This window comes from Nonomuraea fuscirosea, from assembly GCF_035917475.1.
GTDB lineage: Bacteria > Actinomycetota > Actinomycetes > Streptosporangiales > Streptosporangiaceae > Nonomuraea > Nonomuraea fuscirosea.
In genome coordinates this window covers 6,419,100-6,530,539 of record NZ_CP109074.1, presented here as the reverse complement: position 1 = coordinate 6,530,539, position 111,440 = coordinate 6,419,100, and the positions used below count along the sequence as shown (strand labels likewise).

At 72.0% G+C, this 111,440-nt stretch carries 112 protein-coding genes and 1 tRNA gene (2 of these 113 cut by a window edge); 62 read left to right on the top strand and 51 right to left on the bottom strand.

The window, feature by feature from the left end; genetic code table 11:
• From OIE67_RS29885 to OIE67_RS29825, 13 genes are all read left to right on the top strand, one after another.
• Window positions 1-71: the final stretch of a hypothetical protein gene (locus OIE67_RS29885; protein ID WP_326626664.1), read on the top strand. Its footprint begins 109 nt before the window's first position; only the last 71 of its 180 coding nucleotides appear in the window; the start codon falls outside the window, past its left edge; its stop codon occupies window positions 69-71.
• Between the two features lie 83 nt (window positions 72-154).
• Window positions 155-520 (top strand): WhiB family transcriptional regulator, encoded by a 366-nt coding sequence (locus tag OIE67_RS29880; RefSeq protein ID WP_326626663.1) that lies wholly within the window; start codon window positions 155-157, stop codon window positions 518-520.
• Window positions 520-1,062, top strand: a complete 543-nt coding sequence (locus OIE67_RS29875) for a hypothetical protein (RefSeq protein WP_326626661.1) — start codon at window positions 520-522, stop codon at window positions 1,060-1,062. The genes OIE67_RS29880 and OIE67_RS29875 overlap by 1 nt, the downstream gene beginning before the upstream one ends.
• Window positions 1,062-1,478, top strand: a complete 417-nt coding sequence (locus tag OIE67_RS29870; protein WP_326626659.1) for an RRQRL motif-containing zinc-binding protein — start codon at window positions 1,062-1,064, stop codon at window positions 1,476-1,478. The genes OIE67_RS29875 and OIE67_RS29870 overlap by 1 nt, the downstream gene beginning before the upstream one ends.
• Entirely contained in the window at window positions 1,475-2,413 is a 939-nt protein-coding gene (locus OIE67_RS29865; RefSeq protein WP_326626657.1) for a hypothetical protein, read from the top strand. The genes OIE67_RS29870 and OIE67_RS29865 overlap by 4 nt, the downstream gene beginning before the upstream one ends.
• A 115-nt stretch (window positions 2,414-2,528) precedes the next feature.
• Entirely contained in the window at window positions 2,529-4,838 is a 2,310-nt protein-coding gene (locus tag OIE67_RS29860) for a cell division protein FtsK (RefSeq protein ID WP_326626655.1), read from the top strand.
• A 516-nt stretch (window positions 4,839-5,354) separates the two neighbouring features.
• A complete protein-coding gene (locus OIE67_RS29855) occupies window positions 5,355-5,822 on the top strand; it encodes a single-stranded DNA-binding protein (protein ID WP_326626653.1) in 468 nt (155 codons plus the stop codon).
• Window positions 5,823-5,919: 97 nt separating this feature from the next.
• Window positions 5,920-6,144 (top strand): hypothetical protein, encoded by a 225-nt coding sequence (locus OIE67_RS29850; RefSeq protein WP_326626651.1) that lies wholly within the window; start codon window positions 5,920-5,922, stop codon window positions 6,142-6,144.
• Window positions 6,141-7,238: a DNA cytosine methyltransferase gene (locus tag OIE67_RS29845; RefSeq protein ID WP_326626649.1), complete on the top strand. Its 1,098-nt coding sequence runs from the start codon at window positions 6,141-6,143 to the stop codon at window positions 7,236-7,238. Before OIE67_RS29850 ends, OIE67_RS29845 begins: the two co-directional genes overlap by 4 nt.
• Entirely contained in the window at window positions 7,235-8,137 is a 903-nt protein-coding gene (locus OIE67_RS29840; RefSeq protein WP_326626647.1) for a bifunctional DNA primase/polymerase, read from the top strand. The genes OIE67_RS29845 and OIE67_RS29840 overlap by 4 nt, the downstream gene beginning before the upstream one ends.
• Window positions 8,138-8,157: 20 nt before the next feature.
• Window positions 8,158-9,330 (top strand): DUF3631 domain-containing protein, encoded by a 1,173-nt coding sequence (locus OIE67_RS29835; RefSeq protein ID WP_326626645.1) that lies wholly within the window; start codon window positions 8,158-8,160, stop codon window positions 9,328-9,330.
• Between the two features lie 130 nt (window positions 9,331-9,460).
• Window positions 9,461-9,709 (top strand): helix-turn-helix transcriptional regulator, encoded by a 249-nt coding sequence (locus tag OIE67_RS29830; RefSeq protein WP_407674759.1) that lies wholly within the window; start codon window positions 9,461-9,463, stop codon window positions 9,707-9,709.
• Entirely contained in the window at window positions 9,709-11,133 is a 1,425-nt protein-coding gene (locus OIE67_RS29825) for a tyrosine-type recombinase/integrase (protein ID WP_326626641.1), read from the top strand. The genes OIE67_RS29830 and OIE67_RS29825 overlap by 1 nt, the downstream gene beginning before the upstream one ends.
• Before the next feature lie 129 nt (window positions 11,134-11,262).
• Here OIE67_RS29825 and OIE67_RS29820 read toward each other — a convergent pair.
• Window positions 11,263-11,336: transfer RNA gene (locus tag OIE67_RS29820), tRNA-Ile, on the bottom strand.
• A 205-nt stretch (window positions 11,337-11,541) separates the two neighbouring features.
• On the bottom strand, window positions 11,542-12,474 hold the full coding sequence (locus OIE67_RS29815; protein ID WP_106242360.1) for a LysR family transcriptional regulator: 933 nt from the start codon (window positions 12,472-12,474) through the stop codon (window positions 11,542-11,544).
• Window positions 12,475-12,570: 96 nt separating this feature from the next.
• On the opposite strand from OIE67_RS29815, the gene OIE67_RS29810 reads away from it, so the two are divergent.
• From OIE67_RS29810 to OIE67_RS29800, 3 genes are all read left to right on the top strand, one after another.
• Window positions 12,571-12,795, top strand: a complete 225-nt coding sequence (locus tag OIE67_RS29810; protein ID WP_106242362.1) for a DUF6158 family protein — start codon at window positions 12,571-12,573, stop codon at window positions 12,793-12,795.
• A gap of 8 nt (window positions 12,796-12,803) precedes the next feature.
• Window positions 12,804-13,031: a hypothetical protein gene (locus tag OIE67_RS29805; protein ID WP_326626637.1), complete on the top strand. Its 228-nt coding sequence runs from the start codon at window positions 12,804-12,806 to the stop codon at window positions 13,029-13,031.
• An 87-nt stretch (window positions 13,032-13,118) separates the two neighbouring features.
• The gene (locus OIE67_RS29800) at window positions 13,119-13,898 is read left to right on the top strand and encodes a putative hydro-lyase (protein WP_326626635.1); all 780 of its coding nucleotides are present in this window, start codon (window positions 13,119-13,121) and stop codon (window positions 13,896-13,898) included.
• Here the strand turns inward: OIE67_RS29800 and OIE67_RS29795 are convergent.
• Window positions 13,895-14,488 (bottom strand): AAA family ATPase, encoded by a 594-nt coding sequence (locus OIE67_RS29795; protein ID WP_326626633.1) that lies wholly within the window; start codon window positions 14,486-14,488, stop codon window positions 13,895-13,897. The two genes, OIE67_RS29800 and OIE67_RS29795, sit on opposite strands and share 4 nt — an antisense overlap.
• Before the next feature lie 133 nt (window positions 14,489-14,621).
• Between OIE67_RS29795 and secY the strand changes: the two genes are divergently transcribed.
• Window positions 14,622-15,911 carry a preprotein translocase subunit SecY gene (gene secY / locus OIE67_RS29790; RefSeq protein WP_326626631.1) on the top strand — a complete coding sequence of 430 codons (1,290 nt, stop codon included), beginning with the start codon at window positions 14,622-14,624 and terminating at the stop codon, window positions 15,909-15,911.
• 34 nt (window positions 15,912-15,945) lie between these two features.
• Here the strand turns inward: secY and OIE67_RS29785 are convergent, their stop codons facing one another.
• The 4 genes from OIE67_RS29785 to OIE67_RS29770 all read right to left on the bottom strand — a co-directional run bounded on the left by OIE67_RS29785 (window position 15,946) and on the right by OIE67_RS29770 (window position 19,310).
• Window positions 15,946-16,677: a response regulator gene (locus tag OIE67_RS29785; protein ID WP_407674758.1), complete on the bottom strand. Its 732-nt coding sequence runs from the start codon at window positions 16,675-16,677 to the stop codon at window positions 15,946-15,948.
• Window positions 16,674-17,648: a sensor histidine kinase gene (locus tag OIE67_RS29780; protein ID WP_326645514.1), complete on the bottom strand. Its 975-nt coding sequence runs from the start codon at window positions 17,646-17,648 to the stop codon at window positions 16,674-16,676. Before OIE67_RS29780 ends, OIE67_RS29785 begins: the two co-directional genes overlap by 4 nt.
• A gap of 305 nt (window positions 17,649-17,953) precedes the next feature.
• A complete protein-coding gene (locus OIE67_RS29775) occupies window positions 17,954-18,343 on the bottom strand; it encodes a PPOX class F420-dependent oxidoreductase (RefSeq protein ID WP_326626629.1) in 390 nt (129 codons plus the stop codon).
• Window positions 18,344-18,398: 55 nt separating this feature from the next.
• Entirely contained in the window at window positions 18,399-19,310 is a 912-nt protein-coding gene (locus OIE67_RS29770) for a phosphotriesterase family protein (RefSeq protein WP_326626627.1), read from the bottom strand.
• A gap of 148 nt (window positions 19,311-19,458) precedes the next feature.
• On the opposite strand from OIE67_RS29770, the gene OIE67_RS29765 reads away from it, so the two are divergent.
• Window positions 19,459-19,914, top strand: a complete 456-nt coding sequence (locus OIE67_RS29765) for a TIGR02611 family protein (RefSeq protein WP_326626626.1) — start codon at window positions 19,459-19,461, stop codon at window positions 19,912-19,914.
• A 12-nt stretch (window positions 19,915-19,926) separates the two neighbouring features.
• Here the strand turns inward: OIE67_RS29765 and OIE67_RS29760 are convergent, their stop codons facing one another.
• Entirely contained in the window at window positions 19,927-20,247 is a 321-nt protein-coding gene (locus tag OIE67_RS29760; protein ID WP_106242790.1) for a GroES family chaperonin, read from the bottom strand.
• A gap of 139 nt (window positions 20,248-20,386) precedes the next feature.
• Window positions 20,387-21,310, bottom strand: coding sequence for an endonuclease/exonuclease/phosphatase family protein (locus OIE67_RS29755; RefSeq protein ID WP_326626624.1), 924 nt, complete (start codon window positions 21,308-21,310; stop codon window positions 20,387-20,389).
• 79 nt (window positions 21,311-21,389) lie between these two features.
• Here OIE67_RS29755 and OIE67_RS29750 point away from each other — a divergent pair, with 79 nt between their 5' ends.
• Window positions 21,390-22,646, top strand: coding sequence for an ArgE/DapE family deacylase (locus OIE67_RS29750; protein WP_326626622.1), 1,257 nt, complete (start codon window positions 21,390-21,392; stop codon window positions 22,644-22,646).
• On the opposite strand, the gene OIE67_RS29745 is transcribed toward OIE67_RS29750, so the two are convergent.
• From OIE67_RS29745 to OIE67_RS29730, 4 genes are all read right to left on the bottom strand, one after another.
• On the bottom strand, window positions 22,597-23,889 hold the full coding sequence (locus OIE67_RS29745; RefSeq protein WP_326626620.1) for an FAD-dependent oxidoreductase: 1,293 nt from the start codon (window positions 23,887-23,889) through the stop codon (window positions 22,597-22,599). The genes OIE67_RS29750 and OIE67_RS29745 overlap by 50 nt on opposite strands.
• A 129-nt stretch (window positions 23,890-24,018) precedes the next feature.
• The gene (locus OIE67_RS29740; protein ID WP_326626618.1) at window positions 24,019-24,819 is read right to left on the bottom strand and encodes an ABC transporter ATP-binding protein; all 801 of its coding nucleotides are present in this window, start codon (window positions 24,817-24,819) and stop codon (window positions 24,019-24,021) included.
• Complete coding sequence (locus tag OIE67_RS29735) at window positions 24,819-25,826, bottom strand: FecCD family ABC transporter permease (protein WP_326626617.1); 1,008 nt, start codon at window positions 25,824-25,826, stop codon at window positions 24,819-24,821. The genes OIE67_RS29740 and OIE67_RS29735 overlap by 1 nt, the downstream gene beginning before the upstream one ends.
• Window positions 25,827-25,875: 49 nt before the next feature.
• Entirely contained in the window at window positions 25,876-26,913 is a 1,038-nt protein-coding gene (locus tag OIE67_RS29730; protein ID WP_326626615.1) for a FecCD family ABC transporter permease, read from the bottom strand.
• A gap of 124 nt (window positions 26,914-27,037) precedes the next feature.
• On the opposite strand from OIE67_RS29730, the gene OIE67_RS29725 reads away from it, so the two are divergent.
• Window positions 27,038-28,045 (top strand): ABC transporter substrate-binding protein, encoded by a 1,008-nt coding sequence (locus tag OIE67_RS29725; protein WP_326626613.1) that lies wholly within the window; start codon window positions 27,038-27,040, stop codon window positions 28,043-28,045.
• 8 nt (window positions 28,046-28,053) lie between these two features.
• Here the strand turns inward: OIE67_RS29725 and OIE67_RS29720 are convergent, their stop codons facing one another.
• Window positions 28,054-30,474: a helicase-associated domain-containing protein gene (locus OIE67_RS29720; RefSeq protein ID WP_326626611.1), complete on the bottom strand. Its 2,421-nt coding sequence runs from the start codon at window positions 30,472-30,474 to the stop codon at window positions 28,054-28,056.
• A gap of 78 nt (window positions 30,475-30,552) precedes the next feature.
• Complete coding sequence (locus tag OIE67_RS29715; protein WP_326626609.1) at window positions 30,553-31,050, bottom strand: ATP-binding protein; 498 nt, start codon at window positions 31,048-31,050, stop codon at window positions 30,553-30,555.
• Between the two features lie 231 nt (window positions 31,051-31,281).
• On the opposite strand from OIE67_RS29715, the gene OIE67_RS29710 reads away from it, so the two are divergent.
• The 6 genes from OIE67_RS29710 (at window position 31,282) to OIE67_RS29685 (ending at window position 34,655) form a co-directional block, all read left to right on the top strand.
• Window positions 31,282-32,103, top strand: coding sequence for a helix-turn-helix domain-containing protein (locus tag OIE67_RS29710; protein WP_219911970.1), 822 nt, complete (start codon window positions 31,282-31,284; stop codon window positions 32,101-32,103).
• Window positions 32,104-32,340, top strand: coding sequence for a DUF397 domain-containing protein (locus OIE67_RS29705; RefSeq protein ID WP_043632079.1), 237 nt, complete (start codon window positions 32,104-32,106; stop codon window positions 32,338-32,340).
• Between the two features lie 87 nt (window positions 32,341-32,427).
• Entirely contained in the window at window positions 32,428-32,685 is a 258-nt protein-coding gene (locus OIE67_RS29700) for a hypothetical protein (protein WP_106242400.1), read from the top strand.
• A gap of 43 nt (window positions 32,686-32,728) precedes the next feature.
• Window positions 32,729-33,487, top strand: coding sequence for a hypothetical protein (locus OIE67_RS29695; RefSeq protein WP_326626595.1), 759 nt, complete (start codon window positions 32,729-32,731; stop codon window positions 33,485-33,487).
• A gap of 20 nt (window positions 33,488-33,507) precedes the next feature.
• Window positions 33,508-34,395, top strand: coding sequence for a maleylpyruvate isomerase mycothiol-dependent enzyme family protein (locus OIE67_RS29690; RefSeq protein ID WP_326626593.1), 888 nt, complete (start codon window positions 33,508-33,510; stop codon window positions 34,393-34,395).
• On the top strand, window positions 34,392-34,655 hold the full coding sequence (locus OIE67_RS29685) for a sigma factor (RefSeq protein ID WP_181307656.1): 264 nt from the start codon (window positions 34,392-34,394) through the stop codon (window positions 34,653-34,655). The genes OIE67_RS29690 and OIE67_RS29685 overlap by 4 nt, the downstream gene beginning before the upstream one ends.
• A 51-nt stretch (window positions 34,656-34,706) precedes the next feature.
• Here the strand turns inward: OIE67_RS29685 and OIE67_RS29680 are convergent, their stop codons facing one another.
• Both OIE67_RS29680 and OIE67_RS29675 read right to left on the bottom strand, forming a co-directional pair.
• Window positions 34,707-35,288 (bottom strand): histidine phosphatase family protein, encoded by a 582-nt coding sequence (locus OIE67_RS29680; protein WP_106242411.1) that lies wholly within the window; start codon window positions 35,286-35,288, stop codon window positions 34,707-34,709.
• A 37-nt stretch (window positions 35,289-35,325) separates the two neighbouring features.
• On the bottom strand, window positions 35,326-36,234 hold the full coding sequence (locus tag OIE67_RS29675; RefSeq protein WP_326626589.1) for a TIGR03621 family F420-dependent LLM class oxidoreductase: 909 nt from the start codon (window positions 36,232-36,234) through the stop codon (window positions 35,326-35,328).
• A 310-nt stretch (window positions 36,235-36,544) separates the two neighbouring features.
• Here OIE67_RS29675 and OIE67_RS29670 point away from each other — a divergent pair, with 310 nt between their 5' ends.
• From OIE67_RS29670 to OIE67_RS29625, 10 genes are all read left to right on the top strand, one after another.
• Complete coding sequence (locus OIE67_RS29670; RefSeq protein WP_326626587.1) at window positions 36,545-37,312, top strand: phytanoyl-CoA dioxygenase family protein; 768 nt, start codon at window positions 36,545-36,547, stop codon at window positions 37,310-37,312.
• Complete coding sequence (locus OIE67_RS29665; RefSeq protein WP_326626585.1) at window positions 37,297-38,253, top strand: phosphotriesterase family protein; 957 nt, start codon at window positions 37,297-37,299, stop codon at window positions 38,251-38,253. Before OIE67_RS29670 ends, OIE67_RS29665 begins: the two co-directional genes overlap by 16 nt.
• Window positions 38,250-39,443 carry a cytochrome P450 gene (locus OIE67_RS29660; protein WP_326626583.1) on the top strand — a complete coding sequence of 398 codons (1,194 nt, stop codon included), beginning with the start codon at window positions 38,250-38,252 and terminating at the stop codon, window positions 39,441-39,443. Before OIE67_RS29665 ends, OIE67_RS29660 begins: the two co-directional genes overlap by 4 nt.
• Window positions 39,440-40,243, top strand: a complete 804-nt coding sequence (locus OIE67_RS29655; RefSeq protein ID WP_326626581.1) for an SDR family NAD(P)-dependent oxidoreductase — start codon at window positions 39,440-39,442, stop codon at window positions 40,241-40,243. Before OIE67_RS29660 ends, OIE67_RS29655 begins: the two co-directional genes overlap by 4 nt.
• Window positions 40,244-40,315: 72 nt before the next feature.
• Window positions 40,316-41,170: a Gfo/Idh/MocA family protein gene (locus OIE67_RS29650; RefSeq protein ID WP_326626579.1), complete on the top strand. Its 855-nt coding sequence runs from the start codon at window positions 40,316-40,318 to the stop codon at window positions 41,168-41,170.
• Window positions 41,171-41,369: 199 nt separating this feature from the next.
• Window positions 41,370-42,350 carry an ABC transporter substrate-binding protein gene (locus tag OIE67_RS29645; protein WP_326626576.1) on the top strand — a complete coding sequence of 327 codons (981 nt, stop codon included), beginning with the start codon at window positions 41,370-41,372 and terminating at the stop codon, window positions 42,348-42,350.
• A gap of 1 nt (window position 42,351) precedes the next feature.
• Window positions 42,352-43,386, top strand: coding sequence for a FecCD family ABC transporter permease (locus tag OIE67_RS29640; RefSeq protein ID WP_407674757.1), 1,035 nt, complete (start codon window positions 42,352-42,354; stop codon window positions 43,384-43,386).
• Window positions 43,383-44,156, top strand: a complete 774-nt coding sequence (locus OIE67_RS29635; RefSeq protein ID WP_106242430.1) for an ABC transporter ATP-binding protein — start codon at window positions 43,383-43,385, stop codon at window positions 44,154-44,156. Before OIE67_RS29640 ends, OIE67_RS29635 begins: the two co-directional genes overlap by 4 nt.
• A complete protein-coding gene (locus OIE67_RS29630) occupies window positions 44,153-44,794 on the top strand; it encodes an adenosylcobinamide amidohydrolase (protein WP_326626571.1) in 642 nt (213 codons plus the stop codon). Before OIE67_RS29635 ends, OIE67_RS29630 begins: the two co-directional genes overlap by 4 nt.
• A 21-nt stretch (window positions 44,795-44,815) precedes the next feature.
• Window positions 44,816-45,469 (top strand): Uma2 family endonuclease, encoded by a 654-nt coding sequence (locus OIE67_RS29625; protein ID WP_326626569.1) that lies wholly within the window; start codon window positions 44,816-44,818, stop codon window positions 45,467-45,469.
• On the opposite strand, the gene OIE67_RS29620 is transcribed toward OIE67_RS29625, so the two are convergent.
• Both OIE67_RS29620 and OIE67_RS29615 read right to left on the bottom strand, forming a co-directional pair.
• The gene (locus tag OIE67_RS29620; protein ID WP_326626567.1) at window positions 45,405-47,126 is read right to left on the bottom strand and encodes a hydantoinase B/oxoprolinase family protein; all 1,722 of its coding nucleotides are present in this window, start codon (window positions 47,124-47,126) and stop codon (window positions 45,405-45,407) included. The two genes, OIE67_RS29625 and OIE67_RS29620, sit on opposite strands and share 65 nt — an antisense overlap.
• Complete coding sequence (locus OIE67_RS29615; protein WP_326626566.1) at window positions 47,123-49,243, bottom strand: hydantoinase/oxoprolinase family protein; 2,121 nt, start codon at window positions 49,241-49,243, stop codon at window positions 47,123-47,125. The genes OIE67_RS29620 and OIE67_RS29615 overlap by 4 nt, the downstream gene beginning before the upstream one ends.
• A gap of 106 nt (window positions 49,244-49,349) precedes the next feature.
• Between OIE67_RS29615 and OIE67_RS29610 the strand changes: the two genes are divergently transcribed.
• The 6 genes from OIE67_RS29610 (at window position 49,350) to OIE67_RS29585 (ending at window position 57,127) form a co-directional block, all read left to right on the top strand.
• Window positions 49,350-50,813: a hypothetical protein gene (locus OIE67_RS29610; RefSeq protein ID WP_326626564.1), complete on the top strand. Its 1,464-nt coding sequence runs from the start codon at window positions 49,350-49,352 to the stop codon at window positions 50,811-50,813.
• Entirely contained in the window at window positions 50,813-52,522 is a 1,710-nt protein-coding gene (locus tag OIE67_RS29605; protein ID WP_326626562.1) for a serine/threonine protein kinase, read from the top strand. The genes OIE67_RS29610 and OIE67_RS29605 overlap by 1 nt, the downstream gene beginning before the upstream one ends.
• Window positions 52,523-52,602: 80 nt before the next feature.
• Window positions 52,603-53,259 carry a response regulator transcription factor gene (locus OIE67_RS29600; protein WP_326626560.1) on the top strand — a complete coding sequence of 219 codons (657 nt, stop codon included), beginning with the start codon at window positions 52,603-52,605 and terminating at the stop codon, window positions 53,257-53,259.
• Window positions 53,260-53,349: 90 nt separating this feature from the next.
• Window positions 53,350-55,449, top strand: a complete 2,100-nt coding sequence (locus OIE67_RS29595; RefSeq protein ID WP_326626558.1) for a DUF6421 family protein — start codon at window positions 53,350-53,352, stop codon at window positions 55,447-55,449.
• Window positions 55,446-56,075, top strand: coding sequence for an SDR family NAD(P)-dependent oxidoreductase (locus tag OIE67_RS29590; protein ID WP_106242452.1), 630 nt, complete (start codon window positions 55,446-55,448; stop codon window positions 56,073-56,075). Before OIE67_RS29595 ends, OIE67_RS29590 begins: the two co-directional genes overlap by 4 nt.
• Complete coding sequence (locus OIE67_RS29585) at window positions 56,072-57,127, top strand: threonine aldolase family protein (protein WP_326626555.1); 1,056 nt, start codon at window positions 56,072-56,074, stop codon at window positions 57,125-57,127. The genes OIE67_RS29590 and OIE67_RS29585 overlap by 4 nt, the downstream gene beginning before the upstream one ends.
• Window positions 57,128-57,131: 4 nt before the next feature.
• Here the strand turns inward: OIE67_RS29585 and OIE67_RS29580 are convergent, their stop codons facing one another.
• Together OIE67_RS29580 and OIE67_RS29575 are read right to left on the bottom strand one after the other, a co-directional pair.
• A complete protein-coding gene (locus tag OIE67_RS29580; protein ID WP_326626553.1) occupies window positions 57,132-58,526 on the bottom strand; it encodes a phytoene desaturase family protein in 1,395 nt (464 codons plus the stop codon).
• A 4-nt stretch (window positions 58,527-58,530) separates the two neighbouring features.
• Entirely contained in the window at window positions 58,531-59,169 is a 639-nt protein-coding gene (locus OIE67_RS29575; RefSeq protein ID WP_326626551.1) for a DUF305 domain-containing protein, read from the bottom strand.
• Between the two features lie 133 nt (window positions 59,170-59,302).
• Between OIE67_RS29575 and OIE67_RS29570 the strand changes: the two genes are divergently transcribed.
• Window positions 59,303-60,007, top strand: a complete 705-nt coding sequence (locus OIE67_RS29570) for a DUF3105 domain-containing protein (RefSeq protein WP_326626549.1) — start codon at window positions 59,303-59,305, stop codon at window positions 60,005-60,007.
• A gap of 159 nt (window positions 60,008-60,166) precedes the next feature.
• Here the strand turns inward: OIE67_RS29570 and ald are convergent, their stop codons facing one another.
• Complete coding sequence (gene ald, locus OIE67_RS29565; RefSeq protein ID WP_326626547.1) at window positions 60,167-61,282, bottom strand: alanine dehydrogenase; 1,116 nt, start codon at window positions 61,280-61,282, stop codon at window positions 60,167-60,169.
• A gap of 150 nt (window positions 61,283-61,432) precedes the next feature.
• Between ald and OIE67_RS29560 the strand changes: the two genes are divergently transcribed.
• Window positions 61,433-62,359, top strand: a complete 927-nt coding sequence (locus tag OIE67_RS29560) for an excalibur calcium-binding domain-containing protein (RefSeq protein ID WP_326626545.1) — start codon at window positions 61,433-61,435, stop codon at window positions 62,357-62,359.
• A 3-nt stretch (window positions 62,360-62,362) separates the two neighbouring features.
• Here the strand turns inward: OIE67_RS29560 and OIE67_RS29555 are convergent, their stop codons facing one another.
• From OIE67_RS29555 to OIE67_RS29545, 3 genes are read right to left on the bottom strand one after another with little or no spacing between them, the layout of a single operon-like run.
• Window positions 62,363-63,748, bottom strand: coding sequence for an NCS2 family permease (locus tag OIE67_RS29555; RefSeq protein WP_326626544.1), 1,386 nt, complete (start codon window positions 63,746-63,748; stop codon window positions 62,363-62,365).
• 55 nt (window positions 63,749-63,803) lie between these two features.
• Window positions 63,804-64,037, bottom strand: coding sequence for an EF-hand domain-containing protein (locus OIE67_RS29550; RefSeq protein ID WP_106242469.1), 234 nt, complete (start codon window positions 64,035-64,037; stop codon window positions 63,804-63,806).
• 13 nt (window positions 64,038-64,050) lie between these two features.
• Window positions 64,051-66,312, bottom strand: coding sequence for a molybdopterin cofactor-binding domain-containing protein (locus OIE67_RS29545; RefSeq protein ID WP_326626541.1), 2,262 nt, complete (start codon window positions 66,310-66,312; stop codon window positions 64,051-64,053).
• 94 nt (window positions 66,313-66,406) lie between these two features.
• Here OIE67_RS29545 and OIE67_RS29540 point away from each other — a divergent pair, with 94 nt between their 5' ends.
• The gene (locus OIE67_RS29540) at window positions 66,407-67,900 is read left to right on the top strand and encodes a PucR family transcriptional regulator (protein WP_326626539.1); all 1,494 of its coding nucleotides are present in this window, start codon (window positions 66,407-66,409) and stop codon (window positions 67,898-67,900) included.
• A gap of 51 nt (window positions 67,901-67,951) precedes the next feature.
• Here OIE67_RS29540 and OIE67_RS29535 read toward each other — a convergent pair whose 3' ends face one another.
• A complete protein-coding gene (locus tag OIE67_RS29535) occupies window positions 67,952-70,789 on the bottom strand; it encodes an AfsR/SARP family transcriptional regulator (RefSeq protein WP_326626537.1) in 2,838 nt (945 codons plus the stop codon).
• Between the two features lie 425 nt (window positions 70,790-71,214).
• On the opposite strand from OIE67_RS29535, the gene OIE67_RS29530 reads away from it, so the two are divergent.
• From OIE67_RS29530 to OIE67_RS29515, 4 genes are all read left to right on the top strand, one after another.
• A complete protein-coding gene (locus OIE67_RS29530; RefSeq protein ID WP_326626535.1) occupies window positions 71,215-72,537 on the top strand; it encodes a helix-turn-helix transcriptional regulator in 1,323 nt (440 codons plus the stop codon).
• A 46-nt stretch (window positions 72,538-72,583) separates the two neighbouring features.
• Window positions 72,584-73,207: a copper resistance CopC family protein gene (locus OIE67_RS29525; RefSeq protein WP_326626532.1), complete on the top strand. Its 624-nt coding sequence runs from the start codon at window positions 72,584-72,586 to the stop codon at window positions 73,205-73,207.
• Window positions 73,204-75,180, top strand: coding sequence for a cytochrome c oxidase assembly protein (locus OIE67_RS29520; protein ID WP_326626531.1), 1,977 nt, complete (start codon window positions 73,204-73,206; stop codon window positions 75,178-75,180). Before OIE67_RS29525 ends, OIE67_RS29520 begins: the two co-directional genes overlap by 4 nt.
• A gap of 207 nt (window positions 75,181-75,387) precedes the next feature.
• Window positions 75,388-75,777, top strand: coding sequence for a sensor histidine kinase (locus OIE67_RS29515; protein WP_326626529.1), 390 nt, complete (start codon window positions 75,388-75,390; stop codon window positions 75,775-75,777).
• Window positions 75,778-75,896: 119 nt separating this feature from the next.
• On the opposite strand, the gene map is transcribed toward OIE67_RS29515, so the two are convergent.
• On the bottom strand, window positions 75,897-76,745 hold the full coding sequence (gene map / locus OIE67_RS29510; protein ID WP_326626527.1) for a type I methionyl aminopeptidase: 849 nt from the start codon (window positions 76,743-76,745) through the stop codon (window positions 75,897-75,899).
• Window positions 76,746-76,777: 32 nt separating this feature from the next.
• On the opposite strand from map, the gene OIE67_RS29505 reads away from it, so the two are divergent.
• Window positions 76,778-76,954, top strand: a complete 177-nt coding sequence (locus tag OIE67_RS29505) for a hypothetical protein (RefSeq protein ID WP_326626525.1) — start codon at window positions 76,778-76,780, stop codon at window positions 76,952-76,954.
• Window positions 76,955-77,075: 121 nt separating this feature from the next.
• On the opposite strand, the gene OIE67_RS29500 is transcribed toward OIE67_RS29505, so the two are convergent.
• Together OIE67_RS29500 and OIE67_RS29495 are read right to left on the bottom strand one after the other, a co-directional pair.
• Window positions 77,076-77,789 carry a cyclase family protein gene (locus OIE67_RS29500; RefSeq protein ID WP_326626523.1) on the bottom strand — a complete coding sequence of 238 codons (714 nt, stop codon included), beginning with the start codon at window positions 77,787-77,789 and terminating at the stop codon, window positions 77,076-77,078.
• Window positions 77,786-78,040, bottom strand: coding sequence for a CBU_0592 family membrane protein (locus tag OIE67_RS29495; RefSeq protein ID WP_326626521.1), 255 nt, complete (start codon window positions 78,038-78,040; stop codon window positions 77,786-77,788). Before OIE67_RS29495 ends, OIE67_RS29500 begins: the two co-directional genes overlap by 4 nt.
• 73 nt (window positions 78,041-78,113) lie before the next feature.
• Here OIE67_RS29495 and OIE67_RS29490 point away from each other — a divergent pair, with 73 nt between their 5' ends.
• Window positions 78,114-79,067 (top strand): LysR family transcriptional regulator, encoded by a 954-nt coding sequence (locus tag OIE67_RS29490; protein WP_326626519.1) that lies wholly within the window; start codon window positions 78,114-78,116, stop codon window positions 79,065-79,067.
• Here OIE67_RS29490 and OIE67_RS29485 read toward each other — a convergent pair.
• Entirely contained in the window at window positions 79,064-79,642 is a 579-nt protein-coding gene (locus OIE67_RS29485) for a hypothetical protein (RefSeq protein WP_326626517.1), read from the bottom strand. The genes OIE67_RS29490 and OIE67_RS29485 overlap by 4 nt on opposite strands.
• A 260-nt stretch (window positions 79,643-79,902) precedes the next feature.
• Between OIE67_RS29485 and npdG the strand changes: the two genes are divergently transcribed.
• Window positions 79,903-80,556 (top strand): NADPH-dependent F420 reductase, encoded by a 654-nt coding sequence (gene npdG / locus OIE67_RS29480; protein WP_326626515.1) that lies wholly within the window; start codon window positions 79,903-79,905, stop codon window positions 80,554-80,556.
• Window positions 80,557-80,735: 179 nt separating this feature from the next.
• Here the strand turns inward: npdG and OIE67_RS29475 are convergent, their stop codons facing one another.
• From OIE67_RS29475 to OIE67_RS29450, 6 genes are read right to left on the bottom strand one after another with little or no spacing between them, the layout of a single operon-like run.
• On the bottom strand, window positions 80,736-81,341 hold the full coding sequence (locus OIE67_RS29475; RefSeq protein ID WP_326626513.1) for a response regulator transcription factor: 606 nt from the start codon (window positions 81,339-81,341) through the stop codon (window positions 80,736-80,738).
• Window positions 81,338-82,555, bottom strand: a complete 1,218-nt coding sequence (locus OIE67_RS29470) for a sensor histidine kinase (protein WP_326626511.1) — start codon at window positions 82,553-82,555, stop codon at window positions 81,338-81,340. Before OIE67_RS29470 ends, OIE67_RS29475 begins: the two co-directional genes overlap by 4 nt.
• An 18-nt stretch (window positions 82,556-82,573) precedes the next feature.
• Window positions 82,574-83,293, bottom strand: coding sequence for an ABC transporter permease (locus OIE67_RS29465; protein ID WP_326626509.1), 720 nt, complete (start codon window positions 83,291-83,293; stop codon window positions 82,574-82,576).
• Window positions 83,290-84,231 (bottom strand): ABC transporter ATP-binding protein, encoded by a 942-nt coding sequence (locus OIE67_RS29460; RefSeq protein WP_326626507.1) that lies wholly within the window; start codon window positions 84,229-84,231, stop codon window positions 83,290-83,292. Before OIE67_RS29460 ends, OIE67_RS29465 begins: the two co-directional genes overlap by 4 nt.
• Before the next feature lie 45 nt (window positions 84,232-84,276).
• Window positions 84,277-84,963, bottom strand: coding sequence for an alpha/beta fold hydrolase (locus OIE67_RS29455; RefSeq protein WP_326626506.1), 687 nt, complete (start codon window positions 84,961-84,963; stop codon window positions 84,277-84,279).
• Between the two features lie 12 nt (window positions 84,964-84,975).
• A complete protein-coding gene (locus tag OIE67_RS29450) occupies window positions 84,976-86,397 on the bottom strand; it encodes an aminotransferase-like domain-containing protein (protein WP_326626504.1) in 1,422 nt (473 codons plus the stop codon).
• Window positions 86,398-86,456: 59 nt separating this feature from the next.
• Between OIE67_RS29450 and OIE67_RS29445 the strand changes: the two genes are divergently transcribed.
• Both OIE67_RS29445 and OIE67_RS29440 read left to right on the top strand, forming a co-directional pair.
• Window positions 86,457-87,629, top strand: a complete 1,173-nt coding sequence (locus tag OIE67_RS29445) for a trans-sulfuration enzyme family protein (RefSeq protein ID WP_326626503.1) — start codon at window positions 86,457-86,459, stop codon at window positions 87,627-87,629.
• 9 nt (window positions 87,630-87,638) lie between these two features.
• Window positions 87,639-88,565 carry a threonine/serine dehydratase gene (locus OIE67_RS29440; RefSeq protein ID WP_326626501.1) on the top strand — a complete coding sequence of 309 codons (927 nt, stop codon included), beginning with the start codon at window positions 87,639-87,641 and terminating at the stop codon, window positions 88,563-88,565.
• A gap of 70 nt (window positions 88,566-88,635) precedes the next feature.
• Here OIE67_RS29440 and panB read toward each other — a convergent pair whose 3' ends face one another.
• A complete protein-coding gene (gene panB, locus OIE67_RS29435; RefSeq protein WP_326626499.1) occupies window positions 88,636-89,475 on the bottom strand; it encodes a 3-methyl-2-oxobutanoate hydroxymethyltransferase in 840 nt (279 codons plus the stop codon).
• A gap of 144 nt (window positions 89,476-89,619) precedes the next feature.
• Between panB and OIE67_RS29430 the strand changes: the two genes are divergently transcribed.
• The 3 genes from OIE67_RS29430 to OIE67_RS29420 all read left to right on the top strand — a co-directional run bounded on the left by OIE67_RS29430 (window position 89,620) and on the right by OIE67_RS29420 (window position 93,752).
• Entirely contained in the window at window positions 89,620-90,954 is a 1,335-nt protein-coding gene (locus OIE67_RS29430) for an MFS transporter (RefSeq protein ID WP_326626497.1), read from the top strand.
• Window positions 90,955-91,464: 510 nt separating this feature from the next.
• On the top strand, window positions 91,465-93,027 hold the full coding sequence (locus OIE67_RS29425; protein WP_326626496.1) for an MFS transporter: 1,563 nt from the start codon (window positions 91,465-91,467) through the stop codon (window positions 93,025-93,027).
• Window positions 93,028-93,149: 122 nt separating this feature from the next.
• Window positions 93,150-93,752 (top strand): TetR/AcrR family transcriptional regulator, encoded by a 603-nt coding sequence (locus tag OIE67_RS29420; RefSeq protein ID WP_326626495.1) that lies wholly within the window; start codon window positions 93,150-93,152, stop codon window positions 93,750-93,752.
• Window positions 93,753-93,822: 70 nt separating this feature from the next.
• Here the strand turns inward: OIE67_RS29420 and OIE67_RS29415 are convergent, their stop codons facing one another.
• Together OIE67_RS29415 and OIE67_RS29410 are read right to left on the bottom strand one after the other, a co-directional pair.
• The gene (locus OIE67_RS29415) at window positions 93,823-94,677 is read right to left on the bottom strand and encodes an ABC transporter permease (RefSeq protein WP_326626493.1); all 855 of its coding nucleotides are present in this window, start codon (window positions 94,675-94,677) and stop codon (window positions 93,823-93,825) included.
• On the bottom strand, window positions 94,674-95,624 hold the full coding sequence (locus tag OIE67_RS29410; RefSeq protein ID WP_326626491.1) for an ATP-binding cassette domain-containing protein: 951 nt from the start codon (window positions 95,622-95,624) through the stop codon (window positions 94,674-94,676). The genes OIE67_RS29415 and OIE67_RS29410 overlap by 4 nt, the downstream gene beginning before the upstream one ends.
• A gap of 50 nt (window positions 95,625-95,674) precedes the next feature.
• Here OIE67_RS29410 and OIE67_RS29405 point away from each other — a divergent pair, with 50 nt between their 5' ends.
• The gene (locus OIE67_RS29405) at window positions 95,675-96,427 is read left to right on the top strand and encodes a TetR/AcrR family transcriptional regulator C-terminal domain-containing protein (RefSeq protein WP_326626489.1); all 753 of its coding nucleotides are present in this window, start codon (window positions 95,675-95,677) and stop codon (window positions 96,425-96,427) included.
• A gap of 240 nt (window positions 96,428-96,667) precedes the next feature.
• On the opposite strand, the gene OIE67_RS29400 is transcribed toward OIE67_RS29405, so the two are convergent.
• Together OIE67_RS29400 and OIE67_RS29395 are read right to left on the bottom strand one after the other, a co-directional pair.
• Window positions 96,668-97,027 (bottom strand): hypothetical protein, encoded by a 360-nt coding sequence (locus tag OIE67_RS29400; protein WP_326626487.1) that lies wholly within the window; start codon window positions 97,025-97,027, stop codon window positions 96,668-96,670.
• 75 nt (window positions 97,028-97,102) lie between these two features.
• The gene (locus OIE67_RS29395; RefSeq protein ID WP_326626485.1) at window positions 97,103-97,501 is read right to left on the bottom strand and encodes a MerR family transcriptional regulator; all 399 of its coding nucleotides are present in this window, start codon (window positions 97,499-97,501) and stop codon (window positions 97,103-97,105) included.
• Window positions 97,502-97,580: 79 nt separating this feature from the next.
• On the opposite strand from OIE67_RS29395, the gene OIE67_RS29390 reads away from it, so the two are divergent.
• Window positions 97,581-98,210, top strand: coding sequence for an SDR family NAD(P)-dependent oxidoreductase (locus tag OIE67_RS29390; protein ID WP_326626483.1), 630 nt, complete (start codon window positions 97,581-97,583; stop codon window positions 98,208-98,210).
• A gap of 370 nt (window positions 98,211-98,580) precedes the next feature.
• On the opposite strand, the gene OIE67_RS29385 is transcribed toward OIE67_RS29390, so the two are convergent.
• Window positions 98,581-99,060, bottom strand: a complete 480-nt coding sequence (locus tag OIE67_RS29385) for a GNAT family N-acetyltransferase (protein ID WP_219911956.1) — start codon at window positions 99,058-99,060, stop codon at window positions 98,581-98,583.
• Between the two features lie 52 nt (window positions 99,061-99,112).
• Between OIE67_RS29385 and OIE67_RS29380 the strand changes: the two genes are divergently transcribed.
• Window positions 99,113-99,562: a hypothetical protein gene (locus OIE67_RS29380; RefSeq protein ID WP_326626479.1), complete on the top strand. Its 450-nt coding sequence runs from the start codon at window positions 99,113-99,115 to the stop codon at window positions 99,560-99,562.
• Window positions 99,563-99,727: 165 nt separating this feature from the next.
• Here the strand turns inward: OIE67_RS29380 and OIE67_RS29375 are convergent, their stop codons facing one another.
• From OIE67_RS29375 to OIE67_RS29350, 6 genes are all read right to left on the bottom strand, one after another.
• Complete coding sequence (locus OIE67_RS29375) at window positions 99,728-100,816, bottom strand: DNA alkylation repair protein (protein WP_326626477.1); 1,089 nt, start codon at window positions 100,814-100,816, stop codon at window positions 99,728-99,730.
• 199 nt (window positions 100,817-101,015) lie between these two features.
• The gene (locus OIE67_RS29370; RefSeq protein ID WP_326626475.1) at window positions 101,016-101,522 is read right to left on the bottom strand and encodes an SRPBCC family protein; all 507 of its coding nucleotides are present in this window, start codon (window positions 101,520-101,522) and stop codon (window positions 101,016-101,018) included.
• Window positions 101,519-101,908 carry a metalloregulator ArsR/SmtB family transcription factor gene (locus OIE67_RS29365; RefSeq protein ID WP_326626473.1) on the bottom strand — a complete coding sequence of 130 codons (390 nt, stop codon included), beginning with the start codon at window positions 101,906-101,908 and terminating at the stop codon, window positions 101,519-101,521. Before OIE67_RS29365 ends, OIE67_RS29370 begins: the two co-directional genes overlap by 4 nt.
• A gap of 485 nt (window positions 101,909-102,393) precedes the next feature.
• Window positions 102,394-104,169 carry an NAD+ synthase gene (locus OIE67_RS29360; RefSeq protein WP_326626472.1) on the bottom strand — a complete coding sequence of 592 codons (1,776 nt, stop codon included), beginning with the start codon at window positions 104,167-104,169 and terminating at the stop codon, window positions 102,394-102,396.
• 52 nt (window positions 104,170-104,221) lie between these two features.
• Complete coding sequence (locus OIE67_RS29355) at window positions 104,222-105,652, bottom strand: BTAD domain-containing putative transcriptional regulator (protein ID WP_326626469.1); 1,431 nt, start codon at window positions 105,650-105,652, stop codon at window positions 104,222-104,224.
• Window positions 105,653-105,795: 143 nt separating this feature from the next.
• Window positions 105,796-106,989 carry an MDR family MFS transporter gene (locus OIE67_RS29350; protein WP_326626467.1) on the bottom strand — a complete coding sequence of 398 codons (1,194 nt, stop codon included), beginning with the start codon at window positions 106,987-106,989 and terminating at the stop codon, window positions 105,796-105,798.
• Window positions 106,990-107,048: 59 nt separating this feature from the next.
• Between OIE67_RS29350 and OIE67_RS29345 the strand changes: the two genes are divergently transcribed.
• Entirely contained in the window at window positions 107,049-108,011 is a 963-nt protein-coding gene (locus tag OIE67_RS29345) for a DUF5937 family protein (protein WP_326626465.1), read from the top strand.
• Between the two features lie 24 nt (window positions 108,012-108,035).
• Here the strand turns inward: OIE67_RS29345 and OIE67_RS29340 are convergent, their stop codons facing one another.
• Together OIE67_RS29340 and OIE67_RS29335 are read right to left on the bottom strand one after the other, a co-directional pair.
• Window positions 108,036-109,244 (bottom strand): terpene synthase family protein, encoded by a 1,209-nt coding sequence (locus OIE67_RS29340; RefSeq protein ID WP_326626463.1) that lies wholly within the window; start codon window positions 109,242-109,244, stop codon window positions 108,036-108,038.
• Window positions 109,245-109,252: 8 nt separating this feature from the next.
• A complete protein-coding gene (locus tag OIE67_RS29335; RefSeq protein WP_106242556.1) occupies window positions 109,253-109,798 on the bottom strand; it encodes an EF-hand domain-containing protein in 546 nt (181 codons plus the stop codon).
• A 156-nt stretch (window positions 109,799-109,954) separates the two neighbouring features.
• Here OIE67_RS29335 and OIE67_RS29330 point away from each other — a divergent pair, with 156 nt between their 5' ends.
• Window positions 109,955-111,316: a glutamine synthetase family protein gene (locus OIE67_RS29330; protein ID WP_326626459.1), complete on the top strand. Its 1,362-nt coding sequence runs from the start codon at window positions 109,955-109,957 to the stop codon at window positions 111,314-111,316.
• Here the strand turns inward: OIE67_RS29330 and OIE67_RS29325 are convergent.
• Window positions 111,298-111,440: the final stretch of an AAA family ATPase gene (locus tag OIE67_RS29325; protein WP_326626457.1), read on the bottom strand. It continues 586 nt past the right edge of the window; only the last 143 of its 729 coding nucleotides appear in the window; its start codon lies off the right edge, out of view; its stop codon occupies window positions 111,298-111,300. The genes OIE67_RS29330 and OIE67_RS29325 overlap by 19 nt on opposite strands.

The following is a 111,440-nucleotide window of genomic DNA, read 5'->3' as shown; positions in this document are numbered from 1 at the left end:
AGTGGGCTTTCGAGGCCATCGTGACCGGCGCGCAGCAGTTCGCCAAGTTCATCAAAGCCGTCAGCAACTGACCCCTTCTCGCTCGCTGGGGGGCGGCCCTCATCCGCCAAGACCTGAGCCGCCCCCGCTCGACTCCCAAAGGAGCACCACCATCATGGTTCCTCCGAACCTGTCGATCCACCCGGCCCGCATGACGCTCGCCGAGATTGAAACGCTGTGGGGCGGCGATGCCGACCCGCCGCTGCCCGAATGCACCTACGACCCGGAACTGCACACCGGCCCTGACCTGGCCGTCGAGACGAGCGCCGAGCGCGCCGCCCGTGAGGCCGTGGCGCGCGAGGTGTGCGCGACCTGCCCGGCCCGCGCGCTGTGCGACCGGTACGCCCTCGACGCCCGCCCGAGTTTCGGCATCTGGGCCGGCCGCACCGCTGCCGAGATCGACACCCACGCCCAGATCAGCGAGCTGTACGAGGCCATGCGCGCACGTGCCGCTGACCCGGCCGGCGTGGAGGTGGCGTGATGAACACGACCCGATACCCGCATCTGGACAAGGCCGCCGCCGGCCGCCCGTTCGACCAGATCGGCGTGGAGTTCTGGCCGTCCAAGCCCACCACGCGGCGCGGCCTCACCTGCGCCGTGCTGCGTCCCGGCGTGATCGACGATGACGCCGACGAGTTCTTCGCGTGGGGCTACTGCTGGCTCTTAGCGGCTGCGCTGCACGAGGTGACCGGCTGGTCCTACGGCCTGGTCGAACGCCGGCGTGAGGACGGCTGGGAGTGGACACACGTCGGTGTCATCACCCCGGCCGGCCGGTTCCTCGACATCCGCGGTTGCCACGACCGCGACCGCCTGACCGCCACGCTGACGGACGGCTACGGCATGCCGACCCGCATCCGCACCGGCACGTTCACCGACCTGCGCGACGCGATGGGCATGCCGGAGGACACTGAACCGGACTGGTGGCTGGCCACTCTCGGCGAGCCGATCCTGACCGACGTGGTGCGCTACTTCGCCGCCCACGTGCTCGACTTCTACACCGCCGCCGTGCTGGAGGTGGCGTGATGTCGCGTATCCGCGCCGCGTTCTGGGACCCGACCGGTAGTCGGTACGGCATCCCCACCTACCCGTGGAAGATGGCCCCGCCGCACCTGCTCACGCTGCGGCAGCTCACCGCCGAGGGCTTGCGGCCCGGCGGGCAGGGCGTGCAGGCCCAAGTGCTGTGGCGCTCCCGCCGCTACAACGCTCCCGGCGGCATCCGCGCCGCCTACCTCTACGACGTGCGCTTCGCCCTGCCCAAGCGCACCCCGACCGCGCGGCAGCGCGCCGCCCTCGGCAAAGCCAACGCCGCCCGCCGTACCTGCCCCGAGTGCCTGCGTGATGTCGGCTACGTGCTGCCGCGCCATTTGGGCATCTGCCTCGATTGCGCCGAGGAAGCCGCCACCCGCACCGACAGATCCGATTGGAGGCAAGCAGCATGAGCACCACCACCCCGACACCTGAGCCGAGCCCGGAGGACATCTCCCGCGCGCTGGCCGAGATCGAACGCCACCTGACCGAACCCGCGCCGCCCGCGCCCCCGCCACCGGCCGAGCCGGACGACGTTGGACAGACCCGGCGGGTACGGCAGTTGCGCGCCGAGGTCGCCGAGGCGCGGCAGCTCGCCGAGCTTCAGACCGACGACACGCCGCTGCTGCTGGACACGGCCAAGGTGCGCAAGCGCCGCAAGAAGGCGCACGAGGCCGCCCGTCTGCACCTTTTGGGCCAGGACCCGGCGATGCGCGCCTGGCAGGCCACTCGCATGCGGCGGCTTCTGGTCGGTGCGGCGATGGTGGCGCTGACGCTGGCTTTGGCCTGGTCCACCGCCGGCGTGCAGCACTTCGCCGCCGAGGGCGCCGAGGCGTGGTCGCCCGGCTGGATGTTCGCCTGGCTGGTCGAACCGTTCATGTCGCTGGCCCTGTTGGTCGTCGTCGGCGCTCGCGCCTACCTCGGCACGCAAGGTCAGCCGCTCAACGATCGCAAGCTGATCCGGATCGAGTACCTGTTCCTCGGCTTGACGCTCGGCATGAACGCCTGGCCGTACCTGCCCTGGACGCTGCCGGACGGCACCGACTTCTCGCTGTCGCGTCTGGTGCTGCATGTGCTGGGGCCGATCGTGGCCGTGGCCATCGTCACCGCGCTGCCGATCATCCTGGCCGCGTTCGCCCGGCTCGACCCCACCCGAGGGCCGACCGGCGGGCTTACCGGCCCTACGTACAGCGCGAACGTAGCCCCGCTGATCGCACGCGCACACACCCTGATCGCCGCCGGCGACCTGCCCGCCGCGCCGAGCGCCAACAAGATTCAGCGAGCGCTGCGGTGCGGCATGGACGACGCCCGCGCCGTGCGTGACGCCCTCGCACAGGAGGCCGCGTGATGACCAACGCGAGCCTTCACCACTCCGCAAACGCGCAGGGTGCGGCCTCATCCGCCAAGACGTCGGCCGCACCCTGCCACCCCGCCCGCTGCAACGCACACGAGGTGATCCCATCATGACGCATGACCCGCACGTCCCCGCCGACCAGCCCGAGCCGCCCCGTCCGTCCTGGACGGACCAGGATGGACACGACGTCGATGACATCAACCGGTGGATCGCCGACCAGGTGGCACCGGCCCCCGACCCCGGCGAGCCTGCCGGTGAGGACGGCGGGCAGGACGGCGGGCAGGGCGACGGCAAGGGCGCGGACATCGTCCACCTGGACGCCGCCCGCGCCGGCCGCCACCCCTACCGTCCCGACGACCTGGAGCCGACCAGCCCCGCCCCGGCCACCGCTGACCCGAGCCTGGAAGGCCAGGTCATCCGGGTGGACCAGCCGGGAGGCGAGCGCCGCGACTGGCGCGCCGAGCTGGAAGGCAAGCTGAGCACCCGCCGCCCGGTCGTGCCGCTGTGGCTGTGCTCGCGCGCCGAGGCGCTGCAAACCCTGAACTGGCTCGGCAAGCACTACGCCCACGTCGCCGCCTACCAGGCCACCCGCACCCCGATGTACGCCGGCCGGCTGGCCCTGCGCTCCCCGCGCGGCCTAGCCCGGCTGGTCGGCGGCATGGTGCGCTGGACGTTCGACCTGGAAGGCGAGCCGGTACGGGTGGCCACCGTCCGCAAGGGCGACCCCGAGGCGTACCTGAAGCTGTCGCGACAGCGCGACTCCCGCGTCCGGCTGCGCGTCCCGGTCGCGCTGGTCGTGCTGGTCACGCTGCTGATCACGGCCATCATCGTGGCCAACCAGCCGGCCGCCGTGCAGTGGAGCGCGCTCGCCGTGGCGCTGGCCGCCCTCGGCATCCTCGGCAAGCCCGCCGACCGTCCGCTGATCGAACGCGCCGTGCTGGCCTCCACCGTGGAGAAGCTGACCAGCGACATCGTCATCCGCGCGCTGACCTCTCTCGGCATCGCCGGCATCACCCAAGCCATGTCCAAGAACCCCAAGGAGGCGATCCGGTTCGTCGCCCCGATCACCCGCGATGGCCCCGGCTGGCGCGCCGATCTGGACCTGCCTTACGGCGTGACCGTGGGCGACGTGCTCGACAAGCGCGACCGCATGTCCGGGGCGCTGCGCCGCCCGCTGGGCTGCATCTGGCCCGAGGGCGACTCCTCCATCCACGAGGGTCGGCTGATCCTGTGGGTCGGAGACAAGGACCTGTCCAAGACCATCGTCAAATCGCCCCTGCTCAAGGCCACCGGCCATGACGTGTTCAAGGGTGTCCCGCTCGGCAACGACCCACGAGGCCGCGCCGTCACGGTGCCGCTCATTCAGCACAACGTGCTGATCGGCTCGCTGCCCGGCCAGGGCAAGACCGCCACCGTGCGCGAGCTGGCCGCCGGCGTGGTGCTCGACCCCACCGCCGAGGGCTGGTTCCACGAGTTGAAGGGCACCGGCGACCTCGACCCGTACGAGAAGGTCTGCCACCGCTACGTCTCCGGCATCGAGGACGAGGCCATCGCCTACGCCGCCGACTCGCTCACCCTGCTGCGCAAAGAGGTCATGCGCCGCGCCGCCGCGCTGAAGTCGCTGCCGAGCGACCTGTGCCCGGACAAGCGCGTCACCCGGCAGATCGCCGATAAGCGCTCCCTCGGGCTGCACCCGCTGGTGGCCATCTTCGACGAGTGCCAGAACCTGTTCGCCCACCCGACGTACGGGGCAAAGGCGGGCGAGGATGCCGAATTCATCATCAAATTGGGGCGCGCCCTCGGCGTGGTGCTGATCCTGGCCACCCAGCGCCCGGACAAGGACAGCCTTCCCACCGGCATCTCCGCGAACGTGTCCATCCGGTTCTGCCTGAAGGTGGCCGGCCAGACCGAGAACGACATGATCCTCGGCACCTCGGCGTACAAGAACGGCATCCGCGCCACGGTGTTCGTGTCCGAGACCGACGCCGGCACCGGCTACCTGATCGGCGCGACGCCTATGCCCAAGGTGGTCAAGTCCGCCTACCTCGACACCCCGCAAACCCAGCTCATCGCCGATCGCGCCTACGCGCTGCGCCAGGCCGCTGGCACCCTGTCGGGTCACGCCCTCGGCGAGAAGCCCGAACAGACCGCACCGAGCCATGACCTGCTGGCTGACATCCTGGCCGTGGTCGGCGCGTCCGAGGCCAAGGTCTGGAACGAGACCGTCATCGCCCGCCTGGCCGAGCTGCGGCCCGACGTCTACGACGGGTGGGAGGTCGAACAGCTCACCGCGATGCTCAAGCCGCACGGCATCAAGACCGTCCAGGTGTGGGGCACCACGGCGGACGGCAAGGGCGCGAACCGGCGCGGCATCATCCGCGAAGAGGTAGCGGAGCGTAGCCGTGGAGCGGCTTCGTAGCCCGGTGATCTCCCGCTAGGTCTAGCGGCCTGCCCTGCTAGACCTAGCACCCCTCCTAGCGTCCCAATCCGCGATCTACCAGGGCACTAGCGTCTAGCGCCCGACCTGCGACAACCCCAGGAAACCAGCTCGGAGACCCCCTTGGCTACCGTCATCGCCCTGCTAGTCGTCTGCCTACCAACCATCACTCTCAGTTACGCATGCTGGTGCTACGCCTCCCCGTGGGGCACCTGCCGACGCTGCGCCCCCGGCGGCAAGAACCGCACCTGCCGCGCCTGCGACGGCACCGGCATGCGGCCCCGCCTTGGCTGGCAGCTCTACGTCCACCTCCGCCGCCTTCACCACGACGGCACCCGCTAACCCAAGGCGGAAGCAAGGGCCTGAGAGGCCCTCTGGCGGGATCGACTCTCATCTCGCTTGTTAAGACATCAGGACAAAGATCCAACGGGCTCTAAGGCGCTTTCAGGGCGTCACAGTGCCGCGTCTGCCACAACCCGCATGGAAGGAAGACCCGCCATGTCCGGCGAAACCACGATCACCATCATCGGCAACCTGACCGACGACCCGAAGCTGAACTTCACCCAGACCGGCACCGCCGTGGCGAGCTTCACCATCGCCTCCAGCGCCCGCACCTACGACAAGAGCGTCGAACAGTGGAAGGACGGCGAGGTCCTGTTCATGCGCTGTAGCGCGTGGCGCGACCTCGGCGAGCACGTCGCCGAATCGCTCACCCGAGGCACCCGCGTCATCGCCTCCGGCCGGCTGCGCATGCGCACCTACGAGACCAGCGACGGCGACAAGCGCACCGTCACGGAGATGACCGTGGACGAGATCGGCCCGTCGCTGCGGTTCGCCACCGCCAAACCGCAGAAGGCCGCCCGCACCGGCGGCAGCGGCCATGGTGGCGCACCCGCCGACCCGTGGGCCAGCGTCACCCCCGCCAACGCCGGCGGCCCGTGGCAGGGCGACGAACCGCCGTTCTAGCCGCCGCACGGCGCGGCCTCGGCGACAAGCCGCCAAGCACAACCGCCGAGGCCGCGCGCCCTTCTCCGATCACACCAAGAGGAAGGCACCTGCCAGCATGACAGCCACCCCCAACACCGGCCACCGGATCTACCAGGGGCGCGTTTCCCTGGACTGGCACAAGCAACGCGAGCACTGGGGCGAGGGACGCCGGCGTCCCTGCCGCTTCTGCCACCGGCTGAGCTTCCTGCTTGACGACGACCGACGCCCGGTCCACAAGGTCTGTCTGGAACAGGCGATGACCACCGCCCTCCAGGCCGCCGCCGAGAGGCGTGCGGCATGACCGGCCAGCTCACCGCCGCGTCGATGTGCTCAGGCTACGGCGGGCTGGACATGGCCGTGGCCGCCGTGCTCGACACGCGCCTGCTATGGGTCGCCGACAACGACGACGACGCCGCGCGGGTGCTCGCGCACCGCTTCCCCAGAGTGCCCAACCTCGGCGATCTGACCGGCATCGACTGGGGCACCGTCCCGGCTCCCGACGTGCTGACCGCCGGGTTCCCCTGCCAAGACCTCTCCTACGCCGGCCGTGGCGCGGGAATCAAGGAAGGAACACGCAGTGGCCTCTGGCACACCATCGCCACCGCCGTCGCTACGCTACGACCCCGCTTGCTCGTGCTGGAAAACGTGCGGGCCATCGTTACTCGGCGACCTGGTCTTGACGTCGTCCTCGCTGACCTTGCCAGCCTCGGGTTCGATGCGAACTGGACATGTCTCCCCGCGTGCGACGTCGGCGCCGCCCATGAGCGCTGGCGCTGGTTCTGCCTTGCCTGGCCTGCTGCCGACGCCACGTGCGTCGGAACGGGAGAACCGGCAGACCAGGCGCACCCCTTCCCAGCGTGCGGGCAAGCACGGGCTCTGCCTGGCAGCGGAGGTGTGCGAGCTGCTGCCCACGCCCACCGCGAGTTCCTATGGCAGCAATCAGAGCGCCAGCCCCGGCGCAACGGTGCGTCCCTCCCTGAATCGTCTGGCCTCCAGCGGAGCTCTGCTGCCGACGCCGACGACGCGCAATGGAGCGGGCAACAAGGTGAACAACCGCGGAGACCTGCTCCTGCCGGGGGTAGCGGAAGCGATATCGACTGGGGACCTTACGCCCCGGCCGTCGTCCGCTGGGAAGCGACGTGCGGTCGCGCGGCGCCCTGGCCAGTTGAGCCTGGACGACGTGGAAAACCTCGGCTGAGCCCACGCTTCTCGGAATGGCTGATGGGTCTGCCCGCCGGATGGGTGACCGACGTGCCCGGCATCTCCCGCAACGGCCAGTTGCGCCTACTCGGCAACGGCGTGCTTCCGCGCCAGGGTGCCGTCGCCGTGGCCGACCTCCTCCCCGACCACCTCATGCCCTTCACCCTCGGCTCACGCGAGGAGATCGCCGCATGACCACACCACACCGTCATGACACGACCGCTACCGCGCTGGGAGCCGCCGCCCGAGGCTGGCCGGTCTTCCCGATCGCCGTGGGGGACAAGGCGCCCCCGCGCGGCTTCACCGACTGGGAGTCCCGTGCCACTCGTGACCCCGAGCGCATCCGCGCATGGTGGCGGCACGCGCCCTTCAACGTCGGCATCGCCACCGGCCCCGCCGGCCTGGTCGTGATCGATCTGGACACGCCCAAGCCCGGCCAACGCCCGCCCCGAGAATGGGACCTGCCCGGCGTCATCGACGGCGCCGACGTGTTCGCGCTCCTGTGCCAGCGCGCCGGCGTCCCGATCGAGTGGGAGACCTTGCAGGTGCGCACCCGGCGCGGCGGCTTGCACCTGTACTACACCGCCCCGCCCGGCGTCCGGCTCCCGAGCACCAACGGCGGCCTTGGGTGGCTGATCGACACCCGCGCCTGGGGCGGCTACGTCGTCGCCCCCGGCAGCACCGTCACCCTTCCGGACGGCACCGGCCGCTACACCGTGCAGCACGCCACCGCGCCCGCCCCGCTGCCCCCCTCCCTGTTCAAGCTGCTCAAACCCGCCCTGATACCGGCCAAGAGGCCCGTACACGTCCCCATCGCCGATGACCGCCATTCCGCCTACCTGCGCGCGGCCCTGGACCGCGAGCTTGCGCACCTGGCCGCCGCCCAACCCGGCCAGCGCAACCGTTCCCTGTTCGGCGCCGCCGCCGCCCTCGGCGAACTCATCGCCGGCGGCGCGCTCCCCGAACAGCCCGTCAAAGAGCTGCTTGAACAGGGAGGGGGCGACCTCGGACTATCCCGCAGCGAAGTCATCCGAACCATCGAGTCCGGGTTGCGGCACGGCGCCCGCCGACCTCGCCACCTGGCCACCGTCTGAATCCACGCATGGGAGGCACCATGACCCATCACCCGACCGGCGCACAGCTCCTAGACCGGCTTCGCGCCGCCCTGACCCGCTACGTCATCCTGCCAGCCCCGGAGGCCGCCGACGCCGTCACCCTGTGGATCGCAGCCACCCACGCCCAACCCGCGTGGGCACACGCGCCCCGCCTGGTCATCCGCGGCCCGGAGAAGCGGTGCGGCAAGTCCCGGCTACTCGACATCGTGGAGGCCACCTGCCACAGCCCGTTCATCACCGTCAACTCCTCCAGCGCCGCCGTCTACCGCTCCATCACCGACGATCCGCCCACCATGCTCGTGGACGAAGCCGACACCATCTTCGGCCCCAAAGCAGACGGCAACGAAGACCTACGCGGCCTGCTGAATGCCGGTCACCAGCGCAACCGGCCGGCCAAACGCTACGACGCGGCCACCAACCGCGTGGAGAGCATTCCGACCTTCGCCATGGCCGCCCTCGCCGGCATCGGCGCCATGCCCGACACCATCGAAGACCGCGCCGTCGTCGTCCGCATGCGCCGCCGGGCACCCGGCGAAACCGCCGCGCCTTATCGGCACCGCCGCGACCGCACACCGCTGCGCGACCTGGCCGCCGACCTCAACCGGTGGCTCCGCGCCGACCTGGCCACCCTGGAGGAGGCTGAACCCGCCATGCCCGTGGAAGACCGCGCAGCCGACACCTGGGAACCCCTGGTCATCGTCGCCGACTACGCCGGCGCTACCTGGCCCGAGCGCGCCCGCACCGCCGCCCTGGCCCTCACCGCCGAGGCCGACGACAACGACCATGCATCGGCGCGCGTGCGGCTGCTGGCCGCCTGCCGCGCCGCATTCGGCGCCGACAACGCGCTGCCCACCGCCGTCCTCCTGGAACGCCTCAAGGCCGACCCCGAGGGCGAATGGAACGAGCACGGACCGGCCGGCCTGACACCCATCCGACTCGGCACGATGCTGCGCGAATACGACATCCGCCCGGCCGCGATTCGCTTCCCCGAGGGTCCGCTGAGGGGCTACCGCCGAGGCGACTTCGCCGACGCGTGGGCGCGCTACTGCCCAACCCTCGACCCCGCTCCAGAGGCCGACGTTCTGCATCTGGAGAGGGGCAGCCGCTACAGCCGTAACAGTCGTAACACCGCAGGTCAAGGCGATACGGCTTCCGACCCTGTTACGGCTTAACCCGTAACACCACAACAAGCCGTTTCGGCCCTGAGCTGCGATGTTACGGCTGTAACGGGTTGAAACGGCTACCCCCTCCCGACATGTCATCGGCCCCTCGGCGACAAGCCGCCAAGCACGACCGCCGAGGGTGCCGAACCCCCCTTTCCGATCACGCCACACCCGGAAGGAACGCGCCGCCATGGCCACCGTCACCCGCTTGCCCGCGATGCTCACCGTTCCCGAGGTCTGCACCGAACTCCAGATTTCCCGATCCACCTTCTACGACTGGCGACAGAAGGGCCGCGCCCCGCGCTGCATCACTCTGCCCAACGGCTCCCTTCGCGTCCGCCGCACCGACCTCGACGCCTGGCTGAACGCCCGAGAGGACGCCGCCTGATGGAGGACACCACCTACAGCGTCCGCATCTACAAGACCGAGGCGCGCAAGAACGCCGCCGGCAAGGTCACCTCCTACCGCGTCGAATGGGCCACCGGCGGCAAGCGCTGGAGAAGCACGTTCCAGAAGAGCGCTCAGGCCGACGCCTACCGCAGCAAGCTGCTGATCGCCGCACGTGAGGGGGAACCGTTCAGTCTGCTCACCGGCGAGCCGGTTTCGTGGAACCGAGCCAAGCGCCCCGAAATGAGCTGGTACGACTTCGCCTGCAAGTTCGCCGATTTCAAGTGGAAAGCGGCCTCGGCGAAATACCGGCAAGACATCGCCCGCGCCCTCACCGCAGCAACCCCCGCCATGTTCGCGAGTAGCAAGGGCAAGCCTGCCGATCTCGACCTGCGCACGGCCATGCGTCGGTGGGGATTCAACACCAAGCAGCGCGCTGAGGCGTCCGAGGAAACAGCCGAGGTGCTTGCGTGGCTGTCCAAGAACACTCATCCGGTTTCCGCACTCGCCGAGGCCGCAGTCGTGCGTGCGTTGCTCGACGCGGCTACCTCGCGTCTGAACGGCAAGCCGGCCGCCACGAGCACGATCCGCCGACACAAGACCATCCTTCAGAACGCCCTCGATTACGCCGTAGAGCTGAAGCTTCTGGACGCCAACCCGATCAAGGCTCTTAGGTGGAAGCCGCCTAGGGTCACCTATGAGGTGGACAAGCGGAGCGTCGTCAATCACGCGCAAGCTCGCCGCCTTCTCGCTGAGGTAGCAGCGCAGAAACCCAGTGGAAGGCGCCTGGTCGCGTTCTTCGCCATCATCTACTACGCCGGCCTACGCCCCGAAGAAGTGGTCAAACTCGCTGGAGACAACGTCACCCTTCCCGAGCTGGTGACGAATCCGGAAACAGGAGAGTTGGAGGAACCCGCCGACGATTGGGGAGAACTCCACCTCGCTGGAGCCGCGCCCTTCGCCGGCCGCGAGTGGACCGACGACGGCAGCCTGCGCGAGGAACGCGCCCTTAAGCACCGCGCCGACGGCGAGACGCGCACCGTACCCTGCCCGCCCGCCCTCACCCGGATACTCCGCGCCCACCTCGCGGAGTTCGGCACCGGCCCTGGAGACAGGCTGTTCACCGGTGTGCGCGGCGGTGAGCTGCCCGGCATCACATATCGGCGCGTGTGGGCCAAAGCCAGAGAGAAGGCTCTGACCAAGCAGGAAGCACAGTCGCCGCTGGCCAGGAGGATCTACGACTTGCGTCACGCCTGCGTCTCGACCTGGCTCAACGCGGGAGTACCGGCAACGCAGGTGGCCGAATGGGCAGGTCACAGCGTGGAAGTCCTGCTCAGGATCTATGCCAAGTGCGTCGTCGGCCAGGACGCGGTCGCGAGACAGCGCATCGACCAGGCGCTGAGGGACGACCAGCGCGACCCGTGATCGTGGGGGAGGCATTGGGGAGAGCCACTCGCAAACGCTCGGCATCAGCCGTAGATAGCCGGACACGGCAAGCCCCCGTCTCTGCATGGAAGTGCAGGTCAGGCGGGGGTTTCGGCTGTTCCGGAGAAGTAGGGCGGGTGGGACTTGAACCCACGACCCACGGATTATGAGTCCGATGCTCTGACCGGCTGAGCTACCGCCCCTGGATTGAGTTGTACGACGACGAGAGGATCATGCCACCCCGCGCAAGCTAAGGCTAGAGCATCGGATGCGATAGCGGTGCCCGCTGGATGGGAGAAGGGTCTCCGCCGACATCATTCCACGTCTGCCGCCGTCGGTGGAGCGGGAGTCGATCTCAGGCGGGGGAGGGGCGGCGAGTACGGGGGCGCGGCTCGCACTCGCCGCGGGTCAAGGGGCGGTGCCGTAGCCGGGGTTGCGGACCAGCCAGTCCGAGTAGACCGGGCTGCGGCGTACGGCGTCCATGTGGGCCTGTTTGGCCTGGGCCACGACCCAGGCGGCTTCGGGGGCGGTGGGGTGGCGGCCGAGGAGCTGGCGCCAGCGGAGCGGGGCGCCGGCGAGGGGGATCATGGTGAGGCCCTGGGCCGCCTGGTGGGTGGCCTGGCAGAGGACGACGGCGCGGCCGACCTGGGCGAGGTGGACGCAGGTCGGTACGTCCGTTTCGTAGATGGTGCCGGGGGTGAAGCCGGACCGTGCGCAGGCCATCGCGAAGCAGTCGGCGAAGCAGCCGTCGCCCGGCGTCACCGCCCACTGTTCGTCGGCGAGGTCCGCCAGTTCGACCTCCTTCTCCTTGGCCACCGGATGGGCGTCCCGGACCAGGCAGAAGACCGGGTCGAGGCTGATCGTCTCCCACAGCAGGGTGCCGGTGGGGGTGCCGGAGTCGCCGCAGGCGCCGGTCAGCACGTAGTCGAGGCGGCCGAGTTCGACCATGCCGTTCAGTTCGCGGGCCGACCAGGAGGTGTACGTGCTGACCTTGCGTTCCGTGGCGAGCCGGTCGACGAGGCCGCCGAGTATCGGCCCGTTGGTGGCGCCTATGCGGAATCCGGGCGAGGGGGTGTGTGCGAAGCGTACGGCTTCGTCCTGCAGCTCCTTGGCCGCGGGAAGGAGCACACGTGCCCTGGCGAGCACGAGTTCGCCGAGGCGGGTGGGCCTGGCGCCGTGGCGGTCGCGTTCGAAGAGGGTGCCGCCGAGCAGCCTCTCGATGCGCTTGAGCTGCGCGGTCAGGGCCGGTTGTGCCAGCCCGAGCAGGGACGCGGCCTTGCTCACACTTCCCGCGTCCGCGACCGCGCGGACGATCCTGAGGTGCCTGAGCTCGAGGTCCATAACGGGAAGGTAAGGCGGCGTTGTCTTACAGACAATGCCTCTATGTCAGGAAATGTGACAGATATTGTTCGGAGCTTCCTGGGGTAGGGGGAGCCCATGACGACGATGGGAATAGATCCGGCCCAGCTCAGCGACGATGATCTGCTGCGCGAGCTGCGCCAGTTGCACGCCACGCGGAGCGACACCTTTTTCCACGGCTCGGACGACGCGCTCGCCCACCACACGTCGCGGACGAACGAGCTCGAAGCCGAATACCTGCGCCGCGTCCCGGATCGTGAGGTCGATCCCGCGCGGCTGAGGGAGGGAGCGAGGCAGCGATGATGGCCGAGGTGCATGACGTACAGGCGCTGTCGGACGTGGACATCCACGTCTACGAGGCCGTGGCGTCGCAGACGGTGGAGTCCGGCGGCACGGGGCTCGGCGCGGTGGTCCGGGCCTGCGGGCTGACGGAGGAGGAGGTCAGGGAGAGTCTCGAACGACTGGTCGGGCATGGGTACGTGGTGCCGCGGGGCGACGGTTACGCCCTCGGGCAGCACACGTTCGAGGTCGACTATTAGGCCTTTTCAGAAGGACCGCGTCAAGACGGGTGCGCGACCCGCTGCCGGGTGGTGGACCGGGGCACGCTGTGCTCTTAATGTCAGAAGGTGGACGTCGCCGAACTGAGCCCGGCGCAGGCGCGGGAGCGCTTCCGCGGTGGTGAGCGGGTGCCCACCGCCGGCTGGTGCCGTGGCTACGCGCAGGCCAACCTCATCGCCGTGCCGAGGCGGCTGCGGTACGAGCTGCTGCTATTCGCCCATCGCAACCCCCAGGCGTGCCCGGTGCTCGACGTGGGGGAGCCGGGAGCCTGGTCCACCGGCCTGTTCTCCGGTGACCTGCGTACCGACCTGCCCGGCTACCGCCTCTACCGGGACGGCGCGGCGGTGGCCGACCTCGGCGACGTGGTGGCGGAGTGGCGCGAGGACCTGGTGCCGTTCCTCATCGGCTGCAGCTTCACCTTCGAGCGGGCGTTGCTCGCGGCGGGGGTGCCGGTGCGGCATCTGGAGGCGGGGACGAACGTGCCGATGTACGTCACCAGCCTGCCCTGCGAGGCGACCGGCAGCCTGTCGGGGCCGCTGGTCGTGTCGATGCGGCCGGTGCCCGAGGCCCTGGTGCCGACCGCGGTCGAGGTGAGCGGGCGCTATCCGATGGTGCACGGCGCGCCCGTCCACGCGGGCGATCCGGCCGCGATCGGGATCCGCGATCTGAGCAAGCCGGACTACGGCGATCCGGTGGAGGTACGGGCGGGAGAGGTGCCGCTGTTCTGGGCGTGCGGGGTGACGCCGCAGGCTGCGGTGCTGGCCAGTGGGGTCGAGTTCGCGATCGGGCACCTGCCGGGGCACATGGCGATCACCGATGCTCGTGACGATGATTTTCTGGTGATCTAGCCTGTTCTCCGGCTGTCCGAGGTGCTCGGCGGCGGTATGCCCGCCGCCGTGAGCTGGCGGGCGATCGCCGGCGCGTCTCGCCGGTTGTCGATCTCCAGGTGCGGTACGACCGGCGGTTCGTCCACCCGGATGGCGCGCAGATAGTCCTCGAACGCGGCCAGTTTGCCCGCGTCCCTGCTCAGCCCCCTGGCCGTCAGGCGTTCGCGCAGCGTCGGGCCGTCCGAGCGGACCCACAGCAGCCGGACCGGCGGCCCGCCCAGCTCCGCCACCCACCGCGCCCACCGGGCCGGGTCGTGCACCTGCGTGGTGAACGGGCCGTCCAGCGCGACCGGGCAGCCGTGGCCGCGGATCTGGCGGGCGAGTGCGGTCAGCCCGTCGTATTCGTGGTGTTTGACGTGCTCGTCGTACCAGGGGCCCTCGCGTTCGCCGTCCGGACGGCCGTGCGCGCGCAGCACCTCCGCCACCAGGCCGCCGTAGACGGTGTCCTTGTCGAGCAGGGCCGGTACGGGCGACAGGCGGGCGAGCAGCTCGGCCGCGACCGTGGACTTGCCCGCGCCCGGCGGCCCGCTGATCACCCACACAGTGCTCACGCGATCACCGTAGCCCGGGCCGCGCGGATCCGGGTACGCGGCGCCGCCTCCTGCGGGGTACGCGGATCCGCGTACGCCGGTGCCTCGTTCCGGCGGACGACCCCCGGCGTCGCGGCGGCCAGACTCCTTGCTCATGCTGACCGTCTTGACCAGGGCGTTCCGGGTGCCGGAACTGCGCGGGAAACTCCTGTTCACGCTCGCACTCATCGGGCTGTTCCGGCTGGGGCAGGTGATGCCCGCGCCGGGCGTCGACGTGGTGGCCGTGCGTGAGTGCGCGGGCTCGGCCTCCGGCGGCCTGTTCGACATGGTGCAGCTGCTCAGCGGGGGCGCCATGCTGCACCTGTCGGTGTTCGCGCTGGGCGTCATGCCGTACATCACCGCCAGCATCGTCATGCAGCTCCTCGCCGTCGTGGTGCCCCGCCTGGACGCGCTCAGGAAGGAGGGCTCGCGCGGGCAGGCCAAGATCACCGAGTACACCCGCTACCTGACCGTCGGCCTGGCCGTGCTCAACGCCGGCACGGTCGTCACGCTGGCCCGCGCGGGGCAGCTCCTGCCCGGCTGCTCCCGGCCGCTGCTGCGCGACGACGGGCTGCTCGCCGTGGCGGTGATCGTCGTGACCATGGTGGCCGGGACCTGCGCGGTCATGTGGCTGGGCGAGCTGATCACCGAGCGCGGGATCGGGAACGGCATGTCCCTGCTGATGTTCACGCAGGTCGTGGCCGTCTTTCCGGCGTACATGTCGAAGATCTTCGTGCTCAGCCCGTTCAGCTTCGTGGTCATGATTCTGTCCGGGCTGGTCCTGGTGGCGGCCGTGGTGTTCGTCGAGCAGGCGCAGCGGCGGGTCCCGGTCAGTTACGCCAAGCGGATGGTGGGGCGGCGGATGTACGGGGGGCGGGGCACGTACATCCCGATGAAGGTGAACCAGGCGGGGATCGTGCCGGTCATCTTCACCTCGTCCCTGCTGTACCTGCCGACGCTCGCCGCGCCGCTGCTCGGGCCCGAGGCGCGGGCGTGGGTGGAGCTCAACCTGACCGCGGGGTCGCATCCGCTCTACATGACGGTGTACGTGCTGCTCATCGCGGCGTTCGCCTACTTCTACGTCGCGATCACGTTCAACCCGGTGGAGGTGGCCGACAACATCCGCCGGTACGGGGGATTCGTGCCGGGGATCCGGCCCGGGCGGCCGACGGCCGAGTACCTGGCGTACGTGCTGTCGCGGTTGACCGCGCCTGGGGCGGTGTATCTGGGGGTGCTGGCGCTGCTGCCGCTGGTGGCGTTCGCGATCCTGCGGGATCCGGGGACGCAGCAGAACTTTCCGTTCGGCGGGACGAGTGTGCTGATCATGGTGGGGGTGGGGCTGGACACGGTGAAGCAGATCGAATCCCAGCTTCAGCAGCGCAACTACGAGGGTTTCCTGAAATAACCACCCGTGGGTCGAGTGGTGTCGGGGGCGGGGGTCAGGTGGGGAGGGCGAGGCCGGCTCGGATGGCGAACACCACGAGCTGGGCGCGGTCCCTGGCGTGCAGTTTCACCTGGGCGCGGCTGACGTGGGTGCGTACGGTGTCGGGGCTGATCGTCAGCTCGGCGGCGATCTCGTCGTTCGAACGGCCGGTGGCCACCCACGCCACCATCTCCCGCTCCCGGGGCGTCAGCGTCTCCAGCCCTTCGACCGGCTCCGCGCCGGCCCGGCCGAACAGGCCGATCACCTTCCGCGTGATCGCCGGCGACAGCAGCGCCTCGCCGGCGGCCACCACGCGTACGGCGTTGACCAGCTCCGCGGGGTCGCTGTCCTTCAGCAGGAAGCCGCTGGCTCCGGCCTGGAGGGCGGCGAAGACGTACTCGTCCACGGCGAACGTCGTCACCACGACGACCCTGGTGGTGCGCAGATCGGGGTCGGCGGCGATGGCCCGCAGAGCGGCCAGGCCGTCCATGCCCGGCATGCGGATGTCGAGCAGCAGGACGTCGGGCCTGGCCCGGCGCAGCAGCGTGAGCGCCGCCTGCCCGTCGCCGGCCTCCCCGGCGTACTCCATGCCCGGCTCCCGCTCCAGCAGCGCCCGCAGCCCCATCCGCACGACCGCCTGATCGTCGGCGACGGCGACCCTGATCACACCCTCACCCGCCTGCCGGGCGTCGCCGGTGTCGGTCGCGCCTTCCCTCGTCTGCTGGGTGGTGTCGTCGCCGTAGGTCATGTCTTCACCTGCGGGAACCTGGCTATGACCTGGAAGCCGCCGCCTTCCCTGGCGCCGGTCGTGAGGTGGCCGCCCGCTTCGGTGACGCGGGCGCGCATGCCCGCCAGCCCGCGCCCTTCGGCGGCTGCCGTCTGTCCGGAGCCCCGGTCGGCCACCTCCAGTACGAACTCCTGCCCGTCCCCGGTCGCGCGGACGAGGGCTCTGGTCGGGCCGGCGTGGCGCAGCACGTTGGTGAGCGACTCGCGTACCACCCGGTAGACGGTCTCCCGGAGGTGGTCGGGCACGGTACGGGCGGTGGGTTCGGTGAGGGTGGCGGGTTCGACGTCCACGGGGAGTCCCGCCGCGCGGACGCCGTCGATGAGTGCGGTCAGGTCGCCGTCCGGCGGGTCGATGCCGTCGAGGGCGGCTCGCAACTGGGCGAGTGCCGTCGTGCTGGTCTGTCTGATCGCCTGGAGCGAGGCTCTGGCCTGTTCGGGGTCCTCGTCGAGGACGACGAGCGCGATTCCGGCCTGCATGGCGATGGCGGCCAGACCGTGTCCGGCCACGTCATGCACCTCGCCGGCGATCCTGGCCCGCTCCAGCGCCACCACGTCCACCTGGGCCGACGCATCATCCGGCCGGGACGGGAGCAGCCTCGCGTTGTCGTCGCGCGGGACGGCGCTGGGCTGCCCCGGGCGAATGGTTCCAAAGGGGGATTTGTGGACGGCCGGGACACCCCATGCCGCCCGTGACGGTTCAGCGAGCACCCGGTGGTGCACGGTCGCCGCCGCCGGGGGATGGAGGCGCGGTGCCTCGGCATCAATGGTGGCGGTTGACGCGTGGAGGCGCGGTGCCTCGGCGTCAGTGGTGGCGGTTGTCGCGTGGAGGCGGGGTGGTTCGGTGTTCGCGGCGGCGGCCGCGGCGGCCGCGCGGGCCTGGGCGAGGCCGCTGAACGACCACGGCACCGCCAGCCATCCGGCCCACGCCAGCATCACCACGACCGGAACGTCGCCCAGCCGGCTCAGGCCCAGCGCAGCGGATGACCGGCGCGGGCGCGGAGCCGACGGGTCGTTGGGTGATCGGTGTGAGCTCACGTCGGGCGAGGCCGTGGATGAGTCGGTGGATGACCGGCGCGGGCGCGGAGCCGGGAGGGTGGTGGAGCGGCGGAGGCGGAGCCGGACGGTGAGGGGCCGGCGCGGGTGCGCGTCTTCTCGCGTCTCCTCGGTCGCCATCCCCCACCCGCTCAGGCTCCTGCGGCCCCGACTCAGGCTCGTGTAGTCCCGATCCTAGCGAGCTTTCACACCGTGCGGCTCTCCCGAGGCCCGTCCAGGCCCCAGGAGATGATCTTGCTTGGGGTGATGCGGATGATCTCCCGGGAGAAGAACGGGACCGGCGGCTCGGCGTCCGTCAGCGCCACCGCCGTCCCGCGGATCTCGATGCCCCGCGCCACCCACGGGTCGACGGAGGCCAGGTCGTCCACCACGAGCGCGACCGTGCTGCCCTGCTGGACGTTCCTGAACTTCCTCGACTTCCCCATGGCGTGCCCGCCGATGACGATCGTGCCGCTCCCGGCGTCCAGGAAGAAGCCCACCGGGTTGTTCTGCGTCTGACCGCCGGGCGTCACTGTGGCCAGGCGGCCGAGCTGCTGGGTGGCGAGATAGTCGAGTTCTGTGGCTGTGAAGGTCATGCGGATCAGTCTGCAACCTTGACCTAAGTGGAGGTCAAGCAGAGAGGCGTGCGGATCAGGCGAGGCCCTCGGTCAGCCAGCGGAGCGGGTTGCTGTGGATGATCAGGCGGAGGACGTCCTCGCCGGTCCCGGCCTCGCGCAGGCGCGGCAGCAGGGTGTCGAAGAGGTGGGCGTAGCCGGGGCCGCCGTACTTGCCGACCTGCGCCACCCGGTTCACCCCCGTGCTGATCAGAAGACGCTCGGCGTGGCCGTCCTCGATGAGCCCGAGCGCGATCCTGGCCACCTGCTCGTGGCCGAGGCCCAGAGACCCGAGGCTCACGTACGCGCCCGCCTCGGCGATCTTCCTGGCCGCGCCCAGGTCGCCGCCCGCGTAGCCGACGGCCACCCGCGCCCCGGGCAGGCCCTGGCCGAGCAGGATCTCCAGCAGGGCGGGGGCGTTCCTGCCGTGCGTGGCGACCGGCAGGCGCGTGCGCAGCGCGGCGCGGGCGGCGGCGATCAGGCAGCGTTCCTCGCGCGGCGTCGGCTCGGCGCCCCAGGAGCCGACCTCGCCGATGACGCCGGGGAACACGCCGGTCCCGTCCACGCCGCTGACGATCTCCTCCATCAGCAGGCCGGTGAGGGTGTCCACGTCCTGTTCGCCCACGTTCGTGAACGGCTCCGCGAACAGGCCCGTCGAGGCGATCACCGGCACCCGGCTCCCGGCCGCGATCCTGGCCAGGGCGGCGGCGTCGCGGCCCATGCCCAGGCAGGTCAGCTCCACCACCAGGCCGAGCTCGTGATCCGACTGGCGCAGCTCCCTGAGCTCGGCTGTGACGGTGCTCTCCTCGTCGAGCCAGCGGTGCGGGTCGGAGTCGATGCCGACCGCCCAGCGCATGTCGGTGCGCAGGTGCTCATGGGAGAGTACGGCGCCCTCGATGGCGGCGGCGCGTACAGGACCGGTGACGGTACGGAGCAGAACGTCGGGCATAACAGACATTAACCGATGTTTGCCGGGCAAAGCCGGGGCTGGCAGGAAATTTTACTTCCTGTGGCGTTTGACGCGTTGCTACTCAGCTGCAAGTGGTCACGAAGCCGGAGCCGTATCCTGGGGAGCACACCAAGTGCCGGGGGGAACCGTGCCGTTTCAGAACTCAGAAACCGGCGGCGCCGACGTGATCAAGGACGAGGCCGCCGATCGTTCCAGCATGCCCGAGCGCCGCACCGGCCTTTCGGGATGGCTGGACGGCATCCGCTCCACCCGCACCGGAGCGCTCACCCTGAAGATCGTGATCGGCCTGATCGGGACCGTCATGGTGGCGGGCGGGCTGATCATGGTGCCGTTCCCCGGGCCCGGCTGGCTGGTCGTGTTCGCCGGGCTGGCGGTGCTGGCCACGGAGTTCCAGTGGGCGCACAAGCTGCTGGAGTTCGGCAAGCGGACCCTGCGCGCCTGGACCGAGTGGTACAAGCGGCAGGGCTGGACCGTCCGCATCCTCGTGCTCATCGTGACGGTCGCCGCCGCGGGCGTGATCGTCTACTTCGGGCTGCGGACGCTCGGTATCGACGTCATCGCCATCGCCGCGCGCTTCATCTAGCCGAAGGACAGGTCAGAGGTAGAGGCCCGTGCCGTGGTCGGTCTCCTGGGTGGCGACGGCGTGCAGGTCGCGTTCGCGCATGACGAGGTAGACCTTCGCGTGCACCTCGACCTCGAACTGCTCCTCCGGGTTGAACAGCACCTTGTCGCCGACCTTGACCGAGCGCACGTTCGTGCCGACGCCGCAGACCTCGCCCCACGCCAGGCGGTTGGCCATCTTGACCGTCGCGGGGATGACGATCCCGGAGCCGCTGCGCCGCTCCTGGGCTTCCTGCTCCAACCTGATCATGACTCGGTCGTGCAGCATCTGAATCTCGAACTTGGGCTCTACCACGGGCACAAGTCTAAGAGCAGGGCAAGCAGGAGAACTCCACGACGACAGGTGGAGGGGCCGCCCGGGAGCCCGAGCCCGGGGCGAAAGCCCACGGAGGCGCCGCGCGGGAGCCTGAGTCCGGGCGACAGCGCACGGAGGGTCAGCGCGGGAGCTGGAGTTCGGCGAAGACGGGACGGTGGTCGGTGTGTTTGAGTGACAGCACCTCGTACGCCCGCACCGCCATCCGCGAGTCCGCCAGCACGTGGTCGATCGTCACCCCGGGCAGGTGCGCCGGCGGGTCGCCCTGCGGCCAGGTGGCCCGCAGCCCGCGTCCCGTCACGTCGGCCGCGTCCCGGTAACCGGCCGCCAGCAGGTCGCGCATCGGCAGGTGGTCGAGCGTGGCGTTGAAGTCTCCCGCCAGCACCCGCAGCTTGCCGTCGCCGCGCGGCAGCGCCTCCAGGCCGGCCTGCCAGCACGGCGTGCTGCGGGTCCGCTTGGGCGCGCACGGGTGCACGGAGACGATCTCCACCCGGGTGCCGCCGGAGTGCTTCAGCCAGGCCCTGGCCTGCCCGAACCCGCCGATCTTGATCATCGGGACGGCGTCGAGCGGGTGCCGGGCGTAGATCGCGGACCCGCCCACCCCGTTCACGGGCCGGGTGACGGCGTGGGGGAGGGCGCGCCGCAGCCCCGCCGCCTCCAGCCGGCGCATCGCGGCCGGGGTGAACTCCTGCAGCGTCAGGACGTCCGGCTTCAGCCTGGTCACCAGGGCCGTCAGCTCGTCCGTGTCCGCGCCGCCCACCAGCAGGTTGGCCGCCAGCACGCGCAGCGCCGGCCCTTTCGCCCCCGGATTGCCGTCGGCGAGCGCGCGGGGCAGCACGACGGGCGTCATGGCCAGCACCGACACGAGCGCGACCGTGCCCGCCGCCCACCGCCGCAGCACGCAGGCCAGCACCAGCCCGAGCAGGGCCGCGCCCAGCGCGTACGGCGTGTACGACACCACCGGCACCCAGGGAAAGTCCGGCTCGAACCCGCTCAATCTGACCACGGCCCAGAGGCCGAAGGGCGCCACCACGATCCAGCTCATCCATGTCCGCACGCCCTGTATCGCCACGAACGCCGATAAAGGTTCATCGAGGTCCCGCGGAAGTGAGAAGGTGTGCCCCATGCACGACGTGGAAGCCCGGGTCCTCAACGCCATAGACGAACCCGAGACCGTGAACCTGCTGGCCGAGACCGTCAGGGTCCCCAGCGTGACCGGCACCGACGCCGAGTCCGATCTGCAGCACCGTCTGGCCCGCCTGCTCACCGAGGCGGGGATGGACGTCGACGTCTGGAAGCTGGATCTGGCCGGCCTGACCGCCCGCCCCGGCTTCCCCGGTACGGAGGCGCCCAGGACCGAGGGGTACGGCGTGGCGGCCGTCACCCCGGGCGGTGAGGGCCCGCCCGCGCTCGCGTTGCAGGGCCACGTGGACGTGGTCCCGACCGGTGACCTGGCCAAGTGGGCGGGCAGCGACCCGTTCGCCGCCCGGATCGAGGGCGGCGCGCTGCACGGCAGGGGCGCCTGCGACATGAAGGCGGGCCTGGTCGCGAACCTGGCCGTGGCCCGGGCCATCGCCAGGTCGGGCGTCCGGCTGGCCAGGCCGCTGGCCGTGCAGTGCGTGATCAGCGAGGAGGACGGCGGGCTCGGCGCGTTCGCCACCCTGGCCAGGGGGCACACGGCCGAGGCCGCGGTGATCAGCGAGCCCACCAGCGGCGCGGTGATCACGGCGAACGCGGGCGCGCTGACGTTCCGGCTGGAGATCGCCGGACGGGCGGCGCACGGCGCCACGAGGCACGAGGGGGTCAACGCCGTCGAGGTGTTCTGGCCGGTGTTCGAGGCGATCAGGCGCCTGGAGGCCGAGCGGAACCGGGACGTGCCCGAGCACTTCGCGGGCACCGCGACGCCGTACCCGATCGAGGTCGGGACCGTGCGGGCGGGCGACTGGGCCAGCACCGTGCCGGACCTGCTGGTGGCCGAGGGCCGGCTCGGGGTGCGGCTGGACGAGGACCCGGCCGCGGCCAGGGCGGCGTTCGAGCGGGCCGTCGCGGAGGTGGCGCACCCCTGGCTGCGGGAGAACCCGCCGGTGGTGACGTGGCCGGGCGGCCAGTTCGCCAGCGGCCGGCTGCCCGCGGGGCACGAGCTGCTCGACCAGGTCAGCAGCGCGGTGGCGGACACGACCGGGGTGCGGCCGGTCGAGTCGGCGGCGCCGTACGGGAGCGATCTGCGCCTGTACGCGGCGGGCGGCATCCCCACCCTGCACTACGGCCCCGGCGACGTGCGGTTCGCGCACGCGCCCAGGGAGCAGGTGCGGCTGAAGGAGCTGCACGAGGTCACGCGGGCACTGGCACTGCTCGCTGTCCGCCGCTGCGCAGCACTCTGAGCAGCGCGGCGGGGCTCATCAGCGCGGGTGGCGGATCGTAGAGGTTCGTCACCCGCAGGAAGCGCCGGGTCAGCTCGGGGTCGTGCGCGGCGGCGGCGTGGAAGCGGTCGAGGTAGGCGTGCACGAGCCGCATCTTCGGCGTCAGGTCGCCCTGGACGCCGGGCAGCCGCAGGTCTCCGCCGACGGTGATCTCCCAGGGCGTGTCCACGATCCCGGCGATCCGCCGGAAGAACGGGCGCGAGCTCAGGTCCGGGTCGAGCAGCGCGCCCGCCTCCATGGCGGCGACCGTCATGCCCTGGCCGTACAGGGGGTTGAAGGCGCAGACGGCGTCGCCGGTGACCAGCAGGCCCTCGGGGAAGCGGGACAGCCGCTCGTAGCGGCGCCTGACGGCGGTCGGCGTACGGTACGCGCGGGGCGGCCCGATCGGCTCGGCCGTCGTGATCAGCTCGTGCATGTCCGGGACGGTCAGGGTGGCGGCGTAGGCGGCGAAGCCGGGCAGGTCGAGCGGCGCGCCCTCCCCGTACCCGACCAGGGTGACGATCCACCGGTCGTCCTCCAGGGCCAGCGCCACACCCGCGCGCGGCGTCTCCGGCGTGGGCCCGATGATCACGACCTGGTCGCCGCCGAGGTGGTCGGGGCGGCGCAGGAACTCCCACGTCGCGTACCGTACGTCGATCTCCACCCGCTCCTCGCGCGGCGGCTCGTAGCCCAGCTCGCCCAGCCAGGACGGCGTGCGCGAGCCCCGGCCGGAGGCGTCCATGACGAGGTCGGCCGGGATCGCCTCCCCGTCGGCCAGCCGCACCCCCGTGACCCGGCCCTGCTCGGTCAGCAGGCCGGTGACGGCCCGCTCGGACAGCACCCGCACCCCCGGCAGCGCGCTCGTCCTGCGGCGGACCTGGCCCTCCAGCAGCGGCCGGCCGACCAGCAGCCCGGCCAGGCCGCAGGTGCCCCTGGCCAGCCGGAACCCGGCGTGCACGTGGCGGGCCCGTTCCTGCATGTCGCCGTGCAGCGCGCCCCGGGCGACGAGCTCGGCGGTGATGCCGGGCAGCAGTTCTTCCATGACCTCCCTGCCCCTGGCGAGCAGGCCGTGCGCGTGGCGGCTCTGCCCGACGCCCTTGCGGTGCGCGTCCGCGTCCGGCAGGGTGTCGCGGTCGAGCACCGTGACCCGGGCGAAGCGCCGGTGCAGTGCCGCCGCGGACAGTAATCCCGACATGCTGGCGCCGATGACGACGGCGTGGTCCATGTGATCCCCTTGGGAGAGTTCTCTGCGTTGTCGCGCAGAGGGTCTCCCGCGGACGGCTCACCGTTCCACGTCTTTTGCCGCGTTCCAGAGGAAACGCTCGGCACAGCGCCGCCGCCCGCGCCGGGGGTGTCAGGCCGGTACGCGGCGGCGGGCCTCGGGGACGATGAGCGGGGTGCCCGACTGCGGGTCCGGGATGATCTCGCAGCGCAGGTCGAACACCTGGCGCACCAGGTCGGGCGTGACGATCTCCGCCGGCTCGCCCTCGGCCACGATGCGCCCGTCGCGCATCACGATCAGGTGTGTGGCGTACCGGCACGCCTGGTTCAGGTCGTGCAGCACCGCCACCATCGTCCGCCCCTCCTCGTGCAGGTCCGCGCAGAGGTCGAGCACCTCGATCTGGTGGGAGATGTCGAGGAACGTGGTCGGCTCGTCCAGGAGCAGGATCGGCGTCTCCTGCGCCAGCGCCATGGCCAGCCACACCCGCTGCCGCTGCCCGCCGGAGAGCTCGTCCACGATCCGGTTCGCAAGGTCGGTCACGTCGGTGGCGCGCATGGCCTGCGCCACCGCCGTCTCGTCGGCCCTGGACCACTGCCGCATCAGCCGCTGGTGCGGGTAACGGCCCCTGGCCACCAGGTCGGCCACCGTGATGCCGTCGGGCACGAGCGAGCTCTGCGGCAGCAGCCCGAGCCGCCGCGCCACCTCCTTCGACGGCAGCGACGTGATCACGCTGCCGTCCAGGTGCACCGCGCCCGTCCTCGGCTTCAGCATCCTGGCCAGCGCCCGCAGCAGCGTGGACTTGCCGCAGGCGTTCGGCCCGATGATCACGGTGAAGGACTCGTCGGGGATCGTCACGTCCAGGCCGGCGGCCACGATCCGCTGGTCGTAGGCGAGGGTGAGCCCGGTGCCGGACAGGCGCGCGGAGGTGGCCATCAGTGGCGGTCCTTTCGCAGGAGCAGGACGAGGTACGTGCCGCCGATCGCGGCGGTCAGCACGCCGACGGGCAGCTGGGTGGGGGCGAGCAGCCGCTGGGCGGCCAGGTCGGCGCCGGTCAGCAGCACGGCGCCCATGAGCGCGGAGGCCCCCATGGTCACCCCCGGCGAGCGGGTGAGCCGCCGGGCGAGCTGCGGCGCGGCCAGGGCGACGAAGACGACGGGCCCGGCGGCGGCCGTGGCCACCCCGGACAGCAGCACGCCGGCCGTCAGCGCCGCCCCACGGACGATCTCGACCCTGATGCCCATGGCCCTGGCCGCGTCGTCGCCCATCTCGATCATGCGCATCGGCCGGGAGACGTACGCGCACACCGGCAGCAGCACCAGCAGCGCCAGCGCGACCGGGAGCGCGTGGTCCCAGCCGCGCCCGCTGAGGCTGCCGGTGAGCCAGGCTCCCGCAGTGGCGGCGTCGTTGATGTTGGCCCTGGTCAGCAGGTACGAGTTGAGCGCCACCAGCAGCGCGTTCGCCCCGATGCCGACCAGGACCAGCCGGTAGCCCTGCACACCGCCCCGGTAGGCCAGCGCGTACACCAGCACCGCCGTGACCACGCAGCCCGTCAGCGCGCCGCCCGCGATCATCGCGGCCGAGCCGCCCGAGACCACGGCGACGATGCCGCCGGTGGAGGCCCCGGCGGTGAAGCCGATGAAGTCGGGGCTGCCCAGCGGGTTCCTGGTCAGGCTCTGGAAGATGGCGCCGCTGATCCCGAACGCGGCCCCGACCAGCAGGCCCGTCACCACGCGCGGGGCGCGCAGCTTGCCGACGATCAGCTCGGCGACCGGGGTGCCCTGGCCGAAGAGCGCGTCGAGGATGTCGGGGACGGGCACGGTGAACTCGCCGGTGGACAGCGCCGCCACGGTGACGCAGAAACCGGCCACGACGAGCAGCGCGGTGACGAACAGGGCGCGGGGCGCCAGCCGTACGGACCAGGGGCCGACGCGGACGTTCACAGCCCCGCCACCCCCCTCGGCCGTACGAGCCGGGAGCCGACACGGTCGTTCACAGCGCCGCCACCCGCTTCCGCCTGGCCAGCATGATGAAGATCGGCGCGCCGATCACCGCCCACACGATCCCCACCTGCACCTCTCCCGGCCGGGCGATGAGCCGCCCTGCCACGTCGGCCCCCAGCAGCAGCACCGGCGCGGCCAGCGCCGAGTACGGCAGCACCCACCGCTGGTCGGGCCCCACCACGGCGCGCACGGCGTGCGGCACGATCAGCCCGACGAACCACAGCGGCCCGGCCGCGGCGGTGGCCGCGCCGCACAGCAGCGTGACGGCCACGCCGGTGAGGATCCTGGTCCGGTTCACCGCCACGCCCAGCGCCTTGCCCGCGTCGTCGCCGAGCGCCAGCAGGTTGAGCGGCCTGGCCAGCAGCAGGCCCAGCACCAGCCCCGCGATCATGAACGGCGCCAGCCGCACCAGCGTGTCCGCCGTCTGCCCGGCCAGCGAGCCGGTCAGCCAGAACCGCATCCGATCGAAGGTCTGCGGATCCATGCGCAGGATGGCCGAGGCGACCGCCGTGCACACCATGCCGAAGGCGACCCCGGCCAGCGCCAGGCGTACCGGACTCGAACCCGAGCGGCCCGAGGAGGCCAGCGCGTACACGGCGGCCGAGGCCAGCGCGGCGCCGCCGAAGGCGAACCACACGTAGACGGCCGGGTCGCTGAGCCCGAACAGGCCGAGCGCCAGCGTGACGCCCAGCGCCGCGCCCTCGTTGATGCCGAGCAGCCCCGGGTCGGCCAGCGGGTTGCGGGTCAGGCTCTGCATGAGCGCCCCGGCCAGGCCCAGCGTGGCGCCCACGCCCAGGCCGAGCAGCGTGCGCGGGACCCGCAGCTCGCGGATGACCGTGTGGTCGCTGGAGCCGTCGGGGGCCACGAAGGCGTCGATGACGGTGCCGAACGACACCGACCGCGCGCCCAGCGCCACACTGGCCAGGGCGACCAGGACGAGCACGGCGAGCGTGACGAGCAGGCCGGCCACCAGCGCAGGAGGCCGGCCCTTCGCCGTTCGCTCACCGCCCGCCCCGGAAGCACTCACGGAAGCGCTCACAGCGGCCGTGTCCTCAGCCGGGCGCACCCGACCCCCTCTCGTCGCAGGTCAAACTTAGGCAAGGCTAATCTAATGGGCGGATGACAAGGCAACCCTAACCAAGGAGATCCACATGTCAGGACCGGTACTGGCTCGCCGGGGCTTCCTGTCGGGCGCGGCAGGCCTCGCGGTGGCCCTGACACTCGCGGCGTGCGGCGACGGCGGCGCCGGGACGGCGGATCCGGCGGGCGGCGCGTCCCCGGCCGCGCGGAGCTGGACCTTCACCGACGACCGCGGCAAGAAGCTGGAGCAGCCCAAGGTCCCCGGCAGGATCGTGGCCCAGGTCGGCTCGGCCGCCGCCCTCTGGGACTTCGGCGTGCGCCCCATCGCCGTCTTCGGCCCGCACAAGCTCAAGGACGGCAGCAAGGACCCGCAGGTCGGCAACGTCGACATCACCAAGGTCACCGGCCTCGGCAACGTCTGGGACGAGTTCAACGTCGAGCAGTACATCGGCCTCCAGCCCGACCTCCTGGTCAGCAGCATGTACGTCAAGGACACCCTCTGGTACGTGCCCGAGAAGTCCAAGGAGACCATCGAGCAGGTCGCCCCCAGCGTCGGAGTCATGCTGACCGGCAAGAGCGCCACCGAGGTGATCGGCACCTACGAGGCGCTGGCCAAGTCCCTCGGCGCGGACATGCGGGGGGTGCCGGAGGCCAAGGCCCGCATGGAGGCGGCCACCAAGGAGCTCGCCGCGTTCGGCAACCTCAAGATCCTCATGGTGTCGGGCGGCGCGGACGCGTTCTGGATCGTCAACCCGCCGGAGTACCCGGACATCGTGCACCTCAAGGACGCCGGCCTGAACGTGGTCACGCCGGCCAAGGTGGACGAGGGCGGCTTCTTCCAGACGCTCAGCTGGGAGAACGCCGACACCTACGAGGCCGACGTGATCCTGTACGACACCCGTACGCAGGCGCTCAAGCCCGAGGAGATGATGAAGAAGCCCACCTTCGCCGAGCTCCCCGCGGTCGAGGCGGGCCAGCTCTACCCGTGGAACGCCGAGGCGCCCTACAGCTACCTGGGCTACGCGGCCTTCCTGGAGGGCCTGGTCGCGAACCTGAAGAAGGCGAAGCCGCTCACGTAACCCCCGGGTCAGTAGGCGCCGCGCACCTCGACGATCTCGGCGAGGGGGAACTCCAGGTAGTCGCCCGCCTCCTCGCACCACGCGTCCAGCGCGGCGCCCTTGAGCTCGCCGTGACTGATCGTGGCGGTCAGCCCGTCGGTGAGCGTGATGCCCGCGCGGACGCCCCGGTCGACCACGAACCCGAGCAGCGACTGCTGCGCCGTCGGCAGCCTGGTCGCCATCCGGCCGATGATGGCCCAGGTGCGCCCGTTCTTGGCCTCCTCGCTCCGGCCGGCGGCGACGAGGCGGCGGGCGTGCTCGTAGGGGTCGGGCGCCGGCTCGGCGAGCATGTACGCGGGCGCCTCCAGCTCGGCCAGGCCGGGGAACTCCGCCAGCTCGGCCACCTGCCCGCCGGGCAGCAGGATGAGCTTGCCGTTGGCCGGCTCCTCCGACCTGACCCGGTGGATGGTGATCTCGCCGGTGTCGGAGACGGGCACGGGGGAGTAGCCGACCTCGCGCAGCGCCGCCAGGGTGCGATCGGCCGGCGCCCCGCTGACCAGCACCGTGGGCGCCAGCAGGCGCAGGCCGAGCCGCCCGAGCCGCCGGTGCGCGGCGATCTCGGCCAGCAACGCCGGGTCGGGGGCCTGCACGACGCAGCCGACCGTGCTGACCGTGACCTCGCCGTGCCTGCGGGCGGTGTCGCGGACCAGGTATTCGAGCGGCTGCGGGATGGTGCCGACCGTGGCCAGCTCGTCGAGCAGGTCGTCGGCCTCGTAACCACGGTCGAGCGCCCGCCGCACGCTCTCGGTGGTGAAGCGCCACACCGAGGCCGCGCCCCTCGACTCGCGCTCGGCGGTCCGGTCGAGCAGCGCCGCCAGCTCCGCCGACGGCGGCCCGGTGACCACCGCGGTCAGGTCGGGCCCGAACAGGGCGCTCCTGCGTACGCTGGCCAGCGCCCGGGTGGCGGCCTCGGCCAGGACCGGATCGTGCTCGACCACGGGGACGGCGTCGTCGTTCTCGTCGCCGGCCTTCGCGCCCAGGCCGGCCAGCGCGCGGCCGAGGTCGGTGAGCGCGTTGTTGGCCAGCAGGCCGAGCAGCCTGGCCTCGTCGAGCACCGCGGGCGCGCACTCGCGCAGCAGCGGCACGTCGATCAGCGGCGCGTGCCAGTGGACGCTGCTCATGAGGCTGTCGCGGTCGGCGAAGGCCGTGCCGGCGGGCAGGTGGGCCAGCACCGACAGCACCGCTCTGCGGATGCGGGCGAGCGCGCCGCCGGCCGGGTCGTCGCCGAGCACGGTGCCGTACTTGCCGTCGATCCTGCGCAGAGAAGATCGTTCCATTCGCCACCAGGCCGCGAGCAGCACCCGCAGCCGGGCCGAGCCCTCGTCGAGCCGCCACCGGTCGAAGCGCTCGGTGGGGATCATGCCGCCGGACGGCTCGTCCCAGGCCAGCAGTCTGGCCACCGTGCACACTTCGAGCAGCAGCCGGGTCTCGTCCTCGTCGCAGCCGGTCTCCTTGGCCACCCTGCGGACCTCGCGCACGCCCACGCCGCCGGTCTTGAGCAGCGGCAGCGGCGTCTTGGAGGTGTTGTCGAGCAGGGCGGCGCACCGCTCGACCACGTGCGGCGCGGCCAGCGTCATCAGGTGGTCGACCTCTTCGGGATCGACCGGGATGGTGGCCACCTCGGGCGCCTCAGGACGGTAGGGCGGGTGGTAGGCGGGGCCGCGCAGGCAGATCGCCACCTCGCGGGGGATCTCCGCGACGTGCCAGCTCGGCCGGAAGAGCAGGCCGTGGTCGGCGCACCACTTCTCGGGCGTGCCGGGCACGACGAACCGGCCGCCGTCGACGTCGAGCGCGGGCCCCTCCCAGGCGAACCGGTCGAGCAGCGCCACGGTGCCCTCGGGCGCGTTGCCCATCAGCGCCTTGATCCGGCCGTGGTCACCGAGCGTGTCGATGACGCGGGCGATCATGCGGCGCTTGTTGCCGTGGGCGGGCAGGCCGAGCGCGCGGGCGAGCGCGTGCAGCGCGTCGTTGCTGATGGACCAGGAGTTGAGGTAGTGATCGAGCGGCTCGCCCAGGCTCAGGGGCGCGGACCAGTAGCGGGTGACGCCCTCGGCGAGGTGGATCACCCCGTCGTCGCCCGGCCAGGCCAGGGCGTGGTCGTAGAGGTGCTCCAGCCAGGGGGCGACGTCCTCGGGGCGCGCGTCGACGAAGCGCGCCAGCGTCTCCAGGGTGGGCCGCGTCATGGCCAGCGCGGCCTCGGCGAGCTGCAGGCAGGGCAGCGGCAGCCCGCGCAGGGTCTCCATCACGGCGAAGCCGTTGCCGAGCCGCTGGGCCAGGGTGTCGAGCCGCCTGGGCCAGGGCGCGGCGATGGCGTCGGGCCTGTTCGCCAGGATGCGGCCAAGCCGGTCTTCGTCTAGTTGTCGCAGCCAGCCGAGCAGGTGATCTTCCATCTGTCAGCACTCTCATGGGGTCGCGCGCCGGACTCACCGTGAGCCATGACCATCCACGGTAATGCAGATCACCCCCGGTCAGGAGAGGACTGCCCAGACGATCTTTCCGTGAGGCGCGAGTGCGGACCAGCCCCAGCGGAGGCTGAGTGATTCGACGATGTGGAGTCCGAGGCCGCCGGTGTCGAGAGGCCCAGGGTAGCGCAGCACCGGCACCGAGGAGCCTGGATCGGTGAAGGCGCAGGTGATGAGCGGCCCGCGGCGGACGAGTGACATGTGGACCGTGCGCTCGCGGCGCGGGTCGTCGAGGCACAGGCCGTGACGCAGCGCGTTGGTGGCGAGCTCGGAGACCACCAGTTCGAGGTTGTCGGCCAGCTCCGCGCCGAGGCCCCAGCCCGTCAGGGCGCCGGCGGTGAAGCTCCGGGCCGCATGGACCGAGGAGGCGGTGGGCGGGAGCACGAACGTGGCGCTCGCGGAGGGTCCGGGCACCAGCAGATCGCCGGCGGCCTCCGGCCACCAGCCGATCGGGGGCCACCAATCGAACGTGGTCCACTGGCCGTGCGCGGAGATTTGATGCACGTAGATCATTCTGCGCCAAACTCTCGTGCAGGTGCAAGAGCGAATGCACGTGCAGACAACTCGTGCACGCGCTACGGTTGCCCTCAAATGGTCAATATGGGGGAAAGGGGATCTTGTCCGCGGCCCATGATCTTTCGGCCGTGAAGTGACAGACTGTGTCGCAAGGAAACGACCAAGGAGCAGCACGTGTCGATTGATCCGCCCGGTTCCGGTTCGACCGTAAGGCGCATCATGCTGGGGGCGAGCCTCAGGCGTCTCCGCGAGGCCAGCGGGCTCGACCGGGCACAGGCCGGATTCCACATCCGGGCGTCCGAGTCCAAGATCAGCCGGATGGAGCTCGGCCGCGTCGGGTTCAAGACACGTGACGTAGAAGACCTTCTCACCCTGTACGGCGTCGTCGACGATGCCGAACGCCGTGCTCTGCTGGAGATGGTGCGCGAGGCCAACACCCCTGGGTGGTGGCACAAATACTCCGCCGAACTGCCGTCGTGGTTCACCACGTACATCGGCCTGGAGGAGGCCGCGAGCGTGATTCGCACCTACGAGGTGCAGTTCGTGCCCGGCCTGCTGCAGACGGCCTCGTACGCGCGGTCGGTCTTCCAGCTGGGCAATCCCGATGCGAGTCCGGAGAGAATCGAGCGGCGCGTGCACATGCGCATGCAGCGCCAGGAGCGCTTCACCCAGAAGGACGGCCCCCGTCTGTGGGCCGTCATCGACGAGGCGGCGCTCAAGCGGACCATCGGCGGGCGGGAAGTCATGGCCGAGCAGCTCCAGCATCTGCTTGAAGTCGCCGCCCTTCCCAACATCACCCTCCAGGTGATGCCCTTCAGGTTCGGCAAACATGCCGCCGAAGGGGGCGCGTTCAGCATCTTGCGGTTTCCCGAGTCCGACTTGTCGGACGTTGTCTATGTCGAGCAGCTCTGGGGTGCCCTGTACCTGGACAAGCGTGAGGACATCGACCCGTACCTCACGGCCATGGAGCAGCTGTGCGTGGAGAGCACCACGCCAGGGGGCACCGTCGAGCTCATCGGCGGTCTTCTCAGAAAGATGTAGATGAACCAGACCTACAACGGCATGCCCGCGGCGGACCTGACCCAGGTCGCCTGGCGCAAGAGTCGCTACAGCAACTCGCAGGGCAACTGCGTGGAACTCGCGGAGCTGCCCGACGGCGGCATCGCGGTGCGCAACTCGCGCTTCCCCGACGGCCCCGCCCTCATCTATACCCGCGACGAGATCCGGGCCCTGGTGCTCGGGGTGAAGGACGGAGAGTTCGACGGCCTTCTCGTTTAACAGCGTTGTAACCTCCGGCGCGCCCGCTTAACGGCGGCGCGCCGGAGGCGTAACCGCCCGGCCTCCTCCTGCGGTCAGGATCAGGTCATGCTCGACCAGATGACCCTGTATCCGATCGCCGACGACGTGCTGTTCGCGCCGGGCGGCAAGGTCGTGATCCGCACCTACGGCGTGGCGCCGGCCACCGCGGGGGCGACCGTCTCCTACCGGACCTGGGTGACCGGCCTGCGTGACCAGCCCCGCTACTGGCACTGGGGCCACTTCGAGGACGCCGCCTCCGGGCACCGCAGGGTGCTGGAGTGGCTGACCGGCCGGGGACCGCAACCTTCCCAGACGCCCGCCTGATCGCTATCCTCGGGCCAAGCAACCGCTTGGTAGAGGAGGCGTGGTGCGGCGCGCGATCCACCTGATCGAGGAGGTCGACTTCCGGCCGATGAACTCCAGGCGTCCCCTGGAGTACCTCACCTGGCTGACCCGCTACAAGCGGGAGGACGAGACGCGCACCGCGCCGTCGCTCACCTCCGGCATGTCCATCAGGTCCCGCGAGATCGACCTCGTCGGCGCCTTCTACGCGGTCGGCATCACCGGCCATCCGCAGTTCAAGGCCGTCACCCTCTGGGACTGCCACGGCGGCTGGGACGGCGGCTGGCGGCAGATGATGGAGATCTACCAGGGCGTGGACGAGCGCCTGTTCCTGTCCGACATCGACGACCTGCGCTTCTCCGCCTTCTCCCGGCCGCTCGGCGCCGCACCCGGCTGCCCGCCGCTGTCCGCGGCTCCCGCCGCCGAGCTCTACCTCTTCGAGAGCGCCCGGGTACGCCCCGGCGCCGCCCTCGACTACCTGCACGCCGTACGCACCGAGCGCGCGCCCGTCCTCGCCGAGCACGGCCACACCCTCGCCGGCCTGTACGAGGTGCTCTTCTGCGACACCGAGGTGGTCACCCTGTGGGCCGTCTCCCTGGACGACCACCTGGCCACCCAGCGCGCCAGGGACGCCGCGCTCGGCCTCGACGACGAGGTGGCGCCCGATTCCCGGCTGCTGGACTGGGGAAAACGGGCTCGCGACTATCTGGAAGGCCGCTGGCGTGAGACGCTTCTGGCACCCTTCCCCGGTTGCCGCCTGGCTCCGGGAGGACCGCCGGCCTAGCGTCGGCCGCGGAGGTGGTCATGTCAGACTCATACCTCTACAACGGGCAGCGACCGGACGATCACGTCGCCTCGTGCCCCGACTGCGGTGCCGCCGTCGCCCTGCTCGACCAGCCCGGCACGGCCGTCCCGCCGCCGCCCGCGTTGCGCGCGGCCGTGCTGTCCATGGCGCGGCGCCGCCGCAGCCCCGCCGCGGTGGGCGTGGCCGGCGTGGCCACCCCCTACGCCGAGCAGGTCGCCGTCATGGACGAACTGCTCGCGGAGCTGAGCGCGCCGCAGTGGGAGGCCCCGATCGCCCGGCACGGCACCGTCAGGGGGCTGGTCGAGCACCTGACCGCCAACGACGCGACCGTGGCGGCGTTCATGGGCCTGCCGGGCCGCGACGCGGGCGCGCCCCCGCACCGGCGCTGGCGCGAGCAGGCCGGATCCCTGCTGGAACGGGTCTCCGCCAGCAGCGAGGTGCTCATGGGCGTGGAGGTCTCGCTGGCCGGCGCCCGCCCGGCCCGCGCGCCGCTGCGCCAGGCCATGATCCAGCGCACGTTCGAGACCTGGACGCACGCCGACGACATCAGGGCCGCCACCGACCGCTCCCGCGCCGCGCCGCGTCCCGAGCACGTGCACATGATCGCCGAGTTCGGGCTCGCGCTGCTGCCGCGCGCGATGAGGGGCCCGCGCCGTGACGTCTCCGCCACCATCGTGCTCACCGGCCCGGGCGGCGGCACCTGGACGATCCCGCTCTCGCCCGCCTCCGACCACGTCGCCGTGCTCATCTCGGCGGACGCGGTCGGTTTCTGCCGCCTGCTGGCCGACCGGTGGCCGCCGGGCTCGTTCCCGTACGCCGCCGAGGGCGATCCCTCCCTCGCCCGTGACCTGATCCGCGCCGCCGCCACGCTGGGATGCGACCGATGAGCGACATGGACCTGTGCGCACGGCTGACGGCCGGCGACCTCGACGCCCTGGCCGAGGCCTACGACCTGCACGGCTCGTACGTGTTCGGCGTGGCGGCCAAGGTCACCGGCAGCCAGGCGACCGCGGAGGAGATCACCCAGAACGTGTTCGTCGCGCTCTGGGAGAGCCCGCAGACCTACGATCCCGGCCTGGGGTCGCTGCGCGGCTGGCTGGTGAGCCGGGCCCTGCACGAGTCGGCCCTGCGCGCGAAGGTCGGCTGACGCGCCCGCTCGGCCCGCCCGTTCCGGTCGGTCGCGGGCCCGGTCGGCGGCTCAGCCGACCGGGGCGTTCCAGGTGGTGAGGACGGGTTCGGCGTGTTCGAAGCCGAGCCGCGAGTACGTGCCGGTGTCGAGCTTGAGCAGCCTGCCCTCCTCGGGCGCCAGGCCCAGCCAGCGGGCGGCAAGCACGCGCAGGAAGTGGCCGTGCGCCACCACCGCCACCCGGCCGTCGGCCTCCCGCGCCCGCGCGATCACCCGGTCGGCGCGCGCGGCCACCTGCGCGGCGCTCTCGCCCGGATGATCGGCGTCGCCGGGGATCACGCCGTCGCGCCACAGGTACCAGCCGGGCCGGTCCGCGCGGATGTCGGGCGTGGTGATGCCCTCGTAGCCGCCGTAGTCCCACTCCCACAGGTCGGGGTCCACCTCGTAACCGCTCAGGCCGGCCAGCTCCGCCGTGCGCCTGGCCCGCTGGGCGGGGGAGACCAGCACCAGGCCGAACGGCTCCTTCACCAGCGGCGCCAGCGCCCTGGCCTGCTCCTCGCCGTGCTCCGTCAAAGGCAGGTCGGTACGGCCCGTGTGCCTGCCCGCCTTGCTCCACTCGGTCTCACCGTGCCGGAGCAGCAGCATCTCGTTCATGGTCCCATCATCGGGCACGGCCGCTCGCGTGGTCGCGTCAGGTGGCCAGCTCCTCGACGACGGGCTCGAACGCGGCCAGGTCGCGCTCATGATGCACCACGAAATACGAAATATCGTGCTCATCCCGCCAGTAGCGGAGTTTGTCGGCTATGTCGTGACGGGTGCCCAGGAGCACCTGGGGCGTCCCGTCCAGGACGGAGCTGTCGGCCGCGCTCCACGCCTCCTCCGGCTTCCGCTCGCCCGCCTGCATGACGCTCGTGCCCAGCTCCAGCCGCGCGTACCGGTCGCCCGCCGCCTCCCGTACGGCGGCGAGCTTGGCCAGCAGCGCGGGCCGCCCGCCGTCCGCCGCGTCGGGCCCGCTCCCGTCCGGCAGCACCCGCGTGCCGATGTTCACCACGTCCGCCTCCTCGGCCGCCAGCCGCACCATCCTGGCCCCGCCCGCGCCGATCACCAGCGGCGGGCCCGGCCGCTGCACGGGCTTGGGCCGCTGGTCGAGGCCGGAGATCCGGTAGTGCCGCCCCGCGAAGTCGAACGGGCCCTCGCCCCAGAGTCCTCTGAGCACGGCCAGCGCCTCCCGCAGCCGCTCGATCCTGACGCCCGGCGGGGCCAGCTCCAGCCCGGCCCCGGCGTAGTCGCCCGCCATCCACCCGGTGCCGATGCCGACCTCCAGCCGCCCGCCGGACAGCACGTCGAGCGTGGCCGCCTCCTTGGCCAGCACGGCCGGATGGCGGAAGTCGTTGGCGAACACCAGCGTGCCGACCCGCAGCCGGGTAGTGGCGCAGGCGGCGGCGGTCAGGGCGGCGATGGGGGCGAACCTCGGCCCCATCAGGTGGTCGGGGGCGAGCAGCACGTCGAACCCGGTGTCCTCCAGCCGCCTGGCCTTGTCCGCCCACTCCTTCGCCGACGCCGCGTCCCGTACGACCGCCCCGAACCTGAACCGCCGCATCGGCGCGCCCCTTCGCTGGACCAAATGCTTGCTTGGTATCCTAGTCGCGGGGCCGGGGCGGGGGAACGCCGTTGGAATTCGGGGACCGCCCCGGTGGAGCGCCCATGAAGCCGCCCTCGCTCGACGAGCTCGTCAGGTTCTTCCAGCACCCGGTCTGGTTCGTCGTGCTCGTGCTGCTCGTCCTGCTGTGCCGCAAAGCTCTGGCGCGGTGGTGGGGGCGGCTGTCCGAGCACGTCGGCGACGAGCCGGCCGGACCACAATCATCGCCACGCGTCTTACCAAGCGCTTGCTTTAGGTGCAGACTGGCCCCATGGAGATCCCCGTGCGCCAGGCGAGCGACGACGAGGCGGCGTTCTTCCATGAGCACGGATGGGTCAGGCTCGGCCGGCTGATCGAGCCGGACCTGGCCGCGGAGCTCCGCGAGCGGGCCCTGCGCCAGCTCGATGCCCGGTCCAGGAGCCACGAGACGCTGGTCGACCAGGCGTTCGGGCAGTCCAGGGACATCGCGGCCGGCGACGAGCTGTTCGGCGCGCTGACCCTCAGCCCGGGGATGGGCCGCACCGCCGTCCGGCTGCTGCGCGGCGTGCGCGCCGTCCGCGTCCAGGTGACGAACCTGCTGGTCAAGGAGGCGGGGGAGCACGGCGCGACCGAGTTCCACCAGGACTTCCCCTGGATGCCGATGGACCGCTCGGCCATGCTGACCGTCTGGCTCGCCCTGGCCGACGTGCCGGCCGACATGGGGTCGCTGCGCTTCTACAGCGGCTCCCACCGTCACGGCCTGCTCGGCCGCAGCTTCACCCGGCCCGGCGACGACCAGCTCAGCCAGCACCCCTGGCTCAAGGAGCTGGAGCTGTCGCCGCCGCTCGACCTCAAGGCCGGCGACGCGACCGTGCACCACGCGCTGACCGTGCACGGCGCCCCCGCCAACCGCCGTGACCGCCCGCGCCTGTCGTTCACCGTCACCTACTTCGACGCCGACGCCCTCTACACGGGCCTGCCCTACCGGCAGACCGACGGGCTCGGGCTGCGGGTGAACCAGCCGTTCGAGCACGAGAGGTTCCCGTGCCCGAAACCGTGAGAGGCCCGGTCGCCGGGCTCGGCGCGACGCTCATGCACGAGCACGTCTTCGGGCTGAGCCCCGAGATCCTGTGGAACTGGCCGGACCTCCCCGAGGGCTGGGACCTGGAACGGCGGGCCCGCGAGGCGGCGGGCAAGCTCGACGCGCTCAAGGCCGAGGGCGTGGACACGATCGTGGACCTCACCGTGGTCGGGCTCGGGCGTTACGTCCCCGCGGTCCAGCGCGTGTCCGAGCTGACCGAGGTGAACATCGTGGCCGCCACCGGCCTCTACACCTACGACGCGCTGCCGCCCTACTTCGGCAACCGGGGCCCGGGATCGTTGTTCGGCGGGCCGGATCGGCTGGCCGAGTTCTTCGTCCGCGACCTCACCGAGGGCATCGGGCGCACCGGCGTCAAGGCGGCCATGCTCAAGTGCGCCTCCGACCACCTGGGCATGACCAAGGGCTGCGAACGGGTGTTCAGGGCGGTCGCCGAGGCCCACCTGGAGACCGGCGCGCCGATCACCACCCACTCCCACAGCGCCTCCAAGGGCGGCCTGGAGCAGCAGGACCTGCTGGAGTCGCTGGGCGTGGACCTGACCCGGGTGGTCATCGGGCACGCCGGCGACTCGACCGACATGGCCTACCTGGAGGAGCTGGTCGCGCGCGGCTCGTACCTGGGCATGGACCGGTTCGGCATCGAGACGATCAGCCCGTTCGAGGACCGGGTGGCGATCGTGGCGGAGATGTGCGCGCGCGGTCACGCCGGCCGGATGGTGCTCGGCCACGACTCCTACTGCTTCAACGACCGCTTCGACGCCGACGTGGTCCGGCGCCGGCATCCCCGCTACCACCTGCTGCACGTCTCCCGCGACGTGCTGCCCGAGCTGCGCCGGCGGGGCGTCACGGACGACCAGATCCACCAGATGCTGGTCGGCAACCCGCGGAGGATCTTCGCATGATCGAGGACTTCGACGTCACGTCGGACTGGCACGTCGCCGCCCCCTACGACTTCCTGCGGCGGCTGCGCGCCGGGTCGCCGGTGTTCAAGAGCGAGCACCTCGGCGCGTACGTGCTGACCCGCCACGCCGACGTGCGGGCCGCGTACGGCGATCCGGCGAGCTTCTCCTCCACGGGCTCGCTGACGATCTCGCGCAGCCTGACCCGCGAGACGCGGGAGAAGCTGGGCGAGCACGGCTCGTTCCTGTCCAGCTTCGTGGCCAACGTGGACCCGCCGGACCACACCCGGCTGCGCCGGTCGGTGTCCAGGGCGTTCACGCCGCGCGCGGTCGCCGCCCTGGAGCAGCGCTTCCGCCGGCTCAACGAGGACCTGCTCGACCGGGTGGCGCCGCGCGGGCAGGCGGACTTCGTCACCGAGCTCGGCCACGAGCCGTCGATCAAACTGACCGCCCGCTTCATCGGGGTGCCGGAGGCGGACGAGGCGTTCGTCCAGGCGCACGTCAAGGACTGGTTCCAGCTGTTCCTGTCGCCCCAGCCGCCGGAGCGGCAGCTGGAGCTGGCCGGCAGCTTCCTGGACTACCTCGACTACGTGGACCGGCTGGTCGCCGCCCGCGCCAAGGACCCGCGCGACGACTTCACCTCGCTGATGACCGCGCTCATCGGCGCGGAGCTGACCCACCGCGAGGTGGTGGAGCTGATCTCCACGATCCTGCTCGGCGGCAACGACACCGTCCCGAACCAGCTCGGCAACACCGTGCTGCGGCTGCTGCGGGAGGAGGTCTGGCCGGTGCCGGGCGCGCTGCTCGCGAACGCCTCCGAGGAGTGCATGCGCATCGACGGCGCGTCGCTGGGCTCGTTCCGGTACGCGGCGCGCAAGATCGACCTGCACGGCGTGAGCATCCCGGCCGGCGCCCTGGTGCTGCTGTCCACCGACTCGGCCGGCCACGACGAGAGCGTCTTCCCCGATCCCGACCGGTTCGTGATCGACCGGCCGAACGCGGCCGAGCACCTGGTCTTCGGCTACGGCATCCACTTCTGCGTCGGTGCCGCGCTCGCCCGGCTGCAACTGCGCACCGCGCTGGAGGTGCTCGGCCACCGTCTGCCCCGTCTGCGGCTGGTGCCCGGCCAGGCCGTCGCCTACCGCAGGTCCATCGTCGGCCGCGGCCTGTCGTCGCTGGCGGTGGAGTGGTGAGCGGGCGCTTCGACGGGCGCGTGGCGCTCGTGACCGGCGCCGGGTCCGGCATCGGCGCGGCCTGCGCGGCCCGCCTGGCCGCCGAGGGGGCCTGCGTCGGGGTGCTCGACCTGCGCTCGGCCGCCGCCCGCGCCTGCGCCGCCGGCATCCGCGCCCACGGCGGCACCGCGATGGCGCTGACCTGCGACGTCTCCGACGAGAAGCAGGTGGAGGAGGCCGTCGCGACGCTGGTGGCCTCGTTCGGGCGGCTGGACGTGCTGCACGCCAACGCCGCCGCGCTCGACCCCGACGTGTACGGCCGCGACGGCGCCCTGGAGGACCTCGACACGGCCGTCTGGGACCGCACCATGGAGGTCAACCTGCGCGGGGCCATGCTCATGGTCAAGCACACGGTGCCCGCCATGGGCGAAGGCAGCGCCATCGTGCTGACCTCGTCGGTGTCGGCGCTGGTGGGGGACGTCGCGCACGCCGCGTACGGCGCCTCGAAGGCGGCCCTGATCGGCTTCACCCGCTACGTGGCCACGATGTACGGCTCGCGCGGCATCCGCTGCAACGCGGTGGCCCCGGCCCTGGTCCTCACCGAGGCGGCCCGGCGCGTGATGACGCCCGCCCAGCTCGCCGACAAGGCGGCCGAGCGCCTGCTGCCGTGGGCCTGCACGGTCGAGGACGTGGCCGGCCTGGTGTCCTTCCTGGCCTGCGCGGAGTCCCGCTGCCTCACCGGCCAGACCCTCGTGCTCGACTCGGGCACCCTCGCGCACCGCCCGCAGCACGCCGTCCAGCAGTGGCGGGATCGTCAATGACCCGTCGACGCCGCTGACACCTTCTGCCTGGAACGTCCCCTATGGTGGCTTTGAGCTGATCTAGGAGGACGTATGGAGCCGGTGGCGGTCGGGCTGGTCGGAGCGGGGCCGTGGGCACGGATGGCACACGGGCCGATGCTGGCCAAGGGGCCGCACACGCGGCTGGCCGGGGTGTGGGCCAGGCGCCCCGAGAGCGCCGCCGAGCTCGGCGCGCCCGTGTTCACCAGGATCGAGGAGCTGTTCGAGCACTGCGAGGCCGTGGCCTTCTGCGTCCCGCCCGCCGTCCAGGCCGAGTACGCCGCCCGCGCCGCCCGCGCGGGCAAGGCCCTGCTGCTGGAGAAGCCGCTGGCCGACTCCCTCGGCAACGCCCGCCGCCTGGCCGACGTCATCGCCGAGACGGGCGTGCCCTCCCAGATGGTGCTCACGCTGCGCTACGCCGCCCAGACCCGCGACTTCCTGGCCCGCTGCGCCGAGATCGAGCCGTTCGGCGGCCACGCCGTGAACATCTCCGGCACCCTCCTCGGCGACCACCCCTTCGCCACCCCCTGGCGGCTGGAGCGCGGCGCGCTGCTCGACGTCGGCCCGCACGTGATCGATGTGCTGGACGCCGCGCTCGGCCGTGTCACCGGCGTGCGCGCGCACGGCCGCTCGCTCGGCTGGACCGGCCTGCTGCTCGAACACGAGGGCGGGGCCGTCAGCGAGGTGTCGCTGTGCATGACCACGCCCGGCGAGGCGCCCCCGCAGACCATCGCCGTCTACGGCCGCACCGGCAGCGCCGTCCTGCCGCACTTCGAGGAGGACCCCCTGGAGACGGTCGCCGAGGAGTTCGCCAGGACCGTACGCCAGGGCGGCCACCCCCTCGACGCCGCCCACGGGCTGCGCCTCCAGCGGATCATCGCCGAGGCGGAGGCCCAACTCACCCCTTGACGCGGGCGGCTTCAGGAGGATTGATAGCGTACGTCCGACGCGCAGAGCGCAGCGAAGTCCGGTGCGAGTCCGGCGCTGTCCCGCAACTGTCATAGCCAGGTCGCCTGCCTCCGCGCTGACGTCATCAACCCTCGTGGAAAAGGGTGATCCGTCGCTCATCGCGGGTCTCTCGGTTCCGAACAGTGTGAAAGGACCACTCGTGAGGCCCGTACGCACGGCCTTCGCGGGCGCGCTGCTGGGAACGCTCGTCCTGGCCGGTTGTGGCCAGACCGGCGGCACCACAGCCTCCCCGTCCGCGCCCCCCGCCGCCCCCTCCAGCACCGCCCCCACCTCCGGCGCGGCCGCCGCCGGTTTCCCCGTCACCGTCGAGGCGGCCAACGGCAAGGTCACCATCGCCGAGAAGCCGAAGCGGATCGTCTCGCTGTCGGCCACCCACACCGAGACGCTCTTCGCCATCGGCGCCGGCCCCCAGGTCGTCGCGGTGGACGACCGGTCGAACTACCCGCCCGAGGCGCCCAAGACCGCCCTGTCCGGCTTCAAGCCGAACGTCGAGGCCATCGTCGCCCAGAAGCCCGACCTGGTCGTCGTCTCCGACGACCTCGACAAGGTCGTCGCCGAGCTGGGCAAGCTGAACGTGCCCGTCCTGCACCAGCCGGCCGCGACGAACCTGGACGAGGCGTACGAGGAGATCACCGAGCTCGGCGCCGCCACCGGCAACGAGGCCAAGGCCGGCGAGGTCGTCTCCGGCATGAAGACCGCCCTGGACAAGCTGGCCGCCGAGGCCCCCAAGGACAGCAAGCTCACCTACTACCACGAACTCGACCAGACCCCCTACGCCGTCACGTCCAAGACCTTCATCGGCCAGGTCTACGCCATGTTCGGCCTGACCAACATCGCCGACAAGGCGCCCGACGCGGCCGGCGGCTACCCCAAGCTGTCGGCCGAGTTCGTGGCCCAGGCCGACCCCGACCTGATCTTCCTGGCCGACGTCAAGTGCTGTCAGCAGAGCAAGGAGACGCTGGCCGCCCGGCCGGGCTGGAAGAACCTGTCCGCGATCAAGAACGACCGGGTCGTCCAGCTCGACGACGACCTCGCCTCCCGGTGGGGCCCGCGCGTGGTCGAACTCGCCGAGTCCATCGGCGCGTCCGTGACCGCCGCGGCCAAGGCGGGCGCGAACTGACGTGGTGAGGCAGGCGGGCCCGGCCAGGGCCAGACCCCTGTGGGTGGTGTGCGCCCTGGGCGTGCTGGCCGTCTCCATGATCGCCGGTCTGCTCGACGGGGCGGCCGACATCTCGCCCTGGCAGGTCGTGCTCCAGATGGCGGACTGGCTGCCGTTCGTGCACGTGGACTCGGGGCTGGCGCCCGTCGAGCAGGGGCTGCTGTTCGAGCTGCGCCTGCCCAGGGTGCTGGTCGCCGCCGTGGTCGGCGGGCTGCTGGCCATGGCGGGCGCCGGCTACCAGGGCGTCTTCCGCAACCCGCTGGCCGACCCCTACCTGCTCGGCGCCGCCGCCGGCGCGGGGCTGGCGACGACCGCGGCCATCGTGCTGCTGCCGTCCGTGGCGGGCAGCATCCCCGTGGCCGCCTTCCTCGGGGCCGTGGGGGGCGTGTTCCTGGCGTACACGCTGGGCAGCACCGCCGGGCGGGCCGGCGGCACGGCCACGCTCGTGCTGGCGGGGGTCGCGGTCACGTCCTTCCTGACCGCGATCCAGACGTTCATCCAGCAGTTCAAGGTCGAGGAGCTGCAGCGGGTCTACGCGTGGATCCTCGGCGACGTCGGCGGCGGGTGGGACCAGCTCTGGCTGGTCCTGCCGTACGCCGCCGTCTCCTCCGTGCTGCTCCTGCTGCACGGGCGGATGCTCGACGTGCTGTCCGTCGGCGACGAGGAGGCCGGCAGCCTCGGCGTGCGGGCGGCCCGCGTACGCCTCACCGTGCTGCTGGCCGCCTCCCTGGCCACCGCCGCGGCCGTGGCGGTCAGCGGGCTGATCGGGTTCGTCGGCATCGTCATCCCGCACGTCGTGCGGCGGCTGGCCGGCGGCTCGTACCGGATCGTGCTGCCCCTGTCGATGATCGGCGGGGCGGCGTTCCTGGTGCTGGGCGACCTCGTCGCCCGCACCGTGATCGCGCCGGCCGAGCTGCCGATCGGCGTGGTGACGATGTTCGTCGGCGCGCCGTTCTTCGTCGCCGTCCTGCGCGTGACCAGGCGGGCGGCCACATGATCAGCGCACACGGACTGTCGGTACGGCTCGGGCGGCGCGAGGTGCTGTCGGGCGTGGACCTCGACGTGCGCCGCGGCGAGTGGTGCGCCGTCATCGGGCCCAACGGGGCCGGCAAGTCCACCCTGCTCAAGGCCGTCATGGGGCTGGTCGCGCGGCGGGGCGAGGTCGTGCTCGGCTCGCGGCCGGCCGCCGCGCTCAAGCCGCGCGAACGGGCCAGGCTGGTGGCGTACGCGCCGCAGACGCCCGCCCTGCCGCCCGACATGACGGTCTTCGACTACGCGCTGCTGGGACGCACCCCGTACATCCCCTACCTGGGACGCGAGAGCCGGCACGACCGGTCGGTGACGGAGTCGGTGCTGGCGCGGCTGGACCTGACGGAGCTGGCCATGCGCCGCGCCGGCGAGCTGTCCGGCGGCGAACGGCAGCGCGTGGTGCTCGCCAGGGCGCTCGCCCAGGAGGCCCCCGTGCTGCTGCTCGACGAGCCCACCACCGCGCTCGACCTCGGGCACCAGCAGCAGGCCCTGGAGCTGATCGACCGCCTGCGGCGGGCCGACGGCCTCACCGTCGTCACCACCCTGCACGACCTGACCGTGGCCGGCCTGTACGCCGATCGCCTCCTGCTCCTCGCCGAGGGCCGCGCCGCCGCCGCCGGCGAGCCCGCCCAGGTGCTGACCGAGGACCTCGTGGGCCGGCACTTCGATGCGCGGGTGAAGATCGAGCCGGGGCCCGACGGGCGGCCCGTCGTGCACCTGGTCAGAGGAGGACCGTGAAACTCAGCTACCGGACGGAGGAGGGGGCCCGGCTCGGGTCGCTGCTCTGGGAGTTCGGGCCCGGCTGGCGGATGATCTCCTCGGCGATGCTGGGCGGCGGGATCGGGGCGCGCGAGTGGGTGCTGAACGCGCAGGTGGTGGCCGGCTACGCGCGGATGGACCCGGCCGACCACCTCGCCGCGCTCGGCCCCGCCCGGGGCGCCGGGGTCGGGATGATGACCGCCGCCTCCGTCGACCGGTACGTCCGGGCCGCGGACGGCGGCGCCGAGGCGTACGCCACCGTGGGCCTGCGCGTGCCCACCTGGGCCGCCGCCCCCGAGGGGCACACCGATCCCGAGCTCGCCCCGATCAGGGTGGGCACGATCAACATCGTCGTCGTCCTGCCGGTAGCCATGACGGACGCGGCACTGGTCAACACGGTGATGACCGTCACCGAGGCGAAGTCCCAAGCCATGATCGAAACCGGCTTCCCGGGTACTGGGACGGCGTCCGACGCGGTCTGCGTGGCCGTCCCCGCCACCGGCCCCCAGGAGGTCTTCGGCGGCCCCCGCTCGGAGTGGGGCGCCCGCGTGGCGCGGGCGGTGCACACGGCGGTGCGCCGTGGCGCCGAGGCGTGGCGGCTCGGTCACTCAAAGTGAGTTTTCTGGGGGAAGTAGCATGTGGGCGAGGGCGAGACTCCCGATAATGAGTGGGTGACCGCAATGGCGACGATCGGACCGAAGACCGGCACGGCCGCTGAAGAGCCGACGACGAGGCGCACGGTTCTCTACGGTGCGCCGCCGTTCACCGTCGACGACCTGCTCAAGTTCCCTGACGACGGGAACCGTTACGAGCTCTTCAACGGGAGCCTAATAGTGAGCCCTGCCCCAACCCCCCAGCACCAGCGCGTGATCACCAGGCTGGTGCACATCCTCCAAGGTGCGGCGCCCCCCGTGTTGGAATGCCTGACCACCGTCAACGTGAGGTTCAGCAACGAGAACTTCTACATCCCTGACATCGTCGTCGTGCCCGAGGAAGTTTCCGAGGGCGTGGACCTCATGTACTCGCCCCGTGATCTGCTCCTCGCCATCGAGGTGGTCAGCCCAAGCAGCAAGGCCGTTGACCGGGCGGTGAAGGTCGAGGCATACGCTGAGGCAGGGGTTCCCTTCTACTGGCGGGTCGAGCCGATGGAGGGGCCGACGATCTACGTTTACGAGCTCGACGGAAACTCTTACGCGGGACCGGTCGCATACAAGGCAGGTGGCATTTTCAGCATGACGACGCCCTTCCAGGTGTCCTTCGATCCAGGTGAGCTGGTGCGTCTGCGAGCCTGACGCCGTAGTCGCGGGCCGCGCCGTCCGGTGAGACGCGCCCGGCGTCGAGGTCGGCGAGGAGGGCCTCCGGATCCCGTTCCCCCGGCGGTCCCAGCCCGCCGCCGCCCGTCGTCTCCACGATGAACGCCTCCCCGGCCGCGAACCGCACGTTGTTCACCTTGGACGCCAGCCGCTCCACCGTCCCGTCGAGCCGCCGCCGGTAGAAGCCGCCCAGCCGCCCCGGCAGCCCGCCCTCCCGCCCGGGAGGCGCCAGGCGCAGCCGGTCGCCGCGGGTCGTGACGTGGCAGTCCGCCAGGAACCGGTAGACCGTCCGCGAGCCCAGCCCGCCCCGCCGCCGTCCTGGGCCGCCGGAGTCCTGGATCGTCTCGATGGACTCCACGATCAGCGGGCAGCGGCTCTCCACCGGCTCCACCTGCGGCACCGAGTTGCGGCCGATGCCGAAGTGCACGCCCGTGGCGTCCGGCCCGTCCAGGTCCCTGCGGGCGCCGACGCCGCCGAAGTCGTACGACAGGTGGATCCAGTACGGCGCCCCCACCGCCGCGATCGAGAACGGCTGCAGGATCCCGCTGGCCGCGATGGCCCGCTCCGGCACGGCGTCCGACATGGCCTGGAAGACGGCCTCCATGGCGGCGTAGATGGGCACGTACCGCCCGCCGCACGGGTAGGGGGAGCGGGCGTTGAGCAGGGAGCCCTCCGGCAGGCGCACGTCGATGGCGCGCAGGCAGCCCTCGTTCATGGGGATCGCCGGATCGAGGAAGCAGCGGATCGCGAAGACCGCGGCGGCCAGCGACTGCGAGGCCGAGGCGTTGATCGCCGCCGGGACCTGCGGGTCCGTGCCGGCGAAGTCGAGCACCGCCGCCCGCCCGCCGAGCGTGACGGCCACCCGGACGTGGTGCGCCCTGTCCTGCTCGATCCCGTCGTCGTCGATCGGGTACGCCGCCGCGAACCTGCCCTCGGGCAGCTCGGCCAGGGCGGCCCGAGTCCTGGCCTCGGTGTGGTCGAGGTAGTCGGTCACGCCTTCGGCCAGGCCGCGCACGCCGTACTCGGCGATCAGCGCCTCCATCCTGGCGGCGGCCACCGCGGTGCCGGCCACGAGGGCCCTGACGTCGCCCATCACCTTGTCGGGCGTGCGGCTGTTGGCCTTCAGTATCGCCTCGACGGCCGGTTCGAGCCCCTGCTCGGTGGCCAGGCGCACCGGCGGCAGCTGCAGGCCCTCAAGGAAGATGTCGGTGGCCAGCGGGGCCATGCCGCCCGCCGAGAGGCCGCCGAGGTCGGAGACGTGGATCATGGTGGCGGTGAAGTAGGCGGGCGCGTCGCCGGTCGCGGCGAAGACGGGGCGGAAGACGAGCAGGTCGTTGGTGTGGACGCCGCCGCGGTAGGCGTCGTTGAGCGCGTACACCTCGCCGGGGCGCATCGTGTCCAGGGGGAAGTCCGCGAGCAGCTCGGGCAGCGCGACCTTGAGCGCCATGCTGTTCATCAGCGTGGTGGCCATGGATTGCGCGATCAGGCGGCCCCGCGCGTCCAGCACGGCGGCCGAGGCGTCGGAGCCCTCCACGATGAACGTCGAGTACGCCGAGCGCACCACCACGATGCTGGCCTCCTCCGCAGCCACGACCAGCGCGTTGCGCAGCACCTCCGCGGTCAGGGGATCGGTCATCGGCGGGTCTCTCCGCTCCTGGTGAGGTGGACGGCCAGGCCGGGGGCGAGCGCCGCGCTCCAGCCGGGCGGGACGACGATCGTGGACTCGGGGTCCTCGACGACCGCCGGTCCGCGCAGCCGGCCGGTGAAGGTGTCCCTGGTGTGCACGGGGACCTCGGCGTAGCCCCCTGACTCGGGGAAGTACGCCCTGCGCGTGCCAGGCCCAGGTGGGCGGGGACTCGGAGCGGGTTGCGGTGCGTCAGAGGAGCCGGCCTCTGGAAGGGGCTGCGGCGCGTCTGACGGACGGGGCTCTGTGGCGAGCCCCGGCGGGCCGGACGGGTGCGGCGCGGGAGCGGGTTGCGCCGGGCCGGCCGGGGTGGTCACGCGGACCCGGTAGCTCACCAGCTCGATCTCCCCCCGCTGCTCGATCCCGTACACCCGCGCGTACCGCGAGAAGAACCGCGACTCCAGCTCCCGCCGGTCGGGCGTCCAGTCCACGGTCAGATCGTGCGACTGCCCCTTGAACCGCGCGTCCACCGACCGCAGCACCCGCACCTCCGGTGCCGACAGCGAGACCCCGAGGTCGGCGGCGGCGTCCGCGGCCAGGCCGGTGAGCAGGGCGGCCGGATCGGGGGCGTCCAGACGGGACAGGACGCGGTCCGCGCACAGCTCGCCCGCCGGCAGCCCGGCCGCCGAGGCCACCCCGCAGTACGGCGGCACGACCACCGTCGAGATCCCGAACCGCTCCGCCACCCGCGCCGCGTGCATCGGCCCGGCCCCGCCGAAGGCCACCAGGGCGAAGCCGCGGGGATCGATGCCCCGCTGCACCGTCACCACGTGCACGGCCGAGGCCATGGAGGCGCTGACGATCGAGTGCACCGCGTACGCGGCCTGCTCGCGCGTCACCCCGAGCGGCCCCGCCAGCCGGTCCAGCGCCTTGTCCGCCAGCGCGGGCGACAGCGGGATCGAGGCCGAGGAGAGGTAGCCCAGCACCAGGTTCGCGTCCGTCACGGTCGGCTCGGAGCCGCCCAGGCCGTAACAGGCGGGGCCGGGGGAGGAGCCGGCCGAGCGCGGGCCGACCCGCAGCGCGCCGGCCGGGTCGAGCCAGGCCACGCTGCCGCCGCCGGCCCCCACCTCCGCCAGGTCGATGGCGGGCGTCTTGACGGGCACGCCGGTGCCCGCCCTGCGCCCGCCGAAGCTGCCCTTGCCGCCGACGTGGAACTCATGGGTGATCTCCGGCCGCCCGCCGCGCACGACGCAGGCCTTGGCGGTGGTGCCGCCCATGTCGAACGAGATCGCGTCCGCGAACCCCGCCGCCGCGGCGAGCGGAGCCGCCGCCAGCACCCCCGCGGCCGGGCCCGACTCGATCGTGGCGACGGCCCGCCGGGCGGCCAGTTCGGCCGAGACGACGCCGCCGCTGGACTCCATGACGTGGATGGGCGCGCGGATCCCCAGCTCCGTGAGCCGTTCGCGCAGCCGGGTGAGGTAGGAGGACATCAGGGGGCCGATGTAGGCGGACATGATCGTGGTGGTGGCGCGCTCGTACTCGCGGATCTCCGGCCAGATCTCCGAGGAGGTCACCACGTCCGGGATCCGCTCGCGCAGGATCGCGGCCACCTGCCGTTCGTGGTCCGGGTTGGCGTACGCGTGCAGCAGGCACACCGCGGCCGAGCCGATGCCGCGGGCGGCGATCTCGGCGGCGGCCCGGCGCGCCGAGCCGGGGTCGAGCGGGGTCAGCACGTCACCGCGGGCGGAGACGCGCTCCACCACCTCGAAGCAGTCGCCGGGCGCCATGGGCGGAGGGGGCGGGGTGAAGCGCAGGTCGTAGCGGTCCTCCTCGACCCGGGCGTAGCGGCCGAGCGGAATGGCCGCCCGAAAGCCCTGAGTCGTGACATAGGCGACACGTACTCCCGTACGTTCGAGCACCGCGTTGGTGGCCAGCGTCGTGGCGTGCACCACCCGCGTGACCTGCGCCGGGTCCCGGTCGCCGAGCGCCCGCGTAACGCCGGTGAGTATCCCCGCGATGGGGTCGTAGTGGGTGCTCAGACATTTGGCCACGGAGATCGCGCCGGACGTGTCCCGAACGACAACGTCGGTGAAGGTACCGCCGACGTCCACGCCGATCGTGTAACCCATTCACGTACGTTATGTCCCCGAGCAAGCGCTTGTCTATGTAGTGGTCTATTGACTTACGGCAGGTGATTGGGACGCTGGTCCTAGGTCCTGCGTTTGGAGCGGAGAGATGGCGCGCCTCACAGCTCTTTTCACCGGCGTCGCGGCGGCACTGGCGCTCACCGCGCTGCCGGTCGCGGCGCACGAACACCCGAGCGGGATCACCGACCTGGTGAGCCCCGCCGTCGTACGGCTGGAAGCCGTGTCCCACGTGGAGATCACACTGCTCGATCACGTCAGCGAGCTGAAGCATGTGGAGCGGTCCTATGACGTCCCGTTCGCCCAGGGCACCGGAACGGTCGTCAGCCCCGACGGCACCATCGTCGCCCTGAGACGGCTGGCGGTGAACCCGGACGACGTGGCCGTCTACGCGGCCAACAAGATCTTCGCCGAGCACCACAAGGTGAAGATCCCCGACGACTACAAGAAGCACAAGCTCTCCGACGACCTGCTCGACCGCCACCTCCAGGACTGCTACCCGCCCAAGAGCAGCACCGCCACCTGCATCATCGACGTCACCACCGAGATCACGGCCTTCCCCAACGTCTCGCCGGCCAGCGCGGAAGGATTCAAGGTCAAGTGCATCAAGGCCGGCCCCGACCCCGACAGCCCGGCCGTGCTCGTGCCGCTGACCCCCGCCACGGGCGGCGTCGGCATGCCGACCGCGCCGCTGGCCGACAAGGTGCCCGAGCAGGCGGGCTCGCCCACGAACGTGGCCGGCTTCCTGGGCCGGCCCGGCCCGAACGTCGCGCACACCGTCGAGATCGCCCACCTGGCCGCGGGCGGCGCGGCGGGATCGGGCGGCCGGCCGTTCGCCGACCCGGACAAGAAGGTCGACGAGCCGGTCAAGCTGGGCGGCCTCGCGGACAAGGGCCTGATCGGCGCGCCCGTCATCGGCGACAAGGACGGCCACGTCATCGGCATGCTCGTCGGAGGCGGCAAGCAGGGCCGGATGATCGGGGTCAGGGAGATCACCGGCATCCTGGCCGCCGCCAAGGTGGTGCCGCGCCGGGGCGCGATCGACACGGCGTTCGAGGCGGCGCTGACCCGCTACCACACGCAGTACTACACCGAGGCCGCGCCGGGCTTCCAGCGCGTGCTGGAGCTCTACCCCGGCAACGTGGTCGCGGCGGGACTGCTCAAGACCTCGCTGGCCAAGCGCGGCGGCCCGGAGGACCAGGGCACCAAGCAGGCGGTGAGCGAGCCCGTGCGCTCCACGCCGCTGTGGCCCTTCATCCTGGCGGCCGGGATACTTTTCATAGCCGCGGCCGGTGGAGCGTATCTGCTGTGGCGTCGCCGCTCTCCTGAAACACCGACAGAGCTGCCAGAGCCGCTGGCGGCCGGTCCACCGCTCGACGACGGCGCCAACCAGACCGTGGTCGTCCGGCGGTCCCAGTCGTTCCAAGTGGTCCCACAGCAGCAGCAGGTGATGACCGCGCCGGACCCGGCGATCAAGTACTGCACGTCGTGCGGCATGAGGCTCGGACCGGCGCACCGCTTCTGCGGCTACTGCGGCCACCCCATCGAGACGTGATGCCATTGAACGAAAGATCGCTCATCGGCCAGGAGGTGGCCGGGTACTACATCGAGGACATCGTCGGCAAGGGCGGCATGGCCGTCGTCTACCTGGCACTCGACCCGAGGTTGAGCCGCCGGGTGGCGCTGAAGATCCTCAACCCGGTGCTGAGCGTCGACGACCGGTTCAGGCAGCGCTTCATCCTGGAGTCCAGGACGGTCGCCAGCATCGAGCACCCCAACATCATCCCGATCTACGAGGCCAACGCCGACGCCGACGGCGTCCTCTACATCGCCATGCGCTACGTCGACGGGCTCGACATGCGCCGGCTCATCTACGACCGGGGCCCGCTGCCGATCGGCCAGGCGAACCAGATCTTCGCCCAAGTGGCCGCCGCGCTCGACGCCGCCCACGCCCACGACCTGATCCACCGCGACGTCAAACCGGCCAACATCCTGCTGGCCGGCGACCACGTCTACCTGACCGACTTCGGCATCACCAAGCACCGCTCGTCGATCTCCGGGCTGACGCAGACCGACCAGTTCATCGGCACACCCCGCTACATGTCGCCCGAGCAGATCAACAAGGAGCACATCGACGGCCGCTGCGACCAGTACGCGCTGGGCTGCGTGGTCTACGAAGGACTGTCGGCGCGGCTGCCGTTCCAGCGGGAGAACGACATCGCGCTGCTGTGGGCGCACCTGGCCGAGCAGCCCACGCCGCTGTCGCAGATCAGGCCCGAGCTGCCGCCGCAGGTCGACGCCGTAATGATGCGGGCGCTGGCCAAGTCGCCCGAGCAGCGCTACGCGAGCTGCACCGAGTTCGTGACCGCGCTGCGCGACGCGATCGGCGGGCCCCGGTACGACGCGTTCGGCGGGCCGGGCTCGGGGCCGCACCTGGTGCCCCGTCCTGGGACGAGCCCGCACTCGGGGCCGTACCCCGTGCAGCAACCACCCGCGGGCCCGATCTCCGGCCCGATCTCCGGCCCGATCTCCGGGCCGCACTCCCCGCCGCTGCCCCATCCTGCAGCCGGACCGTCCACCGGCCCCGGCGCGGTGCCCCAGCAGGCCGCGTCGTTCCCCGGGGGGCCGGGCGCCGGAGGACCGGTCACGGCGGCCAGGCGGCCGGGACGGCTGCCGATCGTGGTCGCCACGCTGGTCGCCGCCGTCGCGGCGCTCGCGCTGGTCGCGTTCGTCATCCTCGACAACCAGGCCGAGACCTGGGCCCGCTACAAGACCAGCGCCGCCGCGCCGCTCACGTTCGAGTATCCGGGCGACTGGACCGTCCGCACCCACCAGGACCTCTTCGCCGTGGTCTCCCCGCACGCCACCGACTTCGAGCAGCTGTTCGTGGCCGGCCCCGGCGCCGACTGGTCGAAGATCACCCAGATCGTCGCCGACGACCCCGAGGCCGCCTCCGGCGTCTACGTCCAGGTCTCCGACACCCTGGACGCCAACGGCACCTCGGAGCTGATGAAGGCCAAGATGGAGGTGCTCCTGCCCGGACAGGTGAACGTCGGAAAGCCCATCCAGGACCAGGCGGGCGACAGCCCGGCCACCCGCTTCGACGGCAACCTGCACGACCCCGACAGCGGCACCACGCTCGCGTTCGTCAGCTACGTGATCGACCGCGAGCCCAAGACCATGCTCGTCATGTACTTCTGCGCCAGGACCACCTGCGACGACGCCACCCAGACCAGGATCAGGCAGAGCGTGCGCGTGTCCTGACTTGGAACTCACTTGCGCCCGGCTTGGCCGCCGCCTCCCGGCGGTGTTCAGCCGGGCGCGCGGCGTCTACCCTCCGGCGTGTGGGCATTCGCATAGTCATCGCCGACGATCAGGCGATGGTCAGGGCCGGGCTGCGCATGGTGGTCGAGAGCGACCCCGGCATGGAGGTCGTCGGCGAGGCGGCCGACGGGCGTGAGGCGGTCGCCGTGGCCCGGCGCACGCGGCCGGACATCGTCCTGATGGACATCTCGATGCCCAGGCTCGACGGGCTGGCCGCGGCCAGGGAACTGCTCGCCGCCCCGTCGCCGCCCAAGGTCATCACGCTGACCACGTTCGACACCGACGAGAACCTCCACGCCGCGCTGCGCGCCGGCACCAGCGGGTTCCTGCTCAAGGTCTCGCCGCCGGAGCAGCTCATCGAGGCGATCAGGGTGGTGCACGCCGGCGACGCGCTGCTCGACCCGGCCGTGACCAGGCGGGTGATCGCCTCGTTCGCCGGCCGCGCCGAGCCGCGGCCGTCGCCCGCGCTGGCTGAGCTGACGCCGCGCGAGCTGGAGGTGCTGCGGCTGCTGGCGCGCGGCCGCACCAACGCGGAGATCGCCAGGGAGCTGTACGTGGGGGAGGCCACGGTCAAGACGCACGTGGCCAGGGTGCTGATGAAGCTGTCGCTGCGGGACCGGGCGCAGGCCGTCGTCTTCGCCTACGAGACCGGCGTCGTGAGCCCCGGCGCGGCCTAGACCGTCTCACCATGCGGAAGGGTTTGGCGGGACATGTCCGGGTTGTGTGTATATTTTTCGTCATAAGGCGGTAGAAACAGGAGATATTTCATGTCATCGTTCCCTCGAGTGCTGTTCGACGAAGCGCACAGCGAGTCGTGGACCGTCCGGCGCGAGGTGGCCGAGGCCATCAACCCCGCCCATCCCGACGACAACAGCTACGCCCGCGCGGCCGGGCTGCTGCGGCACCTGGGGCACACGGTCACCGCCCGCACGCATGGTCCGCTCGACGCCGGAGCGCTCGCGGACCAGGACGTCCTGGTGATCGCGCACCCGTCGAGCGAGCGCTGGGAGCGCACCACGGGGCAGGGCAGCCCGCTGTTCTCCGCCGCCGAGCTGGACGCCGTCGAATCCTTCGTCGCCGGGGGCGGCGGGCTGGTGGTGCTGGCCGAGGAGGAGCAGGACAAGTACGGCAACAACCTCAACGAGTTGCTGGCCCGGTTCGGGGTGCGGGTCGTGCACGGGACCGTACGCGATCCGGCGCACGCGTACCGGGGTGTGGCCACCTGGGTGCTGGGGGAACGTTCCAGTGAGTCGGGGCTGCTGGCCGGGGTGCGGTCGGCCTGCTTCTACCGTGCCGGCACCCTCGCCGTCGAGGGTGAGCCGGGTGCGGCCGCCGAGGCGCCCGAGGTGCTGTTCGCCACGTCGGCGGCGGCCGACCCGGCGGGCGCGCCGCTGGCCGTCGTGCTGCGCCACGGCCGCGGGCGGGTGGCCGTGTTCGCCGACTCCGACCTGTTCGGCGACGACTCCATCGACGACCACGACCACCGCACGCTCTGGGGCAACGTGATCACCTGGGCGGCCAGGGTCCCCGACGCCGAGGCCGGCCGGGCGCGGGACGAGGCCCCGGTGATCAGCCCCAAGGCCGCCCTGTTCGCCCGGCTCAAGGCGGCCGTGGAGGAACTGCGGCCGCTGCAGGTCAAGGACGGCTCGGTGCCGGAGGACAACAGGCCGCGGGCCGGGGAACTGGTCGCGGAGATCGCCGGCCACGTGGCCGAGCTGCCCGAGCACTTCCCGCACGACGCCGCCTACCTCGCGGCCGTCCGCGCCGACCTGCTCAAGTGGGCCGGCCAGGACCTCGGCGTGCCCGACTTCCTCGACTCGCTCGACCGGTTCCACCCCGACACCCAGCGCCAGGACGGGCTGGAGCACGTCGTGCTCTTCCCCATGTACACGCAGAACGGCAATCCCGGCCGCAACCTGGAGGCCGTCTGGATCCGCACCATCTGGCCCGGCTGGCTGGCCGAGCTGGAGGCGGGCGGCTACGACAACCCGATGTTCGTCCCGATCGCGTTCGAGGACTTCACCTCCGGCTACGACACGCACTCCGCCGTGCTGTTCCCCGAGACGGTCGCGGTGCGCCGCGCCCCCGAGCGGTTCACCTGGGGCGGGATCTTCGCCGACCGCGAGGCCGCCAGGTTCCGGCGGGTGTCCAGGGCCGCCGTCGAGACGCTCCGGCTGGACCTGCCGCCGGACGCCGACCGGCTACTGCGCTCGCAGGGGCTGGCCCAGGACACGTTCGTGCTGTGGGACCTGGTGCACGACCGTACGCACAGCCACGGGGACCTGCCGTTCGACCCGTTCATGATCAAGCAGCGGATGCCGTACTGGCTGTACTCGCTGGAGGAGCTGCGCTGCGACCTGACCGCGTTCGGCGAGGCGGTGAAGCTGGAGGCCCAGGGGGTGCCGCACGCCCGCTACGTCCAGCACGCGATCCTGTTCGACCGGCTGTTCAGGTTCCCGATCACCGGCGAGCGGGTGCGGAACTACGACGGGCTCGGCGGGCAGTTGCTCTTCGCCTACCTGCACCGCAACGACATCGTGCGCTGGACCGACAACCGGCTCACGATCGACTGGCAGCGGGTTCCCGACGGGGTGGCCGATCTGCGCGGCCTGGTCGAGAAGCTCTACCGCGACAGCATCGACCGCTCCAAGCTGGCGCACTGGCTGGCGGCGCACGAGCTGGTCAGCGCGTACGTGGCGCCGCATCCGGCCTCGGTCTGGGCCGCGGGCGTGCAGGCGCTGCCCGAGGAGCAGAAGGCCAAGGTGGACGCGGTCCTGCCGGACGAGTTCCCCCTCAGCATGTTCTACGAGGCGCTGCGCCGTAAGCTGGCCGACGTGGTCGAATCGACTAAGGGACTCCGAGCATGATCATTCTGGTGACCGGGGCCGGCGGGCCTACCGGTGCCGCTGTGTGCGGATATTTCGATAAAAAGGGTGACACCGTGATCGGCGTCGACAAGGACGACGTCGACCTGCTCGACCGCGCCGCCGTGGCCGAATTGGCCGCCCGCGTCGAGCGCGAGCACGGCCGCGTGGACGGCGTGGTGCACCTGGTGGGCGGCTGGCGCGGCTCCCGCTCGTTCGCCGAGACCAGCCTCGACGACTGGGACGTCCTGCACGACCTGCTGATCCGCACCCTCCAGCACGTCTCGCTGGCCTTCGAGCCGCTGCTGCGCCGCAGCGACAACGGCCGCTTCGTGATCGTCTCGGCCAAGGCCGCCGAGGCGCCGAGCGCCAAGGGCGCCCCCTACGCGGCGGCCAAGGCGGCGGCGGAGTCCTGGACGTTCTCCCTGGCCGACGCGCTCAGGGGGACCGGCTCCGCCGCGACGGTCCTGGTGGTCAAGGCCCTGGTCAACGACGCCATGCGCGCCGCCGACCCCGACGCCGAGTTCCCCGGCTTCACCCACGTCGACGACCTGGCGGCGGCCGTCGGCGGCCTCTACGACCGCCCGGCCGCCGAGATCAACGGCACCAGATTGGACCTCACTTCTTGACTCCCCGGCACGACCCCCGCCTGAAGGCCTTCGCCAGCGACAACTACGCGGGGGTGCATCCCGAGATCCTCCAGGCCGTCGCCGCGGCCAACGGCGGCCACCAGATCGCCTACGGCGAGGACGTCTACACCGAGGCCATGCGGGCGGTCTTCCAGCGCCACTTCGGCGAGACGGCGCGGGCCTGGCCGGTGTTCAACGGCACCGCCGCCAACGTCGTCTCCCTGCGCTCCATGACCGCCCAGTGGGAGGCGGTGATCTGCGCCGAGAGCGCCCACATCAACACCGACGAGGGCGGCGCCCCCGAGGTGGCCGGCGGCATCAAGCTGCTGACCGTCCCCACGCCGGACGGCAAGCTCACCCCCGAGCTGATCGACCGGCAGGCGTGGGGCTTCGGCGACGTGCACCGCGCCCAGCCGAAGGTGGTGTCGATCTCCAACACCACCGAGCTGGGCACCCTCTACACCGCCGCCGAGATCGCCGCGATCTGCGCGCACGCCCACGACCTGGGCCTGCTCGTCCACCTCGACGGCTCCCGGCTCACCAACGCCGCCGCCGCGCTCGACGTCCCGCTGCGCGCGCTGAGCACCGACGCGGGCGTGGACGTGCTCTCCTTCGGCGGCACGAAGATCGGCCTGCTGTACGGCGAGGCCGTCGTCGTGCTCAACCCGGACGCGGCCACCGGGGTCGACTACCTGCGCAAGACGTTCATGCAGCTGTCGTCCAAGATGCGGTTCGTGTCCGTGCAGTTCGAGGCGCTGCTCTCGGGCGACCTGTGGCTGCGCAACGCCCGGCGGGCCAACGCCATGGCGCGGCGGCTGGCCGACGCCGTGCGCGACATCCCCGGCGTGGAGCTGGCCCGGCCGGTCGAGGCCAACGCCGTCTTCGCGGTGCTGCCGCGCGACGCGGCCGAACGGCTGCGCAAGCGGTTCCGCTTCTACACCTGGGACGAGTCCACGGGCGAGGTGCGCTGGATGTGCGCGTTCGACACGACCGAGGAGGACGTGGACGCCTTCGCCGCCGCCCTGGCCGAAGAACTGCGGGCGGCCGGCTGACGGCCTAGGAGCGCAGGGCCAGCCGGGCGGCCTGCCAGCCGCCCATCCCGTGGGCGCCCGGCCCCGGCGGCGTCGAGGACGAGCAGAGGAACACCCCCGGCAGCGGCGTCCGCCACGGCGCGGGCGACCAGACCGGGCGGCGCAGGAACTGCCCCAGGCCGGCCAGCCCGCCCCCGATGTCGCCGCCCACCAGATTGGGGTTGCCCGCCTCCAGCTCGGCGGGCCCCGACACGTGCCGGGCCAGCACCCGGTCGCGGAAGCCGGGGGCGTACCGCTCGATCTGGGTCTCGATGGCGTCGCTCATGTCGGTCGCCGAGCCGTTGGGGACGTGGCAGTAGGCCCACAGCGTGTGCCCGCCCCGCGTCGGATCGGCCGCGTACGGCTGCACGAGCAGCACGTACGGCCGCGGCGAGTGCCGCCCGGCGGCCATCTCCGCCTCGCTGAGCACGATCTCCTCGAACGTCCCGCCCAGGTGCACCGTGGCCGCCCCGGCCACCGCCGGATCGCGCCACGGCACCGGCCCGTCGAGCGCCCAGTCCATCTTGAACACGCCGGGCCCGTAGCGGTAGCGCTCCAGCCGCCTGCGGTAGCCCGCGGGCAGGTCGGCCAGCGCGAGCAACTGCCGGGGCGTCACGTCGAGCACGACGATCGGGGCGTCGAGCTCGGCCAGGCGGCGTACCCGATGCCCCGTCACGGCCTGCCCGCCCAGCGACCTCAGCTCGGCCACCAGCGCGTCGGCCAGCACCTGCGACCCGCCGCGCACCACCGGCCAGCCCACCAGGTGGGCCAGGCCCGCCAGTGTCAGCCCGTAGCCGGTGGTGAGAGGGGAGCGCAGGTCGAGCATCGAGTGCGCGGCCATGCCCGCGAGCAGCGCCCGCGCCTCCACGCTCCGCAGCGCCCTGGCGAACGTGGTCGCGGGCAGCGCCGCCATCGGCCCGAACCAGGCCGCTGCGGCGAAGGCGCGCGGCGCGACCGGCCACGGGCCGAGCGGCTTGAGCAGCAGCTCGACCAGCGGCAGCCCCGCCTTGACCAGCGCTCCGACGCTGGCCAGCCAGGCGCCCGCGTCGGGTCCGAGCCCGGCCGCGGTACGCCGCACGTCGCGGTGCACGAGCACGGCGGGCCGGTCGTCGAGCGGATGGGCCACGGCCACGGGGGAGTGGGCGAACTCGACCCCCTTCAGCTCCAGCCCGCGCAGGGCGGGTGAGGCCAGCGCCATGGCCATCACCGTGGCGCCGAGATCGTGGACGTGGCCGGGCAGGGTCAGCTCGGCGGACCTCAGCCCGCCGCCGAACCGTTCGGCCGCCTCCAGCAGCAGCACCTGACGCCCGGCGCGGGCCAGTGTGACGGCGGCGACCAGCCCGTTGGGCCCCGACCCCACCACGACCGCGTCGGCGCGCATCGCCCTATGAGGTCTTCAGTATCGACGGGTAGGGCTGGGCGCCCCGCTGCTTCAGCAACTCCGTCATGAGCTTGATCTCCCCGGTCTGGCCGTCGACGATCTTCTGCGCCATGCTGACCACCTCACCGCGGGTGGACAGCTTGAGCAGCCCTTCGGCCATCTCCACGCCGCCCTCATGATGGCGGATCATCAGCTGCAGGAACAGCACCTCGGCCTGCGTGCCCTCCGCCTGTTTGAGCTTGGTCAGCTCCTGCGGCGTGGCCATGCCGGGCATGGTGCCCGCCGGTACCGTCGCGGCCGGGGCGGCCGGGGCGGCGCCGTGGCCGTGGCCGCTCATCCACGCCATCGGCCGCTGGTCGGTGGCCTGGGTGAGCTGCCACTGCTGCAGCCAGCCCTGGAACATGCCGCGCTGGTTGGCCTGGGTGTTGATGATGTCGAAGGCCAGGCTCCTGATCTCTCTGGCGGGGCCCTTGTCCCTGACGATGAACGCCATGTCGACGGCCTGCGCGTGGTGGGTGGCCATGTCGCGGGCGAACCCGGCCTCGGGCGAGGCGTCGCCGGGCGTGCCGTCGCGGCCGAACAACAGGAAGGCGGCCGCGGCGAGCACCAGCACGCCGCAGACGAGCAGAATCGGTTTCCTCACGGGCTTCTCCATCGCCCGTCCAGCGTACCCACCTGCGGCCGGGCTCGTGATCGGACGCTTATGTCGCTCTTATTCTCTGCATACGCCCGTAGGGCATAGGGTGACCCGGAGTTGGCACGCCGATGGAGGAACGATGACGAAGGAGAAGGCGCAGGCGCGGCGCGAGCATCTGCAGAAGATGCGGGCCGAGCAGAAGCGCAAACAACGCCGCGCCGCACTGCTGATGTGGGGCACGGGAGGGCTCATCATCGTGGTGCTCGTCGGCGTGGTCGGCTTCTACCTGATTAACACGGCCAGGCAGACCTCGCTGGACGCGGTGTCGAGCGTCAAGTACGAGGCGGGCCAGCACGTGTGGAACGCGGTCTCGTACAAGGAGACGCCTCCGGTCGGGGGTGAGCACAACAACTACTGGCAGCAGTGCGCCATCTACGACAAGCCGATCCACAGCGAGCACGCCGTCCACTCGCTGGAGCACGGCGCGGTCTGGATCACCTACCGGCCTGATCTGGCCAAGGCGCAGGTCGACAAGCTGAAGGAGGTCGCCGGCTCGACCGGCCAGCAGGACTACATGCTGATGAGCCCCTTCCCCAACCTGCCTTCCCCGATCGTCGTCTCCTCCTGGGGTCACCAGCTCAAGCTGACCGACCCGGCCGACCCGAAGCTCGGTGCGTTCATCAAGCGCTACCAGAACGGCTCCGACACGCCCGAGCCCGGCGCCACGTGCGGCGGCCAGGACGCGATCACGACCACGGCCGACCAGGCGCCGCTGCCGCCGCAGCCCACCGGCCAGCCGCAGACGCCGATGGAGACCCTCTCCCCGTCGCCCAGCCAGCAGTAGCGAGCCCTCGGCCGGCGGTGGCCGGGCGGCGAGCGCAGGGCCCCGCCCCCGCAGGGCCCTGCGCGGCTCTCCTGTCGAGATGTCACCGTAAGTAGGTGATCACTACTTACGGTAACTGTTCGGGCGCTGGTTGAACAGAGCCGGCGACGAACCGGTGGCTCAGCCCAGGATCTCTCGCGGCGGCGTCCACGCAAGGCCGTGCGCCTGGGCCACGGGGCGGCTGGTCAGCCGCCCCTCGTGCGTGTTCAGGCCGGCCGCCAGGGCGGCGTCCTCGCGCATCGCGCGCCGCCAGCCCAGGTCGGCGATGGCCAGCGCGTACGGCAGCGTCACGTTCGTCAGCGCGAACGTCGAGGTGTGCGGCACGGCGCCGGGCATGTTGGCCACGCAGTAGAAGAGCGAGTCGTGCACCCGGTACGTCGGCTGCTCGTGTGTGGTCGGCCGCGAGTCGGCGAAGCAGCCGCCCTGGTCGATCGAGATGTCCACCAGCACCGAGCCCGGTTTCATCCGGCTGACCAGGTCGTTGCTCACCAGCTCAGGAGCCTTGGCGCCGGGCACCAGCACCGCGCCGATGACCAGGTCGGCCTCCAGGACCGCGCGCTCGATCTCCAGCGTGTTGGACGCGATCGTCTGGCAGTGACCCTGGTAGATCAGGTCGGCCTGGCGCAGCTTGTCGATGTTCCTGTCCAGCAGCATCACCTCGGCCTGCATGCCGAGCGCGATGGCGGCGGCGTTCATGCCGGACACCCCGGCCCCGATCACCACGACGTGCGCCGCGCGCACCCCCGACACGCCGCCCATCAGCACGCCCCTGCCGCCCTGCGAGCGCATCAGGTGGTAGGCGCCCACCTGGGCCGCCAGCCGCCCGGCCACCTCCGACATGGGCGCGAGCAGCGGCAGGGCGCCGTCGGGCGTCTGGACGGTCTCGTAGGCCACCGCGGTGCAGCCCGACTCCAGCAGCGCCCGCGTGCAGGCGGCGGAGGCGGCCAGATGCAGGTAGGTGAACAGCACCTGGCCCTTGCGCAGCCGGTGGTACTCCTCGGCGACCGGCTCCTTGACCTTCATCACCAGATCGGCCGTGCCCCAGAGCTCGTCGGCCTCGGGCACCAGGACGGCTCCCGCCCCGGCGAAGTCGGCGTCGGGGATCGCGGAGCCCGCGCCGGCGTCCGCCTCGACGAAGACGCGGTGGCCGTGACGGACCAGCTCGTGCACGCCCGCGGGCGTGAGCGCCACCCGGTATTCGCTGTTCTTGACCTCGCGTGGTACTCCGACCTTCATGGACAGCTCTTCTCGCCGGACGTGCCCTTCCGCTGTCATTCTTCCCCTCAGTTCACGGATCAGTGAGGATTGTCCGGCTGATTACCCCGGTGCGGCTTCTCGCCGATAAGCTCACCGGCAGCCCGAACATCAGGATGGGATTCGTCATCGATGGACAAGCCGGAAGAGCCGCCGCTGGCGGACCCCGGGGAGCCGAAGGCCAGCAGACTCACCACCATCGTGCTGATCGTCTCGCTCGTCCTCGTCGTGCTCGTCGCAGGCGTGCTCGGCACGGTCGCCGTCCTCATGACCAGGAGCCCTGACACGCCGCTGCTCGGCGGCACGCCGCCGCAGCGCCTGGCCGTGCCCATCCACTTCGCGCCGGTCAGGGAGACCAAGGTGGCGCCCTGCCCCGGCGACCCGGCCGTGCTCGACGAGAAGCAGACCACCTGCTACTTGCTCGAAGACGGCGTCACCGTCGGCGCCGTGCAGCGGATCGAGGCCGTGCGCGGCAACGACGGCCAGTACTCCGTGCGCATCGCGATCGCGCCCGCGTTCAAGGACCGGCTGGTCGAGCTCATCGACGAGCTGGTGCCCGACCAGCGGGCGGTGGCGATCGTGCTGGCGCCCGAGCAGGCCGACAAGCCCAAGGTCGTGCTGGCCGCGCCCATCGTCACCCAGCAGATGAACGGCGACAGCGTGAGCATCTCCGGCCTCACCGAGCAGGACGCCGACGCGCTGGTGACCCGCCTGATGGGCGGCACACCGAGCGCGAGCCCGACCGGCACGGCGGGCACCCCCGACCAGGGCACCCCCGACCAGGGCACTCCCGATCAGGGCACCCCCGGCACCGGCGCGCCCCAGCAGCCGACCGGCCCCGCGACGACCGGCCCGGCCGGCACCGGCCGGCCTGGCGGCGGCGACGCCGCCACCCCGCCCGCGAACGGCGGCCGTGCTCCCGACAAGCGATACGCCTCCTGCAATGAGGCCGTGGCGGCCGGCGACGGCCCCTACTACCGGGGCACGCACGAGGAGTACACCTGGTACGTCGACGTCGACGCCAACGGCGTGGCCTGCAACAGCGCCGACATCCGCTAGCCGTCAGGCGAACAGTTCCTCGAACCAGTCGATGCCGAAGTAGGCCAGGAAGACCAGCGAGACCACCCACAGCAGCCAGGGGATCTCCGCGAACCGTCCCTTGACCGCCTTGATCAGCGTGTAGACGATCACGCCGGCGCCCACGCCGTTCGTGATCGAGTACGTGAACGGCATCAGCGAGATCGTCAGGAACGCCGGCACGGCCAGCTCCAGGTCGTTCCAGGGCACGTTCTTGCTCTGCGTCATCATCAGCGCCCCCACCAGCACCAGCGCGGGCGCGGCCGCGGCGGCGGGCACCACCGCCGCCAGCGGCGTGAACAGCAGCGTCAGCCCCAGCAGCGCCCCCGTCGCGACGCTGGCCAGGCCGGTACGCGCGCCCTCGCCCACACCGGCGGCCGACTCCACGAAGACCGTGTTGGCCGAGGCGCTGGCCGCGCCGCCCACCATGCCGGCCACGCCGTCCACAGTCAGGATCCGGCCCAGCCGGGGCACCCGGCCCTCCTGGTCCACGAGGCCGGCCTCGTCGCTGACGCCGATGATCGTGCCCATGGCGTCGAAGAAGCCCGACAGCACCAGTGTGAACAGCACCACGGTGGCCGTCAGCGCCCCCGCCGTGACGAAGCCGCCGAACAGGTCGAAGTGGCCGACCAGCCCGAAGTCCGGCGCCGCGACCAGCGACTCGGGCACGCGCGGGGCGACCACGCCCCAGGTGGCGGGGTCGATCGTGGCCAGCGAGTTCACCAGGATGGCCAGGAGCGCGGTGACGCCGATGCTGATGAGGATGGCGGCGGGGACGCCGCGGACGTACAGGAGGATCATCAGCAGCAGGCCGAAGCAGAACACCGCGACCGGCCAGCCGGTGAGGTGCCCGGTCGCGCCGAGCTGCACCGGCGTGCCCGAGCCCCGCGCGACGAAGCCGGCGTCCACCAGCCCGATCAGCGCGATGAACAGCCCGATGCCGACGCTGATCGCGTGCTTGAGCGCCAGCGGGATCGCGTTCATGATCAGCGTGCGCAGGCCGGTGACCGCGAGCAGGATGATCACGGCGCCTTCGAGCACGACCAGGCCCATGGCCTGCGCCCACGTCATGTGCGGGGCGGCCTGGTAGGCGACGACCGCGTTCAGCCCGAGCCCCGCGGCCAGCCCGAAGGGGGCGTTGCCGACGAAGGCCATGAGCAGCGTGGAGATCGCCGCGGCCAGCGCGGTGGAGGTGGTCAGCTCGCCGATCGAGAGCCGGGCGCCGGTGACGTCCTGGGCGCCGGCCAGGATGATCGGGTTGAGCAGGATGATGTAGGCCATCGCCACGAACGTGGTCACCCCGCCGCGCACCTCGCGGCCGATGTTGCTGCCCCGCCCGCTCAGCTCGAAGAGTCGGTCGAGCACCGGCATTCCCCCTCGCGTGATCAGGGGGAATGCCGGGTGGCCTACCCAGCCTGGGCGGCGGTCAAGCCTTCTCGTGGCGGCCGTGGCCCACCAGGGCGACGAACTCCTCCAGCTTGACCGTGCCGTCGCCGTCGCTGTCGGCCGAGCGGATGAACGCCTCGATCTCGCTCTCGGACGCGCCCTGCCCGCCCAGCGCCTCGTTGGCCTGCCTGATCTCGTCGGCGGTCAGCAGCCCGTCGCCGTCGGCGTCGAAGCGCCTGAACTCCGCCTCGGCCGCCTCATGCGCGCTTGTCATCCAGATTCCCCCTTTATCGAGTCATCGAGCCCTCGTCGAACGTGCCGCCCGGGAACGTACCGCTCTGGTACGTCCCGCTGCCGGACAAGGCGATATCTTCCGGCCTGATCGGAACGCGAGTCAACCGGAGTCCCGTGGCCGCTCTGACGGCGGCGGCGATGGCGGGAGTGGAGGAGAGGGTGGGGGGCTCGCCGGCGCCGCGCAGCCCGTAGGGGGCCGCCGGGTCCGGATTTTCCAGGATTTTCATCGTCATGGGCGGCATGTCGAGGATGGTGGGGATGAGGTAGTCGGTGAACGACGGGTTCAGCACCCGGCCGTCGCGGATCTGGATCTCCTCCATCAGCGCCAGGCCGAGCCCCTGCGCCGAGCCGCCGTGGATCTGGCCCTCCAGCGCCTGCGGGTTCAGGATCCGCCCCACGTCCTGGACGGCCGCCAGCTCGACCACCTTGACCAGGCCCAGCTCCACGTCCACGTCCACGACCGCCCGGTGCACGCACAGCGCCAGCTGCGTGTGCGAGTCGCCCTGCCCGGTGAGCGGATCCATCGGGTACGTCGGCCGGTGCCGGTACTCGCGGGTCTCCTCGATCGGCCCGGACCGGGCCAGCGCCTCGGCGGCCGGCAGCCCCTCGAACCGCTTGCGCACGGCCTCGCAGGCCGCCTTGACCGCGCCTCCCGTGACGTACGACTGCCGCGAGGCCGAGGAGGAGCCCGCCGAGCCGACCGAGGTGTCGGCGGCGGCCACGGTCACGTTCTCCACGCCCAGCTCGGTCCGCGCGATCTGGGCCTGCACCGTCACCAGCCCCTGGCCCACCTCCGCCGCCGCCGTGTGCACCGTGACGTGCGGCTCGCCGCCGATCAGCTCGGCCCGCACCCGGGCCGTGGAGTAGTCGTCGAAGCCCTCGGAGAAGCAGATGTTCTTGATCCCCACGCCGTAGCCGACGCCCCGGCGCACGGACTCGCCGTGGGTGGTCTGCGAGACGCCGCCGGGCAGCCCGCGCAGGTCCCGGGCCGGCTCCCCCGGAGGCAGCGGCATCGCCTCCAGGTCGCGCAGCATCTCCGCCAGCGGCGCGGGCGAGTCGATCACCTGGCCGGTGATCAGCCGGGAGCCCTGCGAGACGGCGTTGCGCACCCGGACCTCGATCGGCGACAGGCCGCACGCCTCGGCCAGGCGGTCCATCTGCGACTCGTAGGCGTAACACGCCTGCACCGCGCCGAACCCGCGCATCGCGCCGCACGGCGGGTTGTTGGTGTAGACGCCGGTCGCGTCCACGCGCACGTTCGGCACCTCGTACGGGCCCGCCCCCAGCGACGCGGCGTTGCCGACGACGGCGGGGGAGGAGGAGCAGTACGCGCCGCCGTCCAGCAGGATGTCCGCCTTGACGTAGACCAGCCGGCCGTCACGGGTGGCGCCGTGCTCGTACCGCATCCGGGCGGGATGGCGGTGCACATGGCCGAAGAACGACTCCTCCCGGCCGTAGACGATCTTGACGGGACGGTTCAGCCGCAGCGCCAGCATGCACGCGTGCACCTGCATCGACAGGTCCTCGCGGGCCCCGAACGCGCCGCCCACGCCCGACAGCGTCAGGCGCACCTTGTCCGGAGGCAGGCCCAGGCAGGGGGCGAGCTGGTCGCGGTCCACGTGCAGCCACTGGGTGGCGATGTACAGGTCCACGCCGCCGTCCTCGGCGGGCACGGCCAGGCCGGACTCGGGACCGAGGAAGGCCTGGTCCTGCATGCCGACCTCGTACTCGCCGGTGACGACCACCTCGGCCTCGAACGTGTCGCCGCGCCGTACCGGCTGGTGGCGGACGAAGTGCTGGGAGCGCCGGGGGTCGGTGATGGCCTCGCGCGGCTCGTACTCGACCACGACGGCCGCCGCCGCCCTGCGGGCCGTCTCCGGATGGTCGGCCCCCACCAGCGCCACCGGCTCGCCCTGGTAGCGGACCTGATCGATGGCCAGCACCGGCTGGTCCTTGTGCTCAAGCCCGTAGAACTTCTCGCCCGGCACGTCCTCGTGCGTCAGCACGGCGAACACCCCGGGGATGCGCAGCGCCGGGCCCACGTCGATGGAGCGGATCCACGCCGACGGGTGCGGGCTGCGCAGCGTCGCCCCCCAGACCATGCCGTCCAGCCACAGATCGGAGGCGTACGCGAACTCGCCGGTCACCTTGAGCGTGGCGTCCGGCCGCCGCGCGTTCTCCCCGACGCCCGTGACCGGGGAGCCCGTGTACGTGGTCCCCGTGTCGGTGGTCCCCGTGTCTGTGGTCTCGGTCATCTTTCGAGTAGAGCACCGCCCGGCGGCCAGACCTATGCGCCCGACGTGAAATCACGGTCATCGCTTGTCATATCGGGCTTGTATATTCCTCCAAGTGCGCATCTCCGACCTGCTGGCCATCGACGATCTGCGCCTGACCCTGCTCACCGGGGACCCCGATCGCGAGTTCGGCACCGTGCACATCACCGACCTGCCCGAGCCCGGCCGCTACCTCGGCGGCGGTGAGCTGGTGCTGACCGGGCTGATGTGGTGGCACACCCCGGCGGACTCCGCCCGGTTCGTGGCCGCGCTGAAGCGGGCCGGGGTGGCCGCGCTCGGCGCCGGACGGGCCTGGCTGGGGCACGTGCCGGACGACCTGGTGGCTGCCTGCGCGCAGGCCGGGCTGCCGCTGGTGGACGTGCCGGTCGAGGTCTCCTTCCGCACGCTGGCCGAGCTGACCGGGCCCCGCCTGGCCGGTGACGTGCGCGACGCGCTCGGCCGCCACCGCCGGCTGGTCGCCGCCCTCGCCGAAGGGGCCGATCTGCCCGAGCTGTTCCGGGTGACCGCCGCCGAGCTGGGCGTCACCGGCGTCGTCGTGTCCGCGTCTGGCGAGGTGATCGTGGGCTCGGCCGGCGATCCCGCGGGGCTGGCGCGGGCGTACCTGACCGCGCCCCGGCTGCCCGCCGTCGCCGGCGAGCACACGATCTTCGCCGTCGGGCGCGGCCACCGCGCCGCCGGATGGGCGCTGGCCTGCGACGGCGACCTGCTCGACCGGGCCGACGTGGGCTACGAGCTGGCCGCCTGCGTGGGTCTCGAACGCGGCCGGATCGAGGAGGGCCGCAGGGTCGAGCGCCGCCTGGCCGGGCAGCTCGTCGCGGCCGCGCTGACCGAGGCCGACGTGTCCGAGCTGAACGCCAGGCTGCGCATGTGCGGGATCGACTCGGAGGAGCCGTACGCGGTGGTGGACGTCACCGCGCCCACGCCAGGAGCCACCCGGGGCCCCGACCCGGCCACGCTCGGCGGCCAGATCCTGGAGGAGCTGCTCGGCCGCGAGGTCGTGGCCGCCGCCGGCGCCGGCGGGGCGGTCGCCGTCGTGCCGCTGCGCGAGAGCGGCGCCGACGGGCTGGCCGCACGGCTGCGCGCCGGCGGGGCCGTCCTCTCCGCGCTGCCGGGCACCCGCCTGTGCGCCGGCCTCAGCGGCGCGCTCACCGGCGCCGCCGCGCTCAAGGGCGGCGTCGAGGAGGCCGGGCACGCCCGCCGCCTGGCCGAGGCCCGCGACGGCGGCGTGGTGACCAGCGACGAGATCTACACCCACGCGCTGCTGCTGGCCACCGTGCCGGGAGACGTGCGCCGCTCCTTCTCCTCCCGGCTGCTGTCGCCGCTGCTCGACTACGACCGCGGGCACCAGTCCGACCTCGTGCGCACGCTCGGCGTCTTCCTCGACCGCGCCGGCTCGTGGAACGCCTGCGCCGAGCTGCTGCACGTGCACGTCAACACCGTGCGCTACCGCATCCGCCGGATCGAGGAGCTGACCGGCAGGGACCTGTCCACGATGGCCGACAGGGTCGACTTCTTCCTCGCGCTCAGGGACACCGCGCCGCCCCGGTGACCTCGCCCCGGTGAGCCCGCCCTGGTGAGCCCGCCCCGGTGAGCCCGCCGCTCAGGTGCTGATCGAGTCTCTGGCCGGTCCCGCGGCCTCGCGCTCCTTGACCGCCCGTTCCAGCCAGTACGCGCTGCCCATGCTCTCGGCCAGCGCGACCGCCTCCGAGCCGCGCCGCATCGCCTCGCGGCCCTGGCCGAGCAGGCGGTGGGCGCGCGCCAGATAGACGAGGCAACCCACCTCCGTCATCTTGCTGACCCGGGCCGGGCCCGAGGCGTCGGTGAGCACGGACAGCGCCGTGGCCAGCTCGCCCAGCTCGATCAGCGCTCGCCCTCTGGCCAGCGCGAACTCCACCAGCCGCAGCCCGTCGCCGGCGCGGCGGGCCATCTCCGCCCCCTCGTCCAGCGCCCGCAGCGCCTCGTCGAACCGGCCGAGGTCGATGCTGACGCGCCCGATCGTCAGCAGCGCGTAGAGCTCCCCGACCCGTGAGCCCATGTCGGAGGCGATCGCCCGCTGGGCCAGCGCGTGCTCCAGCGCGTCGTCGTACTGCTCCCACTTGACGTGCGTGGAGGCCAGGTTGCCGTGCGCGCGCTGCTCGTTGAACCGGTCACCGAGCTGCCTGGCCAGGCCCAGGTGCCGCTCGCCGTGCTGGAAGACGGAGCGGTCGCCTCTCAGGTACAGGCCCGTCGCGAGGTGGGCGTGCCCCTCCATGGTGATCACCGGGTCGTCGAGGCGCCGCCCCGTCGCGAGCAGCCGCTCCCCGAGCGCGACCAGGTCGGCCACCCGGTAGGCCCGCTGCTGGTACCACCACAGCGCGAACCCGATCGCGGTGCCCGCCCGCGCGATGTCGTCGTCCTGGTCCGCCATCGCCTGGAACGCGGCGGCGAGCAGGATGGGCTCCTGCTTCCGCAGCCAGTCGTGCGCCTCCTCGGGGCCGGCGAACCGGCGGCCCCGCTCCACGACCTCCGGATACGCGCAGTGCACCCGGTGCGGCTGGCTGGTGACGGCCGCGGCCCGCGCGGACGCGGCGTAGTAGCCGATCGCCCGCCGCAGCGGCCGGACGCGCTCATCGGCCTCCATCAGCGCCCCGGCGAACAGCCGCACCAGGTCGTGGATCCGATAGCGTCCCGGCTCGGTCGCCTCCAGCAGGTGGGCGTCACACAGGCGTTCCAGACCGCGTTCGACCTGGTACGACGGCGAACCGGACAGCGCCGTGGCCGCCTCCACGGTGATGTCGGGCACGTGGAGCAGGCCGAGCAGGCCCAGCAGCCGCGCCGCGTCGCCGTCGATCTCGCGGCTGCTGCCGTTGAGCGCGCCCCAGCTGGCCGCCAGGCTCGACCGTACGGCCAGCTCGCCAGCCTCCAGCTCCCGCAGCCGCTGCCGTTCGTCGGTGAGCCGGGCCGTCAGCGCGCCCACGGTCCAGTCGGGGCGGTCGGCCAGCCGCGCCCCGGCGATGCGCAGGGCCAGGGGGAAGCCGTCGCAGAGACGCGCCAGCCGGGTGGTCTGGCCGAGGTCGGCGGAGACGCGGTCGGCGCCGACGAGCTTGGACAGCATGGCGGTCGCCTCGGCGTCGGACAGCGGGCCCAGGCGCAGCTGGACGCAGTCGTCGCCGGCCACGAGAGACTCCCTGCTGGTCACCAGGACCGCCGTGCCGAGCGGCGCCGAGACGAACGGCCTGACCTGGCCCAGGTCGGCCGCGTTGTCGAGGAGCACGAGGAGCCGCCGGCCCTGGAGCTTGCTCCGCCACAGGGCGGCGGCCTCGTCCTCGTCCACCGGCACGGCGTCGTCGGGCGTGCCGATGCCGCGCAGCAGCCGGCTGAAGATCTCGTGCGAGGACAGGCGGGCCACGTTCGGGGTGCCGCCGCGCAGGTCGACGTACAGCTGCCCCTCGGGGAACCGGTCGCGCACCGCGTGCGCGACGTGCACGGCCAGCGCCGACTTGCCGACGCCCGGCGGGCCGCAGATCACCACGAACGGATGCGGCGGATCCTCGTCCCAGGGGTCCAGCAGGCTCCGCAGCCGGACGATCTCCCGCGAGCGGCCGACGAACGCGAGCAGGTCGCGGGGCAGCTGACGGGGGATCAGCGGATCGGGCACGGCCGGCCCGCCGGTGCCGGACAGGACCACGCGGTGCGCCAGGCGCAGGCCCTCGCCGGGATCGACGCCGAGCTCCTCCGACAGGACGCGCCGGGTCTGCTCGAAGAGCGTGAGCGCCTCGGCCTGGCGCCCGCACCCGTGCAGGGCCAGCATGAGCAGCTCGCGGGGGCGTTCGCGGAGCGGATGACCTCGGGACAGGTCCTGCAGCTGGGCCAGGCAGTCTCGCGGGCGGCCCAGCCGCAGCAGCGCGTCAGCCCTCGCCTCGACGGCGGTCAGCCGGAGCTCTTCCAGGCGGGCGCGCTCGTCGTCGGCGAAGGGGCCCGGCACGCCGCTCAGCGGCCGGCCGCGCCAGAGGGGGAGAGCCTCGTCGAGTTCGCGCACCGCCTCGTCGAGGTCGCCGCCCTTGGCCGCCCGCGCCGCCGCGTCCACCCGTCCGGCGAAGACGTGGGTGTCGATCCGCCCCGGATCGAGGTTCAGGCGGTAGCCGCCGGCGGTGCGGGCCAGCACCCCGGGGGGCTCGCGCCGCCCGCGCCCCGGCTCGACGGCCCGGCGTAACCCGGCGATGTAGGTGTAGACGCTCTGCGCGGCGCTGGGCGGGGGAGAGCCTCCCCACACGCCCTCGATCAGCTGGGCCAGGGTGAGCACCCGGCCGGCCCGGACCGCCAGCATCGCCATGATCGCCTGCTGGAGCGGGGGGCCCGCGTCGATGGCCGCGCCGTCGAGCGCGCCGGTCACCGGGCCCAGCAGACCTATGGTCAGACCGGCCGCCCTCGGACTCCCGTGATCGACTGTCGGATCCACGTAGGGAGCTTAAACGTTCATGGAGGCGTCGAGGGCCCCGTGACGCATGTAGATGAAATGTAGATGCGGTCGATACCTTGTCATTCGATCGTGCTGGGTGTGTATTAAGTCACAGGGGCCCTGTCTGACCGGCCGCTCAGTATGGACCGCATGGACGGCAGGTGGCGGGACCCGGGGGTCCTTTCACCGGCCGCGCCATCGCGTGAGACGGACACGGAGTGCGGTGCGTGTCCGGGGTGTCGCCTTGTCCTTTCCCGGCGTCAGCCGGTTCAGCAGCAACCGATGTCGGTCGCCGCGCTGGAGAGGGAAGACGTCGTGGCACTCGCGGCCGTAACATTACCTCCAAGGGCTACCGCGGTGCCGATCGCGACAGCCAGGATTGACAGGGCAATGCGCATGCGCATGGGGTTCTCTCCCTCGCCTATGTGAGTTGCTCGGACTTATCTTCTCAGGGAGCGGCTGCTGTGACCACATCTGACCTAGTCGGACTCCGTATCAAGACGGTTCGGCGGCAACGCGGCTTGTCACAGGCGCAGCTGGCCCATCCCGAGTTGTCGGACAGTTACGTCTCACTGATCGAGAGCGGTAAGCGTACTCCCACCCCTGCGGTCTTGGAGCTGCTGGCCAGCAAACTGGACTGCTCGCTGTCCTATCTGATCAACGGCGTCACCGCCGAACAGATGGAGGACATCGAGCTCGCTCTCGGCTATGCGCGGCTCGCGCTCGAGAACGGCGAGATCGCCGAGGCCCGCACGCGTTTCGCGGAGCTCCTGGGAAACAGTAACTTGGCAGGTCTGACAGCGCTGCGTCAAGACGCCGAGTTCGGGCTGGCCCTCGCCACGGAGGCCGGAGGCGACCTCGACCAGGCGATCTCCATCATGCTGAAGCTGCGCGAGGAGGAGCTCTCCCCCGAGCGCGCCATCGAGGTGGCCGTGGCGCTGTGCCGCGCCTACCGCGAGAGCGAGCGGCTCAGCGAGGCCGTCGAGGTGGGCGAGCAGCTGCTCAGCGGCAACGCCCGCCAGCCTTGGAACGATCTTCTGGTCGAGCTGGCCGCCACGCTGCTGATGGCCTACTACGAGCGCGGCGACATGCTGCGCGCCAGGCAGTTCGCGGCCGAGCTGCTCAACGCGGCCGACACCCTCGGCACGCCGCGCTCCATCGTGGCGGCCAACTGGAACGCCTCCCTCGTCGCCCGTGCCACCGGCCACAACGACGAGGCGGTGACCTTCATCGAGCGGGCCCTGGCCGTCCAGCTGGAGCACGGCCAGCCGCGCAACACCGCCAGGATGCGGGTCCAGTCCGCGCGCACCCGGCTGCGCACCGGCGCCCAGGACCCGGCGAGCGTGCGCAACGTGCTGCGCGCGGCCATCACCGAGTTCGAGCAGACCTCCACCAGCACGATCGACCAGGCGGTCCTCTACCTGGAGCTGGCCTGCGCCGAATACATGACCCACGACCTCGACAGCGCCGCCGAGCACGCCGTGGCCAGCAGAAACCTGCTCCCCGAATACGGCCACGTGATGGGCGCGGAGGCCAACCTGCTGCTCGGCCGCATCTACGGCGAGGTCGGCCGGTCGCAGGAGGGGCGCGAGCACGCCGCCGCCGTCGAGAGCTGGCTCTCGCCGCTGCCCGACTCCCGCCGCTCGGCCTCCCACTGGTACGCCACGGCCGAGACGATGGAGCAGCTCGGCGACGCCGACGGCGCGGTCGACGCCTACCAGCGCGCGCTCGCCTGCGCGGGATTGTAGAGCGGAGTCCGGACCGGGCAGTGGCGTCGGTAGCCTTGGGGGTGTCATGAAGAGATCCCCGATCGCGGCCCTCACCGCGATGCTCGCCGCTGCCCTGCTCGTGTTCGGCACCGCGGCCCCCGCGCTGGCGCACGACGCCCTCAAGAGCAGTTCCCCGGCCAAGGGCGCCAAGGTCACCTCGCTCGACGAGGTCACGCTCGAGTTCAGCGCCAAGGTGCGCCTGCCGTTCGTCATCGTGCGCGGTGCCGGCGACGCCCAGCACCAGAGCGGCAAGCCCGAGGTCGACGGCGCCGTGGTGACGCAGGCGGTCGACGGGCCGCTGCCCGACGGGAAATACACGATCGCCTACCGGGTCGTGTCGTCCGACGGGCACCCGATCGAGGGTGAGATCCCGTTCCGCGTGGAGGGCTCGACGCCGTCCCCCAGCCCCTCGGCCTCCGCCGGCGCCACCGGCTCAGCGCCCGCCGAGACGGGGAGCGCGGCCCCGCCGGCGGAGCAGAGCGCGAGCCCGCCGTCGCCCTCGGGCGGCGCGCCCGAGAGCCAGGCCGCCGCCGACCGCGCCTCGGCCGGGCAGGACGTCTCCTTCCCCGTCTGGCTGATCGTCGTCATCGGCGCCCTCGTCGGCGTCGGCATCGGCTTCCTGCTCAGCGCGCGGAGAAAGCGCCCATGAGCCGGGCCGTGCGCCTCACCGTCGCGGCCTCGGCGGCCGCGATCGTCGCCCTGGTCATCGGCATGATCGCCGGCGGCAGGGCGTTCCCCAGGATCATCCCCGGGCTGCCCGACTCCGGCGTGGTCGTCCGGTGGGGGCTGCCGCTGTCCAAGCTGCTGATGGACGCCGCGGGCGTGGTCACCGTCGGCCTGCTGCTGATGGCCGCCCTGTTGCTGCCCAACGACAAGGGCGTGCTCGGCAAGAGCGCGCTCGACTACGTCAAGGCCGCCTCGTGGGCGGCGCTGGTGTGGGCCGGATCGGCCTTCCTCGCCATCGTCTTCGGCGTCGCCGAGTCCATCGGCAGGACCGTGCCGCAGATCCTCGAACGCACCATCCTGACCAGCTACGCCACCCAGACCACCCAAGGCGTCGCGCTGACGCTCGTGGTGCTGTTCGGGGTGGCCATCGCGCTGTTCTCACGCGGCGCCATCACGGCCGGCGCCGCCGCCGGGCTGCTCGTGTTCGCGCTGGTCACGCTGCTGCCCGCGCCGCTCACCGGGCACACCTCCTCCTCGCCCAACCACGACCTGGCCACCTCCTCGGTCTCGCTGCACCTGCTCTCGCTCGCCCTGTGGGTGGGCGGGCTCGGCGTGCTGGCCCTGCACGCGCTGCGCAAGCAGCCCCAGCTCGATGTGGTCGCCACCCGCTTCTCCCGGATGGCGCTGTGGTGCTACGCCGGCGTGGGGCTGTCCGGGCTGTTCGCGCTCGTCGCGCGGCTGGGCGCGATCTCCGACCTGTGGACCTCCGAGTACGGTCTGCTCGCGCTGGCCAAGATCGTGGCGTTCGTGCTGCTCGGCTACGTCGGCTACTGGCACCGCCAGCGCACGCTGGCCGACCTGCGGGCCGGGAAGCCGCGGGCGTTCACCCGGCTGGCCGGCGGCGAGACGCTGCTCATGTTCGCCACCGTCGGCGTGGCCGTGGCGCTGTCGCGCACACCGCCGCCCGAATACAGCATCCCCGCCGACCGGGCCTTCGAACTGCTCGGCTTCCCGCTCCCGCCGCCGCTCACGCTGTCCGGCATCTTCACGATGTGGTGGTTCGACCTGTTCTTCGCCGTCGTGGCCGCCGCCCTGGCCGGCCTGTACGGAGCCGGCGTGGTCCGGCTGCTGCGGCGCGGCGACCGCTGGTCGTGGGGGCGCACGGCGGCCTGGTACATCGGCGTGGCCCTGCTGGTCTTCTCCACCCAGAGCGGGCTGGCCCGCTACGCCAAGGTCATGTTCGACATCCACATGATCGAGCACATGACGCTGTCCATGGTGGTGCCGATCTTCCTCGTCCTCGGCGGGCCCGTCACGCTGGCCCTGCGCGCGCTCAAGCCCGCGTCCAGGAGAGGCGACAGAGGGCCGCGCGAGTGGATCACCACGATCCTGAACAGCCGTTTCACCAAGGTCGTCACCCACCCCCTCGTCGCCACCGCCATCTTCGTCACCTCCACCTACGCGCTCTACTTCACGCCGCTGTTCGAGTCGGCCATGAACGAGCACCTCGGCCACATCTGGATGACCCTGCACTTCCTGATCAGCGGCAGCCTGTTCTTCTGGGTGATCATCGGGGTCGATCCCGGGCCGCACCGGCTCCCGCACGTGTGGCGGCTGCTCATGCTCTTCGTGACCATGCCGTTCCACGCCTTCTTCGGCATCGCGCTCATGATGATGGGCGGCGTGATCGCCTCAGGCTGGTACGAGCAGCTCGGCCGCACCTGGGGCGACACCCTGCTGCAGACCCAGCGCGACGGCGGCGCCATCGCCTGGGGCTTCGGCGAGATCCCGACGCTGCTCGTCCTGCTGGCCATCGCCGTCCAGTGGTACAAGGACGACGACAGGCAGGCCCGCAGGGCCGACCGCAGGGCCGACCGGACCGGCGCAGGAGACCCGGAACTCGACTCCTACAACGACTATCTCGCCCGTCTCAACCGCGCTGACAAGGGTGAGTAGCGGTTCGGTCATGGCCTTCTACCTTCCGACTACAAGTCTCTGGACCGACAGGTAGCCTTTCTTACAGGGGAGACGGGCATGACCCCATCGACTAGCGTGCGCAGGCCTTGAGGGGGGCGCGCAGCGCCGGTCGGGGGGCGCCGGAGTGGGGACCGGCGCTGGGCCCGGGTGCCGAGGAAGGCGAAAGCATTGTCGGAAGAGACACGGATGCGCGGGGGGCAGAGCCTGGCCGAGGCGCTCGAAAGCTATCTGGCCGAATGGTCGGAACGGACGGGCATCGCGGTCGAGACCTGGGCGCTGCCCTCGACCGACGTGCCGTCCCGCGTCTCGAGCGGCGTCATGGCCACCATGCGCGAGGCTCTGTCCAACGTGGAGCTGCACAGCAGGGCCCGGACCGTGTCCATCGCCGTGACGGCCGGCAAGAGCGGGCTGCGCATGACGATCAGCGACAACGGCCAGGGCTTCCTCCTGAGCGCGAACGGGCGAGGGCTCGCCAGGATGCGGGCGGCGTTCGCGGAGATCGGCGGCAGCCTGTCGGTCAACAGCGTGCTCGGTGAGGGCACGACGGTGACGGGGGTGGTCCCCCGCCACCGCTGAACGCGTGCCGGCTCGGCTCGCTCCGCCTCCGGATCGGGACGCGTGCGTCCGGGGCCCGAGGACATCCAACTGATGAGCTCGGGCTGGTGGACGCGGGCCGGTGGGCGCGGGCGGCCGGATCAGGGGAGGGTGAGGATCTCGCTGCCGGTGTCCGTGACGACGATCGTGTGCTCGAACTGGGCCGTACGCTTGCGGTCCTTCGTCACGGCCGTCCACTTGTCCGGCCAGATCTCGTACTCGATCGTGCCCAGCGTCAGCATCGGCTCGATCGTGAACGTCATCCCGGGCACCAGCTCCACCCGCAGCGACGGATCGTCGTAGTGGGGCACCATGAGGCCGGAGTGGAAGCTGGTGCCGATGCCGTGGCCGGTGAAGTCGCGCACCACGCCGTAGCCGAACCGCTTGGCGTAGGCCTCGATGACCCGGCCGACCACGTTGAGCTGGCGGCCGGGCGCGACCGCCTTGATGGCCCGCATCATCGCCTCGCGCGTGCGCTCCACCAGCAGCCGCGACTCCTCGTCCACCTCGCCCGCCAGATAGGTGGCGTCGGTGTCACCGTGGACGCCGCCGATGTAGGCGGTGATGTCGACGTTGACGATGTCGCCGTCACGCAGCACGGTGTCGTCGGGGATGCCGTGGCAGATGACCTCGTTGATGGAGGTGCACAGCGACTTCGGATAGCCCTTGTAGCCGAGCGTGCTCGGGTAGGCGTTGTGGTCGAGCAGGAACTCGTGCCCGATCCGGTCGAGCTCGTCGGTCGTGACGCCGGGCCGGACGTGCTTGCCGACCTCTTCGAGAGCCTGGGCGGCGATCCGGCCGGCCACCCTCATCCGCTCGATGATCTCGGGGCTCTTCACGTCGGACTCGCCGGTCTTGGGGCGCTTCTTGCCGACGTACTCCGGCCGCTCGATGTGCGCGGGGACCTTTCGCAGGGGCGAGACTCGCCCTGGCTGGAGCAGTGTCGTCATGAAACCTGAGTCTACGGGGCAGAATTGACCTTGTGAGCGAAGGCCAGTGGTGGTTCTGTCTCAAGCACATGCGGGTCGAGCCTGACGAGGGCTGCCCCAACAAGGACCGGATGGGTCCCTACGCCTCGGAGCAGGAGGCGGCGGGGGCACTCCAGCGCGCCGCCGACCGCAACAAGGCGTGGGACGAAGCCGACCAGGACGATGACTGACAGCGGGCCGGGATCAGCGGCCTGAGACGGTGCGCCGGGATCTGCGGTCTGACGCGGCACACCGGGATCTGCGGTCTGACGCTGTGCGCCGGGACTAGCGGTCTGAGGCGGTGCGCCGGGACTAGGGGACGATCGCGTATGCCCTGACCGGGAACGTGCCCATGCCGGTGATCATCGGTGGCGCGGCGTGGAAGCGGAAGCCCTCGCTGGGCAGCGCCGCCAGCCCCGTCATGTGCTCCACCAGGGGGATCCCCGCCGCCAGCAGGATCGAGTGCGCGGGGCGTTCGCCGTGCGCCGGGGTGTCGTCGATGTTCAGCGAGTCGATCCCGACCAGGGCCGCCCCCTGGCCGGCCAGCCACGCCGCCGACTCGGGGGCGAGGTAGGGATGGCCGCGCAGGTAGGCGTCGGTGCCGAAGTGCCGGTCCCAGCCGGTGTGGATGAGCACGGCCCGGCCCCGCACGTCCAGCTCCTCACTGACGTGCACCGCCCGCCCGGCCTGTGCGGCGGGCTCCTCGCGTCCGGTGCCGCGCACGTCCGGCTTCGTGTCCGTCAGCATCGCGCCGCCGGTGGCGCGGATGACCAGGCCGGGCAGGTCGGCCAGTTTGGTCAGGGGGACCTGCGACAGGTCCGGTCCTTCGGCGTAGCGGTGGAAGGGGGTGTCGAGGTAGGTGCCGGTGTTGGCGGCCAGCGTGATCGTGCCGATGTGGAACTCCGTGCCCGGCGCGTACACCTTCCGCGAGTCCTCCCTGCTCAGGTGCACACCCAGGCGCGGGGCGGGAATGCCGGGATAGGTGCGCATGCCGTCGGTGATGCGGTGGCTGAGCTCGACGATCATTTTTTCACCGTACCGATCCGGGCCAGTTTGACCAGGGCCACGACGCCGATGGCGGCCCACACGAGGTTGAGCCCGGCCGACGGCCAGGCGGCGTTGTAGGCGCTGTTGATCATCAGCCCGAGCGAGCCGCCCAGGTTGATGAGCTGGTACGCGGTCCCGTCGCCCGACAGGCGGGAGGACGAGACGAGCGCGTAGCCGGCCAGCAGCAGGGCGGCGCCGAGCCAGCCGGCGACGGCGAGCAGGAGATCCATGGCGCCATTGTCGGGATCACGGGCTGTGCGGCACAAATGAGGGATTCTTCACCGCGCGCGTAAGCTGACCTGCATGGACATCGACCCCAGGCGGCTGCGCGTCTTACGCGAGGTCGCGCGGCGCGGCGGCGTGATGCGGGCCGCCGAGGCGCTCTACCTGACGCCGTCCGCCGTCTCCCAGCAACTCGCCCAGCTGGAGCGCGAGGTCGGGCTCGCTCTCATCGACCGCTCCCAGCGCAGCGTGTCGCTGACCCCGGCGGGGCGGGTGCTGGCCGGCTACGCCGAACGGGTCGAGGAGGAGCTGGACGAGGCCAAGCGGGAGCTCACCCGTTTCACCGAGCGCCTGGCCGGGCCGGTGCGCATCGCCGCCTTCCCCACGGTGATCCAGCACGTGCTGGTGCCCGCCATGCGCGACCTGGCCGTACGCCATCCGAAGATCTCGCTCATCATCCACGAGATCTACGGGCAGCCGGCGCTGCAGGAGCTGCGGCTCGGCGCGGTCGACCTGCTCATCACCGAGCAGGACATGAGCCTGCCCGCCCTGTCGCAGCCGTCGCTGAGCACGCGGCTGCTGTACGTGGACGAATACCGCATCGTGGTCCCGCCGGACTGGCCGGACCCGCCGGCCACCGTCGCCGACCTCATCCGGCTGCCCTGGGTGGCGGGCGAGCCGACCCAGGCGTGCGGGCAGGCGCTGGAGCGGCTGGCCGGGCTGCACGGGTTCGAGCCGCGCAAGGTGCACGTCATCACCGAGTTCGGGCCGGCGCTGGCGCTGGTGGCGGCCGGGCACGGGGTGGCGATCGTGCCCACGCTGGCCCTGCTCGACGTGCCGGAGGGTGAGGTACGGGTGAGCGAGGTGCGCGACGTGGGGGCACGCAGGCTGGACGCCGTCACGCGCGTCGGCCGTACCAGATCGGGGGAGCCCGATCCGGTGCAGGCCGTGGTGATCGGAGCGATCGAGGAGGCCACCGCGGACCTGGCGGCGTCACTGCGCGGCCGGCTGGGAGAGCCCGAAAAAGTGGATTAGTCGGTCAGGTGGGGGCCGCTGACCTTGTCCAGGAGGCTCGCCAGGCGGGCGCGCAGGCCGGGGCGGCGTTCGAGCTCGCCGGCCGCGGCGCTCACCAGGTGCTGCGCCCCGTCGAACGTCACCAGCCCGTCGCGCGGCACCGTGATCGCGTCGTGCGCCAGCCCGGTCAGCTCGGGGTCGCCGCCCTCGATCGCCAGGACGGTGGCCCCGATGCGCCGCGCGTCGTCCACCCGTTCCAGCAGCGGGACCGGCGCCCGCTGTTCGGACAGCACGAACAACGTCTCCCCGCGCGCGGCCTGCTCCAGCCGGTCGAGGCCGACGCGCAGGTGAGGGGGAGCGTCCTCCGGCGGGGACCAGCGCACCAGGGTGGGGGCGAGCTGGGGCAGACCGGACAGGCGGGCCTCGTCGGCGAGGTGGGCGGTCACATGCCAGGGCTCCTCGTCGGGGGTGCCCACCACCAGCAGCCCGCCGGGCGACCGCGTGGCACGAAGCGCCAGGCCCAGCTCACGGGCGCGGTCGAGCCAGCCGCTCCCGGAGAGCAGTTCGCGCAGGAGTGCCACCGATCCTGAGTCCATCACCCCATGGTGCCTGACAGCCATGGACCCCGGTGACTGATTCGGTTCCTGAGCCCGCGCCTGATTCAGTGGCTGATGCGGTGGCTCCCTCGGTGACTCATCCGGTGGCGGGGTGCGGGCGATGTGCGGACGCGAGGTGCGGGCGAGGGGCGGGTGCGAGGGGCGGGTGCGAGGGGCGGTCCGCTTGCCGTGCCGGGCGTCGCCGGCGCAAAGAGGGCCCGGACGGATCGCGGGCCGGCCGGGCCTGACATGATCGGGCTATGACAGACGTGAACGGGCTTTCCATCGCCATCCTCGGCGGCACCGGTGACCAGGGGAAGGGGCTGGCGCGGCGCTTCGCGCTGGCGGGGCACCCGGTGCTGATCGGTTCGCGCAGCGCGCAGCGCGCCCAGGAGGCGGCCGACTCCATCGGCTCGGGCGCGACCGGTGACGAGAACGCCGCCGTCGCCGCCCGGGCCGACATCGTGATCGTGGCGGTGCCGTACGAGGGGCACAAGGCGCTGCTGGAGTCCCTCAGGGACGTGCTGGCCGGCAAGATCGTCGTCGACTGCGTCAACCCTCTCGGGTTCGACAAGCAGGGCGCCTACGCGCTGCCGGTCGAGGAGGGCAGCGCCGCCCAGCAGGCGGCGGCCGTGCTGCCCGACAGCCGGGTGGTGGCGGCCTTCCACCACGTGTCGGCCGTGCTGCTGATGGACCCGGCGGTGGACAAGGTCGATCTCGACGTGCTGGTGCTGGGCGACGACCGCGAGGCCACCGACCTGGTACGGGCGCTGGCCGAGGCCATTCCCGGGGTGCGCGGGGTGTACGGCGGCCGGTTGCGCAACGCGTACCAGATCGAGGCGCTGACCGCCAACATCATCTCGATCAACCGCCGCTACAAGGCCCACGCCGGCCTGCGCATCACCGACATCTGACCTTCGGCGGGCCGTTCTCCGGTGGGGCGGCCTCGTCGGGCTGCGCGCCACCGGCAGCCGACCCTTGGTGGGTTGATCTCCAGGCGGGTCAGAGTCCGAAGAGTCGCACCGACGGCAGGTCCCGCTGTGTCACGGGTGCCTGCTCGGAGCCACTCGCCGGGGCAGGGAGCCAGGGGCTGTCACAGCCAGCCGCCGTCCTCGGCGATCCTGATGGCGTCGATCTTGTTGCGGGCTCCCGTCTTGTTGATCGCCCCGGTCAGGTAGTTGCGTACGGTGCCGGGGGACAGGTGGAGGCGGGTGGCGATCTCCTCGGCCGAGGCGCCCCTGGCAGCCTCCCGGAGCACGGTGGTCTCCCTGGGTGTGAGCGGGCTCTCGCCGTACTCCAGGGCCGAGGAGACCAGCTCGGCGTCCAGGACGCGCAGCCCGGCGGCGGTGCGCCGGATCGACTCCGCCAGCCGGTCGCCGGGCGCGTCCTTGACCAGGAAGGCCTCGATGCCGGCCGCCAGCGCCCTGCGGACGTGGCCGGGCTGGCCCATGGCGGTGAGCACCAGCACCCGGCACGACGGCAGGCGTTCGCGCAGCACGGCGGCGGCGGTGATGCCGTCCACCACGGGCAGGTCGATGTCGAGGACGGCCACGTCGGGCCGCACCCGCATCGCCTCGGGGACGATCTCGTCGCCGCTGGTCACCTCCGCGACCACCTCGATGTCGGACTCCAGGCGGAGCAGGGCGGTGAGGGCGGCGCGGATCATGTGCATGTCCTCGGCGAGCAGCACTCTGATCACGAGACGGCCTCGCGCCGGACGGCCACCTCCATGGCCAGCACGAATCCGCCCTGGCCGGTCCGTGAGCCGGTGGCCGTCCCGCCCGCCTGGGCGGCACGCTCGGCCAGGCTGACGAGCCCCGCCCCCGGCGCTCCTGTTCCGGCTCCGGCTCCGGCGCTGGAGCCGGACACGGCAGAGGGGCCAGACGCGGGAGAGGGCCCGGACGCGGTGCCGGCGCCGGGGCCGGGGTCGGGGTCGGGGTCGGTCCCAGAGTCGGGTGGGGCGCCGTCGTTGGCGAGTTCGAGGCGGACCGTGCCCTCCTGCAGCGACGTCGTGATCGTGCAGGTCGTGGCCCGGCTGTGGCGCAGGACGTTGGTCACGCCCTCACGTACGGCCCACGCCAGCGCCTCCTCCGACCGCGTCGGCAGCGTCACGTCCGCCAGATGCGCCTGGACGCTCACCCCGGACGACTCCAGCAGCGCCACCGCCCGGTCGACCTCGCCCGCCAGCGACATGGCCCGGTAACCCCTGGCCACCTGCCGCAGGTCCTGGGCCGCCTCCCTGGCCACCTGCACCAGCTCGCCCACCTCGGCGCGGGCGGTGCCGGGGTCGCGGTCGATGAGGCGGCCGGCCAGGTCTCCCTTGAGCGCGATCGCGGTGAGGCTGCGGCCCAGGCCGTCGTGCAGGTCGCGGGAGATGCGCACCCGTTCCTTGAGTACGGCGGCGTCCGCCAGCTCGGCCCTGGCCTGTTCGAGCTCGGCGGTCACCCGGGTGAACCGGACCAGCGCGTAGATCATGGTGCCGGTCGTCGGCACGGTGACCACGTAGAACAGGGTCAGGTGGGCGGCCTGGGGGCCGAACCAGAGCAGGGTGCCCTCGTACAGCATGATCAGCCCGACCGCGGCGCCGCCCCAGCGCAGCGGCAGGTAGACCAGCAACGTGCCGGCCAGCAGCGGCGTGGTGAGCGCCGACATGCCGCCCGGGAGCAGGAAGTCGGGCAGGTACGTGGCCACCACCTGCAGCAGCACCGTCAGGGGGAAAGCCGGCGGACGTCCGCCGCGCAGGCCGGCCCGCATGTTGACGTAGTGGACGGCCACCACGACGAGGAACACCACGACGGCCAGCACGCCGTACAGCGCGCCCTGGAGGAAGTAGACCAGGGCGATGACCGTGTACGCGCACGAGACGGCGGTGATGAGCGCGCTGGAGAGCCGCCGGGCGGACGAGGAGACCACGACGTCGATTATCGCCTCCTAGGAGCGGCGGGGTTCCCAGCGGAACCACAGGCGGACGGCGACCAGGCCGGCGACCGCCCACCCGGCCAGGACGAGGAACGGCACGAGCAGGTCGCCGGTCCTGACGGCGTCCACCACGGCGGTGGTGGGCAGCAGGTCCAGCACGGGCCGCAGCCAGGAGGGCAGCGGGATGGGGCCCATCGCGCCCGCCGACACCCCGGCCAGCAGGAAGACGGGCATGGTGTAGGCGGCGGCCAGCTCCGCGCGCGGGACCACGGCCGTGTACGCGGCGCCGAGCAGCGACAGCACGGCCGAGCCCGCGACCACGACGGCGGCGAAGCCGAGCGGGTCCGGCGGGAACGGCACGTCGGCCGCGAACCGCACCGTGACCGCGCACAGCAGGATCAGCCCCACCGTCTGGGTGGCGGTGCCGGCGATCTGGCCGGCCAGGATCTGGCCGTCCGTCAGCCGGGTGGAGCGCAGCCGCTTGAGCACGAGCTGGTCGCGGCGGCTGGTCAGGGCCACCACGATGTTCATGAACGCGGTGATCGCCAGCAGGATCGCGATCGTGCTGTGGAAGATCGCCGTGGCGCTGGCGACGCCGTCCTGGGTGACGTGGCGCATGAGCAGCGGCATGCCCACGGCCAGGCCGACCGGTGTGACGACCGAGCCGAACAGCATGGCCTTGTCGCGCCAGAACAGGCGGGTGCCGAGACGGTAGGTGGCGGCCAGGCTCATCGTGCGTCCTCCGTGGATCGCGAGTTCTCAGCGGGTCGGGCGCCCTCCGCGGAACGGGCGTCCGGCGCGAGCTCCAGGAAGAGGTCCTCCAGGGTGGCGGCGCGGACCTCCAGGCCCTCCAGCCGCAGCCCCCGCTCGGCCGCCCAGGTGAGCAGCGTCTGCGCGGCCAGGTCGGGGTCGGGGGCCCGGCACACGGCCAGCCCGTCCGCCACGGTGACCGGCAGCGGCAGCTCGTCCGTGCGCACGTGCGCGGGCAGCCGGAAGGCGACCCGCCCGCCCCTGGCCGCGAGCGTCTCGGCCATGCCGCCGGAGGCCACGATCCGGCCCTCGTCCATGATCGCCATGCTGGAAGCCAGGCGCTGCGCCTCCTCCAGGTAGTGCGTGGTGAGCAGGATCGTGGTGCCGCTCTCGGCCAGGTCGCGGATGACGGTCCAGGTGGCGGCGCGCGCCTGCGGGTCCATGCCGGTGGTCGGCTCGTCCAGGAACAGCACGTCGGGGCGGCCCAGCAGGGCCAGCGCCAGGTCGAGCCTGCGCTTCTCGCCGCCGGACAGCTGCCGCACCCGGGTGCCGGAACGTCCGGTCAGGCCGGCCAGCTCCAGGGCCTCGTCCCTGGGGCGGGGCGCGTCGGTGAAGCCGCGCCAGGCGTCGACGGTCTGGGCGACGGTCAGCTCGGGGAAGAAGCCGGCCTCCTGCAGCATGATGCCGGTACGCGGGCGTACGGCGGCGCGCTCGGCGTAGGGGTCGTGACCCAGCACCCGCACGCTCCCGCCCCCGGCCCGCTGGAACCCCGCCAGCACCTCGATCGTGGTGGTCTTGCCCGCGCCGTTACGCCCGAGCAGGGCGAAGATCTCGCCCTCGGCCACCTCGAACGAGACGCCCTTCACCGCCTCGAACCCCTGGTGGCTCTTGCGGAGCCCGTTCACTTCGATGGCTGTCATGCGCTCCACTGTCGCCGGGCCCCGAAGCCCGCGACAGTGAAGAATTCACGACTTCCTGGACAACTTGAGCAGCGCGTCCGTCACGCCCTCGGGGTCGACGATCTGGTGCAGGTGCATGCCGGGCAGGCGGGTCACCGGCCAGCCGCGCCGGGCCGCCTCCTCGGCGGCGGCGGCGTAAGGGGGCCCGAACCACAGGAACGAGCATCTGACCTCGTCCCAGCCGGCCGGCACCGGGATCGCCTGCGTGTAGTAGTCGAGCGGCAGCCGGGGCTGCTCCGCCGCGACCCGGATGCGGACGGCGGGGTCGGGCAGCATGGCCACCACGTCCTCCTCGTCCCACCAGTCGGTCCAGCGCGGCAGCACACCCTCAGGGCCGGCCAGGTCGCGCAGGAACGGCAGGAACTCCTCCTCCGCCGTCCTGACCAGCCCTTCCCTGGGCGGGACGTGCGCGTCGGCGAACACACAGGCCACCACCCGGTCGCCCAGGCCCTCCTTGATCGCGGGCAGGAAGAACCCGGCGTTGCTGTGCACGGCCAGGACCACGGGGGTGGCGGGGGTGGCGGCCCGCACGGTCTCCACCACCCTGGGCCAGTAGGGCGCGCCTCCCGCCGAAACGCCGGTCAGGTCGGGCACCACGGCCGCGTGCCCGCGGCGCTCCAGCGACTCGGCCACGGGAGCCCACGTCGAGGGCCCGACGGAGGGGCTGTGCACGAGTACGAACGTCGTCTGCATCACCCCACCCTGTCAGACGATGAGGGCGCACCGGGATGGGGTGCGTCCCGCTCCGTCGTACGAGGCCCAGGCCAGGGCCAGGTTGTTCACCGCTCGCGAAAGCTCCTCTTCGGAGAACAGGTAGTGCAGCCGGACCCGGTCGGTGTGCCCGCCCAGCGGGTCGAACGACCGTCCGGCCGCGACGGCGACCCCGTGCCGCAGCGCCACCTGGGCGAAGGAGTCGGCGTCGCCGCGCGGGAGGCGTACCCACAGGGTCTGGCCGCCGAGCGCGGGCTCGAACGTCCACGACGGCAGCCGGGCCCGCAGTTCGGCGCACAGGTGCTCGTGCCGCGCGCGCAGCGTGCGGATCCGTGCGGCGCGCACCTCGTCCAGCCGGCGCAGCAGCGCGGCGGCGGCGAACTGGCTGACCACCTCGCCCCCGAGGTCGTGCACCGCCCGCAGCCTGGCCAGCCGCGAGACCAAGGGAGCCGCCGCGCGGATCCACCCGACCCGCAGCCCGCCCCACACCAGCTTGCTCAGCGAGCCGACCGTGATCACCTGCTCGCCCCGCCCGAACGACGCCACCGGCGCGGGCGTCTCCTCGGCGAAGCACAGCTCGGCGCAGACCTCGTCCTCGATCAGCGGCACGTCGTGCGCGGCGGCCAGGTCGGCCAGCCGCCTGCGCGTCGGGGTGTCCATGACGGCGCCGTCCGGATTGCGGGCCGAGGGGACGAAGTAGGCCAGAGCGGGACGCTCGCGTACGTCCTCGACGCCCGCCGCCGGCCGGACGGCCGCCGCCGCGTGCCGGAACACCTCCAGCGCCCCCGGGTACGTCGGCGTCTCGGCCAGCACCGTGTCACCCGGCGCGAGCAGCAGCGAGGCGAGCAGCGTGAGCGCCTGCTGCGCCCCCGTCGTCACGATGATCTCCTCGGGCGAGGTCGGCACGCCCCTGCCGGTGTAGTACGCGGCCAGCGCCGCGCGCAGCACCGGGTTGCCCGCCGGCTGGTAGCCCATGTCACGCAGCCCGGCCAGCCGTTCCCCGGCCTCGGCGTACGCCTCGAACAGGGCGGGCGGCGGATCCTGCGGGGCGGCGCACGTCAGCAGCTGCACGCCGTCCGGCGGATGCAGGATGTGCTGCAGCAGCGGGTTGGCCGGCACGCCGTCGGCCGTCCTCGTGGCGGGCAGGTCGAGCGCGGCCACCCTGGTGCCGCTGCCCTGGCGGCGCACCACGCGGCTCTCCTGCTGCAGCAGGTCGTACGCGGCCACCACCGTCCCCCGGCCCACCGCCAGCCGCCTGGCCAGCACCCGGTCCGGCGGCAGCGCCTGCCCAGGGGGCAGCACACCGTCGTCGATCAGCGCCCGCAGACCGCCCGCGAGCAGCAGGTACAGTGGGCCGCGCCCCGACGCCCATCGGCCCAGCGCATCGACCAGATCATCGAGATTGGCCCCATTCATGGACCAATTCTGCCGCATTGGCTCTGACGCGACATACTCCGGCGAGGAATCCTGGTGACATGAGCGAACTCCGCCCCGACACGAAGGCCGTGCACATCCCGATGCCGCCCATCGACGGCAGCCGTCCGATCACCATGCCCATCTACCAGACCTCCGGGTTCGTCTTCGACGACCCCGCCGTGATGGCCGCGTCGATGGGACGCCCCGACGGATCATACGTGTACGGGCGCTACAGCAACCCGACAGTGCGTTCGCTGGAACTGGCCGTGGCCGGGCTGGAGGGCGGGACCAGCGCCATCGCCACCGGATCGGGCATGGGGGCGATCAACGTCGTCCTGCTCGGTCTGCTGCGGCCCGGCGACCACCTGGTGGCCCAGCGCTCCCTCTACGGCGGCACGGCCGCGATGATCAACGAGCTGGCCGAGCGGTTCGGGATCACCGTCTCCTACGTGCCGGAGAACGACCCCGCCGCCCTGCGCGCCGCCGTACGTCCCGAGACGAAGCTCGTCTACCTGGAGACGATCAGCAACCCGATGACGCTGGTCGCCGATCTGCCCGCGATGTGCCAGGCCGCCCGCGAGCTCGGCATCCTGTCCGTGGTGGACAACACGTTCGCCACGCCGCTGCTGTGCCGGCCTTTCGAGCACGGCGCGGACATCGTCGTGCACTCCACCACCAAATACCTGTCGGGTCACACCGACGTGGTGGGCGGCATCGCGGTCTTCGCCGACCAGGAGCTCTACGAGCGGGCCTGGCGTTTCGCGATCGAGCTCGGGGCCTCGGCCGACCCGTTCGCGGCCTGGTTGACGCTGCGCGGGCTGCAGACGCTGGCGCTGCGCATGGAACGCCACTGCTCCAACGCCGAATTCCTGGCCACCCGGCTGGCCGAGCACCCCGCCGTCACCGCGGTCCACTGGCCGGGGCTGGCCTCGCATCCCTCGTACGAGCTGGCGGGCAAGCTGCTGCCCGGGTTCGGCGGGGTGTTCTCGTTCGACCTGGCCGGCGGGCGGGCGGCGGGGGAGAAGTTCATGAGCTCCGTACGCCTGGCGCTGCTCGCGCCCTCGCTCGGCGGCGTCGAGACGCTCATCCTGCATCCCGCGACCACCTCGCACCGCTCGCTGAGCCCCGACGAGCTGCGGCGCAGCGGCATCGGGGAGGGCACGGTACGCGTCTCCGTCGGCATCGAGCATCCCGAGGACCTGTGGGCCGACGTGGCCCAGGCCCTGGCATAGCCTCGCATCATGTGCGCTGTTACTCATGAGGACGTACGCGCGGCGGCCGACAGGATCGGCGGTCACGTGCTCCGCACGCCCGTCATCGAGGTCGCCGACGGGTTGTGGCTGAAGCTGGAGCTGCTGCAGCACTCGGGCTCGTTCAAGGTGCGCGGGGCGTTCAACCGCATGCTGTCCGCCGGCGAACTGCCGGAGAGCGGGGTGATCGCCGCCAGCGGCGGCAATCACGGGCTGGCGGTGGCCTTCGCGGCGCGGGCGCTCGGGGCGCGGGCCGAGATCTTCGTGCCCGAGGTGACCAGCCCGGTGAAGGTGACCGGGCTGGCGGCGCTGGGGGCGCACATCACCCAGACCGGGGCCATCTACTCAGAGGCCGCCGAGGCCGCCGCCAAGCGGGCCGCCGAGAGCGGCGCCCTCATGGTGCACGCCTACGACCAGCCCGAGGTGGTGGCCGGGCAGGGGACGACGGGGCTGGAGCTGATGGAGCAGACCGGCGGCGTGGACACGGTGCTGGCGGCGGTCGGCGGCGGCGGCTTCGCGGCCGGCATCACGGTCGGCACGGCGGGCGGTGGCGGGCCGAAGATCGTGGCGGTCGAGCCGGAGCGGATCCCGACCCTGCACGCGGCGCGCCGGGCGGGCGAGCCGGTGCCGGTGGAGGTCAGCGGCGTGGCGGCCGACGCGCTCGGCGCCTCCAGGATCGGCGGGCTGGCGTTCGAGATCCTGTCCGGCGACCGGGTGGAGAGCGTCCTCGTGACGGACGAGGCGATCGTGGCCGCCCGGCGCACCCTCTGGGAGCGGCACCGGGTGGCGGCCGAGCACTCCGGCGCCGCCGCCTACGCGGCGCTGCTGTCGGGCGTCTACACCCCCGCGCCCGGGGAGCGGGTGGCCGTGGTGGTGTGCGGCTCGAACACCGACCCCGCCACCCTCACCACGGACTGACCCCCTCCCGTCCCGGCTGCCGCCGAGGCCGGTGCGTGGTGGCCGGTGGGAGGCCGGCCACCACGTCAGGTCAGCTGTAGGTGTGCTCGGGCGCGGGGAACGCCCCGGACGTCACGTCGCCGGCGAAGGCGCGCACCGCGCGGTCCATCTCCTCCGCCAGACCCGAATACCGCTTGACGAACCTGGCCGGACGCGGCGTGAGCCCCATCAGGTCCTGCCACACCAGCACCTGCGCGTCCGTCGCCGCCCCGGCCCCGATGCCGATCGTCGGGATCGCCAGCGACGTCGTCACCCGCTGCGCCAGGTCGGCCGGCACACACTCCAGCACCACGCTGAACGCCCCGGCCCGCTCCAGGTCCTTGGCGTCCGACATGAGCTCGTCGCCGGACTGCCCGCGCCCCTGCACCCGGTAGCCGCCCATGACGTTGACCGACTGGGGGGTCAGCCCGAGGTGCGCCATCACCGGCACGCCGGCCGACACCAGCGCCTCGACCTGTGGCAGGACCCGGCGGCCGCCCTCCAGCTTGACCGCGTGGGCGCCCGCCTCCTTCATGAAGCGGGCCGCCGACTCCAGCGCCTGCGCGGGCGAGGCCTGGTAGGAGCCGAACGGCAGGTCGGCGACCACGAGGGCGCGCGACGAGCCGCGGACGACGGCCGCCGTCAGGGGCAGCAGGTCGTCGACCGTGACCGGCAGTGTGGAGTCGTAGCCGTAGACGACCATCGCCGCCGAGTCGCCCACCAGCAGCACCGGGATGCCCGCCGCGTCGAACACCCGGGCCGTCATCGCGTCGTAGGCGGTGAGCATCGGCCACCGCTCTCCGCGCTCCTTGGCGGCGGTGAGGTCGCGGACGGTGACACGGCGTCCGGCCGCGCCGCCGTACAGCGTCGTCGAAGAAGTCGAAGAGGACATGAGTAACCCTCCAGAACCGTCTCGAGGCGCCCCAGCGGCGTCCCCGGACACATTTCCGATGATGTCACGCGGGCTCACGGGCGAAAACCAGTGGCGAAACTGTCGGTGCCTCTTGCCAGAATCAGTGCGGAGGTAACAAACACCATGGCTCTCGCCCCTTACCGGCGCCTGTTCGACATCCCCGGCGTCCCCACACTGCTCCTGGTGGGGCTGCTCGCCCGCGTGCCGGCCACGGCCACGGGCATGGCGCTGACCCTGCACGTGGCCGAGGTGATGGGCCTTCGCTACGGCCCCGCGGGGGTGGTCGCCATGGCCAGCACGATCGGCATGGCGATCGGCTCGCCGCTGGCGGGCAGGTTCGTCGACCGCCACGGCCTGCGTCCCGTCCTGACGGTCACCACGGTGGCGCAGGCGGCCTTCTGGTCGTGCGCGTGGGCGCTGCCGTTCCCCGCCCTGGTGGCGGCGGCGGCGCTGGCCGGGCTGCTGGGGCTGCCCGTGTTCAGCGTGACCAGGCAGTGCCTGGCCGCCATGGTGCCGGTCGAGCAGCGGCGCACCGGGTTCGCGCTCGACTCGATGCTGGTCGAGCTGTCCTACATGGCCGGGCCCGCGCTCGCCGTGGCGGGCATCACGACGCTCGGCAGCGGCGTGACGATGACGGTCATCGGCGTCGGCATGTCCGCGGCGGGCCTGGCGCTGATCGTGCTCAATCCGCCCGTCCGCTCGGCCGAGGAGCTCGCGCAGGCCGGGGGCGGCAAGGCGCGGGTGCCGCGCCGTCAGTGGCTCACCCCCGCCTTCGTGGCGCTGCTCGGCACGGCGGCCGCGGCCACGTTCGTGCTCACCGCGACCGAGCTGTCCCTGGTCGCCACCATGAACCAGGCGGGCCAGACCGCGTGGGTGGGGCTGGCCGTGGCCATCTGGTGCGTCTTCTCGCTCATCGGCGGTTTCGTGTACGGCGGCCTGTCCAGGGGGCTGTCACCCTTGGGCCTGATCGCCGCGATGGGGCTGGCGACCGTTCCCGTGGCGCTGGTCGGAGGCGGATGGCACTGGCTGATCCTGGCCCTGCTGCCGGCTGGGCTGCTCTGCGCGCCGTCCCTGTCCGCCACGGTCGACGCGCTCACCCGATGGGTGCCCAGCCAGGCGAGGGGCGAGGCGATGGGCTTCCACGGCACCGCCCTGCTGATCGGCGGCGCGGCCTCGGCGCCGATCGCGGGCGCCGTCATCGACGGGATGGGGCCGGAGTGGGCGTTCGTCGTGGCCGGGCTGACCGGCGTGGCCATGGTCCTGGTCGCACTCCCGTTCTGGCGCCGCCGCCCGGCCCCGGCCACCGTCATCGCACCGCCCGCTGAGGCCGCCGACGTGGTCGGCGTGGTGGAAACGGCTGAGCCGGTGGCCGACCCGGTGCCGGCGGTCCCGGCCGCCGGAGAAGCCGTCGCGGCGACCGCGGCGGCGTCAGCGGCGGTGCCGTCGCCGCGCGATTGACCGTCGCCGGGTCGTCGGGCGGGTGGTCGGGTCGGCGAGTGGCTGTGGTCGGTGAGCGGCTCTGTGGTCCGACATGTCCGACGAGTCCGCGGGTGCTCGGCCTGTCCAAGGTGCTCGTGCGGTCAGCGGTGACGATGTGGTCAACGTCACCCGAGAGTTGAGACGACTTTCGGCGTCGTCGTCGTTGGAGCACAGTGGGCCCGGCGCGGCTCGCTCTCAGACGCGCCGAGGCCGGTCGAGCTGACGAACGGACAGCCGTTCGCGGGTGTTGCCTGTGCGGCAGGTGCTGGTCGGCGAGGTCATCGGGGGCCTGGCCGCGCGGCGGGGGACACCGGCCACCGGAGCCAGGGGAATGCGCCTGACCTGGGCGGATACAGGCTCACCTCAGGCGTCGGGTCCTGGACGGCGAGAGTTTACCCAGGGTTTACGAAACGAGACCGTTGCGTATCGGAATAGCTTGCGATACGGTGACGTTGCGAAACTTAGTCGTATCGAATTTAAGGACTCTCCATGGAAGTCAACACGGGGCATCCACGCCGCTGGGGAATCCTCGGCGTGCTGGTGTTCAGCCTGCTGGCGGTCGTCCTGGACAACACGATCCTCAACGTCGCGATGAAGACCATCGCCGACAAGACGGTCGGTCTGGGCGCCACGCAGAGTGAGCTGGAATGGGCGATCAACTCCTACACGCTGGTGTTCGCCGGATTGTTGTTCACGTTCGGGGTGATCGGTGACAGGACCGGACGCAAGCGCATGTTGTTCATCGGCATGGCGCTGTTCGGCCTGGCCTCACTGGCCAGTGCCTACTCTCAGGATCCGACGCAGCTGATCCTGGCCAGGGCGGCGATGGGCATCGGCGGTGCGGCGATCATGCCGGCCACGCTGGCCATCATCTCCAACGTCTTCCCGCCCGCTGAGCGGGGCAAGGCGATCGGGGTGTGGGCCGGTGGCGTCGGGATCGCGGTGGCGATCGGGCCGATCACCGGCGGGGTGCTGATCGAGCACTTCTGGTGGGGCTCGGTCTTCCTGGTGAACGTGCCGATCGTGGTGATCAGCATGATCCTCATCGCGACCGTCGTGCCCGAGTCGCGCGACCCGAAGCCGTCCAAGCTCGACCCGGTCGGCGTGGTGCTGTCGATCATCGGTCTGGTGGCCGTCGTGTACGGCATCATCCGCGGCGGCGAGCTGGCCACCGTGGCCAGCGCCGAGGTGCTGGTGCCCACCCTGTCCGGCCTGGCGGTGCTGGGTTTGTTCGTCTGGTGGGAGCGGCGCATCGACCACCCGGTCTTCGACGTGCGCAGCTTCGTCGACGCCCGGTTCAGCACGGCCATCGGCCTGATGGGCATCATGTTCTTCGCGATGATGGGCGGGATGTTCTTCCTCACGTTCTACCTGCAGATCGTGCTGGGGTTCACGCCGATCCAGGCGGGCGCGCTGATGATCCCGTTCGCCGCCGCTCAGCTGATCTTCGCGCCGCTCAGCCAGCGGGTGAACGAGCGCTTCGGCGCCAAGCTGTCGGCCGGCGTCAGCATGGGCGTGGTGGCGCTGGTGCTGGCCAGCTACGCGTTCATGGACCAGAACACGCCCGTTCTGCTGATCGAGGTCATCTTCTTCGTCCAGGGCGCCGCGATGGCCAACATCATGCCGCCCGCCACCACCGCCATCATGGAGTCGCTGCCCAGGGAGAAGGCCGGCGTCGGCTCGGCGATGAGCAACACCGTCCGCCAGGTGTCCGGGGCGCTCGGCGTGGCCGTGCTCGGCTCGGTGCTGTCGTCCAGCTACCGGGGCGGGATCGCGCCCGCGCTGGACGGGCTGCCCGCGGGCGTCCAGCACGCGGCCGGTGAGTCGATCATGGCGACGATGGGCGTCGCGCAGCAGCTGGGCGAACGGGGCCAGGCGCTGGTCCAGCCCGCCTTCCACGCCTTCGTCGAAGGCATGCACATCACGGCGACGGTCTCCGCGGTGATCGCGCTGATCGGCCTGGCCGTGGTGGTGCGGTGGATGCCCGGCAAGCCACGCGCCGCCAAGCACGCCGAGCGGCGCGAACCGGTGCTGTCGTCCTCCTCCGGGTGAGAAGACGCACCGGCCGATGCGGCGATCAGTCGCTCACAAGGGAGGCGGACGCGCGGAAGGCGCGTCGCCTCCCCATGTCGGACCACAGCGCTCCCGCGCTGTAGAGGTATGGTGAGGCCGCGATGTCGATCCAGGAATCCGCGACCGCCCGCCCGGCGGGCCGTCCGCGCAGCGAGAAGGCCGAGAAGGCGATCATCGAGGCGACCCTCGACCTGATCGCCGCCGGCATGGGCGTGTCCGAGCTGACCATCGAGGCGATCGCCGCGAAGGCGGGCGTCGGCAAGACCACCATCTACCGGCGCTGGTCCAACAAGGAGGACCTGATCGTGGACGCCCTGGCCACGCTCAAGGCGCCGATGCCAGAGCTGGCCGGCACGTCCGTACGCGACGACCTGATCAGCCTGGTCGAGGCGATGCGCAAGGAGTCGGGCGAGAAGCGCGGCCGGTGCGTGATGAACATCGCGATGAGCGAGGCCGACCGCTATCCCCGGCTGATGGAACGCTTCCTCAAGCGCGCCGTCGTGCCGCGCCGGGAGGCGATGCGCGCCGTGATCGAGCGCGGCGTCGCCACCGGCGAGCTCAGGCCCGACCTCGACGTCGACATGGGCATGGCGCTCATCTCCGGCGCCATGCTCTGGCACACCAAGTGGGGTCCCGCCGGCGCCCTCCCGCTCGACCTGGCCCAGCGCGTCGTGGACGCGGCCCTGGCCGGAATGGCGCCCTGAGGCCGCCGGCGGCCTGATGCGGCGGCCTGATGCAGAGGGTTGGTTCAGCGGTCTGGTTCGGCGGCCTTCTTCAGCGGCCTGATGAGGTCCTGCGGCGGAACAGCAGGGCCGCCGCGGGCAGGCACACTGCGACGATGCCCGCGATCCAGACCGCGGCCACCGCCCCGGACGAGCCCATCGGCAGGTCCAGCAGCAGCGCCCGCATCGTCTCGATGATCGGCGTGAGCGGCTGGGCGTCGGCGAAGGCCCGCAGCGGACCCGGCATGGTCTCGGCCGGCACGATGCCGTCCGACACGTACGGCAGGAACAGCACGACGAAGCTGAACGCCCCCGCGGCCTGGGAAGAGCTGACCAGCAGCCCCCAGACGGCCGCCAGCGCGGACATCGCCAGCACGTACCCCGTGACCAGGACGAGCACGAGAGCCCAGTCGGCGGGGGTGGCGTCCGGGCGGAAGCCGAGCAGCAGCGCGGCGGCCAGCGCGATGGCCGAGGACGCCACATTGCGGATCACCGAGGCCACGACATGCCCGGCGGGGACCACCCAGCCGCTGATGGGCAGGGTACGGAACCGGTCGAGCATGCCTCCCGTCATGTCCTCGGCGATGGTCACGGCGGTGAGGGCGGCGCCGTACCCGCCGGACATCAGCAGCACGGCGGGCACCACGAAGTCGATGTAGTCCAGGCCGCTGGACCCGGTCGTGATCGCGCCGCCGAACACGTACACGAACAGAATCATGATCATCACGGGCAGGGCCGTGTTGACGATGAGGCCGTCCAGGACGCGCGTCTCCCGGCGCAGATCCCGGACGACGAGACGGCGCAGGTCGCGCGCGGCGGCGACGGGGATGCTCATGCCGGGGCCGCCTTGTGCTCGGACGCCGGCGTTCATGTCGAGGTCGCCGGGTGCTCGGACGTGGGTGTTCATGCCGCGACCGCCGTCAGCTCGAAGAAGACGTCGTCCAGGGTGGGGGTGCGCAGCTCGACGTGGGCGACGGCGATGCCCGCCGCGTGCAGGGAGTCCAGTGCGCGGCGCAGGTGGTCGGGGTCCTGGACGGCCAGCGTGAGCTCCCCCTTCTCCGTGTCCAGGTGAGCGCCGTACGTGGCCAGCGCGGCGGCGGCCGCGGGCAGGTCGGCGGGCCGGGCCGGGCGTACGGCCAGGCGTTCCGAACCGACCTGGCGTTTCAGCACGGCGGGGGAGTCGTCGGCGACCACCCGCCCGCCGTCGATCACCACGACGCGGTCGGCGAGGTGGTCGGCCTCCTCCAGGTACTGCGTGGTGAGCAGGATGGTGGTGCCGGTGGCGAGCAGTTCGCGGATCACCGACCACAGCTCGGCGCGGCTGCGCGGGTCGAGCCCGGTCGTCGGCTCGTCGAGGAACAGGATGGGCGGCTCGGACACCATGCTGACCGCCAGGTCCAGCCGCCGGCGCATGCCGCCCGAGTACGTGCCGGCCAGGCGGCCCGCGGCGTCGGTCAGGCCGAAGCGTTCCAGCAGTTCCTGCGCCCGCGCGCGGGCCCGCCGGCCGCCGAGGTGGTTCAGGCCGGCGAAGAGCTCGAGGTTCTCCCGCCCGGTGAGCAGGTCGTCGACGGTGGCCTGCTGCGAGGTCAGCCCGATGGCCCGGCGCACGGCCACGCCCTCGCGCATCACGTCGTGCCCGGCCACCGTGGCGGTGCCGCCGTCGGGGGCGAGCAACGTGGTCAGGATGCGCACGGTCGTCGTCTTTCCCGAGCCGTTCGGCCCGAGCAGCGCGACGAGGGAGCCGGTGGGCACGGTCAGGTCGATTCCGCTCAACACCGGCGTGGCCCCGTACGACTTGGTGAGCCCCCGTGCCACGATGGAATCTGTGAATGACTTACTGTGTATGGCGTTCATAGTTTCAAGATAGTGCAGAATCCCAGGGAGTGAGTCAAGGAGGACTTTCGATGGCGGACGGACGGTCACTGCCCCCCGTGCTGCAGCGGATGTGGGGCCGCGAGCCCGCGCCGCGCAGGGGGCCGCGGCCACGGCTCGACCTGGCCATGATCACCGCCGCCGCCATCGAGATCGCCGACGCGGACGGGCTGGCCGGCGTCTCCATGAGCAGCGTGGCCGGGCGGGTCGGGGTCGCGACCACCGCCCTCTACCGCTACGTGGCCAGCAAGGACGACCTGCTCACGTCGATGGCCGACGGCGTGGTGCCCGCCCCGCCCGACCCGGCGGGTATGCCCTGGCGCGACTACCTCGCGGTGTGGACCAGGGCCCAGCGCGACATCGTGCTCGATCACCCCTGGCTGCTGGCCGTCACCCGCTTCGCACCGCCCCTGGGCCCGCGCCGGCTGCTCTGGCTGGACCGGGCGCTGGCCGCGCTCGACGGCACGGGCCTCGACGACGGCGAGAAGATCAACGTGGCCAGCAGCCTGACCGGCTACGCGCTGACCGACGCGGCGCTCACGCACACGCTCGCCTCGGGCTCTCCCGAGCTGGTGGACAGCGGGATCGAGGGCGCCACCGCGTACGGGGAGGTGCTGGCCGAGGTGCTCGACCCGGAGACCTATCCCGCCCTGTCGGCGGCCATGCGCTCGGGCGTCATGGGCGGGGTCGAGGGCTGGTCGGACGCCGACGACTTCCGCTTCGGCCTCGACCTGCTGCTCGACGGCATCGAGCAACTGGTCGCACGGCGCGCCTCGGGCCGGTGACGCCGGAGGGGCGTGGTTGCTCGGTGAGCAGACGGCGGACCCGCTCGGGGCCGATCCTGCCCGGTGGGACGTCGGCCCCTGAGGGCCCCGGTCCGGAGGTGCCTGCCCTCTGAGGCGCCTGTTTCCATGACGCTGTCCAGGAGCTCTGGGGGCGGCCCGAGGAGACGTGGGCGTCGCCGGGGTCGATGGATGAGCAGCGCGGGGACGTTCCCCTGAGACCTTTGCCGGCGATGGCAGGGGTCAGGCGCCGGACGGGTCGCGGAGGGCGAGGGCCTCGGCGTCGGTCAGTCCCTTGCGGGCGGCCACTCGCCGGCGCGCCCGTACCTGCGCGCTCGTACGAGGGCGGAACTTGGGTTCCTGGCCGCATCCGCACGGCTCGAACCCCTCGTACCGCAGCCCGGCCGCCAGCACGGCGGCCACGGCCCGCCAGCCGCGCTCGTCACCCCGGCGCGGCGCGGCGAAGTCGTGACCGGCGAAGAGCATCGGCTTACGGCAGCGGGCACAGCGGCTCTCACCCGCGCGCCACGGCTGCTTGCAACTGCGGCGACAGGGGACGCACACGTAGTGGACCTTGTAGTGGACCTCGGCGTAGGTGCACATGAACGCCAGGCTACCGGCCGCACGATCACGACCGCAGGCCGTTTTCCGGCACCCGGCCGCTCCCATGGGCCGGTGTCATGACCGGTTCGACGCCGGTGCGGAGTGGGGATCGCGCTGGCGCAAGGCGGAGGTGAGCATGGTGTCGAGCGCCTGCTGGGACGTCCGCAGGCGGTCGATCTCGGCGGCGATGCGCTGCTGTTCATGCCGCAGGTCGGTGACCATCCCGGGGCAGCCGGTCGGGACCATCCGTTCGCCGTCGTCGTCGTGCACGCAGTCCAGCAGGCGGGCGATGACGGCGGTCGGCAGGCCGGCGGCGAGCATCGCGCGGATGTGGCGCACGCCGGCCACGTCCGCCTCCGCGTACTCGCGGTAGCCGTTGGGCAGCCGCCGGGGCCGCAGCAACCCCTGCTCCTCGTAGTAGCGCAACAACCTCCTGCTCACCCCGGTCTCGCGCGCCAGGTCGCCGATCTTCATGCGTTCGCCTTGACCTTCACATCGATGTGACGCCTTACCGTCCCGACTGTCAGTCGCAACAACGTCAAGGAGGAGATCGATGCCGGGAGCGGTCATCATCGGGGCGGGTCCTGGAATCGGGCGGTCCGTCGCCCGCCGGTTCGCGAAGGAAGGACTTCGGGTGGCTCTCGTCTCCCGTACCGGCGGCACTCTCGACCTGGAGGGGGCGCTCGCGTACCGGGCCGACAGCACGAACGAGGACGAACTGCGCGCCGCACTCGACGCGGCGGCGGGGGAGCTCGGGACGCCGGACGTCGTGGTCTACAACGCCGCGATCATCCGCCGCGACTCGCCGGCGGAGGCGAGCGCTCGCGTGCAGCTCGACGCGTGGGCGGTCAACGTGGTCGGCGCGCTGGTCACGGCCGCGCACGTGGCCCCCGCGATGGCGGAACGGGGCGGCGGCACGTTCATCGTGACGGGCGGCATGCCCGAGCCCAAGGCCGGCTACGTCAGCCTCTCCCTCGGCAAGGCGGGCGTGCGCACGCTGGTGGCCTTGCTGGACGAGGAGTACGGACTCTCGGGCGTCCACGCGGCCAGCGTCACCGTCGCCGGCCCCGTCGCCCCCGGCACGGACTTCGACCCCGACGACATCGCCGGGCACTACTGGCGCCTGCACACGCAGCCGCGCGAACGGTGGGAACGAGAGGTCCTCCACACCGGCACCACGTAGGAGCGGAACGGCTGGCTGGGGGTTTGTTCGGTTAGTCGTGTGTACGTGGTCTGGGCGATTCGCGGGTCCACCTGCTGGATGATCCGGATCCCAGCGGGGGCTGCGACCACAGGTGGGCCGACTCCGCCGGGGCGTAGCGGCCGGCCAGGTTTGGTGGTGCACATGGCCAGCCGCTGGACGACTGACCGGAGACCGGAAGAGCAGGGTGCCGCCTTGCGGACTTGGCTGTCTTCGAGCGGGTTCAGCGGCCGGCGGAGGGCTTGGTGGTTCGTGTGGCCAGCCGCTGGACGACTGACGGGAGACCGGTAGAACAGCGCGCCGCCTTGCCGGCGCGGTTGTTTTGAAGCGGTTTCTGCGGCCGGTGGTGGGGTCAGGTGGTGAGTTTCCAGAACCAGCCGAGGGGACGCAGGCCCAGTCGTTGTGCCACTCGCTGGGAGGAGTGGTTGTCGGCGCTCGTGCTGTAGAACAACCGGAGTCCGGGCAGCATCCCGGCCCAGACGGCGGTGGTGGCGGCGGCGTAGCCTCGGCCCCGGTACGCGGGTGCGGTCCAGGTGCCGGCCTCGGCTCCGGCCGGGGTCAGGCGGGCGGTGTGGCAGAGGGCCGCCACCTCGCCGTCCTCGACGATCATCGCCCAGGGTGCGCCTTCGCCGCCGCTGACGAGTTCGTCCCATTCGTCGGGGTCCCAGCCCTCCGCCCGCAGCGGACGTACGAGTGCGGCGTGCGCGGGCTCGTCCGACCTGAGCACGTCCACGGGGACGTCGTAGCGGACGGGTGGCGTCACCAGATAGCTCGGCCCGCCCGACACCGCCACCCCGTCGCCGCCCAGCAGCGCGCGGCAAGCCTCCAGCACGCCAGGCACCGCCCCGAATGCCGCTGTCCCGGACGCCGCCTTGATCGTTGTCTTGCGCTCCGCCCCGACGGCTGTACCGGGCGTCGTCCCCGTGGCCGTCCCCGGCGTCGTTCCGAGGGGCGTCCCGGGTGTCGCTGCGGAGCTTGCCTCAGGTGTCGTCCCGATGGCCGTACTGGGTGTCGTTCTGATGGTTGTCCCGGGCGTTGTATCGATTGCCGTCTCGGATGTCGCCCCGAAGGCCGTCTCGGGCGCTGTCCCGGCGGCTGCCTCGGACGCCGTCCCGATGGCTGCACGGGATGCCCTTCCTAGGGCTGCTCCGGGCGTCGTCCCGGAGGTTGTCTCGGGCGTATCTCCGGAGATTGCCTCGTTCGCTGTCTCGTTGGCCGTCTCAGACGCTGTCCAGGAGGGTGTTTCGGGTATCGCCTCGTCAGGTGGCTGGGGTGTTGGTGTGGTGGCGAGGGCTAGGAGGGCTTGGGCGAGGGGGGTGGGTAGCTCGCGGTAGACGGCGGCGGTCAGGCCGTCGGCTGCCACGGCTATCACCATGGACTCCGGGCCGGGGAGGCGGCCCTGCTCGTCGAGTTGCCAGATGACGCCCAGCTCGATCCGGAGGAGGTCGGCGTCTGATGGGTTGTCGGGCGGCGGAGTCGTGGACACCTCAGGCATCTGATCAGCTTAGGGAATCGGTGGCGGCGACCAGGGTGAAGGGAATGGTGGCGGCCACCCGGCCGTTGACGATCACGTCGAGCTCTCTGGCGCCCAGTGGCTCGTCGCGGGTCGTGACCGGGCGGAAGGAGTGGCTCTTGCGTACGGTGAACGTGTCGCCGGGGCCGGCCGCCTCCCGCTGGCCCAGGTGGAACACGCGGCGCGAGCCCGTCCGTCTGACGGCGTATTTCAGCAGCACCGGCCCGGCCGCGCCCGCCGTGACCGTGATGGTGAAGCCCAGCTTCCCGCCCACGGGCACGGTGTCGGCCTCCAGGACCAGCCCCTCGACCGCGCCGCTGCCCGGCGTGGCTCCCACCAGGGTCAGCGCCTCGGGGTGGCCGGAGCGCAGCAGGCCGCGTACCGCATGGCGAAGGACCTTCTCCACGTGGGAGCCTCCGTCGGAGCGCCAGCGCGCCAGCAGCCGGATCGCCGCCTCCGGGTGGTCCTTGGCCAGGTCGTTGACGTGGTTGGCGACCGAGCGGCGTACGTATTCGCTCGGGTCGTCGCGCAGCCGGTCGAGCAGGGGCAGGGTCGGCCCCGGCGTCATCAGCCAGCCGACCCGCCCGGCCCAGGGCAGCCGGGGACGCGAGCCCTCGGAGGCCAGCCGTCTCAGGTGCTCGTCCGGTGACTCCGCCCAGCCGTACATGATCTTCAACGCGTCGTCGCGATAACGCTCCAGATAGGGGCGTACGGCGAACTCGCCCGTGGCGTGAGGGGTCAGCACGGCCAGCGTGTCCATCGCGTCGTGCAGGTGGTCGAGGCCCCTGCCCGCCGTGTGCTCGGTGGCGGGCCAGCCGCTCCACATGTCCAGCCGCGGCCCCGACCGGACGCACTCGCGGACCAGCTCGGCCGCCTCCGGATAGGGGAGGGGCAGGGCGTCGTGGAGCGCCGCGGCGACGTGGGTGACGCGCGCCTTGAGCTCCAGCCCGTCGAGGCCGGCCAGGGCCTGCTCGACGAACCGGTCGCGGGGGAAGCGGCCCCAGGCCGCGGCCAGCCCGTCGGCCAGCACCGACACGGACCGGAGGTTGATCATTTCTTTCAGAGGTTGAGCCACGCGGCAACTGTGCCAGGCGGCACCGACAATTCATCGACCTGATCGATCTGATTGATCTGGCTGCGGCCGGGGTCGGCGCATCGCTGTCGTCGTCGATCCTCAGGAGCCGTTCGGCAACCGGTGCTCACTCGCCGTCGATCAGCGGGTGCTGTCCACTGCCGGTGATCAGTCGTCGTCGCCGGTGATCGGCGGGCGTCGGTCAGGCGTCGTCGCGCAGGCGGGTGAAGTAGTCCTGCATGGACGGGTGGTAGGCGTCGAAGCCGGGAGCAGGTGAGCCGTCGCGGGAGGCGACGAGGAGGTCCAGGTAGTACTCCCAGCCGGGGCCGATGTCGCCGATCCCGTCCTCCGATTCCAGATGCTGGACGAAGCGCAGCTCGGTCACGCCCTCCTGCTCGGTCAGCAGCAGTTCGAGGTGCCAGGCGCCGGCGTCGTCGAGCGAGGAGATCGCCAGCCGGCGCGGTGGCTCGCACGCGTCGATGCGCATGTCGTACCAGGGCATCTGTTCCTCGTAACGGAGCTGCACCTTGATCGTGTTGCCGGGCGCCGCGTCGCCCTCCCACGGGCCGAACCAGCGGGCCGTGCGGTCGGACTCGGTGATGCTGGCCCACACGTCCTCGGCGGGCGCGCGGAAGGTCCTGGTGAGGACGAGGTCGCTGCCTTCCTCCGTGCGGAACAGTCTGCCTGTGGGGATGGGGCTCGGGCTCATGCCGAGTGTTCCTCTCTGCCGGTCGTGCCACTTGTGCTGCTCGGACTGCTGGTCCTGCTCGTGCCGGCGGTGTCGCGGCGGGTCCGGTAGACCTCGGTCTCCAGCGCGTCGAAGCGGTGCTCCCAGCCGGACGGGCGCACGAACGCCGCCAGCCAGGCGACGAGCTCGGTGAATGGCTCCGGGTCGAGCGTGTAGAAGCGCTGTCTGCCGACGAGCTCGTCGCGGACCAGCCCGCTTTCCCGCAGCACCCGAAGGTGGCGGCTCACGGCGGGTCTGCTGATCGCGAACTGCCCGGCGAGCTCGCCCGCGGTGAGCCGTCCGTCTCTGAGCAGCACGAGGATCCGCCGCCGCACCGGATCCGCGATCGCTCCCGCTACCTCGTCCACCCGGAAAGCGTAACTCACTGGTTACGCTTTCCGCCAGAGGTATCCAGGCATTCGGTCGGTACGTGGCAAGTCACGTCAAGTCGGGCACCTCGCGTCGGAGCGTGTCGGGCCAGACGAAGACGGCACGCGGAGACGGGCCGGACAAACGGCGGGTGACGAGGGTATGTGTGTCGCCGCGTCGTGAGCCGACGGGCAAGGGCGGCGGTAGGCAAGGGCGGGGCGTGCGGTGGGCGGGGCGCGGTGCGGAGCGGGCGCGGTCGTCAGGGACGTCCGCGCCCTCGCGTTCCGCACCGGCGACGGTCCCGTCCCGTTGCCGGTCCAGGACCATCACCGGTCCAGGACCATCACCGGTCCAGGACCATCACCGGTCCAGGACCATCACCGGTCCAGGACCATCACCGGTCCAGGACCGTCGCCGGTTCCGCGCCTTCACCCGCCGATCCCGTCGCCGCGCCGGCCCTCGCCGCCGCGCGGTGGGCGGAGCCTCAGCCGGTGGTCTCCCGCCAGCGGTTGGTGATGGGCAGACGGCGGTCGCGGCCGAAGTTCTTCGGGGTGATCTTCGGGCCGGGCGGATACTGCCGGCGCTTGTACTCGGCCACGTCCACCAGCCGGATCACCCGCGTGACCAGGTCGGGATCGTGGCCGGCCGCGATGAGCTCCTGGGAGCCCATGTCCTTCTCGACGTAGTCGTCGAGCAGCCGGTCCAGCACCTCGTACGGCGGCAGCGAGTCGGTGTCGCGCTGGTCCGGCCGCAGCTCGGCGCTGGGCTCCTTGGTGATCGAGTTCTCCGGGATCGGCCGGTCGACGGCCAGCAGGAAGCCCTCGTCGGAGTGGGCGTTGCGCCACCTGGACAGCTCCCACACCATCGTCTTCGGCACGTCCTTGATCGGGGCGAAGCCGCCGGCCGAGTCGCCGTAGAGGGTGGAGTAGCCGGTGGCCAGCTCGCTCTTGTTGCCGGTCGTGAGCACCAGGTGGCCGTGCTCGTTGGACAGGCCCATGAGGATCATGCCGCGTACCCTGGCCTGGAGGTTCTCGGCGGCCAGGCCGGACAGCTCGATCTCCTTCTCGAACGCGCTGACGATGTCGGCGATCGGCGCCACCCGCGACATGACGCCCTGCCTGCGCACCAGCTCCTCGGCGTCGGCCAGCGAGTGGTCGGAGGAGTAGCGGGAGGGCATGAGCACCACGTTGACCCGCGAGGGCCCGATGGCGTCGGCGGCGATGGTGGCGGTCAGGGCGGAGTCGATGCCGCCCGACAGGCCGAGGATGACCGACTCGAAGCCGTTCTTGGCCACGTAGTCGCGGACCGCGAGCACGAGCGCGGAGTAGACCTCGGCGTGCAGGTCGAGCCGTTCGGCGACGCGGCGGGGCTCGGGCTCGTAGGGCGCGAGGGGCTCGGAGGAGAGGATCAGCCGCTCGACCGTGATGGTGGAGCCGTCGCCCGCGTCGTACGGATAGGCTCCGGGCTCGGCGTCCGCGACCGGCAGGCCGTCGAGGTCGACGACCAGCAGCTCCTCCTTGAACTGGCTGGCCCGCGCCACCGGCTCGCCCCCGGCGTCGACTACGATCGAGTCGCCGTCGAAGACGAGCTCGTCCTGCCCGCCGATCTGGTTGACGTAGGCGAGGGCGCACCCCGCCTCACGGGCCCGCCGCGCGCACAGCTCCAGCCGTACGTCGTCCTTCTCCTTCTCGTACGGCGACGCGTTCGGCGCCACCAGCAGCCCGGCCCCGGCCTGCCCGACGACGGACACGGGACCCCCCTCCTGCCAGAGGTCCTCGCACACCGCGATGGCGACGTCGACCCCGTGCAGCCGGAAGATCGGCAGCCGATCACCCCGCACGAAGTAGCGGTATTCGTCGAACACCCCGTAGTTGGGCAGGTGATGCTTGGCCGTGCGGGTCACCACCTCCCCTCGGTGGAGGAGGGCGGCGGCGTCGAGCGGGGCGCCCTTGGGCTGCCCGACCCTGGGCGCCAGGCCGGCCCGGTCGACGTAGCCGACGACCACGGGCAGGTCGCCCAGGCCCTCCCGCTCCAGGCGGCGGGCCACCTCCTCCAGCGTGTCGATACTGGCGTCCACGAAGGACGTGCGCAGCACGAGGTCCTCGACCGGATAGCCGGTCAGGAACATCTCGGTGAAGACGACGAGGTGAGCTCCACGCTCGGCGGCGTCGCGGGTCCACGCGACCAGCCGGTCCGCGTTGGCGCTCAGGTCGCCTACGGTCGGGTTCGTCTGTGCCAGGGCAATGCGCAGTTGTGCCACGTGAACAGCCTAGTATGCCGCCTTTTTTATCGTCAAAGCGACGAAAAGCGGCTCATTTGGCTCCCGGTGTGACCAGCCCCGACTCGTACGCCGCCATCACGAGCTGCGCCCGGTCGAACAGCCCGAGATGTTCCAGCAGCCCCTTGACCACGAGACCCACCTCCTCCTCGGCCAGCGCGAGCGTCTGCCCGATCTGCCGGTCGGTCAGGCCCCTCGCCACGAGTTTGAGCACGTCGAGCCGGTCGTCGGAGAGCCCGGCCAGCGCCGGGGGAGAGGCCGGGTCGGTGCGCCCGGCGAACGCCGCGATCAGCCGCGTGGTGACCGCGGGGTCGATCAGCGCATCGCCCGCCGCCGCGGCCCTGATCGCGGCCAGGAACTGCTCGGGCGCCGACGTCTTCAGCACGAACCCGCTCACCCCGGCCCGCAGCGCCGCGTACAGGTTCTCGTCGCTGCCGAACGTGGTCATCATCACGACCTTCGGCGGCCGTTCGCCGGCCAGGATCCTGCGGGCCGCGGCCAGGCCGTCGAGGCGCGGCATCTGGATGTCGAGCAGCACCACGTCGGGCCGCTGCTCGCGCGCGGCCGCAATCGCCGCCTCGCCGTCGGCCGCCTCGCCGGCCGGCTCCACGCCCGCCTCGCTCTCCAGCATGGCCCGCAGCCCGGCCCGTACCAGTGCCTGGTCATCGGCCACGAGCACGCGCAGCACGCCGGATTCATGCACGACCGCCGGGGGCTGAGGCTCGTCCAGACGCTGGGCCAGCATGTCGGCCTCCAGGCTCTTGAGCCCGGCCGACAGGTCGAGGCCCAGCTCGTCCCGCCACACCGCGCGCGCCCTGCGCAGCGCCGCCAGCGCGTCGCCCTGGCGGCCCGTCCGGTAGAGCGCCACGGCCAGCAGCCGCCAGGCCTCCTCACGCAGCGGGTACGCCGACGCGTGCGCCTCCAGGTCCGCCACCAGCGGCGTCGCCCGCCCCAGCGCCAGCCCGGCGCCGGCCCGCCGTTCGACGGCGATCAGCCGCAGCTCCTCCAGCCGGCTCGCCTCGGTCGCGGCCCAGCTCAGCTCCCCGAACTCGGCCAGCGCCGGCCCGCGCCACAGCCCCAGCGCGCTCTCCATGGCGGCCCACACCTGCGCGGGCGTGCCGTCGGTCCGCATCAGCGCCTCGAAGTGCCAGGCGTCCACCTCCTCGGTACGGGCGCGCAGGGCGTACCCGGGAGGGGCGGAGACCAGCACCCCGGCCTCCTCGCGGGGCGCGCGGCCGGGTTCGAGGGCGCGGCGCAGCCGTGAGACGTACCCCTGGATGGTGGACAGCGCCTGCGCCGGCGGGCTGCCCGGCCAGAGCTCGTCGATGAGGGTGTTGACGGGGACGGCCCGGCCACCGGCCACGAGCAGGCGCGCGAGCACCGCCCGCTGCCGCTGTCCGCCGAGGTCGAGAGGGGCGCCGTCGGCCCAGGCCTGGAACGGTCCGAGAGCGGTGAAGGTCAGCATGTCAGGCGTAACTGTAGAGGGGACAGCGGGTCCGGGTACATGGCGACATCTCACCATCGGTCCCGCAGCGCATCCGGGGCCGGCCGAGCGCCGCCCCCGGCCCGCCCAGCGCCGGGCGCCGGGCGCCGGGCCGCCGGGCTGGGTCAGCGGCGTCTGATGGCCGGGCCGAGCAGGAGCATGCCGACCGCCGCGGCGAAGCCGACTCCGCCGATCGTGAACCACAGCGCCCGCGGCCCCAGCTCCAGCAGCGGCCCGCCGAGCAGCGGCGCCAGCACCGCCGCCAGTGACCAGGCGAACCCGAACAGCCCCGCGTACCGCCCCCGCAGCTCGGGCGGCGCCAGCCGGGCCACGACGGCGCCGGCGATGCCCGCCGTCATGATCTCGCCCGCCGTCCACACGGCGATCGTCACCGTCAGGCCCAGCGTGGTGGTCACGTACGCGGTCATCGCGAACCCGACGCCCATCACGGCCAGCCCCGTCGCGAGCGTCCTGGCCGGGTCCCTGCGGCCCAGCCACCCCGACGCCAGCGGCTGCACGAGCACGATGAGCACCCCGTTGAGCGCCATGGCCGTGCCGAACTGGCCGGCCGTGAGCTTCACCACCTTGGTCATCGCGACCGGCAGCATGGTCATCGTCTGCGAGTAGACCAGCGCGTTGCCCAGCGCCACCAGCGTGAACCCGACCATGACCCGGTCGCGCAGCACCATCAGGAACCCGCCCGCCGAGTGGCTGCCCTGGGGCCTGGTCTCGGGCACCGCCCGCCACACCAGCACGGCGAAGACCACGCCCGACAGCGCGTCGATCCAGAACAGCCAGATGAACCCGATCCCGGCCAGCCAGCCGCCCGCCGTCATGCCGACCGAGTAGCCGAGGTTGATGCCCCAGAACAGCAGTCCGTACGCCCTGGGCCGCTCCTCGGGCGAGACCAGGTCGGCGACGAGGGCGTTCGAGGCGGGCCGGTAGACGTCGATCACCAGGCCGAGCACGAACATCGAGGCCAGGATCGCCGGCAGCGACGTGCTGTAGCCGAGCGCCAGCATGGCCGCGGAGGTGGCCAGCATGCCGCCGGACAGGGTGGCCCGCCGCCCGATCCGGTCGGTGAGCACGCCCGCGACGAACTGCGACACCAGTGACCCCGCGCCGAACACGCCCATCACCAGGCCCGCCGCGACGACGGACAGGCCGCGGCTCTGGGTCAGGTAGACGCCGGTGAACGGCATGACCATGGTGCCCAGCCGGTTCACCAGGGTTCCGCCCCACAGGGCCCAGAAGGGGCGCGGCAGGCCGCCCAATTGCGCCCGCAGGAAAGGCGGCCGCTCCACTGTTGCTCTAGACACGGGAGCAAGCGTGATATGTCGGCATTTGGAGGGCGAACGATTTAGTGCACACTAAAAGGATGACCGTCACGTGGACCCTCAAGCCGGAGGACGTCGCGCGCATCCGGTTCGCCTTCTCACCGATGTGGGAGCTGGTGGCCAGCCTGCGCACCCTCCAGCAGCCGGCCAGGCAGTCCATCCACCTGCCCTGGCTCAAGGCCGTCCGCGCCAAAGTGGACGGGCTCGACCTGTCGGAGGTGCTCGCGCTCGTGCCGCCGTCCGGCTACCTGGCCGACTTCATCACCCCGCCGCCCGACACGCCGATGCCCGACTTCCCGGCCGAGCTCGATCGGGTCAGGCAGGCGGACCCGGCCCGGGCCGCGGAGGAGGCCGCGAAGGTGCGCGGCACCGACGCCGCCGTGATCGCCCGGTTCACGGCCGACCCGGAGGCGGGCGTGGCCAGGGTCGCCGACGCGCTGCAGACGTACTGGGACGAGTGCTTCGCCGAGTTCTGGCCGCGCGTGTACGCCCTGCTCGAACGCGACGTGCTGCGCCGCTCGCGGCAACTGGCCCAGGGCGGGGCGCGCGAGCTGTTCGCCGGCCTCGACCAGGCCGTGGTGTGGACGGGGGAGCGGCTGGTCATCGAGCGGCCCTGGTGCGAGTCGGGCGAGCTGCACGGCGACGGGCTCGTGCTGGTGCCCAGCGCCTTCTACTGGCCGGCCGTGGCGGTGATGACGGCGCCGTACCAGTCGACGCTCGTCTATCCGGTACGCGGCGTCGGCACGCTGTGGGAGCAGGGCCCGCCGCCCGCGCCGGGCGCGCTGGCCGCGCTGATCGGCAGGAGCAGGGCCCAGATCCTGCTCGCCCTCGCCGAGCCCGCCACCACCTCCGCGCTCGCCGGCCGCATGGCCCTCACGCCCGGCGCGATCAGCCAGCACCTCGGCGTGCTGAGCGGAGGCGGGCTCGCGGTGGGGATGCGGCTCGGCAAGCAGGTCGTCTACCGCCGCACCCCCACCGGTGACGCGCTCGCCGGCCAGGCGTGACGCCTCGGCTCCAGGGCTCGCCGGTCAGGCGTACCGCTTCGACTCCAGCAGCCAGTCGAGGTGGGCGCGCGGCGCCGCCAGGTAGGCGCAGGCCACCTTGCTGACGTCTCTGGCCGCCTTCGGCTCCAGGTCGTCCAGCGGCAGCCGCCTGGCCGCCTCGCTCATGTCCTGGCAGCGCGCCGCGATGCGATCGAGCACCCACGCCGTCGCCGCCCGCTCACCCAGCCCGAGCTGGCGCATCGCCAGCACGACGAAGTTGTGCACGTCGCCGTGCTCCTTCGGCCGCGAGGCCACGTCGTTGCACCACGCGGTGACGTCGCTGCAGGCGTCCACCAGCCGCTGCCACGGCTCCGACTCGTGCAGCCAGCCCGGCACCTCCACCCGCAGGCACGGCTCCACCAGGTCGTACAGGTAGGGGCCCACCGTGCCCCTGCGCAGCGCCGGGTACTCCTCCAGCGTCGGCATCCGCCCGGCCGCCCGGTTCTCCGCCTCCGTACGGCAGGCGTCGTACTGGCGCTGCAGCCCCACCGCGAACCTGGCCCGCCACCGGTCGCTCATCCGCGCGCTCGTCACCCGCCACAGGTCGGCGAACGCCGCCTCCAGCGGATGGCGCGAGGCGCCCTTGAGCATGCCGTGGAAGACCTCCAGCGGGCCCGACCGCTCGTCCAGCTCGTCGTCCAGGTGGAACAGCCAGGTCAGCCACTGCGCGAACAGCGCCGCCGCGGCCGCGTCGAACTCGGCGAACGCCCGGCCCGCCATGCGGTGGTAGCCCACGTCGGGGTCGGCGCGCAGGCCGGTCCGCCGGGCCCAGTCGATCACCGCGGCCTCGATGGCGTACACGGCCGGATGCATCCGGCACGGCGCCGCCATGGCGGGCACCCGCTCGGTCAGCGGCAGCAGCGCCTGGGCGGCCGGGCCACCCCTGCGCGGCAGCGGCAGCATGGACGCCAGGGCGGAGCGCAGGGCGGTGCGCACGGTGGCCAGCACGGTGGTGGTCATCGTGCCCGTCGTGCCGCCGCCCGTGCCGCCCGTGCCGCCCGTCCCGTTTGTGCCGCCCGTGCTGCCGGTGTTGCCCGTGGTGGTGCTCGTCGTGGAGGTCATCGTCGTGCTCACAGCCGCCTTCACCGGACTCTCCGCCGGACTCGTCCCCGGGCTCTCGCCCTGGCTCTTGGCCGGGTCCTGTTCCCGGTCCTGCTCCCGGCTCTGCTCCGGGCTCTGCGCTCGGCTTTTCACGGGGTGCTTCACAGGGGCCCGTAGAGCCAGTTGCCCGCGGCGTTGGGGTCGTCGCTGCGGTAGTAGTCGGCGGCGGCCAGGACCAGCTCGTCCACGGTGAGCGCGCCCCTGCCCGCCCGGTCGAGCCGGTCGAACGCCTCGTCCACGTCGTCGTAGGCGACGCCGAACGCGCACAGCATCGTCCGGAACTCGGCCGGCCCGATCCGCCCGTCGCCGTCGGCGTCGCACAACTCCGCCACCGCCAGCGTGGCCGGCTTGAACACCGGGTCGTAGCGGTCGCCCGTGACGAACGCCGCCGTCATCCCCCGCAGGAAGTCCGGGCGCGTGATGCCGGAGTCGCCGTCGCGCTCCAGCGCCTCCGACAGGGTGGCCCAGATGCCGTCGAAGCTGTCCACGAGGCTCGCCCCGGTGACCGAAGTGGGGGACTCCCCGAAGCCCACCAGGATGCGCGCGCCCAGCCCCAGCAGATCCTCACGCTCGACGACGCCGTTTCCGGTCGCGTCGATGTGGTCGAACGCCCGATCGAGCTTGTGATTGAGCAGGTCGATAGCCACCAATGCCTCCCCCGAGACTGACTGCGTGATCACAGTAAGTCGGGGCGGGGGGCTTTGTCAGCGAGGCTCGCACCGGCGCCCCCCGTAACGTGTGCGAAACACGGGCACGGCATGCTGGTATATAGCCTGTACTGTCAGTTCAAACGAGGGGATGCTGTGGACCGCCAGCAGGAGTTCGTGCTCCGCACGCTCGAGGAACGCGACATCCGGTTCATCCGGCTGTGGTTCACTGACGTGCTCGGCTTCCTCAAGTCCGTGGCCATCGCGCCGGCCGAGCTCGAGGGGGCCTTCGCCGAGGGGATCGGGTTCGACGGCTCCGCGATCGAGGGGTTCGCCCGCGTCTACGAGTCCGACATGCTGGCCAAGCCCGATCCGGCCACGTTCCAGATCCTGCCCTGGCGCAGTGAGACGCCGGGCGCCGCGCGCATCTTCTGCGACATCCTCATGCCCGACGGCTCGCCGTCGCACGCCGACCCGCGCTGGGTGCTCAAGCGCACGCTCGCCAAGTGCGCCGACATGGGCTTCACCTTCTACACCCACCCCGAGATCGAGTTCTTCCTGCTGAAGAACCGGCCGGAGCCCGGCCAGCGGCCCGAGCCGATCGACTCCGGCGGCTACTTCGACCACACGCCCCACAGCTCCGGCCACGACTTCCGCCGCCAGGCGATCATGATGCTGGAGTCGATGGGCATCTCCGTCGAGTTCAGCCACCATGAGGGCGCGCCCGGCCAGCAGGAGATCGACCTGCGTTACGCCGACGCGCTCACCACGGCCGACAACATCATGACCTTCCGCCTGGTCATGAAGGAGGTCGCGCTGGAGCAGGGCATCTGGGCCTCGTTCATGCCGAAGCCCTTCACCGAGCACCCCGGCTCCGGCATGCACACGCACATGTCGCTGTTCGAGGGCGACCGCAACGCCTTCTACGAGGCCGGCTCCGACTACCGGCTGTCCAAGATCGGGCGCTCCTTCATCGCCGGGCTGCTGCGGCACGCCGCCGAGATCACGGCCATCACCAACCAGTGGGTCAACTCCTACAAGCGGCTCTGGGGCGGCGCCGAGGCCATCGCGGGCCAGGGCGGCGAGGCCCCCTCCTACGTGTGCTGGGGCCACAACAACCGCTCCGCGCTGGTCAGGGTGCCGATGTACAAGCCGCACAAGGGCGGCTCGACCCGCATCGAGTTCCGTTCCCTCGACTCGGCCTGCAACCCCTACCTGGCCTTCGCGCTGATCCTGGCGGCCGGGCTCAAGGGCATCGAGGAGAGCTACGAGCTGCCCGCCGCCGCCGAGGACAACGTCTGGACGCTGACCAGCGCCGAACGCCGGGCCCTCGGCATCCAGCCGCTGCCCGGCTCGCTCAACGACGCGATCGAGGTCATGGAGCGCAGCGAACTGGTGGCCGAGACGCTGGGCGAGCACGTCTTCGACTTCTTCCTGCGCAACAAGCGGTCCGAGTGGCGCGAATACCGCCGCCACGTGACCGAGTTCGAGCTGGGCCGCTACCTGCCGGTGCTCTGAGGCCGGTGCTCCGAGGCCCTGTGCTGCGAGGTACGGGGCTCAGGGGCCCGGGTCTCCGAGGTACGGGTCTCCGGGGTACGAGGCCGGGCGGGCTCGGCGGGGGCCGGCTCGAAGACGATGGCCC

Coding starts and splice junctions, on each gene's coding strand:
- npdG (WP_326626515.1), top strand. CDS start 79,903: ATGACAGACGTGAACGGGCTTTCCATCGCCATCCTCGGCGGCACCGGT.
- OIE67_RS29750 (WP_326626622.1), top strand. CDS start 21,390: ATGCACGACGTGGAAGCCCGGGTCCTCAACGCCATAGACGAACCCGAG.
- OIE67_RS29755 (WP_326626624.1), bottom strand. CDS start 21,310: ATGAGCTGGATCGTGGTGGCGCCCTTCGGCCTCTGGGCCGTGGTCAGA.
- OIE67_RS29545 (WP_326626541.1), bottom strand. CDS start 66,312: ATGACCGAGACCACAGACACGGGGACCACCGACACGGGGACCACGTAC.
- OIE67_RS29440 (WP_326626501.1), top strand. CDS start 87,639: ATGTGCGCTGTTACTCATGAGGACGTACGCGCGGCGGCCGACAGGATC.
- OIE67_RS29415 (WP_326626493.1), bottom strand. CDS start 94,677: ATGAACACCCACGTCCGAGCACCCGGCGACCTCGACATGAACGCCGGC.
- OIE67_RS29345 (WP_326626465.1), top strand. CDS start 107,049: ATGACCGTCACGTGGACCCTCAAGCCGGAGGACGTCGCGCGCATCCGG.
- OIE67_RS29860 (WP_326626655.1), top strand. CDS start 2,529: ATGACGCATGACCCGCACGTCCCCGCCGACCAGCCCGAGCCGCCCCGT.
- OIE67_RS29870 (WP_326626659.1), top strand. CDS start 1,062: ATGTCGCGTATCCGCGCCGCGTTCTGGGACCCGACCGGTAGTCGGTAC.
- OIE67_RS29825 (WP_326626641.1), top strand. CDS start 9,709: ATGGAGGACACCACCTACAGCGTCCGCATCTACAAGACCGAGGCGCGC.
- OIE67_RS29660 (WP_326626583.1), top strand. CDS start 38,250: ATGATCGAGGACTTCGACGTCACGTCGGACTGGCACGTCGCCGCCCCC.
- OIE67_RS29845 (WP_326626649.1), top strand. CDS start 6,141: ATGACCGGCCAGCTCACCGCCGCGTCGATGTGCTCAGGCTACGGCGGG.
- OIE67_RS29770 (WP_326626627.1), bottom strand. CDS start 19,310: ATGCCCGACGTTCTGCTCCGTACCGTCACCGGTCCTGTACGCGCCGCC.
- OIE67_RS29500 (WP_326626523.1), bottom strand. CDS start 77,789: ATGATCGTCGAGCTCAGCCACCGCATCACCGACGGCATGCGCACCTAT.
- OIE67_RS29635 (WP_106242430.1), top strand. CDS start 43,383: ATGATCAGCGCACACGGACTGTCGGTACGGCTCGGGCGGCGCGAGGTG.
- OIE67_RS29815 (WP_106242360.1), bottom strand. CDS start 12,474: ATGGACCTCGAGCTCAGGCACCTCAGGATCGTCCGCGCGGTCGCGGAC.
- OIE67_RS29740 (WP_326626618.1), bottom strand. CDS start 24,819: ATGGCCACCTCCGCGCGCCTGTCCGGCACCGGGCTCACCCTCGCCTAC.
- panB (WP_326626499.1), bottom strand. CDS start 89,475: ATGTCCTCTTCGACTTCTTCGACGACGCTGTACGGCGGCGCGGCCGGA.
- OIE67_RS29400 (WP_326626487.1), bottom strand. CDS start 97,027: ATGTGCACCTACGCCGAGGTCCACTACAAGGTCCACTACGTGTGCGTC.
- OIE67_RS29710 (WP_219911970.1), top strand. CDS start 31,282: ATGCTGGGGGCGAGCCTCAGGCGTCTCCGCGAGGCCAGCGGGCTCGAC.
- OIE67_RS29850 (WP_326626651.1), top strand. CDS start 5,920: ATGACAGCCACCCCCAACACCGGCCACCGGATCTACCAGGGGCGCGTT.
- OIE67_RS29720 (WP_326626611.1), bottom strand. CDS start 30,474: ATGGAAGATCACCTGCTCGGCTGGCTGCGACAACTAGACGAAGACCGG.
- ald (WP_326626547.1), bottom strand. CDS start 61,282: ATGAAGGTCGGAGTACCACGCGAGGTCAAGAACAGCGAATACCGGGTG.
- OIE67_RS29485 (WP_326626517.1), bottom strand. CDS start 79,642: ATGGACTCAGGATCGGTGGCACTCCTGCGCGAACTGCTCTCCGGGAGC.
- OIE67_RS29615 (WP_326626566.1), bottom strand. CDS start 49,243: ATGGGTTACACGATCGGCGTGGACGTCGGCGGTACCTTCACCGACGTT.
- OIE67_RS29855 (WP_326626653.1), top strand. CDS start 5,355: ATGTCCGGCGAAACCACGATCACCATCATCGGCAACCTGACCGACGAC.
- OIE67_RS29370 (WP_326626475.1), bottom strand. CDS start 101,522: ATGAGCCCGAGCCCCATCCCCACAGGCAGACTGTTCCGCACGGAGGAA.
- OIE67_RS29865 (WP_326626657.1), top strand. CDS start 1,475: ATGAGCACCACCACCCCGACACCTGAGCCGAGCCCGGAGGACATCTCC.
- OIE67_RS29785 (WP_407674758.1), bottom strand. CDS start 16,677: ATGACCTACGGCGACGACACCACCCAGCAGACGAGGGAAGGCGCGACC.
- OIE67_RS29580 (WP_326626553.1), bottom strand. CDS start 58,526: ATGCGCGCCGACGCGGTCGTGGTGGGGTCGGGGCCCAACGGGCTGGTC.
- OIE67_RS29670 (WP_326626587.1), top strand. CDS start 36,545: ATGGAGATCCCCGTGCGCCAGGCGAGCGACGACGAGGCGGCGTTCTTC.
- OIE67_RS29455 (WP_326626506.1), bottom strand. CDS start 84,963: ATGCAGACGACGTTCGTACTCGTGCACAGCCCCTCCGTCGGGCCCTCG.
- OIE67_RS29675 (WP_326626589.1), bottom strand. CDS start 36,234: ATGCGGCGGTTCAGGTTCGGGGCGGTCGTACGGGACGCGGCGTCGGCG.
- OIE67_RS29355 (WP_326626469.1), bottom strand. CDS start 105,652: ATGCTGACCTTCACCGCTCTCGGACCGTTCCAGGCCTGGGCCGACGGC.
- OIE67_RS29520 (WP_326626531.1), top strand. CDS start 73,204: ATGAGCCGGGCCGTGCGCCTCACCGTCGCGGCCTCGGCGGCCGCGATC.
- OIE67_RS29700 (WP_106242400.1), top strand. CDS start 32,428: ATGCTCGACCAGATGACCCTGTATCCGATCGCCGACGACGTGCTGTTC.
- OIE67_RS29445 (WP_326626503.1), top strand. CDS start 86,457: ATGAGCGAACTCCGCCCCGACACGAAGGCCGTGCACATCCCGATGCCG.
- OIE67_RS29780 (WP_326645514.1), bottom strand. CDS start 17,648: ATGCTGGCGTGGGCCGGATGGCTGGCGGTGCCGTGGTCGTTCAGCGGC.
- OIE67_RS29775 (WP_326626629.1), bottom strand. CDS start 18,343: ATGACCTTCACAGCCACAGAACTCGACTATCTCGCCACCCAGCAGCTC.
- OIE67_RS29465 (WP_326626509.1), bottom strand. CDS start 83,293: ATGAGCCTGGCCGCCACCTACCGTCTCGGCACCCGCCTGTTCTGGCGC.
- OIE67_RS29650 (WP_326626579.1), top strand. CDS start 40,316: ATGGAGCCGGTGGCGGTCGGGCTGGTCGGAGCGGGGCCGTGGGCACGG.
- OIE67_RS29420 (WP_326626495.1), top strand. CDS start 93,150: ATGTCGATCCAGGAATCCGCGACCGCCCGCCCGGCGGGCCGTCCGCGC.
- OIE67_RS29590 (WP_106242452.1), top strand. CDS start 55,446: ATGATCATTCTGGTGACCGGGGCCGGCGGGCCTACCGGTGCCGCTGTG.
- OIE67_RS29405 (WP_326626489.1), top strand. CDS start 95,675: ATGGCGGACGGACGGTCACTGCCCCCCGTGCTGCAGCGGATGTGGGGC.
- OIE67_RS29550 (WP_106242469.1), bottom strand. CDS start 64,037: ATGACAAGCGCGCATGAGGCGGCCGAGGCGGAGTTCAGGCGCTTCGAC.
- OIE67_RS29490 (WP_326626519.1), top strand. CDS start 78,114: ATGGACATCGACCCCAGGCGGCTGCGCGTCTTACGCGAGGTCGCGCGG.
- OIE67_RS29705 (WP_043632079.1), top strand. CDS start 32,104: ATGAACCAGACCTACAACGGCATGCCCGCGGCGGACCTGACCCAGGTC.
- OIE67_RS29595 (WP_326626558.1), top strand. CDS start 53,350: ATGTCATCGTTCCCTCGAGTGCTGTTCGACGAAGCGCACAGCGAGTCG.
- OIE67_RS29835 (WP_326626645.1), top strand. CDS start 8,158: ATGACCCATCACCCGACCGGCGCACAGCTCCTAGACCGGCTTCGCGCC.
- OIE67_RS29690 (WP_326626593.1), top strand. CDS start 33,508: ATGTCAGACTCATACCTCTACAACGGGCAGCGACCGGACGATCACGTC.
- OIE67_RS29390 (WP_326626483.1), top strand. CDS start 97,581: ATGCCGGGAGCGGTCATCATCGGGGCGGGTCCTGGAATCGGGCGGTCC.
- OIE67_RS29395 (WP_326626485.1), bottom strand. CDS start 97,501: ATGAAGATCGGCGACCTGGCGCGCGAGACCGGGGTGAGCAGGAGGTTG.
- OIE67_RS29460 (WP_326626507.1), bottom strand. CDS start 84,231: ATGACAGCCATCGAAGTGAACGGGCTCCGCAAGAGCCACCAGGGGTTC.
- OIE67_RS29620 (WP_326626567.1), bottom strand. CDS start 47,126: ATGACCGATCCCCTGACCGCGGAGGTGCTGCGCAACGCGCTGGTCGTG.
- OIE67_RS29560 (WP_326626545.1), top strand. CDS start 61,433: ATGGACAAGCCGGAAGAGCCGCCGCTGGCGGACCCCGGGGAGCCGAAG.
- OIE67_RS29430 (WP_326626497.1), top strand. CDS start 89,620: ATGGCTCTCGCCCCTTACCGGCGCCTGTTCGACATCCCCGGCGTCCCC.
- secY (WP_326626631.1), top strand. CDS start 14,622: ATGCTGACCGTCTTGACCAGGGCGTTCCGGGTGCCGGAACTGCGCGGG.
- OIE67_RS29810 (WP_106242362.1), top strand. CDS start 12,571: ATGACGACGATGGGAATAGATCCGGCCCAGCTCAGCGACGATGATCTG.
- OIE67_RS29725 (WP_326626613.1), top strand. CDS start 27,038: ATGTCAGGACCGGTACTGGCTCGCCGGGGCTTCCTGTCGGGCGCGGCA.
- OIE67_RS29680 (WP_106242411.1), bottom strand. CDS start 35,288: ATGAACGAGATGCTGCTGCTCCGGCACGGTGAGACCGAGTGGAGCAAG.
- OIE67_RS29875 (WP_326626661.1), top strand. CDS start 520: ATGAACACGACCCGATACCCGCATCTGGACAAGGCCGCCGCCGGCCGC.
- OIE67_RS29610 (WP_326626564.1), top strand. CDS start 49,350: ATGGCGCGCCTCACAGCTCTTTTCACCGGCGTCGCGGCGGCACTGGCG.
- OIE67_RS29555 (WP_326626544.1), bottom strand. CDS start 63,748: ATGCCGGTGCTCGACCGACTCTTCGAGCTGAGCGGGCGGGGCAGCAAC.
- OIE67_RS29525 (WP_326626532.1), top strand. CDS start 72,584: ATGAAGAGATCCCCGATCGCGGCCCTCACCGCGATGCTCGCCGCTGCC.
- OIE67_RS29685 (WP_181307656.1), top strand. CDS start 34,392: ATGAGCGACATGGACCTGTGCGCACGGCTGACGGCCGGCGACCTCGAC.
- OIE67_RS29450 (WP_326626504.1), bottom strand. CDS start 86,397: ATGAATGGGGCCAATCTCGATGATCTGGTCGATGCGCTGGGCCGATGG.
- OIE67_RS29410 (WP_326626491.1), bottom strand. CDS start 95,624: ATGAACGCCATACACAGTAAGTCATTCACAGATTCCATCGTGGCACGG.
- OIE67_RS29605 (WP_326626562.1), top strand. CDS start 50,813: ATGCCATTGAACGAAAGATCGCTCATCGGCCAGGAGGTGGCCGGGTAC.
- OIE67_RS29880 (WP_326626663.1), top strand. CDS start 155: ATGGTTCCTCCGAACCTGTCGATCCACCCGGCCCGCATGACGCTCGCC.
- OIE67_RS29425 (WP_326626496.1), top strand. CDS start 91,465: ATGGAAGTCAACACGGGGCATCCACGCCGCTGGGGAATCCTCGGCGTG.
- OIE67_RS29515 (WP_326626529.1), top strand. CDS start 75,388: ATGCGCGGGGGGCAGAGCCTGGCCGAGGCGCTCGAAAGCTATCTGGCC.
- OIE67_RS29495 (WP_326626521.1), bottom strand. CDS start 78,040: ATGGATCTCCTGCTCGCCGTCGCCGGCTGGCTCGGCGCCGCCCTGCTG.
- OIE67_RS29570 (WP_326626549.1), top strand. CDS start 59,303: ATGACGAAGGAGAAGGCGCAGGCGCGGCGCGAGCATCTGCAGAAGATG.
- map (WP_326626527.1), bottom strand. CDS start 76,745: ATGACGACACTGCTCCAGCCAGGGCGAGTCTCGCCCCTGCGAAAGGTC.
- OIE67_RS29745 (WP_326626620.1), bottom strand. CDS start 23,889: ATGGACCACGCCGTCGTCATCGGCGCCAGCATGTCGGGATTACTGTCC.
- OIE67_RS29840 (WP_326626647.1), top strand. CDS start 7,235: ATGACCACACCACACCGTCATGACACGACCGCTACCGCGCTGGGAGCC.